Origin of the sequence: Vibrio sp. JPW-9-11-11 (genome assembly GCF_013369335.1) — a bacterium.
Lineage (GTDB): Bacteria > Pseudomonadota > Gammaproteobacteria > Enterobacterales > Vibrionaceae > Vibrio.
Map to the genome: position 1 here is coordinate 230687 of NZ_SZQJ01000004.1, position 115343 is coordinate 346029.

Consider the following 115343-nt stretch of genomic DNA (forward strand, 5'->3'; position numbering starts at 1 on the left):
GCCAAACAGTATTGGAGCCGGGCCGGAAGAGTAGTGGGTTGTTGACATGTACAGGTTGCTAAATATACCTAACACGATAGCAGCTAACATTGGCGGCGCGCCTGCGGCAATCGCTATCGCAAGAAACGCAGAATACATAGCACTGATATGGGCCATTGCGCTCGCCATTAAATAGTGACTGTAGTAGTAGACGAGCAGCAGAATCGCTAAGGTACTCAACCAGCCATAACCTGATAGTGAATTGGCGATCATGTCACCAAACCAAGCGATAAAACCCAACTTGTTAAGTTGTGCGGCCATCATGACCAATACCGCGAACCAAGTGATGGTGTGCCAAGCTTCTTTTTCTTGTAACACGGCATCCCAAGTAATCGTGCGGGTAATCAGCAAAAAGACTAATCCCAGCAAGGCCGTAACGGTTGAGTGAATTCCTAACGTTGGGCCCAGTACCCAGAGACTGACCATCCCAACAAAGGTGATCCCTACCATCCACTCATTGCGAGTCATAGTCCCCATTTCGGCCAGCTTCTGCCTGGCGATAAGTCGCATCTCTGGCGTTTTTTTCAACTCAGGTGGAAAGACTAAATACATCACTAGAGGAATAAGAAATAAGCAGATAATACCTGGAACAATTGCGGCTAACGCCCAAGCGCCCCAAGTGATCTCAACCCCTTGCTCTTTGGCAAAGTTTGCCGCGAGTGGGTTACCGGCCATTGAGGTAAGAAACATGGCACAGGTAATCGCGTTGCACTGGAAGATACATTGAACTAGAAAGGCACCGATTTTGTTCTCGGTCCCTTTTTCAGGGTCGGAGTCATAGGCGTTGGCGACCGAACGAAATAGCGGCGAGATAATCCCCCCACAGCGAGCGGTGGTGCTGGGTGTGGCCGGAGCAAACAGTAAGTCTGTCAGTACGAGGCCATAAGCCAAACCAAGTGAGTTATGGCCGAGCTTGGAGATAAACCAATAACCTACTCGACGGCCAAAACCAGTACTGATAAAGCCACGGGAAATGAAAAACGCCGCTGCGATCATCCAAATTGTCGGATGTGCAAACCCGGTCAGAGCGGTTCTAATCGGCAGCACATCCAATAGAGTGGCGGCGGTGAGTCCGATCAGCGCCATCGCTCCTAAGGGGAGAGGCGCAATGATCAAACTAAGAACCGTGACGACAAAGACAGTCATCATTTGCCAAGCTTGTTCTGTCAGCCCTTGTGGAATGGGGCTAAACCATAGTATGACCCCTATGATTGCCAGCATGAGTAGCCGCATATTACTTGAAGTTAGCATAAAACCCTCCTTAGATTTTTCTCTAACTTAGCGAGCTCTTGCTATCAAAAAACTGTTATAAATCAAAAAGTCATGTCAGAGGACTTGGCGAGTGTTCACTCTTCAAACTAGAGCAAATCTTGACTGAAATAACGTTGAGATTAACGGCATTAAAATAATAAAGCTGATAAACGTCACTAATGAGATCTTGTTCAACTTAGCGGTGATTAGCGCTGAAGTTAGGTGAACAACCACGTATTCTTGCACTGAATTAACCGAAAGAATCACATCATGGCCACGCGAATTTTTCCCCGCTCCTTTACCATGCATCTCACGATACTCCTTTGTGGTGCACTCACGTTAGGTTCCATTGGATGGTGGTTGGTCGCTACTGAGCGGTTAAACCAGGTACTGGATGAACAAGTTGCGTTGAGGGCCCAAGTTCAGACTCAGCAACTCGCTCAGTTGCCTTCTTTGATTGCGGCTGTAAAGCGCGGTGACAAGGACCAAGTGGGAGTGATGATTCGTAGGTTGCAACAAGCAACCGATGCTGACTTTATTACGGTCAGCGATGAGCGAGGCATCCGTCTTGCCCATCCACTGGCCAATCGTGTTGGCTTGCCGGTCGTGGGGGGAGATATCGAGCGTGCATTAACTACGGGGGACTCTTATCTGTCCTACAGTGTCGGATCGTTAGGGCCTTCTGTTCGCTATATATCGCCACTCATTGATGACACTGGCACCATTGTTGGCATGATAAAAGTCGGTTATTTGCTGCAAACCATCGCAATCTTAAACGAACAAACGTTATCGCCGCTTATTCTGTTTACTATCGTCAGTGTTTTGTTATCTGGCTTGGCAGCTTGGCGGTTTTCTGAATATATACGTGACAAGATGCAACATATGGAGCCGTGGCAACTGCAGCAGACTTTGCAAACCAGCGCCGGGGTGTTGCAAGCAGCGCACGAAGGAATATTGGCGCTTAATGCTCAAGGGGAGGTGTATTTGTGTAATGACTCTGCGCAAGAGTTGCTCGGTATCGATAAAGAACTCAACTTGCCACAACCACTCTCAAACCTATTAGCCGATCCTCAACACTTTCGCTTACACGGCAGCGATTTTATTGACCGACTGGTGCGCATTAATGGCCGTAACTTGGTATTGACTCGCGTGACATTGGCGCTTGACCCTGAATCGGAACGAGGGGCTGTATTTAGCCTCCGAGCGCAGAAAGAGCTGCAACTGCTCTCGAACAAAATTAGCCAGGTAAGCAGCTATTTAGAGTCTATCCGTGTGACTCGCCATGAACATCAAAACAAACTCTCGACGGTCACTGGGCTGTTACAACTCGGTCATGTTGACCAAGCGCTCGAAATGCTACTGAGCCAGTCCCAAACGAATCAGGCCAATATGGACAGTGTTGCTCAGTTGCAATCGCTCCCTTTGATTTCTGGGTTGTTATTGTCGCATTTAGGTAAAGCCGCAGAGAAAAACATCCACGTTGATTTAAGTGAGCTGCACGGTTGGCAGGCGCTGCCTAACAAGCTCGACGAACAGGCCTTAAGCTCGCTACTGGCCAACTTAATCAATAATAGTATCGAAGCTTTAGAAGGCAGCGAGCAAGGTCAAATTCGGGTTGTCATGTACCAAACTCCCAGCGAGCGCGTGCTCGCAGTGGCAAACAATGGTCCTATGATCCAGGTCAGTTTGGATAGCTTATGCCAATTGGGCTTCACAACCAAAAGTGACTTCCATGAACACGGAATTGGAATGCACTTAGTCCAATCGGTGGTCGAAGCAGCAGAAGGCTATATCGAACTAGACAGCGATCAAGATGAAACCCAGTTTACTATCTATTTTCCAGAGGTAAGAAATGCATAACGTACTCATTATCGAAGATGATAGTGACATTGCGACTCTCCATCGTCAGTTCATCGCACGCGACAAGCGTTTTCAAAGACTTGATACTTGTGTTTCGCTTGCAGAGGCTAAGCAACATCTGACGGAGTGCGCCTATGACTTGGTGCTCATCGACAATTATTTACCTGACGGGCTTGGTATCGATTTTTTACCGCAATTACACGGTTTGCCACATAGGCCCGAGAGTATCTTAGTGACAGCAGCGAACGATGTTGAAACGGTGCAAAAGGCGCTGCGTCATGGTGTGTTTGACTATCTGGTCAAGCCCGTCGACTATCAACGCTTAGCTAACAGCTTGGATAAGTACTGCATGATGCAGCATACCTTGACTCATGGTCAAAGTTTACAGCAAACAGAGCTTGATAGCTTGTTCCAGCGTGGCGAAGTTCAGCGTAAAAACGGCGCTGCCGATGCTTACACATTACGTCAGATTGTCGACCAGTTTAGTCATGCCAACATTGAGTTGAGTGTCAGTGACATCGCGGAACGTTTTTCTATCAGTAAAAGTACCGCGAGACGCTACCTCGATACAGGCGTCGACCAGGGCGACCTTGAAGCTTTTCTCGCTCATGGGCGTGTGGGCAGGCCTACACGAATTTATCGAAGACCTCAGGTTAACGGCGGTTAAAGCGTATTTACGAAGCTGAGTTGGTTGAAAAACACAGGTGTGTAATTGCGTTAAGTTGAAAAGCGATCTTTTTATTAAAAACTTATAAATGGCAATTTTCATTAGGTAATTAGTGTTTTGTTCTTATATAAATCCAAATGCAGCATATGTAACTTATGCTTTCGGTGTGTGGTTATATAAATGTTCTTTATTCGCCAGATCGCTGATCAAAATGGATTTAGCCGAAGATCAGAGTTTGATCTTAAACATTGATCTTCTCAGGGACCCATCAGGTTAACCCTATCAATAGTGGTCGTTATGAGGTGGCGATCGACGTATGAAACAGGGTTTTATGCTACTTTATCCTGTAAATTAGAAATATAAATTGAGTCAGCCACAATGAGTTACTTTAAACTTCTCACCGCTCACAGAGAAGTAAATACGTTGCTCACTAAACTCGCACTAGGAATGGGCAAAGAAGAGCTTAATCGCCGCGTTGTCGAACTTTCTGAAAGCTGGTTTGGTAAGCGAAGAGCGTCGATCCTGAGGCTCGATAGTCAAACCAATAAACTTCAGCCCCCAGCTTACCCGAGTTTTATAATAGCGCGGTCGAAGGCGTGACGATCGGGCCTCAAGTGGGGTCTTGCGGTGCTGCTGCATACTCAAAACAGAGTGTCGTGGTCGAAAATATCGACCAGCACCCCAATTGGGCTGTATTTAGCGCGCTTACCCGCCAAGCCAATCTGCATGCTTGTTGGTCAGTGCCTATTCTTTCTCGTACCCAAACTGCGATGGGCACCTTTGCAATTTACAGTCATGAGCCGGCAAAGCCCGAGCCTCATGAACTCGAAGTATTGCAAATGCTCGCCTCACTCTATGCGGTCGCATGGGAGAAGTACGATCTTGAACACCAATTGTACTATCACGCTCGCTATGACTCCTTAACAGGGTGTTTGAATCGGCGCGCGCTATTGCAGCAAGCAAGTGATTGTTTAAACACCGAACTTAACTACATCGCGTGTTTTTTTGCCGACATTGATCATTTTAAGCAGATTAATGATATCCATGGTCATGAAGTGGGCGATAGAGTGCTGGCTCGGGTAGGGGAGATCTTCAATCAGGTCTTTAACCGCTGCAGTCTTAATGGCCGCTATGGTGGCGATGAGTTTGTTGCTTTTGCTTTTTCTGATGACAAGCAAGCGTTCAATCAGTTGGAGAAGCAGTTTACCGAACAACTGGCGCATTTGATGGCCGTCGAGGATCTCCAGGTGCGAGTCAGCGTCGGTAAGGCGGTTTGTGAAATACGCCGATTGGTCTCTTTGCAGCAGCTCATTAAACAAGCAGACCAAAAGATGTATCAAGTAAAGCACAATAGCCGACGTGATCAGGATCATGGCAAGGGATCAGTGGTGCGCTAAATTAAGTGTAAACCAAGTGCTAGTTGAGAAGAGTATGAACGAAAATTCTTGTCCCCGTTGCCACCAAGCTCTTGAATGGACGGGGCAATATCACTGTAAGCAGTGTCAGTGTAGTTTTGATAAGGTCGGATATTGTCCGGATTGCGCCGCTCAACTGGAGAAGCTTCAAGCGTGCGGCGCGGCGAACTATTTCTGTAATCAATGCAACGAGTTGAAATCTAAGTCTCGAGTGCTATTTGAGTTCCACGTAAAAGACTAATTGACGGTCGAACGGATTTCGCCATCAGATAAACGGGTGACCAAAGTGTCGCCCGTTTTGACATCAGTCGCTTGGGTAATAACTTTTCCTTGCTCATTCTGAGTTATCGAGTAACCACGTTTTAGCGTCGCGAGCGGGCTTACGGTATCGAGTTTTTCTGCCGCGAGAGAGAGCTGGTGGCGGGTGTTAAGCAGTTTACGATCCATCGTATCGAACAGCTTTTGTTCCAAATACTGTAAAGACGACTTTTGCTGATTGAGTCGTTTTACTGGCGAGTGCAACTGGAGTTTGTATTGATGACGTTCGACTTTTTGTAAATGCGCAGCAATAAAGCGATCCATAGAACGTTGTAAACGCAGTTGTAACTCGTCGAGTTGTTGGCTTTGGCGTTGCAGTTGATAGCTCGGATGCTGCCTTTCCAAACGGTGAGTTAGCGAGGTCGATAGCTTGCTCTGTTGACTGAGGTAATAGCGCATGGCACTCATCAGCTTTTGCTGACGCGCGACAAACGCCTGCTCTTTATGGCTATTATCTCGACTCACCAGCTCAGCTGCGGCTGATGGCGTCGGGGCGCGCATGTCAGCGACAAAGTCGGCAATCGTGACATCCACTTCATGACCGACGGCGCTGATAATCGGGATCTGGCTCGCTGCAATAGTGCGAGCAAGGATTTCGTTGTTAAAGCACCATAGGTCTTCTAGTGAACCACCACCACGGCCGACGATTAACACGTCACATTCGTTGCGGCTATTGGCACGGCCAACCGCTTGAGCGATTTCAATTGCCGCCGCATCCCCTTGAACCATGGTTGGATAGATAACGACAGGCAGTGAAGGATCACGACGTTTAAGTACATCAAGAATATCAAACAGCGCTGCGCCGGTTTTTGAAGTGATGATTCCCACACGTTGCGGGTGCTCAGGGAGCGGCCGTTTGTTGGTTTGAGCAAACAATCCTTCCGCCGCTAGTTTCATCTTAAGTTCTTCGAACTGCTGCTGTAATCGACCATCCCCTTCAGGCTGCATCGATTCGATGATCAATTGGTAATCACCACGTGGTTCATACAAAGACAAGCGTGCTTTAACCAGTACCTGATTTCCGTTTTGAGGCTTGAACGTAACGCGACGATTGTTACCACGGAACATGGCGCATTTTACTTGCGCGCGCGAATCCTTAAGTGTCAGATACCAGTGGCCAGAGACGGGGGCGGAAAAGTTAGAAATTTCACCGACTAACCAAACAATGCCCATTTCATTTTCGAGTAACAAACGGACTTCAGCATTAAGACGAGAAACAGTGAAAATGTTTTGATTGGTCAGAGAAGACACAGCTAATCTCGTAGGCGTGGGTATGGAAATTAGCGGCAATATAATACATATCAAGGGGGTAATTGCAAATAAAAAATAGAAAAATGTGTAGCCAAGCGATTTCCTAGGCCGTATAATCCGTCCGCAATATCTAATCCAAATGCAGTAGATTTTCTTAAACTTGCTGCCCTCATTATGCGAAACGATGAGACTTTGGGTTGTCTTTTTACTCCTCTAATTGTGAGATATTGCAAATGCTAAGAATTGCCAAAGAAGCGCTGACATTCGACGACGTACTCCTTGTGCCAGCACACTCCACCGTTCTCCCAAACACAGCTGATCTTCGCACTCAGCTAACTAAGAACATTAGCTTAAACATCCCTATGATTTCGGCGTCAATGGACACCGTAACGGAAGCTCGCCTAGCGATTGCGCTAGCGCAAGAGGGTGGCATTGGCTTTATCCACAAGAACATGTCTATTGAGCAACAAGCTGGTGAAGTTCGAAAAGTAAAGAGCTTCGAAGCTGGCGTTGTGTCAGACCCTGTGACAGTGAACCCAGACGCAACCATCGCTGACGTAGTCGCTTTGACTGATAAACACGGTTTTGCGGGCTTCCCTGTAGTAACAGAGCACAACGAACTGGTCGGTATCATCACTGGCCGTGACGTACGCTTTGTCACTGACCTATCTAAGAAAGTATCTGCAGTAATGACGCCTAAAGAGCGTCTCGCTTCTGTAAACGAAGGTGCAACTCGCGAAGAAGTTCAAGAGAAAATGCACGAAGCGCGCGTTGAAAAAGTACTGGTAGTGAACGATGAGTTCAAACTAACCGGTATGATCACGGCAAAAGACTTCCATAAAGCAGAACGTAAACCAAACGCATGTAAAGATGAACGTGGTCGTCTACGCGTTGGCGCAGCAGTTGGCGCTGGTGCGGGTAACGAAGAGCGTGTTGCGGCACTGGTTGAAGCAGGCGTCGACGTACTACTTATCGATTCTTCTCACGGTCACTCTGAAGGCGTTCTACAGCGTATTCGTGAAACTCGTGCGGCTCACCCAGATCTAGACATCATCGGCGGTAACGTAGCAACAGGTGCTGGTGCAAGAGCACTTATCGAAGCTGGCGTAAGCGCAGTGAAAGTGGGTATCGGCCCTGGTTCTATCTGTACTACTCGTATCGTAACGGGTGTGGGTGTTCCTCAAATTACAGCCATCGCAGATGCGGCTGAAGTCGCGAACGAATACGGTATTCCAGTCATTGCCGACGGTGGTATCCGTTTCTCTGGTGATATCTGTAAAGCCATCGTAGCGGGTGCATCATGTGTGATGGTTGGTTCTATGTTTGCTGGTACAGAAGAAGCACCGGGCGAAGTGATTCTTTACAACGGCCGTTCTTACAAAGCTTACCGTGGTATGGGCTCTTTAGGCGCGATGTCTCAAGGTTCTTCTGACCGTTACTTCCAGTCTGATAACGCAGCAGACAAGCTTGTTCCTGAAGGCATCGAAGGTCGTATCGCATACAAAGGCCGCCTAAAAGAGATCGTACACCAACAAATGGGTGGTCTACGCTCAAGCATGGGCCTAACAGGCAGCGCAACAATCGAAGACATGCGTACTAAAGCTGAATTTGTACGTATCTCTGGCGCGGGTATGCAAGAATCTCACGTACACGACGTTCAGATCACTAAGGAAGCACCAAACTACCGTTTAGGTAACTAATAGCCTAGCGTAAACGTTTGCTTTTTCCTTGAAGCATTAAGATGAGGCGAGTACACTCGCCTCGGTTTTAATCACTTAGCCTAAAAAGACTGCTCAAAATGACTAAAAATATCCATGACCAACGTATTCTGATCTTGGACTTCGGTTCTCAGTACACCCAACTTGTCGCACGTCGCGTACGTGAAATCGGCGTTTACTGTGAACTATGGAGCTGGGATGTTGAAGAAGCGGATATTCGCGAATTCAACCCAGATGGCATCATCCTATCTGGTGGTCCTGAAAGCGTAACGGAAGAAAACTCTCCTCGCGCACCTCAATATGTATTTGACTCAGGTGTTCCTGTTTTTGGCGTATGTTACGGCATGCAGACCATGGCAGAGCAGCTAGGTGGTAAAGTCGCGGGCTCAAACGAGCGTGAGTTTGGCTACGCACAAGTTAAAATTTCTGGCGAATCTTCTCTGTTTAAAGATCTTGAAGCGATTCAAGATGTATGGATGAGCCACGGTGACAAAGTTGTAGAAATCCCAACAGATTTCGTAAAAGTTGGTGAGACAGACACCTGTCCTTACGCTGCAATGGCGAACGAAGAGAAGAAATACTACGGCGTTCAGTTCCACCCAGAAGTGACGCACACCAAACAAGGCCTACAAATGCTCGAGAACTTTGTTCTTGGCGTGTGTGGTTGTGAGCGTCTATGGACTTCAGAATCTATCATCGAAGATGCCGTTGCTCGCATTAAAGAGCAAGTGGGCGACGATGAAGTGATCCTAGGTCTATCGGGTGGTGTGGATTCATCCGTTGTTGCTATGCTGGTTCACCGCGCGATTGGCGACAAACTCACCTGTGTATTCGTTGATAACGGCCTACTTCGTCTCAACGAAGGTCAGCAAGTGATGGAAATGTTTGGCGACAAGTTCGGCCTAAACATCATCAAAGTTGACGCAGAAGAGCGTTTCCTTGTTGCTCTTGAAGGTAAGTCTGATCCAGAAGAAAAACGTAAGACTATCGGTCACGTATTCGTAGACGTATTCGATGAAGAATCGAAGAAGCTGAAAAACGCGAAATGGCTAGCTCAGGGTACTATCTACCCAGACGTTATCGAGTCTGCCGCATCTAAAACTGGTAAAGCGCACGTGATCAAATCACACCACAACGTGGGCGGCCTGCCAGAAGATATGGAAATGGGTCTAGTTGAGCCACTACGTGAGCTGTTTAAAGATGAAGTTCGTAAGATAGGTCTAGAGCTCGGTCTTCCTTACAACATGCTTTACCGCCACCCATTCCCTGGTCCAGGTCTAGGTGTTCGCGTTCTTGGTGAGATCAAGAAAGAGTACTGTGATTTGCTACGTCGTGCTGACGCTATCTTCATTGAAGAGCTGCACGCAGCAGACCTGTACAACAAAGTCTCTCAAGCGTTCACGGTGTTCCTACCCGTTCGCTCTGTTGGCGTAATGGGCGATGGCCGTAAGTACGATTGGGTGGTATCGCTACGTGCCGTTGAAACTATCGACTTTATGACAGCGCATTGGGCGCACCTACCATATGACTTCTTAGGTAAAGTATCTAACCGTATTATCAACGAAGTTGACGGTATTTCCCGTGTCGTTTACGACATTTCTGGTAAGCCACCAGCGACAATTGAGTGGGAATAATCCGCTTCGAGTGTTTTGACAAAACCAGCCTTCGGGCTGGTTTTTTATTGCGTATTGTTCGCGAGTTGGAAGTTGATTATTGATAATTAACAAAATAATTTTTGAAGCAACCCAACAATTTTTTCTAACACTCAGTAAAGTCATCTGTTGTATTTGAACACTGTCTCGCAACTTAACGTTTGGGCAATACTCTTTACGTGCAGCTCTAGGCGCTTTTTTCTAGTCTTGTGGCAGCAATTGACACAAGGACTAGTTCGATGAACAAAACACGCTACCTTACCGTACTCGCGGTTCTTGCCGCGTCTCCTACCTGGGCGACAATGAATATTCAGCCTGACCCAGAAAATCCAACTGGCTATGTGATTTCACGTGCTGACATTGAAGCGGTGGAACAACAAAAAACCGCCAATCCTATGTACCAAATTTGGTCTCAAGCACTGCGCACGGCACCGAATAGTATTGTTGAAGCGATTGATTCGGGCTTGGCAACAAACCCAGATAACGTTAAGCGAGCAGAGCGCGTTTTCCCACGTCAAGAGTGGGATTTTCTGACTCATATGGCCGCACCAGAGTACACATATACGCGGTTTTTGCGTGCAATTGGTAAGTTCCCCGCCTTTTGTGCTGAATACACGGATGGACGCGATTCTGATGCGATTTGTAAGCGTTCGATTGTGACCGCCTTTGCCCATTTTGCACAAGAAACCGGGGGGCATATTGCGAAAGACAATGTGTCTGATAACCCTCTGGCGCTGGAAGAGTGGCAGCAAGCGCTGGTTCATGTTCGAGAGATGGGTTGGTCGGAAGGGCAAGAAGGCTATACGACAGGTTGTGGTCAGAACGATTGGCAAAACAAGAAATGGCCTTGCGCCGCAGGACAGGGCTATTTTGGACGTGGCGCTAAGCAGCTGTCATACCATTTTAACTATGGCGCTTTCTCTGAGGCGATGTATGACGGTGATGCTTCTGTGTTACTCAATAACCCCGGTTTAGTCGCGGATTCTTGGTTGAATTTAGCCTCGGCGATTTGGTTCTTCCTCACTCCCCAAGCGCCTAAGCCTGCCATGTTGCATGTTATCGATAAAACTTGGACGCCATCACAGCGTGAAATCGATGCTGGGATCGGTTATGGCTTTGGTACCACCATCAATATCATCAATGGCGGTATAGAGTGTGGTGAGCAAAACAAAGACAAAGGTCAGCCTGTCAACCGTATTCGTTACTGGCAAGGCTTATCGGATCACTATCAAATTCCGTTAGAAGCGGACGAAAAAGACACCTGTTGGCAACAAACGCCCTATGGCAGTTTGAATCTCAATGGCGCAACGGATGTGCTTTACACCAACTGGGATGGCAACTGGAAATATTACGCTGATCGCCCCGGTGGTTACTCATTTGAGTGTGAGTTGGTCGGATTTCAAACCGCTTACTCGGCTTTAGTGGCCGGCGATTACGAAAAATGTGTCAGTAACTTCTATGGCTCTCATGCGAGTTGGCCTGAAGTGCGCGTTGTCGATGAACTCGACCCTGTTGACCCTGGTACGGGACCAGGAAATGACACCGATTGGGATGCAAACAAAGTGTACACAGGTGGGGAAGAAGTCACTCATCAAGGGGCAACGTATAAAGCGAAGTGGTGGACACAAGGCGACGATCCTGCTCTTGGTGGGCCGTGGGAATTAGTATCAGGTACGCCGACTGAACCAGCCCCTGAGCCGACTCCTGATCCAACACCGGATCCTGAGCCGACACCAGACCCAACACCGGTTCCAGATACCTTTATTCAATGGCAGCCGGGGCAAAGCCAAGTTGCAGATGGTGACAAAGTGACTTATAACGGTAAGTGCTTTATTGCCAAAAATGGCCCAGGAGTGTGGGAGTCACCCACTCAATCAAATTGGTTCTGGGATGAAATTTCCTGCCAGTAGCTTAGGGCGCATGAATCGTTAAATGGCTCAACGACGAGTCGTTGAGCCATAGTCAGTCGAATGAAAAAAGCAAAGCTCTTTACTCGGGCTTTGCTTTTTATTTTAACCTTTAGTTTGCACTTGAACTCGCAGCGAGAGAGAGCTCGATGGCTTGTTCGAATGGGATTGGACGAGAGAAATAGTATCCTTGCCCTAACTCTACTCCCGATTTGAGACACAACTCATAATCACTGAGATCTTCGATACCTTCAGCCAGCACCCTCAAACCTAAGCTAGAGCATAAATGGCAAAGATGGGTTAACGATTTCTTAGAGTAGGCGTGATGCGTCACAAAACACTTATCGAGCTTTGAAATGTACAAAGGGATACTTTTTAAGCAAGACAAAGAAGAGTAACCGCTACCAAAGTCATCCAAGGCCAAACGAATATCTCTCGCTTTAAACTCGTTGAGGGTGTCGATAAATGTCGACTCTTCGAGGAATTTGTCTTCGGTAATTTCAATGATGAGACGATGAACATCTTGACCACTTGTTCTAAATTGAAGCTCTAGTTCATCCAATACGTCGGTAACCATAAGCTGTGCGTGACTCAGATTGATCGTCAAAAAGGTGTTTGGGTCCGACATCGCAAGGAAACGGCATGCTGCTTTGAACGTTTCAACGGTGAGTGTATGGATGGCACCAGTCAGTTCACATGCTCGCACAACAAGTGGTGGTGGTATGCCTGAGCCATCGTCATAGCGGAGACGGAGTAACATTTCGTACCCCACAATGTGTCGCGTTTTCATCTCAACGATCGGCTGAACGTGGAAATCAAAGTCACGTTGCTCTCGGATAAGCTTTTGTACTTGTGCACTGGCATTGTTGAGTTGCGCAACATCGGAGTCGTACTCTTGGACATAGGGTAAGATCTTGTTTCCGCCTGCGCTTTTAGCCTGATACAGTGCAATATCCGTGTATTTGAGCGAATCGGAGGGATCACTGAGCTGAGCCGTGTGAATCATACCGCCACTAACAGTCACTTTTACGCTCGCTTCATCTTCCACGTAATAGGGTTGATAAAAGCAGTGGATGATCGACGCGGCAACCTCATTCGACTCTTTTCCATCGGCTGAAAATACAAGGCAAAACTCGTCGCCGCCAATCCGATAAACACTTTGGGCTTGGGGGACTTCTTTCTCGAGTCGTTTGGCTACCTGGTTGACGATACTATCGCCTGTTTTATGACCGTAATAATCATTAATGAGCTTGAACTGGTCGATATCAATATAGACGACGATATAGTCACTCGAATCGTATTTAATCGTCTTCAACCAACTTTGGAAGTTAAACCGATTTTTTAACCCGGTGAGCGTGTCAATATTGGCCTCTCTATCCAACAGTAAGTTACTCTCCTCAAGTTGACGCTGAATACTTTCCCTTTTCTTGACGTTCTTAAATAACGCGATATTCGTAATCAGTAGCACCGTTAATAGTAAGCTAGTCACCAATATTTGTAGCCAGTACTCTCTCCATGGGTTAAAAGGTTGGTCAATAATATAAGAAGAAGAGGGCAGTACTGAAGGAGAGATATTGTATTTGACCAGTCGGTCATGGCGAAAAATATAGCTGCCAATATCTTGTTGGATCATGTCGATCTTGGCGGTGGAGGTGCCTTTGAGGATCTGAATGGCTTGGCTTGCCGCTAGCTGCCCCGACTTTTTAGCGTTAATCACTTTGCCTCCCGTCACGCCGTAGTCAATCAGCTGTTCATGCATGGCGTAGACTGGTTGGCTTGATGCGGTGCTGATACGGTTGGCCCCTTCCGCAAGCGAGACATAGCGGTTGGAAGCATCACTGTAGTAAGAGCCGAAAATAATCCCGGTGTCGTCAGACAGTGTGTTGACGTAATTTTCTAATTCACTTAGCGTTTCTTTGCCATAAATACGTTCAAAGGTGACCGCTGGAAACTGAGTAAAGGTTTTGGATACAGTATTCCAACGAGCTTCCCCTGTCGGTGTCTTGTCAAAAATGAGTAATATTTTTTCTACTTTAGGATTGATGTCCAATATCAATTCGACATTTTCTACAAAGGGCTCCACTTCAAAAACGCCGGTAAATAGATGTCGATCTAATACTTCAGCTAATGAGACATTATTTACGCCGACAAAAACAACGGGGCTGTTATTGAAAATTTCATTGTGAAACCGACGGACAAAGTTAAGTGCATTATCATCGGTTGTAATGACTAAACTGAGATCTTTGTCTTTAAACTTATAGAGATAGTCACTTCTTAAGCGCTGAACATACTCTTCGCCAAAGCCGTACTCTTTGGTGTCCATAAACTCGATATCAAGCGAATGGTAACCTGATTTCGCCAGTTCATTTTTAATGGTGTTAACCAGATTATCTGTCCAAGGGAAACTGCTGTGGTAGGAGTTGAGGATTAGCACATTACGCTCATCGGCTTGAGCGAAAGTGGGAGCATAACAAACCAGGCTTACCATCAAGACACATAGCAGCTTGCTTATCGAGTGAACTGGCACACGGTGACGCAAAATGGCCTTGCAGACGTGAATTTTCATTTGTTCAACACTGAATAGTCTCAATCGACGATACCCCACTTTTTCATCGCTATAGATAGTAAAGCATAGCGGTGAGTCAGCCGCTGACTATTTAGTGAACTGCGAGCGAAGTCGTGACGAGCAAAAGCGCAAACTTAGTTTGTGAAAAAACACATTTGTGTTTCGGGGGAGCTTTATTAAACTTCGCGCGTAAATTTTATTAACTTTTTTTAAAGGTGTGCAAAATGTCAACAAAACTGGCAAACCCAGCTCCACTTGGCCTGATGGGTTTCGGTATGACAACCATCCTGCTCAATATCCACAACGCAGGCTTTTTTCCCATTGATTCCATGATTTTGGCAATGGGGATCTTCTACGGTGGTCTTAGCCAAGTACTGGTTGGTATGATGTGCTTTAAGCGTGGCGACACCTTTGGTACTACGGCGTTCACTTCATACGGCCTATTTTGGCTGACCTTAGTCGGCTTGATCGTTATGCCTTACATGGGCCTACCTGCGAGCCCTGCGAGTTTTATGGGCTGGTACCTACTGCTTTGGGGTGTGTTCACTGGCTTTATGTTCATCGGTTCACTTTGCTACCCAGTGGCGAAGCAGGTTGTGTTCGGCTCACTCACGATTTTGTTCTTCCTACTCGCGGCGCGTGATTTCACAGGTAGTGAGTTTATTGGCACGATTGCAGGCTTTGAAGGTATCTTCTGTGGTGCGAGTGCGATCTACTTTGCGATGGCACAAGTGCTTAATAATGAGTATGGCCGCACTATTTTGCCTATCGGTGATAAGAAGGCGGCACAACACGTTGAACTCGAGCAAGTGTCGGCGTAACGAACAGAGTTTAACAGCCTGATACTTGCCTGAAGTACCAGGATGGAACGGGAATAACAAAGGGGTTAGCGTCAAGCTAACCCCTTTTTTTGCCACTGCTTTGTCATTTTTAGCGATTAAGTCGATGGCTGTTCGACAGGTTTTGTCTCAGGCGCTTCGGCTTGTGGCTGTTTTCCGGTTTTACGACGGTACTTATCTTCCCAATAGTCGGCGCCTTTAATGCCAAGTTTCACTGGGTTGAATGTGTACTCAGTAACACCCTGCTTCTGTTGCTCTTCATAGTCTTTTAGCGCTTTCAATGCGGGCTTAGACATAAAGAAGATGATCAGAATACCGACAATGTTTAGCCATGCCATCAGGCCAACACCCACATCACCCAATGCCCAGGCGAGGTTTGCCGTTTTTACGGTGCCGTAGAAAACGACCGCAATGAGTGCAACTTTGAGCAAGAACATCACGCCATTGACTTTAATGGTACGACGAATGTACGCCACATTAGTTTCTGCGATGTAGTAGTAAGCCAAAATGGTTGTAAAGGCAAAGAAGAACAGCGCAATCGCGATGAAAGGTTTACCAATGCCCGGAAGCGCACTTTCAATCGCCATTTGGGTAAACACAGGGCCGTTTGCGGCAATATCTGCACCTAGGTTTTGAACGAGGAAGCCTTCAGCGCCGTGAACGTTGTATGCACCAGTGATGATGATCATAAACGCGGTTGCAGAACAGACCAGTAATGTATCGATGTAGATAGAGAAGGATTGAACCAAACCTTGCTGCGCTGGGTGATCAACACTTGCTGCTGCCGCTGCGTGTGGGCCCGTACCTTGACCAGCCTCGTTAGAGTAAACACCACGTTTTACACCCCAACCGATAGCCGCACCGACCCCTGCCATTGGTGTGAATGCATCGCCGACAATCATTGAGAACACACGCGGCACTTCACCGATGTTGAGCAGGATGATCACAAAGGCGGTGATAATGTAGGCCAATGCCATAAAAGGCACCACAATTTGAGTGAAGTTAGCAATACGTTTCACACCACCAAAGATGATGAAAGCTAAGATCACCGAGATGATGGTACCGGTCAGGATTTTAGCAAAACTGAAGGTACCCATGGCGGTTTCAATCATAGCGCCAGAACCAAACGCCGCTTCGACAGCGTTACCGATACTGTTGGATTGAACGCCAGGGAGTAGGAAACCACAGGCGAATATGGTCGCAATAGCGAAGATCCACGCATACCATTTTTGTCCCATTGCTTTCTCAATATAGTAAGCAGGGCCACCACGGAACTCGCCGTTGTCTTCTTCTTTGTAGATTTGCGCCAAGGTCGATTCGGCGTAGGCTGTGGCAGCACCAAAGAAGGCAACCACCCACATCCAGAAGACCGCCCCTGGGCCACCAAACCCGATTGCCGCTGCCACACCGGCAATGTTACCTGTACCGACACGGCCCGAAAGCGAAACGGCTAACGCTTGGAAGGATGAGATGCCTTTCGACGAACTCTTTCCTGAAAGTAATAGACGCCACATTTCAGTGAAGTGACGAATTTGCACGAAACGAGTCATGATTGAGTAGAACAAACCAGCACCCAAGCACAAATAAATCAGTACCGGACTCCAGATGATTCCATTCAGAAAATCAACAAATGACTGCATAAGTATTTTCCCTGTTCTGTTTTGTAATGGTTGTTTTCTGAACAGGATATTACCCTTTCTGTAACGTAATTGTTAATTTATTTATCTATTAGTGTTGATTAGCGTGACAGCAAACACAAAGTGCTAAAAAAATGTTAATCGTTAGTGATAGGTGGGGCTATTCAACTGATTTGTTTGAGCTATATACGCACAGTGAATAAAAGGCGCGTTAATAATAAACACAAAAATAGGCTACACTGAACGATCAAATATTTGGCTAATTGAGTTCGGTGTAGCGTTTTATATGGTGCGAGATTGTGCTAAGCAGACTTCGCATAACGCGCCACACTAAGCGCCTCAGTGGTGACCTTGCCTGAACGGGTGATGATCTCCGTTAGGATTTCAGCCGAACCACATGCCATGGTCCAGCCCAAGGTTCCGTGGCCGGTGTTGGTATAGAGATTGGTCAGTGGAGTTTGGCCAATAATGGGTGTGCCGTCTGGTGTCATCGGACGAAAGCCTGTCCAATATTCAGCTTGAGAGAAGTCGACGCCTTGGGGAAACAAATTACTCACGACATGGTTGAGTGTCGCCAGGCGCTCATCGGGTAGAGTAGCGTCAAAACCAGCGAGCTCTGCGGTACCAGCAACACGAATTCGCTGGTCAAACCGAGTGAGTGCCACTTTATAGGTTTCATCCATAATAGTGGAGGTGGGGGCCTGTAGTTCATCAATAACAGGTAACGTCAATGAGTAACCTTTAACAGGGTAAATAGGCACATCGATCCCTAGCGGTTGTAGCAACTGTTTCGAATAGCTTCCTAGCGCCACAACAACACGGTCACCTTCGATAGTCCCTTGATCTGTGTTCACCGCCACGACCTGTTTTCCTTCTGTCATTAGCCCTTTGATGTTGGTATCAAACATAAAACGTACCCCAGCTTGCTTGGCCATCTTTTGCAGCTGTTGGCAAAACAGGTAACAGTCGCCTGTTTGGTCATCTGGGAGATAGAGGCCGCCAACCAGTTGCCCTTGCATGTTCGCAAGTCCCGGCTCTTGAGCTAGACACTGAGCGCTATCCAGTAGTTGATAGCGCGTCCCGCTCTCTTCAAGCAATTTCATGTCTTTCTCTACCGCGCTGAGCTGTGCGTGAGTACGAAAGAGCTGCAAGGTACCTTGGCTTCGTCCTTGATAGTCCAGTTGATATTGTTGATTTAGTTTCGCTAAACACGCTCGGCTGCGATTGGCGACAGTGAGCATCCGGGCTTTATTGATGCGGTATTTATCGAGTTGACAGTTGAGCAACATCTTACCCGCCCATTGAATCAGCTCAGGGCTGAGCGAGGGCTTTACTTTAAGCGGCGCGTGCTGCTCAAACAGCCATTTAATCGCTTTGCTCGGAATACCGGGCGCGGCCCAAGGGGACGAGTAACCATATGAAATCTGACCAGCATTGGCAAAGCTGGTTTCTTCTGCGGCTCTTGATTGCCTATCAATAACCGTCACCTCGCAACCTGCTTGCGACAAGTACCATGCGCTCGTCAATCCGACGACGCCACTTCCCAAAACTACGACTTTCACACGTATCTCTCACACTATTAAATTTTGCCAAGCATGCGCAATTTACATTCGATTAACAATCGATAAGAATTGATAGTAGGTTTTAGTAAAACTAAAGGCTTGTATGAAATCAACGATACTTCATGGTGTGCACTTAATCTGCACCGTGGCGAAACATCAAAGCTTAACCAGTGCGGCGAAAGACTTGAGCCTCACGGTGGGGGCGGTAAGTCAGCAGTTACAACAAATTGAACAGCGATTGGGTTTTAGTGTGTTTGAACGCCACGCTCGCGGGGTTCGTTTAACCGAACTGGGAGCAAAGTTGGTCGACGCCACCAATCATCATCTCGCAGCGATTGAGGAAAATGTGTTTCAGTTGACTCAAGTCTCTGAGCGAAAACAGATTAGACTTAAGCTGACACCGTCTTTTGCGTTTAAATGGTTGGTGCCAAGATTAGAAAAATTCCACCGCCAATACCCAGATGTACAAATTCACACTGTCGCTGAAGGTGCCCTGGTTGATAGTGACAAGCGCAACTTTGATATCGCCATCGACTACGGTCCATTGCCCTACAAGAACCCGGATGCGGAGCTTATTCTCGCTGAGTCGCTGCTTCCTGTTATGAGTCGAGAATACTTCAACCGTCATAAAAGTATTACTGAAGACAGTCAGACATGGCATCAGGTGACTTTACTGCACGACATGATGCCTTGGCTTGGGGCGAGTAAAGACCACGAATGGCGCTTTTGGGCGGCAACGCAGCAGCTTGAGTTTCCGACTCATCAAGGCCATTTTTTTAATCGTACCGATATGGCGATGTCGGCAGCTGAAGCGGGCGTTGGGATTGCTTTAGCCCGGGTTGCGCTACTCGGCAATGAAATTGAACAGCAGCGTTTGGTTGCGCCCTTTAAGCCGATCAGTGCCAATGCCGGGTATTTTGTGATTACGCACACCGAAGATCCATATACGCGCCTGTTTAAACAGTGGTTGCGTCAACAGGTAGAGAGCGAACACGGTGAAGCCTAGGCCGCAACGGCGTTGTCGAGCTACATTAGCGTGTTTATTTGATAATGGTGTTATTTTATCTATTTGGAAAATATAAAAAATTCCCTTCTGTGTGACAGGTGAATTGCTAAATGATATGGCGAGAGATCGATCTGCCACTACACTTATTATTAGCTCTGTCGGATGAGGAGGTTTGACAGACAGATAAGAGGCAGCGTACATGAAATCTCAATCTGGCCGATGCAGCTATCAAAATCCTGATGGCTGGTGCTGCGATCAACCGAGTGGGGAGTCCGGTCTCTGTTACTGGCATGATCCTAACGTCGATAAAAGCAATGACAATATTAAAGACGAGGTTGAGCAATGGGTCGCAGCAGGTAAACCTTTAGACGGATTTCAGTTGGCAAGAACCGACCTAGAAGATATCGACTTAGTGAACCGTGGCTGTAAAGACGGTTACCAGTGCAGAGGGGCCGATTTTTATCGGGCCAATCTCACCGATGCGCATTTTTTTGGCTTAGATTTACGCGGTTCATCTTTGATGAAAGCAAAGTTGATCGGCGCTAATCTCCACTGTGCCAAACTCGGTGGGTGTAATTTACTCGGTGCCGATTTAGCGCGCGCGAAACTCGAAAACATTGAGTGGGGCCGCTTTCTTAAGCAAGAGTTAGAAGCCAAGCAAGCGATGCGACAACGACGTTCTCCCCAAGCTGCGCAGCTTTATCAAGAAGCGGAAGAGGTATGTCGCAACATTCGTAAGCAGTGTGAAAAGCAGGGGCTGTTCGAGATGGCGGGCGACTTTTTTAAGCGTGAAATGCGTTTTCGTCGTTACCAAATGTCTCGTTTCAGTACCAAGCGGATTATTTCTAAGTTGGTCGACCTGTTTTGTGGTTACGGAGAAGATCCACTGCGTGTTGTGGGGTTCTCCATTTTCTTGATAATGGTGTGTGCGTTAGCCTACTTTTTTCTCGATACCACAGGAGCGCATCCCATTTACGAAGGGGTCACCGGGTGGCAGTTCTACGTATTGGAGTTTTTTAACTCGCTGTACTTCAGTGTCGTGACGTTCACAACGCTCGGTTATGGGGATATCTCTCCAGTGGGCATTGCTCGCTTTATTGCCGCTTGCGAAGCGTTTTTAGGTAGCTTTACCATGGCGCTATTTGTGGTGGTGTTTGTCAAGAAGATGACCCGTTAACGTGGCCGTCTAGGCCTCAGTTTCAATGCTCGCTAACCAGTCAGTGAGGATGATTTGATCATCTTTGTACTGATTAGCGAAGTGTTCGAGTAACAGCGCTAGATGCTCTCCAGTATCGCACATGGTATTGGCGATAAGCTGCTCTGAAACAAAAATGTCGCCCGCTTTAGGGAGAGCATTGGGGACGATGTGGACCGGAACAATCAACTTAGTCTGGCTGCCGCTATGGTGCTGCTTTAAGTATTGAGCTTGATACAAAAGGCTATCGACAAGCTCGGAGCGATAGACTTGCTGCTTAAAATCCATCGCGATCACGAAGATCAAGCCTCGGTAGAGCACAATGGTATCCAAAGCTTGCTGTTGATGTTGTAGGCCGAGAATGACATCACCTGCCAAGTGTGGCAGTTGCTGGAATTGCTGTTTGAGTAGAGAAATCGTCTGCAGCCAAATTGAACGTTCTCCCGGTAATGAGGAGGCAATGTCTGTGGTATCGGTGTTGACGAAGTCGAGTAGCGAGGCGCTGTAGTTGCTGTGTGTTGTCATAGCCAAGTGCATTGAGGATAGAGTATCGAGAGGCTAGCGAAAATAGCGCGCGCTCGCTAGCGCAATATTACGTTTCTTGACGAACTCTGCACGCTGACACCGACTGGCAATAAAAAAGGCTACCTGAGGTAGCCTTTTCTGTCATTTATGCGGCGCTGGCGAACTCGGACAGGAACAGATCTTTACGAGCGTTAAAGCGTTCAACTAAGTCATCCACCGCGTCTTGGTCATACGGTTTTAAGCCACTGGCCACCATACGCTTAATGCCTTTGCCTACGACCTGGCCATCTTCTTTAAAGGCAAAGTTTAATGTGACCACACCACGTTTACCTTCAACATCAAACGTTGCGCCAGTGAAGTCGACTTCTGGGTGAGTGAGATCAAAGCGGTCAAATTCTACTTCCATACTCTCATAAATCACCAATGGGCGCTGGCAGTTGATCATCATCTGCTGCTGTTCCATTAACGGCACCATAATATGAGGGAAGTTCATGCCAGAAAATTGTACGTAACTGGTCACAACGTGCTGAATAAACTCTGGGTTATGATTCACCGCGCCTTCACGTGACATATGAAGGTACTCTTTACCGTTGGCGTCGACAACCGAACTCTCTTTTTCACACTTGTTCTCAATCGACAGTGCAATACCGTCGTTTACCATGCCTGAAAAATCAAAGCGCATCTTTTGACTGATGCCTTCTTTGCTTAGTAGTACGGCAAACAGCAGGTCACCCGGAACACAGAAGCGCTTATTGTCTTCGTCATGAATAGGGTTAAAGTCGCCTGCAACCTTTTTAGCAAAATGGCTGGCCTGTTGGCGAGTGAACTGAAATTGTTGGTTATCTTGTGAAAAATACGGTGTCAGAAACATACTTTTAATCATCTGGCTATAACTGCGGCGCAGTATACCTCAAGGATGGAGATCAAATGGTCTAATCAGCTAACTTGTTGCACATGTCTTGATTATGAGCAAGTTTACCTTAGGTTATACCTCTATAGTGACTAAACTCGATAGGCCAAATCGGTGTGAATTCATCCACACATTTGTACTTTTTATTAACTAAAAGTGACTAAATACTGATATCACAGTAGCTAACTTTGAACAGTGACTACCCAAGGAAGGACGATGAAAGACGAAACACTATCAATTCATTATGGTTATGAGACCGACCCAACAACTAAGTCGGTGGCGACACCCATCTACCAGACGGTGGCTTATGAATTCGACAACGCGCAGCATGGTGCGGATCTGTTTAACCTTGAGGTGCCGGGTAACATCTATACCCGCATCATGAACCCCACCAATGACGTGCTGGAAAAGCGCATGGCGGCACTAGAAGGAGGTATTGCTGGCTTGGTAGTGAGTGCAGGCAGCGCGGCGATTAACTATGCCATCCTGACGCTAGCTCAGGCGGGCGACAATATTGTCTCTACTCCTCAGCTTTACGGCGGTACTTATACTCTGTTCGCCCATATGTTGCCGAGCCAAGGGATTGAGGTTAAGTTTGCCAAAGACGATAAGCCAGAGAGCTTAGCCGAACTTATCGATGACAACACCAAAGCGGTCTATTGTGAAAGCATAGGCAATCCGGCTGGTAATATTATCGACCTCGAACGTGTCACGCAGTTGGCCCATCAGCAAGGGGTGCCAGTCATTGTTGATAATACGGTGGCCACCCCCGCTCTGTGCAAGCCGATTGAATTTGGCGCAGATATTGTGGTTCACTCGCTAACCAAGTATGTGGGAGGCCATGGCACCACGTTGGGGGGGATAATTATCGACTCGGGCAAGTTCCCTTGGGCGCAGCACAAAGACCGCTTCCCGGTATTTAACCAACCGGAGCCGTCATATCATGGTGTGGTTTACAGTGAAGCGTTTGGTGACGCGGCCTTTATTGGTCGAGCGCGCACTGTGCCTTTGCGTAATACGGGTGCGGCATTGTCGCCAATGAATGCGTTTATGTTGATGCAAGGGTTAGAAACCCTGTCTCTTCGCATGGAGCGCCACACCGAAAACGCGATGAAAGTGGCCGAGTTCCTCGAGCAACACGAGAAAGTGAGCTGGGTCAGTTACGCAGGACTGCCGAGCTCTGAGTTTTACCCGTTGGCAGAGAAGTACATGAAGGGCAAACCTTCTGCGATTTTGTCATTCGGCTTGAAAGACGGATACGAAGCGGGCGTGCGTTTTTACGATGCGCTGCAGATCTTTAAGCGGTTGGTGAACATCGGTGATGCTAAGTCACTGGCGTGCCACCCAGCGTCGACTACTCATCGACAGCTCAGTGAGCAAGAGCAAAAACAAGCGGGCGTTGCACCTGAAATGATCCGTTTGTCGGTCGGTATTGAACATATCGACGATATTATGGCGGATCTCGAACAGGCGCTGAACGCCTAGTCGATAGTGATAAGAGAAACGGCGCGGGGTGACCCGCGCCGTTTGGTTATCAGTCGCTCGGGGTAATAAACGAGCCGTAGATATCGTGACGACGATGTTTTAGGTTAGTCACTGACCCTTCAGTGTTCAGTTGCTTCAACTTGGTAAGGTCAACGTCGGCAAAGATGATCATTTCGGTATTGGCACTGGCCTCGGTTAAAGTGGCATCATGCGGAAAGTAGATATCCGAAGGTGAGAAAACCGCCGACTGCGCGTACTGAATATCAACGTTGTCGACCCTAGGCAGATTACCGACACTACCGCCAATGGCAACATAACATTCGTTCTCAATCGCTCGTGCTTGCGAGCAGATGCGCACTCGCTGGTAACCATTTTTGGTGTCAGTCCAAAATGGCACAAATACAATTTGCACCCCCTGTTCTGCCATCATGCGACCCAATTCAGGAAACTCACTGTCGTAACAGATCAAGATACCAATTCGCCCTGCGTCGGTCTCAAAGACTTTGACATTGTCACCGCCATCAATGACCCAGTCTTTTTCCTCGTGCGGGGTGATATGAATTTTGTATTGCGCATCAATATTGCCATCGCGCTGTAGTAAGTAGGAGACATTATACAGCTTGTCGTCCTCCAACACGGGCACACTCCCGGCGATGATATTGATGTTGTAAGTGACCGCCATTTGCGAAAAGCGGTTTTTGATTTCTTCGCTGAAGCTGGCTAAAAAACGAATCGCTTCGACTGAGTTTTGCCCCTCTTGCAAGCCCATCAAGGGGGCGTTGAAAAACTCCGGAAATAACGCGAAATCAGCTTTGTAGTTGGATAGCGAGCTGACAAAGAACTCCGCCTGATCCATCAAGTCGTCGAGATCACGCATCGCGCGCATTTGCCATTGTACGACGCCAATCCGGACTAACGTTTTTTCGATATCGTGTACCGATTGAATATCTTCTTCATAAAAGAAGTTATCCCATTCGAGCAGTGTCGCGTAACCCTGAGAGGCATCGTCTTCGGGCAGGTAGTTGCGCATCAAGCGTTTAACGTCAAAATCATTGGCTAACTGAAACGATAAAATGGGGTCGTGCAGTTCGCGGCGCTTTATCTTATCGATGTATTCCGTCACCGTCAGATCGTCGGCGTGTTCCTGGTAATTAGGGATACGGCCGCCGGTGAGAATGGCTTTAAAATTTTTGCTTCGACACAGTTCTTTGCGAGCATCATAGAGACGGCGCCCTAGTCTTAATCCTCGATAGTCTGGATGAACAAACACATCCAGTCCATACATGGCATCGCCTTTGGGGTTATTTTGAATCACATCATTTTTGTCGATGATATCGGTATAAACGTGTGGCAGTGAGAAGCGATTGTAATCGACTTTGATGGTCAGCGCTGCGCCAACGATCGTGCCGTTATCTTCGATACAGATCTGGCCGTCGGGAAACTGGCGAATCAGGTCCATAATTGTACTGCGCGGCCATGCGCCGCCCACATCGGGAAAGACCAGATCCATCAATTCGGCAATGGCAGGGTAGTCGGATTTTTCAATCGTTCGCAGCGACAGTCTTGGCGTCGTGTTGTCCATAACAGTGTTCCATTTTTTACAGCATTAACATAAGCCTAACACAATCAAGTTCTGATCTTAATCGTGGTCAAAATATTGTAGTAGAAACTCGATCAGTGCTCTGACTGGGTGCGAGACATGCTTACGTGAAGGGTAAAGCAAGTACATTTTGAGTGTCGTTAATTGCCAGTCAGGCAAGACCCAGCGAAGCTCGCCAGAGGCAATTCTTTCATCGGCGAGATAGTTGGGTTGCATCGAAATCCCTAAACCAGACAGGGAGCCATAGAGTAAAACGGTGGCCTCATTGGCCGTAATATCACAATTGACCTCGACAGTTTGACGCTGATTGCCTTGATTGAGCTGCCAGATATGGCGGCCAAAGTTTTTGTAGCCCAAGCAACGATGGAGAGAGAGGTCTTGCGGCTGGTCGATAGCCGGCGAGTTGGCAAGGTAATCAGGAGAGGCGACCAGCTTGGAATGACAAACCGCAAATTCGCGACCGACAAGGTTCGGAGTAGGGGTATTCGTGGTCCGAATGGCCAAGTCTATGCGTTCGCTGATCATATCAACGGCTCGGTCTTGAGCGTCGATATCTACTTGGATGCCAGGGTAAAGTTCCCGGAACGCTTGCAGAGCAGGCATGAGCATTGAAAAGCCGAACGACATGCTAACGGAAATCCTGACTAACCCTTGCAAGGTCTCTTTCGGCAGTAAGCTTTCCTCTAATAGTTGTGCGTGCTCTACCCAACGCTGCAGCTCTGGCAGCATTTGCTCGCCAACACTGGTGAGCGACACTTTACGCGTCGTTCGCTGTAACAGCCGCGCGCCAAGCCAGTTTTCAACCGCTTCGACGTTGCGTGTCACCATAGGACGTGACATCGCCAGTCGTTCAGCAGTTGAGGTGAAACTTTCGGTCTGGGCGACATCCAGCAGAACTTTGACCGCAGTGAGTCTATCCATAGATATGTTCGAATTATGAAATAATGATGAAAACAATAGGCTCTTTTTCGAAACAAAGCCACCCTCTACTATGCGTTGACACTAAACAACACGATTAGGATTAAACATATGAAAGCGTTAACGACACTGGCTTTATTGATGGCGACCTCTAGCGCGGTAATGGCGAAAACGGACTTGACGTTTGACGTCTATAACGCGGATGAGCACAGCTTTAATGTCACTTCGACGTTAGTGATCGGTGAGACCGAGAGTCTATTGATCGACACCGGTTTTACTCGGGCTGACGCACTGCGTATCGCGGCTAAAGTGCTTGATGCAGGTAAACCTCTCACAACAATTTTTATTAGCCAAGCTGACCCAGATTACTACTTTGGCGCCTCCCAACTGCTGGAGATTTTCCCTGACGCACACCTAGTGACAACGCAAGTGGTGCGTGAAGCGATCGCTAAAAAACTTGAAAAGAAAATCAGCTTTTGGGGGCCGAAAATGGGACTAAACGCCCCGCAGAATCCTAAACTGCCTGAGGTGCTCAAATCAGATAGCTTGATGCTAGATGGGATGAGAGTCGAAGTTCGTGGTACGCAAGGCGTATTGGCCCATAGGCCCTATCTGTGGGTACCGAGCGAAAAAGCAATTTTAGGCAATGTGGGTATTGTTGGAGGAATGCATGTTTGGATGGCAGACACCCAGAGCGATGGCGAAGTTAACGCTTGGCTGGCGCAGTTGGAAGAGATGCAATCGCTAAAACCAAGTTTTGTTGTTCCCGGCCACATGACAGCATCAGGCAAATTAGATGCGAGTAGCATTCGTTACACACACACGTGGATTGAACGTTTTGTCTCGGCCAAGCAGCGTAGCGACAATAGCCAACAAGTTATTGAGGCTATGAGCCAATACTACCCAAACTTGGTTTCCGATTTTAGTTTAGAGCTTGGTGCGAAAGTGCATATGAAAGAAGCCAGCTGGTAGAGCGAGGGAGGAGTCTCGAGTACAGACTCCCTATCTCTTAACAGAGAAAACGGCGAGATGGAGTCGTTTCTGACCGAACGATGAAACGCTCCATCTATCGTTAGAGCGATTGCTGTGGAGAGGAGGGCTTGGTCTGTTTTTGTTGTTCGAGTTCCGCAACTTCAGCGTCGAGCTCGGCAATTTTGGCCTGCATTAGCGCATGGCAGTGGTCAGCCAGCACTCTAGCATCACTGAGTTTATAACCGCTGACCTCTATCGGCTCAAGCATTTCGCTAATCACAATCCCGTTGTTGCTACGGTTGAGATCGAATTTTTTGTGCGTGGTGCTGACCACCATAGGGGTTATTGGTACGCCCGCCTCAATCGCCATTCGAAATGCGCCGGTTTTGAACGGTAACAAACCTCGCCCCTTACTACGAGTGCCCTCTGGGTAGGCCCACACCGATAAGTTGCGTTGATGAATAGCTTCGGCCACTTGTTTAATCGTGTCGCGCGCTTTTGATTTGTCTTGCCGGTCGATAAGAATATTGCCCGTGATCCAGTATAAGAAACCGAAAAAGGGTACCCAAATGAGCTCTTTTTTGCCCAAAGAGACGGTGCGAGGTCTGAGCATGCCCGGCGAGGTGACAAAGTCATACACGCTTTGATGATTGGAAATATAGACACTGTTTCGAGGCACAGGTGCCTTGTCTAGTCCACGTTGAATCAACTCGACACCGAGTAGTTTGTGCAACTGATGAAACCAGCGACAAAAGAAGTACACATGTTTGGGGTTACGCGGGCTAAATAAGCAGTACACAGCGGCAAACAGTGTCATGGTAACAATGTAGATTCCAGCCAATAGTAGACGTAATACAGCTAGCAAAACGGGCTCCTTAGGTTTAACTCTCTTATCACTCAGTTACGATCTAAAGTTAGAGTTTTAATTCTATTAAATTAATTTTATTTAACCAAAATGCAACATTTATTCCTCACCCTTGGTGATGCGTCACTGTTTGCGAATAATAACCTGAAGAATTCGGGGGGATGGGTTGGACTTTTAGATGGTTAATCACTAAATAAGTGATTGCTTTTTAAGGTAAAAGTGCCAGTTCTTATTGACTGTTCACTTTTTTGGTGGAATGGGTGATGCTGAGCATAAAAATAGTGTTTTTACTCTATTAGCCTTTGGTTGTTTTCTGTTCATGCTTTATAGCTAGAGCGCTCATGTTTCGTCATACGAAATGATGAAACTGAGTTTTATTCATACTAAAAATAGCTCAAAAAGGAATAGAGCAGATGCACAACATCATTAATAAAACCAAAGGGTTATTTACCCTATCGGCAGTCGCAGTGGCTATGGCAGGAGTTTCAACGGCGCACGCAGCGCCTGGCTTAGGCTTCAATGAAGCCGACCTTCCAACCAAATATATCGTTAAGTTTAAAGAGAGCGCACCCGCCCCGTTTGCTCGCGCCGGAGAACCAGTGATGGCAGCGAGCGAAGTTCGCCAATCGGTGCTAGAGCAAGTTGAAGCGCGTCAAGTGGAAAAACTCGGTGCAACAAGCATTTATAGCGTTGAGATGGACGAGCAACAGGTATCATCGCTGCGCAATAATGCCCAAGTCGAGTATGTCGAAGTCGACCCTCCTCGTTACTTACTCAGTGAAACGACGCCTTGGGGATTCGAGGCGGTTAACGCTCAATTGCTTGATGATGCCAATGCAGGCAATCGCACCGTTTGTATCATCGACTCAGGCTATGACTTAGCGCACAACGACTTGAGTGGCAACCGAGTCGACGGAACTAACGACAGCGGCACTGGCTCTTGGAGTGCCCCAGGTAACAACAACGCCCACGGTACTCATGTCGCGGGTACGATTGCAGCGATCGCCAATAACGAGGGTGTGAAGGGAGTGATGCCCAACCAGAACGTTAACTTGCATATCGTTAAAGTTTTTAATGAATCTGGTTGGGGATACTCTTCAAGCTTGGTAAAAGCGATTCAAACCTGTGCTGACAATGGCGCTGATGTCGTTAATATGAGCTTAGGTGGTAGTCAGTCAAGCCGCACGGAACAAAATGCGCTGCAATCACTCTATGATCAGGGCGTGTTACTCATTGCTGCAGCAGGTAACTCAGGCAACACTGCGCACAGTTACCCTGCTTCGTATGACGCGGTGATGTCTGTCGCTGCTGTCGATACCAATAGCGATCATGCGGCGTTTTCGCAAGCGACCGACCAAGTTGATATTGCTGCGCCAGGTGTTGCAGTATTGTCTACCGTCACGGTTGGCGAAGGTGTGCTCTCTGATATCACTGTCAACGGTACCAGTTACTTTGACCGAGGTGTCGTGCCTCATAACCGTAAAGTTCTCCAATCAGGTTCTTACACATCAGCGCCAGTGGCGGGCAGCATCAGTGCTCCGCTTGCAGAATGTGACATCTCTTCTGGTAGTTATGACTGTGGTGATATGACGGATAAAGTCTGTTTGACTGAACGCATTGAAAATCAACGCACTGGCGTGCGTCCTGAAATCGACCCAGTCAAAGCGTGTTACAACTCAGGCGCAAAAGCGGCGATTGTCTACAGTAACCAGGACTTACCTGGTCTACAAAACCCATTTGTGCTTGATGATAATAATGCGTATGGCCTTGTCTCCGTTACCGTCGACCGCGCCTTGGGTCAAGAGTTAGCGGCGCTAGCTGGACAAAGCGTGACAGTTTCGACGACAACAGGTGAAGACTACGAGTACTACAATGGTACCTCAATGGCGACACCACATGTGACTGGGGTCGCGGGCTTGGTTTGGAGTTATCATCCAACTTGTAGTGCTCAGCAAATTCGTCGAGCGCTGACGGCAACCGCAACAGATATTGATGTAGCGGGACGTGACAATCGTACCGGATACGGCTTAGTCAATGCAGATGCCGCAAAAGCTTACCTTGATAAAGGATGTGATGGCGGTCAAGAGCCAGAAACAGCATTGGAAAACGGTGTCGCCACGGCGCCACTGTCTGGCGACGCTAAGTCGAGCCGTTTATTTACGTTTGATGTCCCTGCTGATGCCACTTCAGCGACGTTTAGCCTCAGCGGCGGTAGCGGTGATGCGGATATGTACGTGAGCTTTAACGGAGAGCCAAGCACTAGCAGCTACGACTGCCGTTCATGGAAAAGTGGTAACCAGGAATCATGTACTTTGGATGTGACTGCTCAGGGCACTTTCCAAGTCTTGATTGACGGCTATAAAGCTTATTCTGGTGCAACGCTGGTTGCGACACATAATGGGTCTGACAACACTTCAACACAGCCAGTGAGTTATAGTAACACTGAATCAGTATCAATCCCTGATAATAGTGTCGTGGGCGCGAGCAGTGCTATTGCAGTGCAGCGCGCGGGAGATGCCGGAGCGGTAACCGTTGAACTTGATATCAGTCATAGTTATGTTGGTGACTTAAAAGTGACCTTGACTTCACCAACGGGTGCTAAAGCAGTGTTGCACGATAACGAAGGGGGCTCTGCGAGCGACATTCGAACCAGTTATCAAGTTGACTTTAGTGGCTTTGAATCACAAGGCGACTGGACACTAAAAGCGGTAGATAGTGCAAGCCAGGATACTGGGCGTATCAATAGTTGGTCACTGACTTTTCAATAAGGAGTGAATATGAACAAGTCGTTTTACTCACGTTGTACTTTGGTGGGGTTACTGCTCGCGGCTGTGGCTAGTTGGAGCTATGCTGACAATCCAGCGTTTCCTCCTGTCGATGAGCGCGCAGCCGAAGCAGAGCAGCAGCCCAGTCGGTTCTTTGTTAAGTACCATCAAGGAACAGAGCAGCAAGTTAAAGCGCTGGTTCATGATTATCAACTCGAATTGGTGGATACCCTGGAAAAACAGCAAGTGCTGGTGGTTTCAGGTGACAAGGCGCAAATCAAACAGCTCAGTCGACATGAGTTGATTGATTATGTTGAGCCTGAACCGGTGCGCAGTTTGTATTCCCAATAACCCGGTCTACCAAAGCTAACGCCCCACATGTTGGGGCGTTTTTTTTACGAGTAAAAACGCTAGACTGTCAAGATGAGTAGCAAATAACAGCGTGATATGAACAAAGCAGTAAATGGTGTTGATGGTTGCAAGGCGGGGTGGGTTGTTTGGCATTTAGCCGATCAACAGCCAGTTTGTCATATCGTTGAAAAGCTTATTGACGCACTCTCGCTGATGCGCTCAGCGCACAGTTTGATTGATATTCCGATTGGTTTTAGCGATGCGAGTACCCCCGATCGATTGTGTGATAAAGCGGCGCGTCAGTTGTTGGGGAGGCGTGCTTCGAGCGTATTTCCAGTGCCTTGCCGTGAGGCGGCCTATGCGTCGAGTTATCTTGACGCTTGTGAGGTGAATCAGGCAGCGCTGGGTAAAAAGCTCTCGAAACAAAGCTGGTACATTCTCCCCAAGGTCATACAGGCCGATGTGCTGCTGACACACTATCCCAATTTAATCCTGCGTGAATCTCATCCTGAAGTGGTGTTTACTGCCCTAAATGGTGCGCCGCTCGAGTACAATAAAAAGAGCCCCGAAGGGGAGCAACAACGTTTAGCGATTATTGAAAAGCGAGCTCCACAATGGATGGCAGTACTGGATCACCAACTAAAAACCATCGCGCGGAAAACCGCTAACCGAGATGACATTATCGATGCATTTGCGCTGATGTTGATCGCACGTGAATGGCCATATCTAAGCACGCTACCTGTCAATCCAGATAAAGACGCCAATGGCAGAGTGAGAGAGATTGTCTACTTCGCAAACGACACGAGAGCCAGCGGGCTCTCGTGATAGTTGGTTCTTTACAGCTTAGATTGAGCGCGATTGAGGCGGTCGTGTACGGCTAACCATTCGTCACTCACTGGTGGACGTTCGACCCAAATTTCGTCGCAGCCCCACTGGTCTACTTCATCGAGGGCACGGTAGAGGTCGTGTGAATATTGGCCTACATCCGCCGGCATCAGCTTGCTCTTAAAGTCCGAGCCTGAACTCAGCGGAGAGATATGCACGCAAGCGATATTGCCAGCAGGCGCGCTTTCAATTTCTTCAAGGCTGACTAAACGCACTTTGGTGTTCGGCTGGTAGTGACTAGTGACATTTCCTGGAACGGCAACTGAATGAGCTTGTGGCGCTTCAACTGGCATCCCCAGAGTTTGCGAAAGCTGGGCGGCACTTACTGGGCCGCTGCGCAAAATGCGAAAAGGTCGCTGGGTTAAGTCAATAATGGTCGATTCTAAACCGTGGGCGCAGTCGCCTCCGTCGAGCACTGCGGCAACCTTACCACCGAGCGATTTCAGCACGTGCTTAGCCGAAGTTGGGCTGAGCTTTTTATACGGATTTGCAGAAGGCGCGGCAACCGCCATGCCTGATGTGAGCAGTTGGCTGAATACATCATGGGCTGGCATGCGAATGCCAATGGTGTTAAGGCCACCAGTGACCACTGGCGTCGCTTGAGGCGCTTTGTTGAGCAGCAGTGTCACCGGACCTGGCCAATAGGCTTGAGCAATCGCATACGCCTCTGCTGGGATATCCATTGCCCAGTCACTTAACTGCGCCACATCTCCTATGTGCACAATCAAAGGGTGATTCGCCGGGCGGCCTTTAGCCGCAAAGATCTTCTTCACCGCTTCAGGATTAGAAGCATCAGCGGCTAAACCGTAAACCGTTTCAGTCGGGATCGCCACCAATTCACCATCGGCTAATATCTGTTTAGCGTGTTCAATATCTTGGCTGTTGTGGGCAAAAAGGTGTTGCGTGTTCAATGTAGGATCCTCGACCGAACCGGTGGGTTTAAAAATCTAGGTCGGCTATTTTAACGATGTTTTTTAAACTTTCGACGATTAATTGCATTTCTGCACCACCAAATGAATAACTTTTTCCCTATCGGTATGACTTTCAATCGCTTATACGCAGGACTATCATAGAGCTTGAAGCAAGGTAGGGGATGAGAGTTGCAATAAGGAGCGCTAAGTTGAGCAAGATCTACGATTATATCGTCGTGGGTGGGGGGATAGTGGGTGTTTCCACCGCATGGCAGCTGAAAGGGCGTCAACCTCAGGCGTCGGTATTAGTGATCGAAAAAGAACCTCACCTGGCAGCCCATCAAACCGGACACAATAGCGGGGTGATTCATGCAGGCGTCTACTACGCCCCTGGTAGCTTAAAAGCCGAATTTTGCCGGCAGGGTGCACAGGCGACAGTGGCGTTCTGTCATCAGCACAACATAGCGGTTGATAACTGTGGCAAGCTTTTGGTCGCTACGACTCGGCTGGAGCTCGAACGTATGGAGGCGCTTTACCAACGCTGCATAGCGAATGGACTAGAGGTTGAGCGTTTAGACCAAAACCAGCTCAAGCAGCGCGAACCCAATGTGGTGGGCCTTGGCGCGTTGTTTGTGTCGACCACCAGTATTGTTGACTATCGCCAAGTCACTCAAACAATGGCGCAAGAGTACCAAAAAGCTGGGGGTGATCTGGCGCTATCTTGTCAAGTGACGGCGCTCACCGAGAGACGTGATTGGGTTGAGGTCACCGTCAATGAGGGGCAGAGCGTTCAACACTATCGGTCGCGATTTTTGATTGTTTGCTCTGGATTGATGGCCGATCGCATGGTTAAGATGATGGGGTTAGAGTGCGATTTTCAAATCATTCCTTACCGTGGCGAATACTACCGTTTACCCAGTCAATACAATCAGATTGTCAATCATCTTATTTATCCGATCCCTGATCCTGATTTGCCCTTTTTGGGTGTGCATTTAACCAAGATGATAGATGGCTCAGTGACCGTTGGTCCGAATGCAGTGCAGGGGTTTAAGCGTGAAGGATATGGGCGGCTAAATTTTAGTTGGCGTGATGTTAGGGAGATGCTCAGCTTTAGCGGATTTTGGAAAGTGACGGCGCAGCACTTTAAAACCGGATTGAGCGAGACCAAAGACTCTTGGTGGAAAGCTGGATATTTAAAGCGGGTCAACAAGTATTGCCCAATGATACAGCTTGAAGACCTACACTCCTATCCTGCCGGGATCCGCGCCCAAGCAGTGTTAAGTGATGGCACCTTAGTCCATGACTTTTTGTTTGCTCAGAGTCGGCGCAGTTTGCATGTGTGTAATGCGCCTTCGCCCGCGGCGACATCCGCTATCCCTATCGGCGGCTATATCTGCGATAAAGTCGCCGATAAGCAGAGCGACTTAACGGAGTCCGTTGATCTGTTCAATTAGGCTAAGAAACAGATCGCGGCCGATCGGAATTAACTCATCAGGAAAGTCATAATCAGGATTATGCAGTTGAGGAGACTCTATACCGGCGCCTAAAGCAAACATCGCCCCTTGCTTGGCCACGGCGGTAAACTGACCAAAATCTTCTGACCAACGCATCGGCTCTTTCATTAAATGGTACGGGGCTGCATTGTTTTCGCATGCCGCCACCACGTGCTGGCAACCCTCGTCACTGTTGACGCTGGCTTGAAACACATCTTGATAGCCAAATTGCACTTCGAGCTGGCCCAATTGGGCGCACTCACGAGCGATTTGCTCTGCTTGCTCAACCAGTTTCGCCATACCTTGGTTACTCTCACTGCGCAGTGTGGCCATTACCACAGCGTCGCAGGGCGAGGTGCCAAAAGCCACTTCACCTAACTTGGCGTGGATAACGGTTATCCAATCTCGGCCCGCTGTATTTTGTCGTTCAAGGATCGCTGGCAATTGATGGAACTGCTCGATAATCTGACACATCGCCAGTGCAGGGCTTATGCCATCTTCGGGATGGGCCGCGTGAGAGGTCTTGCCTTTTAGCCTAATGATCATGCCGCGAGAAGCGCAGTTGAATGTTCCTGAGCGTACGGCGACTTTGCCGAGTTCAAGGCCCGGATAGTTGTGTAAAGCAAAAGCATAGTCAGGCATGAGAGAAGCAAAGCGTGGGTCGCTGACCATGTCTATTGCTCCGGTGCCGGTCTCTTCGGCGGGTTGAAAGCAAAGAATCACTCGTCCGCGCTGTGGCCGGTTGGTTGCCAGCACGGCGCCAAGCGCGGAAACAATCGTCATATGACCATCATGCCCACATTTATGTGATACGCCGCAAATACACGAACGATGGTTGAATGTGTTGATCTCTTCAATAGGCAGCGCGTCTAGCTCGCAGCGTATCAGTGTGCTAGGACCTGCTTCATAGCCATTAAAAACAAACGCGAGTCCCTCTCCCCCTAACTGGGTATGGGTTTCGTCGGGCGCAAACTCGGTAAATACCGATTGAATACGCTGCGCGGTGGTGACTTCTTGGTGAGACAGTTCTGGGTGTTGGTGTAAGGTTTTACGTAGGTCAATCAGTTGAGCTTGAGTGAGCATCATTTTCTCCATCACAGGACTCGATCGCGAGGCAAAACCACTATACGCCGATGATTCAAGTTGTGTAAATGGTTGTAATTACAAACCACTAGCGCTCAAATCTAACATGAGGTTTAAGCTCGACCACGTTGCCTTCGGGATCGTCTAAATAGATAGAGCGGCCAAAGCCTTGTGCGCCATAGCGCTTAGCAAATTCGGAGGTGGTGACATTATGTTGCTTGAGGTAGTCGAGCAGTTCCTGTTCGTCAAAGTCTTCAATTTGCAAGCAAAAGTGGTCGACATTGCGTCCATCTTGCTGGGGCGCTTTTCCGCCGAGTTTTCCTAACTCACTGTCTACTGGAACAATATCAATCAAGGCGCTGCCTGCGCGGCACTGAACCAGACCAATGTCTTCTTTCTCACGCTCTATCGGGCAGCCAAGAATGTCGCGATAGAAATGCAACATGGCGTCGAGTTGAGTGGTGCGAACTACTACATGGTCGAGCGCCACCACTTGAATGGGGTTTTGGTGAGTCATTTTTCCTCCTTAACTCAAACTCTAAACATAGTATACGTATCCGGTTTTGTGAGGATCGTGAGCGAACATGAGCAGACAAAAAAATGAGCGCACAAGGCGCACAAGGCGCTCATTGTCTGAGAAATTGAGGATTAGCGAACGGTTAGCGAGCGGCGACACTGTGGCTGGCGTCGTTTTGATAGGCGGGCAATTCAGAGCGCAGCCCTTTGATCAAACTCACACACATCACCAGCAATACTAAGGTAAACGGTAGGCCTGTGGCCACCACGCCAGATTGCAGCGCTTGTAGGGCTTCTTTGCCGCCTATCCACAACATGACGGCGGCGATAGAGCCTTCGATGCACGCCCAGAAAATACGCTGTGGTACGGGCGCATCAATCTTACCGCCGGCGGTAATGCTATCGATGACCAACGATCCTGAGTCCGACGAGGTGATGAAGAACACCAAAATCAAACCGATAGACAGCACCGAAATAATTGAGCTGTAGGGCAATGCGTCGTAGACATGGAATAGAGTGAGCGAGATGTCGGTCAAGCCATTGGCGCCGAGCTCGCCAACTTTGTTCACTACTTGGTCGAGGGCAATACCACCAAACACCGACATCCAAATCAAGGTCACGACTGTTGGAATGACAATCACGGCAAAAATGAACTCTCGCACTGTACGACCTTTTGAAACCCGTGCGATGAACATGCCGACAAATGGAGACCAAGAGACCCACCAAGCCCAGTAAAATACTGTCCAGCCATGCATCCAAGCACTATCTTCACGGCCATGAGGGTTACTCAAAGGCAAGATGTTTTGCACGTAGGCAAGCGTACTATCCCAGATTGAGGCAAATGCGATGTCGTAACTGATCAGCATCACAAAGGCCAAAAGAGCAAACGCAATGACCATATTGACGTTACTCAGTAGCTTAACGCCACCGTCAATACCACGGATCACCGATAGCACTGCAATAAAGGTAACAAAAGCAATCACCACCATTTGCATGCCGATGCCGCCGTCTAACCCAAAGACATGGTTGATACCGCTGGTGGCTTGTTGAGCCCCTAGGCCAAGTGAGGTTGCTAAACCAAATAAGGTCGATAGAACGGCTAGAATGTCAATCACGTGGCCAAGCCAGCCCCATGCTCGGTCACCAAATAGAGGGTAAAACGCCGAGCGTAATGAAAGCGGTAGGCCTTTGTTAAACGCAAAAAAAGCGAGCGATAGGGCAACAATGGCATAAATCGCCCAGCCGTGGATTCCCCAATGGAACATGGTTGCGCCCATGGCTAAAGATTTCGCCTCCGCACTATAAGGTTCGGCGTTAAGAGGCATGCCCCACCAGTCGGTAAAGTAGGCGGTTGGTTCGGCAACACTCCAAAACAGCAAGCCAATACCCATACCGGCGGCAAACAACATAGACAACCATGAAACGGTGGAGTGCTCCGCTTTGGCTTCTTTACCACCGATACGAATTTTCCCTAGTGGGGAGAGCAATAACCCAATCGCAAAAAGAATGAAAAAGTTAGTCGACCACATAAAGAAGAGGTCAAAGTCAGCGATGATGCTATTTCTGAGCCCGTTTAACGCGTCACGAGCGGTAGCGGGATCGACAATAAGAAGAGAGAGAAGACAAAGAATCACAAGACCAGCACTAATCCCAAACACTGGATTGTGGATATCGAAACCCCACTTTTGCACGTTGTCTTGGCCAACCTGATAATCAGTCGTTTCGATACTATATTTTTTTAATGCATTTTCCATAAATACAAAGTAAACGTTTTTATTCTGTGTCGTTCTCTAACAAGAAAAACACTAAAAGCGCCCTCCAATAATTTGAGTTCAAATGAAATTTTGTGACGGAAGTATAACTATAATGCTATTTTTGTGCAAATATTACTTATTTTGTCAATTTTGATACGAAAAATCACTTCGGCGTCTAAAGGTTTGAGGTGTAATTTATGGGTGGGCGTTATTGGCGTGCAGCTCTGGGATATGAGGCCTAAAAGCCGTTGGCAAATTGGACAGCGAAAAATTCACCGCAACAAAAAAGGCGCTAACTCCGAAGAGTTAGCGCCTTTCCAAACGTTTGGTGGAGCTGGCGGGAGTTGAACCCGCGTCCAAGAACCATTCATCATTGGTACTACATGCTTAGTCGATCTTTAATTTCACCAGTGACCTGCGAATCGACACGCCAGCCAAAGGCTATCCTGAATTAAAATTCGCCGTTCATCTCTCAGGCGGGAGAATCCGGGCTAGCGCGTTTGGGTTTGATCCCTCGTTGGTCCCCGTCTTACGTGCGGAAGCTAGGGCGAGAGAGCTCTGAGCAGGTTATTAAGCTGCTAGTGCGTAGTTTTCGTCGTTTGCGACTATTTTTTTGCGGCTTTTTACGTGGCCAACCGCCCCACGGCATGCACCTCAGACTGCAAAATTCCTGTCGAATCCTAAATCAGCCCCAAAGTGTTCCTCGCATAGTACCAGAAAAGTGTACCCTGTCTAGCCTTGCGCGTTTAAGTGCTCAATATTAACGCAGCGAGCTTTTCATCACGCGCGCTTTCTCTCTAGCCCAATCTTTTTCTTTAAGATCAGTACGTTTGTCGTGAAGCTTTTTACCTTTCGCGACACCGATCTTCATCTTAACCCACGAACGCGACCAGTAGAGAGACAGCGCGGCTAACGTCATACCCTCTCGGTTAATACGTCCGAGTAAGTTGTCGAGTTCTCGACGGCTTAGTAGTAGTTTACGAACACGTGTAGGGTTGGCTACCACGTGCGTCGATGCTTGATTTAATGGAGTAATCGTCATGCCACTGACAAAGGCTTCTCCGTCACGCATAAAGACATAGCTTTCTGCGATATTGGCCTTGCCTTGACGAAGTGACTTAACTTCCCAGCCTTGAAGCTCCATGCCTGCTTCGATTTCATCATCGATGAAATACTCATGGCGAGCTTTCTTATTGACAGCGATGGTATTGCTACCCGCTTTTTGTTTCGATTTTTTCTTTGCCATAATCGCTGCATTATACGGATAGGATGTAAGTTAGGAAATCCCTTTATTTGCGCTGAGTGCAAATAAAAGTAAAATTGCCTCATGCTTGAGGTTCAAGCGGTATCACGAGGAGTTCATATGAAGCAAGTTAGCCGTTCTGCATTGGTGTCATTCAGTGCCGAGCAGATGTTCAATCTAGTGAACGATGTTGCCAGTTACCCGGAGTTTTTACCGGGTTGCTCGGGTTCACGTGTGATTGAATCGAGCTCTAACGCGATGGTGGCTTCTGTAGATGTGGCAAAAGCAGGGATAAGCAAAACGTTCACCACGGCCAACGAGTTAATCAACGGTGAAGCCATTATGATGAACTTGGTCGATGGCCCTTTTAAAACCCTGAAAGGGGGGTGGTTTTTTACTCCGCTGGATGAGCAAGCGTGTAAGGTTGAGCTGAAACTTGAGTTTGAGTTTTCCAGCAAAATGATCGAAATGGCATTTGGCAAGGTGTTTAACGAGCTCACCAATAATATGGTCAATGCGTTTACCAAGAGAGCTAAACAGGTGTATTCAGTTTATGAGTATTGAGTCGGATATGATCCATGTTGAGGTGGTCTATGCTCTGCCTCATGAGCAGCGTGTATTTACCTTGGTCGTGAATAAAGCGATGACGGTTGAGGAGATTATCGCCCAATCTGGCGTACTTGAACTCTATCCAGAGATCGATCTCAGTAAGAACAAGGTAGGGGTATTTAGTCGCAACGTTAAGCTAGATGCAACGATAAACGATAGGGACCGTATTGAAATTTATCGCCCCTTGTTGGCTGACCCGAAAGAGATTCGCCGCAAACGTGCCGAGCAGGCTAAAGCGGCTGGTAACGCAGACCCGGTCACCGGCGGGAAAAAGAACCCGTTAAGGAAAGAAAGTTAGGCCAGCTACGCCTCCCTCAAGCTCACCTTGCGTAACAATCTTAAAGATTACAGAGCTAAAAACGACAAGGGTTGACACTGTGTGCCAACCCTTAAAATCTGACCATTGCTCGCTAGTTAATACTCTCGAAAAAATCACTACTAGGTGGGAAGTCACCAGTGATATTGACCAATTGCCCTTCGTCGTTGAAATCAGCAATTAAGTTTTTTTGCACAGAGTCGTAATGACCTTCTGTTTGGTGATAAATGTAGTACCAAGTGTCAGGATAGCCATTCTCGACCAGCATTGGTGAACCCATTACGTAGCGAACCTGTTCTTTAGTCATACCAAATTTGAGTTTTTCAACGGCACTTTGTTCGACATAGTTGCCTTGGTTTATATCAATGCGATAAACCAGTTTCTCTAGGAGAGAGCAGCCTGTCAGCATTGTCATTGCGAGTGGTACTGCGATAAGCCACTTTTTAAATTGCATACTTAAATTCTTTGTAACGGATAATGATCAAACTCAGCCGATAATAAACAAGCTAGAAGCTAAAGTAAAAAGCTGAGAGCGTTTTGAATTGTTTCAGACCGTGATTTTTGAATTTGGTTGCAAAGTAGAGCCAAAATTCTACCGTAAAGGGAACTTTGGCTCTGTTACATGGTTAAGCTGCGATAAGCAACTCTTTGGCATTAGCTAAGGTTGAGTCGGTAATTTCACTGCCGCCAAGTAAACGGGCTAACTCTGTTACGCGTTGCTCGTCGTCGAGGCGGTGCATTTGAGTTTCTGTTTTTCCTGCTTTGGTTTTCTTGGCGACAAACAGTTGCTGATGGCCACAGCCAGCCACTTGCGGTAAGTGGGTAACACACAATACTTGAGTAGACTCGCCAAGTTTACGTAGCATTTTTCCGACCACGGCAGCGGTTGGCCCACTAATACCCACATCTACTTCATCGAAAATGAGGCTAGGGGTATCGACTTTTTGTGCGGTAATCACTTGGATAGCGAGTGAGATGCGTGAGAGTTCACCGCCAGAGGCCACTTTGGCGATAGGTTGCATAGGTTGACCGGGGTTAGTCGAGACAACAAAGCAGACGTTATCCATACCGAGTGGTGATGGATGCGTACCTTCATTGTTCACTTCAATACTAAACTGAGCCTTTTCCATACTCAGTTCATGCATGCTGGCCGTGATCAGTTTGTTGAGCTCTTTGGCATAGCGCAGGCGAGATTTATGCAGCTTTTCTGCACAAGCTAAAAAGTCTTGATACTTGGCTTCTACTTCTAATTGCAGTTCCTCGATACGTTCATCAGAACAGTCGAGTTTCTCGATTTGTGCTAGCAGGTCTTGATGATGTTGATAGAGTTCATCGGGCAGAGCGTGGTGTTTTCTCGCGATAGACATAACTTTAGAGAAGCGCTCTTCAACATAGGCCATACGCGCAGGGTCAACATCGATATTATCGAGATAATTGCGCAACTCACTGTTGGCTTCTTCGAGCTGAATCATGGCTTCAGCTACCATATTGGGTAAGTCGATGAGCTTCTCATCCAGTTCTGCGAGCTGAATTAAGGAGTGATTGGCCGATTGCAAAATACCAAGCGCATTAACCTCTTCACCCTCGTAGATAAGTTCGATGGCTTGTTGGCAGGTAGCGGCAAGCTCGCCGCTATTGGAGAGGCGCTTGTGTTCTTGTTCGAGCTGCTCATATTCATCCTCGCCAAGAGAGAGCTCATTAAGCTCTTTGATCTGATATTCGAGCAACTGCTTTTGTGCCATGTTTGCTGCACTGTTCTCTTTTAGTTGCTTGAGGTGATTGTCGGCCTGACGCCAGGCTTGGTAAGCTTTACGCGTGTTATTGAGTAAGTTGGCGTGGCCTGCGTATTGATCGAGCATCGCCATTTGATACTCGCTTTTCATCAATTGATGGTGAGCGTGTTGGCCGTGAATATTAATCAATAATTGACCTAACGCTTTTAGTTGTGAAAGAGGCACTGGGCTACCATTAATGAAAGCTCGTGAGCGCCCTTCTTTGCTGATAATACGGCGTAGAATACAGTCACTGCCGTCGAGGAGATCGTTGTCTTCGAGCCAACGTGTGGCGTTAATATTGTTCTCGAGCGAAAAAGCGGCGCTCACTTCGGTTTTTTCTTCGCCTTGCCTTACCATGCCGGCTTCGGCGCGCCCACCCAAACAGAGCCCCAGCGCATCGATAGCGATTGATTTACCAGCACCAGTTTCACCCGTGATCGTGGTCATTCCTTTGGAGAGCTCTAGTTGTAGAGACTTAACAATTGCAAAATTATTAACACTTAGATGAGCCAGCATTTCCTGCACCTGTTTAAATGAACAATACTGTATAAGAAGATAGTATATACTGTTTCTTTATACAGTAAAGTTGCAGGTGAGAAAAAATGTGAGCGAGCGCGGACTTCGTCCTTCGAGATGCTAGAGCGCTTCGCTCCGAGATTGGGCTTTACCTTTCGAGAGGTGCACGATGCTGCTGAGTAGGCATCTGATACTAAGTTTTTTGTTAGGGACTTACATCTTAAATGCAGAAAAAAAGGTTGACGCCTAAACATCAACCTTCCAAGAATTTCTCGCTAAAACAGCTTACTCGACCAACCAAGTTTGTTTCGAAGCACGTGGTAGTAACTGTAATCTTTTGGGTGAATAAGCTTCAGTACGTTCGGGCTCTGGTAAATATGCACTTCATCGCCCGGCGAGACGGGGAGTGATACCTGTCCATCGCAACTCACTTCTTGGGTGCCGCGATTATCCGGCGAAACGATCAGTTTGATGTGACGTTTGCTATCGACGACTAATGGTCGACTTGAGAGAGTGTGTGGGAACATAGGCACCAATGATATGGCATTGAGGCTGGGCGATAAGATAGGACCTCCTCCTGACAAAGAGTAGGCGGTAGACCCTGTCGGTGTGGCAACAATCAGCCCGTCGGCGCGCAGCGAAAAAGCGAAGCTTTCATCAATATAGACTTCAAACTCAATCATATGCGCCACTTGACCTGGGTGCAAAACCGCCTCATTGAGTGCCGCATTGTGGCTTTTTACCTGGCCGTGTCGGTGCACTTCTGCTTCTAAAAGAAACCGTTCTTCTTCTATAAAGTCCCCTGCCAATACGCTCGACAGGGCTTGTTGAAAATCTTCTGGGTTGAGGTCGGTGAGAAAACCCAGGTTGCCACGGTTGACACCGATCACCGAAATATCAAAGCGAGATAACACACGTGCTGCACCGAGCATGTTGCCGTCGCCGCCAACCACGATAGCTAGGTCTGCGATACGTCCAAGTTGAATTAGGCTGGCAAAGTCGTCGCTAGGGATATCGTCTAAAATTTCACACAGACGATCATCGATGTAGACCTTATAGCCTTGATCTTTCAGCCAAGTGTAGAGTTCTTTGTGAGTGGCAATGGCTTGCTGATCTCTAGGCTTTCCAATGATGGCGATCACTTCAAAAGGTTTTTTCATAGGTTTTCCGCACCAAATAGGCTTGAATCGACAATCTTCATCCCCATAATAATGGCAAGTTAGCTATTTATGCGAGTTTTTGTGTATCTCAATACGATAAACGTGACGTATTGGGGACCAATAGATATGAGTTCTGGAGATATCATGAGCAACGAAGAAAACAAAGTGACAGAAGAAGAGCTAGATCAAATCATCGAAGAGGCTGAAAAAGTTGAAGCGGCTGCGCAAGAGGCAGAAGCGGAGCTAGAAGAAGTTGGTGATGAGAAAGACGCTAAGATTGCTCAGTTGGAAGCCGCGCTGCTGACGAGCGAAGCAAAAGTTCAAGAGCAACAAGACAGTGTGCTTCGCGCCAAAGCGGAAGTTGAAAACATGCGTCGTCGTACGGAAACAGAGATTGATAAAGCACGTAAATACGCACTGAACAAGTTTGCTGAAGAGTTGCTACCTGTTATTGATAACTTAGAGCGTGCTATTCAAGCGGCTGACACCGAGAATGAAGTGATTAAACCATTACTCGAAGGGGTTGAGCTGACGCATAAAACCTTTGTTGATGCGGTCTCTAAGTTTGGCCTAAAAGAAATTAATCCTGAGGGTGAAACGTTCAATCCAGAGATGCATCAGGCGATGTCTATTCAAGAAAGCCCAGATCATGAATCGAACACGGTGATGTTTGTGATGCAGAAAGGTTATGAACTCAATGGCCGTGTTATCCGTCCTGCGATGGTTATGGTTGCAAAATAACCCATAGTTCCAATCAAAACGTTTAGAAAAGAGAGGCTTAGCCTCTCTTTTTTTTTGCCTGTCAGACCAGATTGCGTACGGTCCGACAACTTCTTGATTTGGTGAATTATTCTTTAATCTAACGTTATGTGAAAATTAATTTCGGATTTGAAACTTGTAACATTATCGTAAACAAAGTCTTTATTTTGTAACTTTAATGTGTACCATGTGCGAACTCCGTCGGTAAAACTGGCGGAATAAACTATAAAACCATAAATTATAAACACAACATTCTGGAGATGAATGATGGATAAATCGCTTTCAAGCAAGATTTTTGTAGGCTTGTTTGCTGGTCTTCTGATCGGTACAGCTATCCAGTACTTATTTAGCGGCGTTGCCATTTTTGATACCTACCTTTTAGGCGCTGCTGAAGGTGCAGGTGGCATGTTCGTATCGCTGATCAAACTACTAGTTGTCCCGCTGGTGTACGTATCTATTGTATGTGGCATTGTCGATTTAAAAGACATCTCAGCGTTTGGCCGCCTAGGAGGCAAAACGTTCGCGTTGTACATTATCAATACCATTATTGCTATCACCGCAGCACTCACCATCGGTATGATCTTCCAACCTGGTGCCGATGCGAACCTAGCTGGTACCATTTCGGAGAGTGTGAAACTAACGACAACGGAAACACCAGATATCTTCTCTTTGGTGGTCAATATTGTGCCAAGCAACCCTGTGCAGGCGTTTGCCAACGGCGACATGTTACAAATCATCTTTATGGCAATCTTAACCGGCCTTGCGATTCAAGCGCTTGATTCACGTGGTGGTCCGGCAATCCGTACCTTTAAAATGGCCAACGAAATCATGATGAAGCTTGTTGGCTTGGTGATGAGCCTGGCGCCTTACGGTGTCTTCGCACTGATGATTCAGCTCGGCGCCACGCTTGACGCGAACACGCTCATGTCAGTTGCGGGTTACGTCGCGCTGGTTGTGTCTATGCTAGTGTTCTGGATCTTCTTCTTCTACCCAATGGCAGTAGGGATCGCGACAGGTACGTCACCAAAGACTTTCCTGCGTGCCACTCGTGAGCAGATCCTATTCTCGCTATCGACAGCAAGTTCAAACGCGACCATTCCGGTCACGATGCGCACCCTAACAGAAAAACTGAATGTGTCTAAATCTGTGGCAGGTTTCGGTGTGCCGCTTGGTGCGACTATGAACATGTCTGGTGTGTCTATTTACATCGCATTGGCGACTATCTTCGTTGCCAACGCATTTGGTCAGCCAATTAACACCGCTGACGTGTTTACTCTCGGCCTCACTATTTTGCTGCTTTCAATTGGTGCCGGTGGTGTACCAGGCGGCGGTGTGGTGATGGTTGGCGTGTTGCTTCACCAACTCGGTCTTCCACCAGAAGGTCTAGCTATCATCGCGGCCGTTGACCGTATCAATGATATGTTTTGTACTTCTTCTAACGTCGTTGGTGATACTGCAGTTAACACTATCGTTGCCAAAACTGAAGGCGAGATTGGTAAGGAAGAAGCCGTTGACGCGAAACCTGCGCAAGCGAATGCTTAGATTTTGAAATACCTGTAGTCAGAAGCGAACCTTAAGGTTCGCTTTTGTTTTTATGTCAGGAATCTTTTTTTATTTTTTTTTAATCTCTCCCTTGAAAAGCCATTTGCCGCCCTTATCTATTGGGCATAGACAAACAAACATCATATTTTTGTTTGTGAGCAAGGGTTGAAACCCGATTCTCCATCCCCACATAGGGGATATAGCAAAACGAAAATAGAAACTTATTCGGAGATAGCCTGATGGGTAAAATCATTGGTATTGACTTAGGTACTACTAACTCATGTGTTGCGGTACTAGACGGCGATAAGCCACGCGTAATTGAAAACGCAGAGGGTGAGCGTACCACTGCATCGGTAATTGCTTACACAGACGGTGAGACACTAGTAGGTCAGCCAGCAAAACGTCAAGCAGTTACAAACCCTGAAAACACGCTATTTGCAATCAAGCGTTTGATCGGCCGTCGTTTTGAAGACGAAGAGGTGCAGCGCGACATTCAAATCATGCCTTACAAAATCGTTAAGGCCGATAACGGCGATGCTTGGGTAGAAGCAAAAGGCCAAAAAATGGCAGCTCCTCAGGTTTCTGCTGAAGTACTGAAGAAAATGAAGAAAACCGCTGAGGATTTCCTTGGCGAGGAAGTGACTGGCGCAGTTATCACTGTACCTGCTTACTTTAACGATGCTCAGCGTCAAGCAACAAAAGATGCTGGCCGTATCGCGGGTCTAGAAGTTAAGCGTATTATCAACGAGCCGACAGCGGCAGCGCTTGCTTACGGCCTTGATAAGAAAGGCGGCGATCGCACTATCGCGGTATACGACCTAGGTGGTGGTACCTTCGATATCTCAATCATCGAGATCGACGAAGTTGAAGGCGAGAAAACGTTTGAAGTACTTGCAACCAACGGTGACACGCACCTTGGTGGTGAAGACTTCGACAACCGCATGATCAACTACTTGGTTGAAGAATTCAAGAAAGAGCAAGGTATCGATCTTAAGAACGATCCACTAGCGATGCAGCGTGTGAAAGAAGCTGCTGAGAAAGCGAAAATCGAGCTTTCTTCTACTTCTCAAACTGACGTGAACCTACCATACGTGACTGCGGACGCAACGGGTCCTAAGCACATGAACGTTAAAGTAACACGTGCGAAACTAGAGTCTCTAGTCGAAGATCTAGTACAACGCTCTCTAGAGCCGCTAAAAGTTGCTCTAGCTGACGCAGACCTATCGGTTAACGACATCACTGACGTTATCCTAGTAGGTGGTCAGACTCGTATGCCTATGGTTCAAGCGAAAGTCGCAGAGTTCTTCGGTAAAGAAGCACGCCGCGACGTGAACCCAGACGAAGCAGTAGCAATGGGTGCTGCAGTCCAAGGTGGTGTACTTGCTGGTGACGTGAAAGACGTTCTACTACTAGACGTTACTCCTCTATCTCTAGGTATCGAGACGATGGGCGGCGTAATGACTAAATTGGTTGAGAAGAACACCACTATCCCAACCAAAGCGAACCAAGTGTTCTCGACAGCAGAAGATAACCAGAGCGCGGTAACTATCCACGTGCTACAAGGTGAGCGTAAGCAGGCGATGTACAACAAGTCTCTAGGTCAATTCAACCTAGAAGGCATTCAACCTGCACCACGTGGTATGCCACAAATTGAAGTGACTTTCGACCTTGATGCGGACGGTATCCTACACGTATCAGCGAAAGACAAGCAGACTGGCAAAGAGCAGAAGATCACTATCCAAGCTTCTGGCGGTCTGAGCGATGACGAAATCGAAAAAATGGTACAAGAAGCAGAAGCGAACAAAGAAGCGGACAAGAAGTTCGAAGAGCTAGCGACTGCACGTAACCAAGCTGACCAAATGATTCACGGTACTCGTAAGCAAGTTGAAGAAGCGGGTGATGCGCTTCCTGCTGATGAGAAAGAGAAGATTGAAGCAGCGATCAGTGAGCTAGAAGAAGCTCGTAAAGGTGAAGACAAAGAAGCGATTGACGCGAAAGTTCAAGCCCTTATGACTGCAGCTCAAAAACTGATGGAAATCGCTCAGCAGCAAGCTCAAGCTCAACAAGGCGCGGAAGCAGGCGAACAGCCTAAGCAAGACGACGATGTTGTTGATGCTGAGTTTGAAGAAGTAAAGGAAGACAAGAAGTAATTCTTGATTCTGACTTAACTTAATTGATGATGCGGGCGTTTGAGGAAACTCACACGCCCGTATGTTTGTAAACCGTTGTTGTATAGATACTAGTTCCTAGTTCTTAGAGTGAAATTTGAAGAGTTGGGAGCGTCTAGGCACTAGGAACTAGCATCTAGTCTCTTAAGTAGTTTTTAATTGGTGACGAAGAACATGTCGAAACGTGATTTTTACGAAGTATTAGGCGTAAGCCGTGATGCGTCAGAACGCGATATTAAAAAAGCGTATAAGCGCTTGGCGATGAAATTCCATCCTGACCGTAACCAGGGTGACGACTCCGCGTCAGATAAGTTTAAAGAAGTAAAAGAAGCGTACGAAGTGCTATTGGATCCGCAGAAGAAAGCGGCTTATGACCAGTATGGTCACGCTGCCTTTGAACAAGGTGGTATGGGCGGTGGCGGCTTCGGTGGCGGCAGTGCAGACTTCGGCGACATCTTTGGCGACGTGTTTGGCGATATCTTTGGTGGCGGTCGTCGTGGTGGCGGTGGTGGTCATCGTGCACAGCGTGGTGCTGATTTACGTTACAACATGGAGCTGACATTAGAAGAGGCGGTCCGTGGTGTTTCTAAAGAGATCGAAGTTCCGACCCTAGTTCACTGTGATAGCTGTGAGGGGAGTGGAGCGAAGAAAGGTACCTCTGCCGAAACTTGTGGTACCTGTCATGGTCACGGCCAGGTTCAGATGCGTCAAGGCTTCTTTGCCGTACAACAAACCTGTCCGACTTGTCACGGTAAAGGTAAAATCATTAAAGACCCATGTAATGTGTGTCATGGGCAAGGTCGCAAACAGCAAACCAAAACCCTTAACGTTAAGATCCCTGCAGGGGTGGATACTGGCGATCGTATTCGCCTCTCTGGCGAAGGTGAAGCCGGAGAAATGGGGGCACCGGCAGGGGATCTTTACGTACAAGTTCACGTCAAAGAGCACCATATCTTTGAACGCGATGGCAACAACCTATACTGCGAAGTGCCAGTGAGCTTTGCGATGGCAGCACTCGGTGGCGAAGTGGAAGTCCCGACTTTAGATGGCCGTGTCAACCTGAAAGTTCCGACAGAAACTCAAACGGGGCGCATGTTCCGTATGCGTGGTAAAGGTGTGAAAGGCGTTCGTGGCGGCGGTGTTGGCGATCTGATCGTTAAACTGGTTGTTGAAACGCCAGTTAATTTAAGCTCACGTCAAAAAGAACTACTCAAAGAGTTTGAAGAGTCTTGTGGCGGTGAAGCGGCAACAAAACATAAGCCAAAATCTGAGGGCTTCTTTAACGGTGTTAAGAAATTCTTTGATGATTTAACCAGCTAAGCTGACATTCTGTGTATTTTTAAGGCCTGCCGATGCAGGCCTTTTTGTTGCTTGCCGTTTAATGCCAGCATTCTTGAGGTGAGGTCTTACCTCGATGATCGACCGATAAGCGAACGTAGCGAGTTTGACCACAGCGATCGTATTGCTGAATTGCCAGGGGAGTTGCAATAATCAGGTAGCTGTTTTCCGTCGTCTCAATATCGAGCCTAAAACGCGTGGTATCGCTTTGGCATCCGTAGCAATAATGCTCAGAGAGAATGCCTTCAGCAGCCTGTTGATAGTCGGTTTGGTAGCGCCGTTCTAATTCGAGCTGCAGGAGTGCCAAGTCGGCCATGGCGGTAATACGCTGCGCGCGCAATAAGTAATTTTGATAATTGGGATAAGCGATGCTCGCCAAAAGTGCAATGATGGCCACTACCACGATCAGTTCGATCAACGTCATTCCGGTTACTCTTTTTTCACTCAGTTTGCAGCCATAAGTATTCATTGCTTCCCAGCCTTAGTTAACCTGTACTCGCTCATTGTTCAGAGCTGTTAGCATTTCAACAAGATGAAACTCACTCTACTTATTGGCTTACATACAAATGTGCGAAATGACTCGCGGCTTCACCCTCTTAGAACTCTTGATAACTCTAGTCATCCTCAGTCTGTTATTGAGTGTCGCTGCGCCGTCGGTCACCGCCGTGAGTAGTCGCAACCAGATGAAAAGTTTTGCCCATGAGATGAGTGGCTTCATGGCTCAGGCGCGTTCAGAAGCAATATGGCGTCATCAAGATTTGTGGGCGCATATCGACCACGAAACCACTGACTCTTGGTGGCTGCGCCTGACTGATTCAAATCAACCTGACGCCGGAGAGGTCGTGCTGCATTTTCCGGCTGAACGTTATCGTCAACTGATCCTAACCTGGACCTACTCGGCAAATAAAATTAAATTCAGTGGCCAACGAGGCCGAATCAAGTCGGGTAGCCTGACGTTTTATAGTGCGATGCAGCCAAACACAAAACTCAAGATTGCGACCTCATTTGGGGGAAATCGGGTGATTGTATGCGGTGTTGATGCGTCTCACTACGGGTTTCCAGCGTGCGAATAGGGCTTAGTCAGCGAGGCGGCAGTTTATTGGAGCTATTGTCGGCTGTGCTTTTGGGCAGCTTAGTGCTGGGGATGGTGGCTAGTGTAGGGTTAAGTGGACAAAAGCTCGTGACCCAACAGGCCAAACAGTTATTGTTGGTGCAAAACTTAGCCAGTACTGGATTGCAGATTAAGCGAGATTTGCTCCAAGCTGGGTATAACGACGACGACGCATCTGCGACTTATTTGAGCGGTGAAACCCGCGTAGTGGCACTAGCACAGAGTCCGAGTCGCTTGGGTTATGTCTACCGTATTGCGCCTTCTGGTAACCGCGCATTTCGCAGTGTTGTGTTTCAGCACCAGTTGGCCTCTGAGCCTGATTTGGGGCATGGCTTGCTGCTGTGTGAAAAGGAGCGTCCTGAACCGCCCACTTTTGCTCAAGCCGCGCAATCTGGTTGGCATGGTAACTGTTTTAATCTCTTCAACCCTAAGCAGATATCGGTGACAGAATTTACTCTTCATCGTCAGTCGAGTTTGGTGGGGGGCGTCGAAAGGCATGTTGTTACAATAACACTCTCCGCTGAGCTAGTCGCTGACCTGAGAGTGATACATCAATTACACCTTACTGTGGCGATGAGGAACGGTTGATGAAAAGAATCTCCTCTTCCCGCGGCGCCATCACGCTATTGATGACCACGGCACTGCTCGCGGTAACCTTAATGCTCAGCTTAGGCATGATGAAAACGGTATTTTATCAGTTAAAACGCGCGCAAAATGAGCTCAAACAGCGCCAGTTACACTGGCGTGCAGAAGGAGGAATAGAGTGCGCAGTAGCGTTGGTCGCTCAGTATGAGGCGGATATTGAAGCTCAGTACGCCGCGACTCACACTCTTGAATTCGAACTCTGTTCCAACGAGCTTCAACTTGAAGAGGTTGGAATAGAGCAAAGCTCCGCAAACACCTATCTTGTTTACGCCGAAGAGAATCACTTCCGCATCAATCGCTTTTTTACCTACCAGGTAGATTTAACCGCACCCGCAAACGATCCTCAGTTCGTTTGGCGTAGAGGGGGATGGGGGAGTGAATAAACACCGAGGTGTGACTTTGATGGAAGTATTGGTGGCGCTTACATTAGTCAGCGTAGCGATACTCGGACTGGCCAAGCTGCAGGTGAGGGTGAAACATGAAGCTGCACACGCGACGTCGAGCATGGCTGCGTTGAATCTCGCCGAGCAGTCCTTAGAGTTACTTCGAGCTCGTAGTGCTAATGGTGCCATTTCGTGGTCTGACTTTGCGGGTTTTGAGTCAGGAAGCGAATCTGTCCGCTATGCCCCCTATTCGCTTGAGTGGCAGGTCATGTCTGTTGCGACACACTCTGAGGTTGAGCTCAAGCGTGTGCTTATTACCGTGAGTTGGGTCAGTCAAAGTGGCCAAGCGCAATCTCTGTCGTTACTGACGATGTTGTCAAACCGCGCAGAGGGCTCGAGTGGTCCATAACCACCAGTGATGATTAGTCTTTATCTGCTTGCGTACGATATGTTTTGCAATTTAGTTTCAAACTTGTTTGATTGTGTTAGGTAGGAGTGTATTGACTTTGTTGCACGTTGATGGCGTTTTTGCAAAATATGTCTCCAAATATGGAAAAACCTTTAGAACCTTGTGCTTTATTGATAGGGATTTAATAGAATGTTCCGCGAAAATAGGCCGCCATAATAATAGCCAAAGGCCTTAGGCAACAACATCACATATGGAGTTACCATGAGTAACCAAGCAATCAATCAGTCACCATCGCCACAGCCGAGTGGAATGGACCGCTTTTTAAACTTTATTGAACGCGCAGGCAACAAAATTCCTGATCCTGCGATCCTGTTCTTTTGGGCCCTCGTCATCACTTGGGCTGCTTCGGCACTGCTATCAAACGTAAGTTTTGATCTTATCAACCCGCGTTCGGGTGAAGCACTTGCAATCAATAACCTTTTAACTGGCGAATCTTTAGCAAGCTTCCTCGCGAACATGGTCAAAACCTTCACTGGTTTTGCTCCTTTGGGTATTGTCCTTGTCGCGATGCTCGGTGTCGGTGTAGCGGACTCTTCTGGCTTTATTACTACGGGCCTTAAGAAGATGCTTAACTTTACACCAGCCAAGCTACTCACGCCGATGCTGATTTTAGTGGCGATTGTGTCACATACAGCTGCGGACGCAGGTTACGTATTGGTTATTCCGTTAGGCGGTATCATTTTCCATGCTGCGGGACGTCACCCTCTGGCAGGTATCGCAGCAGCGTTTGCAGGCGTATCGGGTGGTTTTTCTGCTAACTTCATTCCTTCTGGTATCGATCCTCTGTTAGCTGGCTTTACCCAAACAGCCGCCAATGTTCTTGACCCAGAATATGTGGTGAATCCGCTAGCGAACATCTTCTTTACCGGTATCTCGTCTGTCATTATTGTTGCGATCGGTTGGTATGTCACAGAGAAGATTATTGAACCACGCTTGGCGAACACTCCTATCGACGAAGATGCGGAAACTGCTCCTGATCTGGGTACGTTCACTGAGATTGAATCGAAAGCATTCCGTTATGCTGGTTGGGCGATGCTGGCGGGGATTACGCTGCTGGTCGCAGCTCTGATTCCTGAAAATTCAGCGCTTCGTTCGCCAGACGGTGAAATTACCGCTTTCTCTGCACCGATTATGCAGTCGATTGTCCCGCTGATTTTTATCCTGTTTATCATTCCAGGCTACGTGTACGGTAAAGTCTCAGGTACGTTCAAAACCAGCAACGACATTATTAAAGCCATGTCAGACACTATGTCGACCATGGGTGCCTACATTGTGATGTCGTTCTTTTGTGCTCAGTTCCTATCGGCGTTTGCGCAGTCAAATATCGGTACTATGCTGGCGCTGTATGGTGCAGAAGGGCTAAAAGCGATGAACTTGCCTGGCGAAGCGACCATCATCGGCATGATTTTATTGACGGCGGCGGTTAACTTGTTGATCGGTTCTGCGTCGGCTAAGTGGGCGTTGATCGGCCCAATTCTAGTCCCTATGCTGATGGCGGTGGGGATCTCTCCGGAGCTTTCTCAGGCGGCTTACCGCGTTGGTGATTCGGTATCGAACATCATTTCACCTCTGATGGTCTTCTTCCCACTCGTTGTGGTTTACTGTCAGCGTTACGTGAAGTCGACGGGTATCGGTACGCTCGCTTCTTTGATGATGCCATTCTCGATTGCGATGTTGATTGGTTGGTCAATCTTCTTAGTCGCATACTGGATGCTTGGTATTCCATTAGGTATTCAAGCGCCATACACTTACACCATGTAAGCGGCCCAATAAAAGCAAAGCCCGTCACTTGTGACGGGCTTTGTTGTTTTAGTCGTTCAAGTAAGAGGCATGGAATTTAAGGTGATCGTCGATAAAACTCTGAATGAAGAAGTAACTGTGGTCGTAACCAGGCTGCATGCGAAGTTTTACCGTACTGCCAGACTCTTCTGCCGCAGCAAGCAGGCGCTCAGGGTTGAGTTGTTGTTGCAAAAAGCCGTCCTCTTCACCTTGATCCACCAAAATAGGCACGCTTGCTTGGTGGGCTTTTAACAGCTCGACACTGTCGTACGTTTTCCATGCTTGCGGGTCGTTACCCAAGTAGTGGCTAAAAGCTTTTTGTCCCCAAGGGCAATTGATGGGGGTGGCGATGGGGCTAAAAGCTGAGATGGAGCGATAACGGTCGCTGTTTTTTAAGCCAATCATCAGCGCGCCGTGACCGCCCATACTGTGACCCGCAATCGAGCGTGCTTGAGTGACAGGAAAATACTGCTCAACAAGCTTTGGTAGTTCTTCGACGACATAGCTGTACATTTGGTAATGCGTTTGCCACGGCGATTGAGTCGCGTTGACATAAAATCCAGCGCCTAAACCAAGGTCGTAGGCGCCGTCGGGGGCATCGGCAACCCCTTCACCACGTGGGCTGGTATCGGGAGCAACGATGGCGATACCTAACTTAGCCGCCATACGAAAAGCCCCCGCTTTTTGCATAAAGTTCTCATCGCTGCAAGTGAGCCCCGATAGCCAATAAAGGACCGGAACTGGGTTAGTTTTGCTCGCTTGCGGTGGCAGAAAAATAGCAAACCGCATAGCGCAGTTCAGTACCTGTGAGTGATGCTGGTACTGTTTGTGAAAGCCAGAAAAAACTTTGGCTTGGCTGATATTTTCTATCGTCATAAGTGATCCTAGAAGGGGGTGTAGGCAGCGCTACTGCACTGCCTTTGACGTGAATTAATAATGAATGACGCTGCGAATGCTTTCCCCTTTGTGCATAAGGTCAAAGGCTTGATTTATCTCTTCCAGTGGCATGGTGTGGGTAATAAACTCTTGTAAGCCAAACTCACCAGCCATGTAGCGCTCAACGATCTCTGGTAGTTCGCTGCGACCTTTAACACCGCCAAACGCGCTACCACGCCATACGCGACCAGTGACCAGTTGGAATGGGCGGGTGGCGATCTCTTGACCTGCCCCTGCTACCCCGATGATCACAGACTCGCCCCAGCCTTTATGGCAGCACTCGAGCGCTTGGCGCATAACATTGACGTTACCGATACACTCAAATGAGTAATCAACGCCGCCGTCGGTCATCTCAATAATCACCTCTTGAATCGGTTTGTCGACTTTTTGTGGGTTAATGACGTCTGTTGCCCCAAGTTGTTGTGCGAGCTCGAATTTACTCTCGTTAATGTCGATACCGATAATGCGACTTGCGCCCGCCATACGAGCGCCAATGATCGCGGATAGGCCAATGCCTCCTAGACCGAAGATAGCGACAGTATCACCTTTCTCAACTTTGGCGGTGTTGAGCACCGCACCCATTCCGGTCGTGACACCACAGCCTAGCAGGCACACTTCTTCGAGTGGCGCTTCTTTATTGACTTTGGCGAGTGAAATTTCAGGGAGTACGGTATACTCAGAGAAGGTTGAGCAGCCCATGTAGTGGTAGATGGGTTGGCCATCTTTGTAAAAACGAGTTGTGCCGTCTGGCATTAGGCCCTTACCTTGCGTTTCACGGACCGCTTGGCAAAGGTTGGTTTTACCAGACTTGCAGAATTTACACTCGCCACATTCGGCGGTGTAAAGAGGGATCACGTGGTCACCGACGGCAACACTGGTAACACCTTCGCCAACCATTTCCACAATTCCCCCGCCTTCATGGCCTAGAATGCTGGGGAAAATACCTTCAGGATCTTCACCCGATAGAGTAAAGGCATCGGTGTGACAGACACCCGTTGCGACAATTCGTACCAGTACTTCTCCCGCTTTTGGCAGCATTACGTCCACTTGTTCCATTTTAAGAGGTTGATTAGGGCCCCAAGCCACCGCTGCGCGCGATTTGATAAATTGTTCAGTCATGGTCATTCCTATCTATTAAGGTCAGAGTTTGAGCCAACGGCCAACTCACTAAGACTAGTTCACTTAGAGCCGTTTGCCTTCGATGGTCACAGTATATTTGTTTCTAAATTAATGATAATTACATGTATATGAAATAGACTATTACGATTGTGTAATAAAAGAGGCAGGCATGGCGAGTTGGGAAGGCATTAATGAGTTTGTGGCTGTGGTTGAAACACAGAGTTTTACTCGCGCGGCAATCAAGTTATCGACATCAGTGGCCAACATCAGTCGACGCATTAGCGCACTGGAAGCGAAGCTTGCGGTCAAGTTGTTTGTGCGTACCACACGTAAAGTATCGGTGACGGAAGCGGGGGCGACGTATTATCAGCATTGCAAACCGCTGGTCGATGGATTGATGCTGGCTGAACTGGCGGTCACACAACTGCAAGCCACGCCAACAGGGCGAATTAAAATGACGGCGCCAGTCACGTTTGGTGAGCGGATTCTTGCGCCAATAATGCACGAGTTTTTATTACGTTACCCGCAGATCGAACTCGACTTAGTGTTGTCGAATCAACGGATGGATCTGGTGCAAGAGGGCTACGACTTGGCGATTCGTCTAGGTAAGCTTGAAGACTCGAGTATGATGGCGCGTAAGTTGTTAGACCGACACGTTTTTGTGTGTGCAAGTGGCGAGTATCTTGAACGCCATGGTGAGCCACATACGCTCTCAGAACTCAAGCAACACCAATGTTTGAGAGGTTCAAACCACTACTGGCGCTTCGAGCAAGAGGGGGCGGAACGATTAGTTCATGTTGAAGGACGAGTTCAGTGCAACAGTGGCTATGCGTTAGTCGATGCAGCGTTAAAAGGGTTAGGTATAGTACAACTTCCCGATTATTATGTTCAGCCTTACTTAGAAACTGGTGAACTGGTAGAAGTCTTAACTTCCTATCGTGGCAATCAAGAAGGGATATGGGCATTGTATCCACAAAACCGTATGTTAACTTCAAAAGTTCGCACCTTAATTGACTATTTATCATCAGCGCTAAACCGAGACGAGTTATGAGTGACCCCCAACAAGTAGACCCTTTTAGCCCCGAAGACCATCAGTTTATGCGGCGAGCGATAGAGCTTGCGCAAGTGGCCGAGCAAAATGGCGAAGTGCCAGTAGGCGCGGTATTAGTAAAAGGTGGTGAGATCATTGCTGAAGGGTGGAACCAGTCAATCGGTGAACACGATGCAACGGCTCACGCTGAGATTCAAACTCTGCGTAAAGCCGGGCAGGTTTTGCAAAACTACCGTCTACTCGATACGACGCTTTATGTGACACTCGAGCCTTGTCCCATGTGCGCGGGCGCGCTATTGCATAGTAGGGTGAAGCGTGTTGTATTTGGGGCGCCAGATTTAAAAGCGGGCGCTGCGGGGACGGTACTCAACTTGTTCGAACACCAAGCGGCGTATCACTATGCGGATGTTGAGCAGGGGTTACTAGAAGACGAATGTCGATCGCAACTGCAATCATTCTTTAAGCGTCGACGTAAAGAGCAGAAGAAGCAGCGTAAAGCGACCCGTTTTACACGTTTGCATGAAGCGAAAAAGGGGCAGAGTAAGAAGGATTTGAATAAGTAGCTGCGAAAGGTTTTAAGCAAACATCTTAACTTTAAGATGTTTGCTGTTAGTGGTTATGCCGCACAGATTAGCTGCATGAACGCGCGGTGACGAGCAATCACCTTTTTCTTGTTGTTGCTGATCATACGTTTACGGCGATTCGCAGCAACGGTTTTATTAAGGCGTTTTGACTGCAATTTACGTCTCAGCATAAAACAACCTCCTCTGGTAATGAAAAGAAGATTTGGTGAGCAAGACCCGTTAGGTCATTGATAAACAGGCCGTAAAAACGATCTGTTCTATAAATGACCATATTGGTAAGCTCGGTCACCCCATCTGGAATACGCTATTTTGTATGGTTTTCGAGTAGATAAGTCAAGTACGTCGTGATGGGAAGGCACGACGCTTGTGATCGTTATTACTCTTCGACCATCTCTGGGTCGTTTTCCTGCTCACTTTCTTGAGCTCGTTCCTCGGCAAGCTCGTCGCTGTTGTCCTCATCTTCGGCAAACTCTATGACAACAAGGTCATCCACGTTGACATCTTGGCTCTCTTCCGATTGCTGTTCGACATGACCAATGATGCTCTGATAATAGCGACGGATATTCTCGACGTAATTGCGAGCCTCGTCACCACGGGCAAAGCCATAGCGAGTTTGGCTGTAGTATTTTTTCTGTCTGAGTAACGGTAAGCGGTCTTTAACATCCGACCAGGCGTCAGGGTTGCCCCCTTGTTTTTTGGTTAAGCGACGGGCGTCCATCATATGCCCGTAGCCGACATTGTACGAGGCGAGCGCAAACCAGATCTTTTCGTGCTGCTCAATTGAATCTGGGATACGGCCAACAATGCGTCGCAGATACTCGACCCCACCGCGTACCGACTGTTCTGGATCTAGGCGGTTGGTGACCCCGACACTTTTGGCGGTCGGTAAGGTGAGCATCATCATTCCGCGCACACCGGTTGGGGATTTGGCGCGCGGGTTCCAGTGTGACTCTTGGTAGGCCAGTGCTGCAACTAGGCGCCAGTCAAACTCGTCGGAGTACTTTTTAAATAGCGGCGACCATTTAGGCAGCTTAGAGTCGAGCGCTCGTATAAATGCGCGAGTGTCGACGTAATCAAAGCTACTGATATGACCGATGTATTTTTCTTCCAGTGACGCAAGATGGCCTGACTGTTGAACGCTACCAAAGTACTCGATCAATAAGCCGTACAGGCTTTCGTCTTGTGAACGGCGTAAAAACCAAGAAATCGGCTGGTCTTCCGTCAGCTCAAACGCTAACGCGATATCGGGATAAATACGTTGTGACAGTGAGACTTCGACTGAATCTGCAACGGTAAAACGCAGCTCGCCTTGTGAGACGGCTTTGAGTAGATCGTTGACATCGGCGTTAGGGTCAATATCGTATGAAAAGTCACTGTGTTGAGCCTGAATCTCGGCCAAACTTTGATTGAAATGAGAGTCGCTGACAATGCGCAGTACATTCTCGCCGTCGTTTTCTTCGATTAGTTGAGCTTGTCTGACAAGAAGCTGCTCAATGTTTCGTGGCCGCCAGTTGCCTTTTTTGTACACCAGTTGCTGGCTGACATAATAATAAGCGGGGCCAGGGCGAAAAGCGCGCAACCGCTCGGGCGACTGGGTTAAGCCTGCCGCGATGATATCAATCTCGCCGTGTCTTAATGCCGGATAGAGGCTAGAAATTCGATAAGCCGGTTTCATTTCTAGTTGTACGCCGAGCTCATTGGCAAACTCTCGCGCCAACTCATAGTCGAGCCCCGCCGGACCGTCAGGGCCGATATAGTAGGAGAGCTGGTTGTTGAGAGTGCCCACTCGCAATACGCCACGCTCTTTGATCTGCTCTAGCTCGCTCTTCGGCTCAGACTCGATTTGACAGCCCGACACTAGTAGCACGGTAAATACCAGTGCACTGAATGATTTAAGCTGTTTAAGGTAATGCTTTTTCATTAACGACAATCTCACGCATTCAATAGGGCATTTATATCAAAGTGGTATAACAAGGCAAGCCAAACCATTGCTCTGCGACGTAAGCGATCTCACTTTTGGATTTTGGTTGTATTTCAAAATTGACAAAAAAAATGACGCAAACGGTTGCTTTTGGTGTTACATCACAAAAACATTTGCTTTATAATGCGCTCGCAAACGCAGAGGTGGAATCGGCATAGGTTTGGCAAACCTTCGGGAATAGCTTCGAAGAAAATACAGTAACCCACTGAATTTATTCCAATATCACCTCAGGTCATTAGACCTTAACCAATTGCATAAGAGACCTAAGCACATGAGAATTTTTCGTGGCTCCCCAGCTCTATCTGAATTTCGTGTTAACAAGCTTCTAGAGCTTTGTCGTGAACTAGGCTTGCCAGTGACTGGCATTTACGCAGAGTTCGCTCACTTTGCTGAATTATCCGCTGATCTTGACGCTCAAGAAGTTGAGAAGTTAGAAAAACTACTGACTTACGGTCCTACAATTGAAGAGCATTCGCCAGAAGGCCTACTTCTGCTAGTGACGCCTCGTCCGGGTACTATCTCTCCTTGGTCTTCTAAGTCGACAGACATCGCCAACAACTGTGGTCTCGATAAAGTGGTTCGTCTAGAGCGCGGTACGGCTTACTACGTCGAAACATCGGCTGAGCTCACCGAACTTCAATTGGTTGAACTAAAAGCGATTCTGCATGATCGCATGATGGAAGTGGTATTCGCTGAATTTGAATCAGCTCAAGCGCTGTTCCAAGTGGCTGAACCAGCTCCTGTAGCAGACGTTGACCTATTAAACGGTGGTCGTGCTGCGCTTGAAAAGGCAAACGTTACCCTAGGCTTGGCACTCGCCGATGATGAAATTGAATACCTTTACGATGCGTTCGTAAATAAGCTAGATCGTAACCCAACCGACATCGAGCTAATGATGTTTGCCCAGGCGAACTCAGAGCACTGTCGTCACAAGATCTTCAATGCAGACTGGACTATCGACGGCGTTAAGCAAGAGAAGTCTTTGTTCAAGATGATCAAGAACACTTTCGAAACCACACCAGAAAACGTGCTGTCTGCGTACAAAGATAACGCAGCAGTTATGGTCGGTTCAGATGTAGGTCGTTTCTTCCCCAACCCTGAGACTCGCCAGTACGGTTACAGCCACGAGAAAGCGCACATCCTGATGAAGGTGGAAACGCACAACCACCCAACGGCTATCTCTCCTTGGCCGGGCGCTTCGACAGGCTCTGGTGGTGAAATCCGCGACGAAGGCGCAACAGGTATCGGTGGTAAGCCAAAAGCGGGTCTGGTTGGTTTCACAACGTCTAACCTACGTATTCCTGGTTTCGAACAGCCATGGGAAACAGATTTCGGTAAGCCAGGTCGCATCGTTAACGCTCTAGACATCATGCTAGAAGGCCCACTTGGTGGCGCGGCGTTCAACAACGAATTTGGTCGTCCAAACCTACTGGGTTACTTCCGTACTTACGAAGAAAAAGTGAACTCTCACGCCGGTGTTGAGGTTCGCGGTTACCACAAGCCGATCATGATTGCTGGTGGTATGGGTAACATCCGTGACGAGCACGTGCAGAAGAAAGAGATCCCGGTAGGTGCAAGCCTAATCGTATTGGGTGGTCCTGCGATGAACATCGGCCTTGGTGGTGGTGCGGCATCTTCAATGGCGTCTGGTCAATCAGCGGAAGATCTAGATTTCGCTTCTGTACAGCGTGAAAACCCAGAGATGGAACGCCGCTGTCAGGAAGTGATCGACCGTTGTTGGCAGCTTGGTGAAGAGAACCCAATTGCATTTATCCACGATGTGGGCGCGGGCGGTATCTCTAACGCACTTCCAGAGCTAGTAGATGACGGCGAGCGTGGTGGTATCTTCCAGCTACGTGATGTACCAAACGACGAACCAGGCATGAGCCCACTTGAAATCTGGTGTAATGAATCGCAAGAGCGTTACGTAATGGCGGTTGCGCCAGAGAACATGGCAGTCTTCGATGCGATCTGTAAGCGTGAACGCGCCCCATACGCAGTAGTAGGCATTGCAACTGAAGAACGTGAACTAAAACTTGAAGATTCACACTTCGACAACACGCCAATCGACATGCCAATGGACGTGCTTTTAGGTAAAACACCTAAGATGCACCGCGATGCGAAAACGCTAAAGGCTAACAACCCAGCGGTTAACCGTGATGGCATTGAGCTAAACGAAGCAGCAGATCGTGTTCTACGTCTGCCAACGGTCGCAGAGAAAACATTCCTTATCACTATCGGTGACCGCACAGTGACTGGCCTAGTGGCGCGTGACCAAATGGTTGGCCCATGGCAGGTGCCAGTCGCTAACTGTGCAGTGACTGCAGCAAGCTACGATACTTACCACGGTGAAGCGATGTCTATGGGTGAGCGCACGCCTGTTGCTCTTCTAGACTTTGGCGCATCTGCTCGTCTAGCAGTGGGTGAGGCAATCACTAACATCGCTGCGACAAACATCGGTGATATCAAACACATTAAACTGTCTGCTAACTGGATGTCTCCAGCAGGTCACCCGGGTGAAGATGCAGGTCTTTACGAAGCGGTGAAAGCGGTAGGTGAAGAGTTATGTCCAGCACTTGGACTGACTATCCCTGTGGGTAAAGACTCAATGTCGATGAAGACCAAGTGGGAAGAGAACGGTGAGCAGAAAGAAGTCACGTCTCCGTTATCTCTCATCATCACTGCGTTTGCTCGTGTTGAAGATGTGCGTAAGACAATCACTCCGCAATTACGCACAGACAAAGGCGATACTTCATTAGTACTTATCGACCTAGGTAATGGTCAAAATCGTCTAGGTGCAACAGCTCTAGCACAGGTTTACAAGCAGCTTGGTGATAAGCCAGCAGACGTAGATAACGCAGCGCAGTTAAAAGGTTTCTACCAAGGCGTTCAGACTCTAGTTGCGAACGACCAAGTCGTGGCTTACCACGATAAAGGCGATGGCGGTCTATTCGTTACTCTAGCTGAGATGGCATTTGCGGGTCACTGTGGTGTTAAAGCGAACATTGAAGCATTAGGTGCTGATGCTCTAGCTGCACTATTCAATGAAGAGCTAGGTGCAGTACTTCAGGTTAAGAACGAAGATTTAGACGCTGTACTTTCAACGTTAGCAGCAAATGGCCTTGAGGCATGTTCTCATGTAATTGGCTCTGTCGAAGCATCTGATGAGCTAGTGATCACTTCTGGTGATACTGTCGTTCTTGAACGTAACCGTACTGAACTACGTACTATCTGGGCTGAGACTACGCATAAGATGCAAGCTCTGCGTGATAACCCAGCATGTGCTGACCAAGAGTTTGAGGCGAAGAAAGACAACTCTGACCCAGGTCTAAACGTTGAGCTAAGCTTCGACGTGAACGAAGACATCGCAGCGCCTTACATTGCGAAAGGTGCTAAGCCTAAGATGGCAATCCTACGTGAGCAGGGCGTTAACTCTCATGTAGAGATGGCTGCAGCCTTTGACCGCGCAGGCTTTGAAGCAACGGATATTCACATGAGCGACATTCTAACGGGTCAAGCTGCTCTAGAAGAATATCAAGGCCTAGTAGCTTGTGGTGGCTTCTCTTACGGTGACGTTCTAGGTGCTGGTGAAGGTTGGGCGAAATCTATCCTGTTCAACGAACAAGCGCGTAACCAGTTTGAAGGCTTCTTCCAACGTGAAGATACGTTCTCTCTAGGTGTGTGTAACGGTTGTCAGATGCTATCGAACCTTAAAGAGCTAATCCCAGGTGCAGACCTATGGCCACGTTTTGTTCGCAACGAATCTGAGCGTTTTGAAGCTCGCTTCAGCCTAGTAGAAGTTCAAAAGTCTGACTCTGTATTCTTCGACGGCATGGCTGGTTCTCGTATGCCAATCGCAGTGTCTCACGGTGAAGGTCGCGTAGAAGTACGGGATGCTGACCACCTAGCAGCGATTGAAGCATCAGGTACAGTTGCCGTGCGTTATGTCGACAACCACGGTAACCCAACGCAGCAATACCCGAACAACCCGAACGGCTCGCCAAACGCTATCACGGGTCTAACGACTCAAGATGGCCGCGTGACTATCATGATGCCGCACCCAGAGCGTGTCTTCCGTACGGTAGCTAACTCTTGGTCTCCAGAAGGTTGGGGTGAGAATGGTGCTTGGATGCGTATGTTCCAAAACGCACGTAAGAACATCGGTTAATTGAGAAGACGTTATTTTTTGTCTAGCAGCATAATTAAAGCGCAGATCGATAGGTCTGCGCTTTTTGTTTTCTAGGGACTAATTTCTAGGAACTTTGTACTTTCTATGCTCTAATACCGCCCTTGCCAAGGGATGGCTAAATCCCTCAACAATCCCTTAGGAAATGAATATGTCGAACAACAAAAAATTCGCTATACGCGTGACTGAAAAACGTAACGGTTGGTGCGCCGAGATCACTCGCCAAGTGACTTCACGTAAAACGTCAGTATCTAAGCGTGAAACCGGCTTTGACACGGAAGCCCAAGCTCAAGAGTGGGCTGAAAAAGAGCTCGCAGGTTTCATCAAGAACCAAGCTGAACGTAACGAGCGTAAAGGTGAAGCGCGTAAAGTGCGTATTGAACGCGAAGAGCGTCTAGCGCAAGAAGCAGCGGAAAAGAAAGCACGTTACGAAGAAGCCAAGCGTGAAGCAGCAGCGCAAGCTGAACTGGATGATGAAGACGACTTTTTCGACGAAGACTAATAGCAGCGCAATTACAAATAAAACCGCCAACTAGGCGGTTTTTTGCATCTGAGGCGGTTACGCAGTTAGCGGAATTGACCCGCATCAGGTAAAAAGTCGAATCCAGCTTTAGCGAGTTTGGCTTCTAAAGCGCTTCTCTCAATATCAAAGTAAGCGGTGAGTTTATCTAAGTCACCATCGAAGTCATCGCGAAGCTTCATGTTGACGATACTCATCAACATAATAGAGTCCATGTTTTCAAAGTTCGCCAGATTCATTATTTGTCCTCGAAGTCAGAAATCAGTAAGTTAGCCGCCGCAAACGCGGCTTTTTCTCGTACTTCTTTTGGCAGTGATTCATCAGCTGCGATGTCATTTAAAGCTCTCACAGCGCATGATATCGCTTGTGGTACGTAGGCTTGATCGCCACTTCCTATTTGCGCATACAATTCGCGCACCAAATCACAACAGCCGTAGACTTGCATGGCTTTCACTCCAATAAATGATAACTGCTCTCAAATATACACATACCGTTCAGGAAACTCAAAGCGTTGATTTGTCTTAGCGCAAGGCTAGGTTCGCGCTGCTGGTTTTCTAATCAAACTGGTTGAGTTGTAAGTGAAGTTGTTCAATAACCTCTGGCTGCAATTTGAGCTGCTTTGCCAGTTCATTCAAATAGACTTTTTCCATAGTGTTTTGCTCATCAATCACGATGAGTGAAGCGAGATAGATCTCGGCGGCTTGTTGTGGTGTGGTCGCCAGTTGAGCTATTTCGATAGGATCTAGAGGTTTATTCAATTCTTGGTGGACAAGAGAACGCACTTGTTGATCGGCGCCACTTTGCTCTATTGCGGATTCAATTCGAGCCATTTCAACTTGATCAACGTGTCCATCTGCTTTTGCTGCAGCAATCATGGCTTTTAAAGTGATGTGGTAATGCACTGGGTCATTAGCATTGAACGCCGCATCTGTGTGTTGAGCCGGCTTCTTCTGAGTGTCGTTATAGATCTTGTATGCCAGCGCGCCGAGCGCCGCAACGCCACCAATCTTTAACGCGTTTTTACCCGTTTTTTTAGCGAATTTTTTACTCTTTTTTGACCCCATCAATAAACTGACCAAACCTCCACCCACAGCGCCGGCACCGAGCGATTTAAGGGTGTTTGATTGAGATGATTGCTTGATTTGCTGCTGTCCTTGACGCACAAGGTCAGAATTGAGTGCTTGATTGAGTAAACTTTTAAGATCCATGACTTACCTCCTCGCTTTTCTCAAGCATAGTCAGAGAAACATGAACCAAGGATTAATGAAACAATAAAGGCGAGCTAAGCTCGCCTTTAAGTCAAAGTTTGAATCCACTGGTTACTCTTGCGCATAACCGTGAATGCCGAGGCGCTGACCATCAAGGTAGGCCTCTTTGCCGTCTTTCATCTCCAAGCGGTCTTCCACTAGCCATTTGACGACCATAGGGTAGATACGGTGCTCTTGGTTTTGCACACGCTCAGTCAGCGTTTCCACCGTATCTTCATCAAAAATAGGCACTTTGGCCTGAAGGATCACTGGACCTCCGTCAAGTTGCTCAGTGACGAAGTGCACGCTGGTACCGTGTTCTTCATCACCAGCATGGATCGCACGCTGATAAGTGTTAAGACCAGGGTACTTAGGTAGCAAAGAGGGATGGATATTGATCATGCGGCCCATATAGTGGCGCACAAACTCGCCACTTAGGATACGCATATAACCGGCAAGTACGATGACATCAGGCCGGTATTCATCGATCTGCTTCATTAACTCATGGTCAAAAGCATCACGGGTATCGAAGCTTTTAGGATCAAGGAAGTGCGCCCCAGCTCCAGCTTTTTTAGCGCGCTCTAATGCGTATGCTTCAGCTTTGTTTGAAAAAACGGCTGTCACACGGCCGCCAGTAATGCTGGTCTCACAAGCGTCTATGATTGCCTGCAAGTTAGAGCCATTGCCTGATACTAGAACAACGATACTTTTCATACTTACTTGATCTCTACCTGTTCTTCGTCAGTTTGAGCATCAGCGATTTCACCAATAACCCAAGCGTTTTCGCCTTCTGATTTTAAGAGCTCAACAGCAGCTTCAGCTTGTTCTTTTGGTAGCGCAACAACAAGTCCGACACCACAGTTAAAGGTGCGATACATTTCGTGGGTCGTCACATTACCTTTTTCTTGTAGCCATTTGAAAATGACTGGCCATTCCCAACTATTGCCATCGACAACGGCTTTTGTGCCTTGAGGAAGAACGCGTGGGATGTTTTCCCAGAAACCACCGCCAGTGATGTGAGAAATCGCATGGATATCGTGCTTCTCAATCATTTTTAGCGCTGATTTGATGTAAATCTTGGTCGGCTCTAGAAGGTGCTCACCAATAGTACGGCCTGCTAGCTCTTCGTTTTTGTCTGCACCAGAAACCTCTAAGATCTTACGGATTAGAGAGTAACCGTTTGAGTGTGGACCGCTTGAGCCGACAGCGATAAGTGCGTCACCTGCGGCAACTTTTGTACCGTCAATCACGTCTTCTTTTTCAACTACGCCGACACAGAAACCAGCCACGTCATAATCTTCGCCTTCGTACATGCCCGGCATTTCAGCCGTTTCGCCACCAATCAGGGCACAACCAGCTTGAACACAGCCGTCTGCAATACCAGACACGACATCTGCCGCTGTATCTACATCTAGCTTGCCTGTCGCGTAGTAGTCGAGGAAGAATAGTGGCTCTGCGCCTTGAACGATAAGGTCGTTGACGCACATGGCAACCAGGTCAACACCAATGGTGTCGTGCTTTTTCATATCCAAAGCGAGGCGCAGTTTTGTTCCCACACCGTCGGTGCCTGATACCAAAACGGGTTGCTTATATTTAGTTGGTAGCTCACATAATGCGCCGAAACCACCAATACCACCCATTACTTCTGGGCGACGTGTACGTTTTACAGCACCTTTGATACGGTCAACAAGCGCGTTGCCTGCATCGATATCAACGCCAGCGTCTTTATAGCTAAGAGAAGTGTTATCAGCACTCACAGGGAAGTCCTCTGTTTTGAAGTTGGATATGAAAACGGCGCTATTCTACCAGTGGTTAAAGATAAAGAGCAAACGTTTGCGCAACTTTTTTTGTTGCTGATAGAAGCAGAATTTACCGAAGGAATCGTTTATAATCTGGAAGTTTATTTAAATTTTACCTGATATCCGGAGATGGAAATGAAAGTTGTTGAAGTAAAACATCCTCTTGTTAAACACAAACTGGGTCTAATGAGAGAAGGTGACATCAGCACTAAGCGCTTTCGCGAGCTAGCTACTGAGGTGGGTAGCCTGTTAACTTATGAAGCAACAGCGGACTTTGAAACGGAAAAAGTAACCATTGAAGGTTGGAATGGTCCTGTTGAAGTGGATCAAATCAAAGGTAAGAAGGTCACAGTCGTGCCTATCCTACGTGCGGGTCTGGGTATGATGGATGGCGTGCTTGAGCATATGCCAAGTGCACGTATCAGTGTTGTTGGTATCTATCGTGATGAAGAAACACTAGAACCCGTTCCTTACTTCAACAAACTAGCATCGAACATTGATGAGCGTATCGCGCTTGTGGTCGACCCTATGTTGGCGACAGGTGGCTCAATGATTGCGACGATCGACCTGCTAAAAGAGAAAGGTTGTCAATCAATCAAGGTGCTTGTGCTGGTTTCAGCGCCAGAAGGCATTGAAGCGCTAGAAAAAGCTCACCCAGACGTTGAACTATATACAGCGGCCATCGATGAGAAGCTAAACGACAAGGGGTACATTGTTCCTGGTCTTGGTGATGCGGGCGATAAAATCTTCGGTACGCTATAATTTCAAGCGAAAATACGGAAAAGGGAACCTATGGGTTCCCTTTTTTATTGTTGATAATTCCTACCTGAGGCTTGCCTCTATTTCTTCAAGCTTAGCGTGCCACCAGACTTGGGCTTGCTTGGCTGTACCGCTGCTTTTGATTTAGGCTTAAAGAAGCTTTTTCCTTGGTTAGGTTTGCCGTTTGAGTCCGATGCTTTGCCACTATTGCGAGCTTTTTTTGAATTTGGCGCATGACGAAATTCTTCAGCGTTGCGACCTTTAAAAGTGCGTGTTTTTTGGTTTCGGCGTGCTTTGGACTCTTGGTTTTCTTCGCGACTGTCAAACAATTTAGCGTCGGTCGCTTTGCGAATGCGTTTACCTTTTGCGTCGACTTTTGACGCTTCTTCGGTACTGCTTGAGTCTTCACACATGGCGAGGATCTCGGCCACTTCTGCGTCGGTTAAATAGCGCCACTGGCCATTGGGAATGCCGTCTAGGGATATATTCATGATACGCACGCGACGCAGCTTGAAAACTTCGTAGCCAAGCGCCTCACACATGCGGCGGATCTGACGGTTAAGGCCCTGAGTTAATACGATGCGGAATGAGTACTTGGTCTCTTTCTCTACTTTACAAGGTAGAGTGACGGTATCGAGAATGTTGACGCCTGAAGACATCTTGTTAATGAAGTCGTCGCTGATTGGTTTGTCTACTCGAACCACATACTCTTTCTCGTGATTATTACCGGCGCGAAGAATTTTATTGACGATGTCACCATCGTTAGTCAGGAAGATAAGGCCATCTGAGGGTTTATCTAGACGACCGATAGGGAAAATTCGCTTTTTGTGACCGATGAAGTCAACAATGTTACCTGGGATATCGCGCTCCGTGGTGCAAGTGATGCCTGTCGGTTTGTTTAAGGCGATATAGATGGGCTTGTCGCTCGCGGCTGTAATTGGCTTGCCATCGACACGAACCTCGTCTTTTGGTTGAACTTTGGTGCCCATTTCTGGGATGTTACCATTGATGGTGACTCGGCCTTGTTCGATAAGACGGTCTGCTTCGCGGCGGGAGCAGAAGCCAGTCTCGCTGATGAATTTGTTCAGGCGTTTACCCGTATCTTGTGACATGTTGTTCTCCTAACGTTTCACAACGGCGGTTTATACAATGTGCTGATGAAACAATCAGCAGATGAAGGGAGCGCATTCTAGCATTGTGAGGGTGGTTAACCCAATCGTTTTTGATGCCGTTCGCGTGTTTCGAGTTTTTTCTCCGCGCTTTTACGCAACATCACGTAAACGGCACCAGTACCACCGTGGAAACGCTGAGCACTATGAACACATTGGACATCTCGAATTTGCTGTAACCACTGAGCAAGATAGCTTTTCATCAGTGCGGGTGGATTTGAGCGCTCGCCACGTCCATGAACAATCACCACAGTGCGAATGTCCATTTGGATACACTGCTTGAGAAATTTGACCACTTCATCGCGGGCCTCTTTGAGGGTTTTTCTATGCAGATCTAAACGCGCTTGAATCGGGTATTTGCCAAGACGCAGTTTGCGATAGACTCCTTCTTGGACTCCATCGCGCTTAAACTCAATCATATCATCAGGTTTTAGCATCGGAGCATGGTCAATAGAGAGATACTCAGGGTCATCTTCAGTTAACCAAATTGCGGCTTCACGTTTGGCAAGCTGGGCATCGGTTACTCGATGTTGCTTTTTGTGTTCAGCGGTATCGTGAGACAGGGGTTTTACATCGCCCATCATCTGTTGGAATAGAGCAAAGTCATCGTCGTGAGACATAACGACATCTCAAACTGGGGAAACAATACCGATATTATACCCAATAGGGCTAGAGAGTGATCAAGCGAGCAATAAAAAACCGAAGCAGACAAGGAATCTGCTTCGGTGCATAGCGAATAGGGCTAAGCGATTCTAGTGAGGAGATTTGTCGTTCATCACTTTGTAGACAATGAAACCGCCGTAGAACAGCATAAGACCTAAGGCGCCAAAGATCACAATCATCGAAGACAGACCTACCGCATTACCAAATAGGAGATCAAGCCAAAAGTCCATAGTTCCTCCATCAAGACAAAATGAGATGACAGGGCTTAAGGTAAACTGTGGTTAAATATGCAACACTGATCTGGATCAATTGTTGTGAATAGGTTGCGCACTTGTATCGGTTGGTGTGTTTTTGCTCACACTTTGTCGCCCGTCGATGATGTTTTAGTCAATCAAACCGAAAGTGAGAAAAAGTTGTCTAAATGGCTTGCGTTCACATTCATAATCCGTAATATACCACCTCGTTGACGGGCAGAACGCCCAGAACACAAGTTCTACAGTCGACAGTCTCGGTGAATAGCGCAGCTTGGTAGCGCATCTGGTTTGGGACCAGAGGGTCGGGGGTTCGAATCCCTCTTCACCGACCACTTTTAGAAAGCCAGCTTTAATAGCTGGCTTTCGTCGTTTTTGAGATTGAGTATTTGCTAGCATGGGAGCCGAGCCCGAATGGGGTTCGCCTGATGTTCTAAGTATGTCTCTCCACCGACCACCTTTAGAAAGCCTGCTTTAATCGCGGGATTTCATCTTTTTAGGCGAAGTGAGTTGCTGCATTTAGTACTTAAACTCACAGCCAGTAGGTTTGCTCTGAGACAATTGCTTGACGCTAAATCCTTCGGTTTCAAGCATCTTTAGTAAACTTTGTTCACCGATAAGATGTAAGGTGCCGACCACGACGACATAGGTACCTTGACGATTGGGCAGCCAATCCGGCGTTGATAGTTTTTGCGCCCAATCTAGATTGCGTGACGTCAGGAAAGCGTATTCGAACTCTTCCGACATCGCGGTTAAGTTAGCAAACTCGTCCAACTTTGCCATGTCTCCATTTTTCCAACTGGTAATCAAGCAGCGCAGTGAACCTTCCGAGTGATCAAACTCTTCAATAACACTGACCAACATCTCCTTGCCGTCCATTGGCTGCTTTGTGAGCAGATCAATCTGGAACTGCATCGACTCTAAGCTTAATGTTGGGACGTCCCATAACGCTGCTTTCACCATTAGCCTCGCGTCAACACCATCAGAGGCAGAATAGCCTAAGTACTCGATTTGCTTCATCTGAATCGCTAGAGCGGCCGCCCAAGGAGGAGTATTCAGTAAGTCTTGTGCATTGAGTTCGAGCAAGTTAGCTAGTCCTAATAGTTCTTTCTGCTGTTTTGAAGTGAGCACGTCTCGGCTTGAGAAGCGAGTTTGTGGATACACAACACCACTAGTTTGACGAATGTCTGTTTCGACGATCAGCCCTTGGCTGTTCTGTAACTTGGTAAATAAGCGGCTTGGCAATGGATACATAGACTCATCGCCGACATGAACTGATCCGACAATGATGTATTTCAGATTGCCTTTCTTGACCTGCCAATGAAGCGGTTCTGCAACGGCTTGAGCCGCGATCAGTAGTAATACGCTGAGCAAGAGCTGTCGCATATAGACTCCTCAATGATGCGTAAAAAACGTCGATTTGTTTGAGTTCAACGAGTTTTGACGGAGAAATAGTTGCGGTTTAAATCACGTTTTTACACCGCTTTGATCCTTTGATTTTATGCCAACTCATTAGAGTGTGTGATCTTTAATCGGAATTTTGGTCTTTTAACAATGAAAGGTGTGATGTTGTTCTCAGTAATCTCGTCAAAATAAGTCTGTCGCTTTTAACGTTCACACTAAGTGTCTGTTTTGTTTGATTTAATATCGGCATTAAAATGTGAAATTTGAAGGTGATCACTGTTACTAATTATTAATTTTACGAGAAAAAATAATTCAAGCTATGTTGAAAGCATCTTGATTTTGAGGCCTCACGTTTCAGGCTTCGCTCCACTTTTAAGGGTAAGTAAGATGTTTAAACAAACGCTCATCGCGACTTCAGTATTAGCAACGTTAGCGGGTTGCACATCATTCCAGTCGAGTGAACAAAACCTTGTTAATACCTTGGCTGACAACCTTGATATTCAATATGAAGTACTCACAAATCACGGTGCTAGCCAAGGCATTGCGTGTCAGGAGTTGGGCGCAGAGTGGGCGTCTTGCAACAAAGTTAACATGACGCTGGTTAACCAAGGTGAAGCGGTTGACTCTAAAGGTTGGGCTATTTATTTCCACAGCATTCGTCTGATTCTGGATGTTGAACACGAACAGTTCAAAATCTCTCGCATAACGGGGGACTTACACAAACTAGAGCCAACCGATCAATTTGATGGCTTTGCGGCGGGCGAAGAAGTCGAGATTCCTCTTGTTGCAGAATACTGGCAGCTATTTGAGACGGATTTCATGCCAGGTGCATTTGTTACCGCGCCGAACGCTGAGCCTAAGTTGATTGCGTCGCTTAATACAGAAGAGGTAGCTTCTTTTGTGGTTGGCCTTGAAGGTGACAATCTAAAGCGCACACCGGATGACAATAACGTATTTGCCAATGCAGTGTCTCGTTTTGAGAATAATCAAGACCTAGCAACACAAGACGTATCAACCACGTTACTACCAACGCCACTGTTTGTTGAAGCGGGCCAAGGTACGGTAGATATCGCGGCGGGTATTGCGCTGCCTAAAGACGCATTCGATGCGGCACAATTTACGGCAATTCAAGAACGCAGCGAAGTGGTGGGTGTGGATGCTCAAGGCTCCTTTCCGGTAAGCATCACGGTGGTTCCTGCAGACTTCACCGGTGAATTAGCAAAATCGGGTGCTTACGAAATGAGTATCAAAGGCGACGGGATTACGATTAAAGCATTTGACCAAGCAGGAGCTTTCTACGCAGTTCAATCACTCTTTGGTCTGGTAGATAGCCAACATGCGGATTCTCTACCACAACTGTCTATTAAAGATGCGCCGCGTTTTGATTACCGTGGTGTGATGGTGGATGTGGCGCGCAACTTTCACTCTAAAGATGCCATCCTTGCAACGCTTGACCAAATGGCCGCGTACAAGATGAACAAACTACACCTTCATCTCACCGATGACGAAGGCTGGCGTTTAGAAATTCCGGGTCTGCCTGAGCTGACTGAAGTGGGTGCTAACCGTTGTTTCGATGTTGAAGAGAAAAGCTGTTTATTGCCTCAGCTTGGCTCTGGTCCAACGACAGACAACTTTGGCTCTGGCTACTTTAGCAAAGCAGATTACGTGGGCATCTTGAAATACGCCAAAGCACGTAACATTGAAGTGATTCCTGAAATCGATATGCCAGCGCACGCTCGTGCAGCAGTAGTCTCAATGGAAGCGCGTTACGAGCGCTTAATGGCAGAAGGTAAAGAAGCGCAAGCTAATGAATACCGTTTGATGGACCCACAGGACCAATCGAATGTAACGACGGTTCAGTTCTACAACAAGCAAAGCTTTATTAACCCATGTATGGAGTCGTCGACTCGCTTTGTTGATAAAGTGATTTCAGAAGTCGCAGCAATGCACGCGGAAGCAGGGGCACCGCTAACAACATGGCACTTTGGTGGTGATGAAGCGAAGAACATCAAACTCGGTGCGGGTTTCCAAGATGTGAACGCACAAGACAAAGTCAGCTGGAAAGGGACGATTGACCTGTCTAAACAAGACAAGCCATTCGCACAGTCGCCACAATGTCAGACGTTAATTGCAGATGGTACGGTAAGCGATTTTGCTCATCTCCCGAGCCACTTTGCACAAGAAGTGTCGAAGGTTGTCGCAGAGAAGGGCATTGCCAACTTCCAAGCTTGGCAAGATGGTCTTAAGTACAGTGAAGGTGAGGAAGCGTTCGCAACAGAAAAAACTCGAGTAAACTTCTGGGACGTTCTTTATTGGGGCGGCACATCATCAGTGTACGAGTGGGCAGAGAAGGGGTATGACGTGATTGTTTCAAACCCGGACTACGTCTACATGGACATGCCATACGAAGTTGACCCGAAAGAGCGTGGTTACTACTGGGCAACGCGTGCAACAGACACGCGTAAGATGTTCGGTTTTGCACCACAGAACATGCCTCAGAACGCAGAAACCTCTGTGGATCGCGACGGCAACGGCTTTACTGGTAAAGGTGAAATCGAAGCGAAACCTTTCTACGGTCTATCAGCACAGCTTTGGTCTGAGACAGTACGCAACGATGAGCAATACGAGTACATGGTATTCCCTCGCGTACTAGCAGCCGCTGAGCGTGCATGGCACCGTGCTGATTGGGAAAACGACTACAAAGTGGGGGTTGAATATTCGCAACACTCTAACTTAGTAGACAAAGCGGCGCTAAACCAAGACTACAACCGCTTTGCAAACGTACTGGGTCAACGTGAACTGGCCAAGCTAGAAAGATCGGGTATCGACTACCGCCTGCCTGTACCAGGTGCGAAAGTAGAAGGTGGAACGCTGTCAATGAACGTTCAGTTCCCAGGTGTAACACTTCAATATTCTCTGGATGGTGAGAACTGGCTGACTTACGCAGATAACACGCGTCCAAATGTAGAAGGTGAAGTCTATATTCGTTCGGTATCTGCGACGGGTGAGAGAACGAGTCGCGTGACTAGCGTGAAGTAGTGCCCTCCTTTATCTAAAGGCAGAAAAGAAAACGCCCAGCCAATAACGGCTGGGCGTTTTTTATAACAGAGTAGGGGTTAAGCCACTTGTGCTTGCTGTTGCTCTACTTGTTGTGCGTTAGTGATTGGAGTTTCTGCGCCATGCATCCAACCAACAAGTGTGTTGGAGAACATAAGTAGAATGACTCCAGAAATGGTTGCGGCAATGGCAATACCACCAAAGATAGACATTGCACCTAGCTCACCAACATGTGAACCAATTAAGCCTGCTACGTAGTTAGCAATGGCGTTGAAGCCGAACCAAGCGCCCATCATCAGTGAGGCTAGACGAAGTGGAGCCAGCTTAGTCACCAGCGACAAACCAATAGGTGATAGGTAAAGCTCACCCAATGTGTGGAAAAAGAACGCACCGACAAGCCAAAGCATTGATGTTTTCACTGTCGTATCGCCGCCTTGATCCATCACTGCGCCCACCATACATAGGAAGCCTAGGGCTAAGAAGAATAGGGCAAGCGCAAATTTTACTGGAGAGTTCGGTTCTTTAGGACCAAGCTTTACCCAAAGCGCAGCAAGAACAGGCGCAAGGGTAATAATGAAGAACGGGTTCAGCGATTGGAACCAAGCTGCAGGGACTTCAAAACCACCAATCATGCGGTCAGTGTATTGCTGGGTGTAAATATTCATTAAGCCGCCAGCTTGTTCAAATCCTGCCCAGAAGACGATCACAAACAGGCCCATAACTAAGATCACTTTTAGGCGGTCAACTTCTTGTTTGGTTAACGGCTGTTTTTGTGCCGATTTCTTCTTTTCAAGCTCACGAGCCGCCGCTGGTACAACACCGATGTCGCCAAGCCACGACTTAGCCAGAGTCATCTGCATTACTAGGCTGATCAACATGCCAAGGCCTGCTACTAAGAAGCCTGCTTTCCAGCCGAACTCGTTAGTGACTGAGCCAGATGCAACACCTGCGATCAAGGCACCCAAGTTGATACCCATGTAGAAGATAGTAAATGCGCCATCACGACGGTTGTCACCTTCTTCATAGAGATCACCGACCATTGTTGAGATATTCGGCTTAAAGAGACCGTTACCGACAATCAGTAGTGCAAGACCAAGATAAAAGCTGTGTGTCACGCTAAGGCCAATCATGTCAGCAGGTAAGGCGAGTGTGAACTGGCCGATAGCCATTAAAGCACCACCAATCAAAACTGAGCGGCGCTGTCCTAGGTAGTTGTCTGCGAGGTAACCACCAATCATTGGGGTAATGTAAACAAGTCCTGTATAGATGCCGTAAAGATCAAGTGCATCTTTAGTCGACCATCCCAAGCCGCCGTTGATCGTTGTGTCTGTGAGATAAAGCACCAAGATTGCACGCATTGCGTAGTACGAGAAGCGCTCCCAAAGTTCCGTACCGAAAAGTAGGAACAGACCTCGAGGATGGCCAAAAAATTGTTGATGTTGGTTTGTCATAAGTTTTGATAATTTGAGTTATTACAGTTTTTTATCTTCAACTACATATACTCCTTGGACTTATCGTCTGCAAACGTGTCTAATGCTAACTTATGTGCCTGTATGGATTTAAGCTGTTGATTTTAAAAAGTAAAAGCCAATTACCTTGAGGGAGCGGGTCGTGCTACAAACTTAGTTTGCAAAACTGAAGGGGCTTTTCAAAGTTGTTACAGCCATCACTGACTTGGATACGCTATGGTATGAAATATAAAAAAGGCACCCGAACGGGTGCCTATGTAAATTAAAACGTGGGTTAGTAGGCGTCGTTATGCACACTCTGCACGGCCCGACCTGAAGGGTCTGCCATGTTCTTGAATGACTCATCCCATTCAATTGCTTTCGCTGAAGAACAGGCTACTGACGGGCCACCAGGTACACACTCAGCCGCCGATGGTAGTGGGAACAGCTCTTCAAAGATTTCGCGGTAAACGTAGCCTTCTTTGGTCGTAGGCGTGTTGTATGGGAAGCGATAAGCGGCAGTTTCCATTTGTTGGTCAGTCACCTTCGCTTCTGCCACTTCTTTGAGTGTATCAATCCAGCTGTAGCCGACGCCGTCAGAGAACTGCTCTTTTTGGCGCCATGCAATAGATTCTGGCAGGTAGTGTTCGAAACATTCACGCAGGATGTGTTTTTCCATCTTGCCGTTACCACACATCTTATCTTCAGGGTTGAGACGCATAGCGACATCGATAAACTCTTTGTCTAAGAAAGGTACGCGGCCTTCAACGCCCCAAGCGGCAAGAGATTTGTTGGCACGAGCACAGTCAAACATGTTGAGTGCTAGCAGTTTGCGTACTGTCTCTTCGTGGAACTCTTTCGCGTTTGGCGCTTTGTGGAAGTATAGGTAGCCACCAAAGATCTCATCTGCCCCTTCGCCTGAAAGCACCATCTTGATGCCCATCGCTTTGATTTTACGCCCCATCAGGAACATTGGCGTTGAGGCACGGATAGTCGTGACGTCGTAAGTTTCAATGTGGTAGATAACATCCCGGATGGCATCTAGACCTTCCTGAATGGTGTAAGTCATCTCATGGTGCACAGTACCGATTTGATCGGCGACTTCGCGTGCTGCTTTCAGATCTGGAGCTCCTTCCAGACCAACCGCAAATGAGTGCAGCTGAGGCCACCATGCTGCCGATTTCTCATCATCTTCAATACGCATCGCCGCAAAACGTTTCGCAACCGCTGAAGTGATAGATGAATCCAGGCCACCTGAAAGAAGTACACCGTATGGCACATCGGTCATTAGCTGGCGCTTAACTGCGGCTTCTAGGGCTTCCGTTAGTTCTTCTTTGCTGGTTGAGTTGCCTTGAACCGCTGCGTACTCGTTCCAGTCACGGATGTAGTAACGTTGTGGCTCTGAATCGGTTGAGCTGTAGTAACTGCCTGGTGGAAATTCACTGACGGTTTTACACACCGGAACGAGTGCTTTCATTTCTGAAGCAACGTAATAGTTACCGTGCTCGTCATGGCCTTGGTAAAGTGGAATGATCCCGATGTGGTCACGGCCGATAAGGTACTGGTCCTTCTCTTCATCGTAAAGCACGAAAGCGAAGATACCGTTTAACTCTTCAAGTAGGTCTGCGCCCATGTCTTGGTATAACGCTAAGATCACTTCACAGTCGGAATCGGTTTGGAAGTCGTACTTGCCTTCGTAACGAGCGCGGATCTCTTTGTGGTTGTAGATTTCGCCGTTCACTGCAAGGATGTGTTTTTTATCTGGGCTGTAAAGCGGTTGTGCACCACTGTTTAGACCAACGATCGCCAGACGCTCGTGAGCAAGAATCGCTTTGTCTGATGAATAAATACCAGACCAGTCTGGGCCACGGTGGCGAAGCTTTTTAGACATCTCTAGCGCAACTGGACGTAGCGCATCAGCGTCACTCTTTATGTCTAAAATTCCGAAAATAGAACACATACAACTTCCCTTTAAAATTAATTTAATCTGTTGAGTTCAATTTGCCATCTTGATTAAAAAAATCAACCATCACTGATGATAAAAATGAACAAGCCGTCCTTGCGTTAAAAAATATCCATATAAAATACATATTAAATGAATACTTTTTACCTAAGGTTGTTTTTTATACAGTGAGCGTAAAAAAGGCAGCGTATTCGCTGCCTAATTTTCTAGTTATGGTTTGGTGAAAGTGGGCTGGAGCTGCTCGCATACATGACGGGCGAAACCGCTACCCGCTTCATTGTAGATATTAAATGCTGCATCGACACCGTCCTGAATCAGAGCGTCGAGCTGATCGGGGTACTCAGCGATCGCAGCAATCTGCCCTTGGAAGTTTCTTCGCTGCAACTGCTCAAGCGCGATTTGGTTCCCTTGATGGTGAGGCATAGCCAACAACACCAGTTTTACGTTAGCGGTATCTAAGATTCGTTCCCAAAAATCTGGGTCGGTAGCATCGCCTGCAATCACGTTACGCCCGTGGGCTTTATGCTCATGAGCAGCGTCATCACGAACCTCGATACCTAAACTGATTTTACCGTAGCGTTTGCGTAGTTCATCGTACGCCCCAGTACCGATGCGGCCCATCCCTAGGATCAGCACTTGTGCATGACCCGGATTAATCAATTGGTCGCGAGTGTTGAGGTTTTCAGCGGCGTGCTCTCTCAACCAACGACCTGAGCGCTGGTATAGGGCATGGCCATGGCGGTTGATAGGCGCCGCCAAGACAAAAGAGATCGAAACTGCGATGGCTAGTGCCACCATGACGTCACTACTCATCCAACCCATTTTGAATGCCAGACCGCCCACAATAAGGCCGAACTCACTAAAGTTAAATAGGCTCAATGAAGCGAGTAACGAGGTACGAACACGAAACTTAAAGGTGTTAAGCACCAGAAAGTACAAGATCCCTTTGAGCGGCAACAGTAATAAAAATAACAGCGCTAGGGCTAATCCCGATAAAGTAGGCTCGGCGGATAGACCAATATTGAGGAAGAAACAGACTAGAAAGAGTTCTTTAAGATTGAACAGTGACTTTGATAGCTCTGATGCTTTTTTATGCCCAGCCAATAACATCCCTAAGATCAGAGCGCCAAGATCTGGTTTCATTCCGACAAGTTGGAATAAGCCGGCACCGGCGACAAGGGCGAAAAAAATACCGAGTAGAACGAGCATTTCACCGTGACCAACCCAATCGAGCATTTTATAAAACAGTGGTCTAAGCCACGGTAAGGCAAACAGAGCAACGGCGTACCATTCTGGCAGCTTACCAGTCGATGCGGTGAGGAACACTACCGCAAAGATGTCTTGCATCACCAGAATACCAATGGCGATTGTGCCGTAGGTGGCGTTCATTTCGCCTTTTTCTTGCAATGATTTTACGGCAAAGACAGTACTTGAGAAAGAGAGGGCAAAGCCAAGTAAAAGGATCTGGTCAATCGACATCGCCGCTAATGAGCTCACGCCAAGGAACTTAAAGCAGAATAAAGCAAGGGCAAATAGGGCCGTCGACAGTAGGTTATGAATCGTTGCACCTGCCCAGATCTCTTTCGACAGCAGTGTTTTAATATCGAGTTTTAATCCGATAGTGAACAGCAGCAACGTGACACCTAAGTCCGCTAGTGTGACGATGGTGTCGTTTGACTGGAAGCCAAATGCGTGTAATCCAAATCCGGCAAGCAAGAAGCCGACAAGCGGGGGGAGGTTACATTTGAGTGCGATAAAGCCGGCGAAAAATGCCGCCGAAATTAAGATAAGTTCCATATTGGTGATGTTTCTTCCTAAAAAAACGGGCCACATAATAGTAGCCCGTTATTCTAACTCAATCAGTTACATATTGGCGAAGAAGATTAATCTTCTAACAATTTTTGTAACAAAACCCCATTTAACATGGCGCGTTTGATCATGGCGAAGGCGCCGAGTGTCGGCTGTTTATCAATCTCAGAAGCGACAATCGGCAATCCACTGTGGAAAGTGGTCAACGATTGGTTTTCGACATTGCGCCGAATCGCCGGGAATAGAATCTCTTCACATTGGGTGATATCACCCGCGATGACGATTTTTTGCGGGTTGAACAAGTTAATCGTTATCGCGATGGCTTTGCCCAATTGGTTACCGACACGAACGAGACTCTGCTTGGCTAGTTCATCTCCTAAGTTAGCGTGTTCGCAGACATCGCCAATATTAATGGTTTCCAGTTCGGCTAGGCTTGATGCATAACCTTGCTGAACCAATTTATTTACTCGCTCTACGATAGCGGGATTTGCGGCAACGGTTTCAAGACAACCAAAGTTGCCACATTGACACTGCTCGCCCAGAGGATCAATCTGGATATGACCAATTTCACCGACGTTACGGTTATAACCGAGAAATACCTGGCCATTGACAATAATACCGGCACCTGTACCGCGGTGGACACTCACTAAGATGGAATCCTGGCAATCTTGGCTAGCGCCAAAATAATGCTCAGCCAGAGCCATACCACGAACGTCGTTGCCGACAAAGCATTGCACATGGAAAGTGTTGTGGATTAAGTCCGCTAGTTCGAGGTTATCAATGGATATGTTGGGCATATACTCGACAACCCCAGTTTCTGGGTTGACAAGGCCGGGAAGTGAAATACCAATTGCGATCAATTGATTGATGATCGCTTGATGAGTTTGGATAAAGGCTTTGAGGTTTGATAGCAGGCCATCTGTCAATTCATTTTGAGTGGTGTAAAAAAACTCGGTGTAACTCTCTGCGAGTTCTTTGCCTCCCAGATCATACAGACTGAATTGAATGTAATCGCGACCGATACGGATCGCGACAGAGTGGAAAGGTTCGACCTCTGTTGTCAGAGAAATCGCACGGCGTCCCCCTGTTGAGGCTTGTTGCGCGACCTCTTTGATTAGGCCGCGCTCAAGGAGTTGGCGGGTGATTTTTGTAACACTGGCAGGAGCCAGTTGACTGACATCAGCCACTTGGATCCGAGAAATCGGACCTTGCTGATCAATCAGTCTGTAAACTGCTGCGCTATTTAGTTGTTTTACTAAATCTACGTTACCTATTTGTCCGCCATTCATTCTTAATTTTGCTCGTATTGTCCGTTAACAACTGTCGCTTGGACGTTGAAGTCACGATCAAACACGGTGAGATTTGCAACAAAGCCAGGTTTAATACGGCCTAGTTGTTGGTCGACACCAATTGCTTTCGCAGGGTAGAGTGTAGCCATGCGTAGTGCTTCGTCCAGAGCGATACCGACGTGCTCAACTGTGTTTTGAACAGCCTCAATCATAGTGAGGGCTGAGCCGCCTAGTGTGCCATTTTCATCAACACACTTACCATCTCGGTAATATACTTTCTTACCAACAAAAATAAAGTAATCCATGTCAGCACCTGCAGGAGCTGTGGCATCGGTCACTAATACTAATTTTTCACCCTTAATTTTGTGGGCAATTCGTATGTTTGCGTAATCGACGTGGAACCCGTCGGCAATGATGCCTGCATACACCTCTGGGGTGTCGTAGATGGCGCCGACAACGCCAGGCTCTCGGCCAACCATAGGTGTCATTGCGTTGAAGAGATGCGTGGCGAATGTGATACCGGCTTCAAAGCCCTTACGTGCTTCGTTGTAGGTGGCGTTAGTGTGGCCGATAGAAACGACGATACCTGCCTCCTTCAAACGAGTGATGTGAGCAGGGTCGTTGTGCTCAGGCGCTAGGGTGACTTTAGCAATCACATCTGAGTTGTCACAAATGAAATTGATCATGCTGTCATCTGAAGGACGAATGTAATCGACGCTATGAATGCCTTTTTTCATCACATTAAGATATGGGCCTTCAAGGTGCAGTCCCAGAGATTGGTTTTTGTACTGTGCTTGGTATTCACGTGCCGCAGCCACAGATTGACGCATATCTTCATCTGAAGAAGTGATTAGCGTCGGTAGGAAGCTGGTACAGCCAGACTTTAGATTAGCTTGATGCATGGTCTGCATGGTTTCTGCGCTAATTTCGTCGTTGAGCATCACGCCACCACAACCATTTAACTGCAGATCGATGAAACCGGGGCTCACATTTGCGCCGTTAAGGTCTCGAGTTTCAATCGCCTCTGCGACTTCTTCTGCCGGGCAGATAGAATGGATAAGGCCGTTCTCGATGATAATTGCGTGTTCGGTGAGAACATCGCTACCGGTAAATATCTTACAGTTAGTTAGCGCATACATAGTTAGCTAATCCTTATAGGTCAGATTCTTAATACTTTTTGTCATCAAATTGAAGCGTTTTTAGTCGCAACAATCTACTTTATTTGTGAGCTTCAATTAGATCGTAAAATATCTTTAGCAAACGAAAAAATAAGTCATTATAAATTATCACAAATCTATACTGCTGCTGGTTTGATCAATGGGTTTTTGTTTGCCCAAAACTCTAGGTTATGCCTTGCTACACAACCATAACAGCTATTATATACCAGATAAGAGTACCTCGATTTTGACTGTCGTATTGCTATTTTTTTGTATTGTAAAATAAGTTTTATGATCTCGCTAGCAAAAACCTTGGATATTGACAGTTTCTGGTGATTATGATCACAAATGGTGAGGTTTTAATTTGCGGAGCAAAATTAATGTCATAAACTGAATGTGACTAAATTGAGCGACTTAAAAAAGTAGCTCGGCCAAAATACTAAAATCCTATAGGGGGAACTTAAGGTGAATATTCTTGGATATGCGCAAAAGTTAGGTAAAGCGCTTATGCTTCCTATCGCAACGCTTCCAGTTGCGGCGCTCTTACTACGTTTGGGTCAAGGTGACCTGCTAGATATCCCATTCATGGCGCAAGCTGGTGGTGCTATCTTTGGTCAACTTCCACTACTATTCGGTCTAGGTATCGCGATTGGTCTTTCTAAAGACGGTCAAGGTGCTGCAGGTCTTGCTGGTGCGGTGGCGTACTTCGTGCTAACAGCAACAGCGACAACAATTAACGCTGACATTAATATGTCATTCTTCGGTGGTATCATTGCTGGTATCATTGCAGGCCACTCTTACAACGCTTTCCATGCAACTCGTCTTCCTGAGTGGTTGGCCTTCTTCTCTGGTAAACGTTTAGTCCCTATTATGGCGGGTCTATTTGCCTTAGTTGCAGGTGCGATCGGTGGTGTTGTTTGGCCAAGTATTCAAGGCGGCCTTGACGCTCTTGCGCACGCGGTATCAACTTCAGGTGCTGTTGGCCAGTTTGTTTACGGTACGCTTAACCGTGCTCTTATTCCTGTAGGTCTTCACCACGTTCTTAACTCATACTTCTGGTTCGGTATGGGTACTTGTCAAGAAGTCCTTATCACTGGTGCTCAAGCAGCAGGTAATGCACTTCCTGCACTACAACAGCTTTGTGTAGACCCTGCGCTTGCTAAGACGCTTGTTGCTGGTCAAACTCACACATTCGAATTTGCTAACGCTGTGAACCCAGAAATCACTGCGACAGTGAAAGAAGTGACTGAAACAGTGAAATCTGGTGACCTACACCGTTACTTCGGTGGCGACAAAGGCGCTGGCGTATTCATGAACGGTTTCTTCCCTGTGATGATGTTCGGTCTTCCTGGTGCTGCTCTTGCGATGTACTTCGCTGCTCCAGTTGAAAAACGTCACCAAGTCGGTGGTGCACTATTCTCAGTTGCATTCTGTTCATTCCTAACAGGTATCACAGAGCCTCTAGAGTTCATGTTCGTATTCCTTGCACCAGCATTGTACGCGATGCACGCAGTATTTACTGGTCTAGCGCTTGTGGTTGCAAACATGTTTGGTACGCTACACGGCTTCGGTTTCTCAGCAGGTCTTATCGACTTCGTGCTGAACTGGGGTCTAGCAACTAAACCAGTGACTCTACTGCTTATCGGTCTTGGCTTTGGTGCTCTTTACTTCTTCACCTTTACATTCGCTATCCGTGCGTTCAACCTGAAATCACCAGGTCGCGAAGATGACGACGAAGAAACAGGTGCTGCACCTGCAGGTGAAGCGAAAAGCGGTGACCTAGCACGTCAATACCTAAAAGCGCTAGGTGGTCACGATAACCTAACGTCAATTGATGCTTGTATCACCCGCCTACGTCTAACACTGAAAGATCGCTCTGTCGCTGACGAAGCCGTTCTTAAGAAATTAGGTGCGAAAGGTGTGGTTAAGCTGGGTGAGAACAACCTACAAGTTATCTTGGGCCCTCTAGCTGAAATCGTTGCTGGCGAAATGAAAGCTATCGGTGCTAACGAAGACTTATCAGGTGTTAAACTTCCTTAACCTTGACGATTAATCGTTAATTCAAAAAGCCTCCATTTGGAGGCTTTTTTCGTTTCGGTCGCTGCTAATTTGAGCGATGCCAATGGTGTGAAAGAAAACCTAGTTGCCTTTTGCGCTGTATCAAAGGATTTCCCCAATTATTTACCAATTAACGCGCGGTTGTAGTTGTGTATTGGTCAGGAATTGTGGATCATTAGTCGCCATGTGCTCGGAGGTTTGATAATGGCTTCGAGCGAAATTTCTCTGACAATACTAAAATAATTGAGGTGCTATAGATGAGTGAAGCTGAAGCTCGTCCATCGAATTTCATTCGCCAAATCATCGATAAAGATCTAGCGGATGGCAAACACACAAGCGTGCATACTCGTTTCCCGCCAGAACCCAATGGTTATCTGCATATCGGCCACGCTAAGTCAATTTGTTTGAACTTTGGTATTGCTCAGGACTATCAGGGTAAGTGTAACCTTCGTTTTGATGACACCAACCCAGAAAAAGAAGACGTTGAATACGTTGAGTCAATTAAGAATGATGTGAGCTGGCTTGGTTTCGAGTGGGATGGTGAGGTGTGTTACTCGTCAAACTACTTCGATAAGCTGTATGGCTACGCAGTGGAATTAATTAATAAAGGCTTAGCGTACGTTGAAGAGCTAAGTCCAGAGCAGATCCGCGAATACCGTGGCACGCTTACCGAGCCAGGGAAGCCAAGTCCTTACCGTGACCGTACACCGGAAGAAAACTTAGCATTGTTTGAAAAAATGCGTGATGGCGGGTTCGAAGAAGGTAAAGCCTGTTTACGCGCTAAAATCGATCTTTCGTCATCTTTCATTGTGCTGCGTGACCCAGTTCTTTACCGAGTTCGCTTTGCCGATCACCACCAGACAGGTGACAAGTGGTGCATTTACCCAATGTACGACTTTACGCACTGTATTTCTGATGCGCTGGAAGGCATTACGCACTCTCTATGTACCCTAGAGTTCCAAGACAACCGCCGTCTTTACGACTGGGTGCTCGACAATATCACCATCGACTGTCAGCCTCGTCAATATGAGTTTAGCCGCTTAAATCTTGAATATACTGTGATGTCAAAACGTAAGCTTAACCAACTCGTGACCGAGAAGTTGGTGAGTGGTTGGGATGATCCACGTATGCCGACAATTTCAGGTCTACGCCGTCGTGGCTTTACGCCAGCATCGATCCGTGAGTTCTGTAAGCGTATTGGCGTGACGAAGCAAGAAAACATGATTGAGTTTGGTTCACTTGAGTCTTGTATTCGTGATGACCTTAATGAAAATGCGCCGCGTGCTATGGCCGTCCTTGACCCGGTAAAGGTCGTCATTGAAAACTACGACGCAGATAAAGTAGAGACCTTGACGCTAGCAAACCACCCAAATAAACCTGAAATGGGTGAGCGCGAGGTACCGTTTACTCGTGAAGTCTGGATTGAACGTGAAGATTTCCGCGAAGAAGCGAACAAGAAATACAAACGTTTGGTGCTTGGCAAAGAGGTTCGCTTGCGTGGTGCTTATGTCATTAAGGCAGAACGTATCGAGAAAGATGATGCTGGTAATATCACCACGATTTTCTGTAGCTACGATGCAGAAACGCTAGGCAAAAATCCAGCCGATGGTCGTAAAGTCAAGGGTGTGATTCATTGGGTATCGGCTGACAAAGGCTTACCTGCGGAAGTTCGCTTGTATGACCGTTTGTTCACTGTTCCAAACCCGGCAGCAGCCGATAACTTTGCAGAAACGATTAACCCTGAATCACTCGTGACGGTTAAGGGGTATGTGGAACCAAGTTTAGCCGCTGCACCTGTCGAGAAAGGCTATCAGTTCGAGCGTACGGGGTACTTCTGCGCTGATGTTAAAGACTCGAAGCCGGAGGCATTGGTCTTCAACCGCACGGTAGGCTTGCGTGATACTTGGGCTAAGATAGAGTCTAAATAACCTGAACGACAAAATGCCAGCATCAAGCTGGCATTTTTGTTTCGCTAAACAGCATAAAAACAAATTAAAAAAGGCGCTCAGTGAGCGCCTTAAATTATTTCGGTTTGTGTGCGTTGGGATCGTTTTTGCAACTGCCATCGCTGCATTTGCCATACAGATATAAACTGTGGTTTGTCAGTGTTACGTTGTATTTGGCTGCGATCTCTTTTTGACGTTCTTCAATCAAATCATCAGAGAACTCGATCACTTCACCGCAATCTAGGCAGACCAGATGATCGTGGTGATGTTGAGTTGAAAGTTCAAATACTGATTTACCACCTTCGAAGTGATGGCGTGTCACGATACCTGCATCATCAAATTGGTTTAATACGCGGTACACGGTAGCAAGACCGATCTCTTCTCCTAGATCAATCAGCTTCTTATATAAATCTTCAGCGCTAATATGTTGGCATTCTGGCTGCTGTAGTACTTCTAAAATCTTCAGTCTAGGTAGAGTGACCTTAAGACCAGCATCCTTGAGCGCTTGGTTGTTGTCTGACATATACTTTCCTGTTGATGATCTGCAGTAATTAACAGAATTCAATATTCCTATCATTATAGGGTAGTCGCCTCTAACAATAAACCACGAACTTCAAGGGGTTACTACTCTTTTTTTATAAACTAGTGTGGCATCACTGATAATCGATGTCCGACCAGTTACAATTATGCAACATTAACAAAGTATGGTTAGGACAGAAAGATGCATAAGTCATTGGCTAAAATCTATAAACCAGGTGTCGTGAAGTTTGCTCTCAATATATGGCCACCATTTTGGGGGGCGGGAATAAGAATTCTTTCCATCAGTGACGATTTCCGCCAAGTCAAAATGAAGCTGAAACTGAGGTGGTGGAATAAAAACGCCAATCGAACCCAGTATGGTGGCAGCATCTTTTCGCTGACAGATCCTACTTACTCCTTAATGTTAATGGGGATTCTTGGCGAGCGCTATTATGTGTGGGACAAAGAGGCGAGTATTAACTTTATTAAGCCAGGTCAAAGTGATTTGTTCGCTGAGTTTTGCGTCACCGACGATCAACTGCAAAGCATCCTTTCACAAACGGCCGAAGGCGATAAATGTTTCCCAGAGTTCATCATTTATGTTAAAGACAGTCAGGGAAATGTTGTTTCTGAAGTGCAACGTAAGTTGTATGTGCGCAAGAAACCTCAGTTTAGAGAAGAGGGCGAGCAGCAAACGGCATAAAAAAACCTCCCAATTGGGAGGTTTCAGCGTTGAGGAGATGAGATTAACCTTCCAGCTCGGCTAAGCACATTTCATCATAAATCTGTTTACACCAGTTAGTGACTCGCTCTTCAGTCAGCTCTGGTTGGCGGTCTTCGTCGATACATAGCCCAACAAATTGGCTTTCATCACCTTCGACAAGACCTTTTGAAGCTTCGAATTCGTAACCTTCGGTTGACGTGTAACCAAGAATAGTACCGCCTTTCGCTTCAACGATATCGCGTACGGTACCCATCGCGTCACAGAAGTACTCAGCGTAGTCTTCTTGGTCACCACAGCCAAAGATAGCCACAAGCTTGGTCGAGAAATCAATTTGCTCAAGTTCTGGGAAAAAGTCATCCCAGTCACATTGTGCTTCGCCGTAATACCAAGTCGGGATGCCAAGCAGTAAGAGATCAAAGTTGTCGATATCTTCTTTGCTGCTCTTGGCTATATCTTGAACGTGAACCAGTTGTTTACCCAGTTGCTTTTGAATCATCTTTGCTACAGCTTCAGTGTTACCTGTATCGCTACCAAAGAAGATGCCTACACTTGCCATAGATTCGTTACCTTTCTTCAATTATGTTGTGGTTTAACAGCTCAGCCAATACCACCACCTTCCCAGCTCAACTGGATAATGCCTTTGGCAATAAAACCAGCACAGCCAAGGAACAGGACTAACCATACAATGCGGCGACCGAAAGGGGGGACGTTTCCCGCTTTTAATACATCTTTTATCGCCATACCTATTAGAAAAAAGATAGACGCAAAAAGCAGATCGAGGCCAATTGACTCGAGCATATTCATGTAGTCGTAAAGCATGGAATCCCTTTGTGCCAAATTACTTGCGCCGAACTATACCACTGTTGCTTGATAAAGTTAACGGCTTGAGAGCATCAGAGCTCTCATTCTGTTTTACGCAATAAATTTTCGAATTGCGCGTAGAACTTCTGCAGGCTTTTCAGCATGTAACCAGTGCCCAGTATTGGCGATAACGTGGGCTTTGGCACAAAGAAACTGCTTTTGTACCTCTGGCTGATGCTCTGTGGTGAGGTAATCTGAATCCCCGCCTTTAATAAAAAGAGTTTCAACCTTGGAGGGATTGATCGGCTGCCAGCCGAGAATATTCCAGTAGTTATCGGCGAGGCTGGCGACATTGAAGCGCCAGGTTAAATGTTCTTCCACCTTGTACAAGGACTTACTCAGGAACTGGCGTACACCGTCGAGTTCGATGTGTTCTGCTAGTAACGTGAGCGCTTGCTTGCGCGTCGTCGGTTTATGTTCGAGTACTGCTTGTAGGCCTTTAAACACGTTGTCATGTCGGCTTTGGGTGTACTCAACGGGAGCCATGTCGAGCACCAAGAGTTTAACGATTGTGTCACTGGCAATGTCGGCGAGTTTCATCGCCACTTTGCCACCCATAGAGTGGCCGATGACGATGGCATCACTGATCGCCAAGTGCGAAAGTAGCGCTTTAACATCTTGTGCCATGAGTGCGTAATTGTGTTCAGTGCTGTGAAAGGACTCACCGTGGTTGCGTAAATCAACGCTGATCACGCGATGATCTGTTTTCAGGTCTCGAGCCAGCAAACCAAGGTTATCTAAATTTCCAAACAATCCATGAAGCAAAATAACAGAGCGGCCTTGCCCCTCATCTTTGTAGTTGAGCAGTTGTGACATTTTTATTTATTCGTAACAGGTTAACCGTAGAGTCTCTTTAAAGATCTCGCTATAATCCTCCAGAGTTTAAACATAGAGATTGTGAAAAGCGAATGAAAACAATTGAGGTTGATGAGGATCTATACCGTTACATCGCAAGTCAAACCCAGCATATTGGCGAAAGTGCATCAGACATTTTACGTCGATTATTGATGACAGATGCGTCTGCTCCTGTCGCTCAACAGCCGGTGATGACGCAACCTAAAGGTGTGGTGGTGAGTAAAGATGCAATTATGGAAGAGACGGTGGATGGCATTAAGGAAATGCGTTCGCTGTTGATCTCTGACGAGTTTGCAGGGCTGAAGAAAGCAATCGATCGCTTCATGCTCGTGTTATCGACTTTGCATCGAATCGACCCAGCTAGCTTTTCTGAAGCCACTCAAGTGAAAGGACGCAAGCGCGTTTACTTTGCTGATAATGAGCAAACTTTGCTTGCCAGTGGAAATACGACTAAACCAAAAGCAATTCCAGGGTCACCGTTTTGGGTTATTACCAACAATAACACCAGCCGCAAAAGGCAAATGGTTGACCAGTTGATGGCAAGAATGAACTTCCCAGCGGATTTGATTGAGAAAGTAACTAACTCAATTTAAAGAATTCTGATTGAAACCTCATAATGCGTGACTAAGTTAACGTATTATGAGGTTTTTTGTTTTTGTCGTTTTTAGAAAGGATGTCAACATGGCCATGCACCCACGAGCGGGACAAAAAGCTCAGCAGCAAGACCTTCATAATATTCCAGCGCTAGTCTCTAATTATTTTCTTCTTCAACCTGACCCAAGTAACCCCGCACACAAAGTCGAATTTGGTACGTCTGGTCACCGTGGTAGCGCGGACAAATCGACTTTCAATGAAAATCACATCCTAGCGATAGCTCAAGCAGTGGCGGAAGTGCGTGCACAAAAGGGCACAACAGGCCCGCTATTTGTTGGTAAAGATACTCACGCACTATCAGAGCCAGCATTCTCCACTGTGATCGAAGTATTAATCGCTAATGGAGTACATGTTATTGTGCAGCAAGAGAATGGCTATACACCGACGCCAGGGATCTCTCACGCTATTTTGACTTACAATCTTGTTCATCCGGATAAAGCTGACGGTATCGTTATCACGCCATCGCACAATCCACCACAAGATGGCGGAATTAAGTACAATCCAACTCACGGTGGCCCTGCTGAAGGTGAACTTACGCAAGCGATTCAGGACCGTGCCAATGTTTTGATTGCTGAAGGCCTTCAAGGTGTGAAACGCATGTCACTAGCGGATGCGAAAGTATCTGAGTTGTTCAGCGAAAAAGATTTGGTTAAGCCTTATATCGACGACCTAGTCAATGTTATCGATATGGAAGCGATTCAAAAAGCGAACCTGAAAATTGGTGTCGATCCCTTGGGAGGAAGTGGCATTGATTACTGGCGTCAGATTGCGACCGCGTACAACTTAGATCTAACTTTAGTCAGCGAAGCCATCGATCCCTCTTTCCAGTTTATGTCACTCGATAAAGATGGCGTAGTACGGATGGATTGTTCATCACCTTACGCAATGGCCGGTTTACTGGCTCTGAAGGATGAGTATGATCTAGCGTTTGGTAATGACCCAGATTATGACCGTCACGGGATCGTAACGCCAAAAGGTTTGATGAACCCAAACCATTTCTTAGCGGTATGTATTGATTACTTGTACCGTCATCGTGAAGGTTGGGGTAAAGACGTCGCTGTGGGCAAAACACTCGTGTCTAGCGCCCTGATTGACCGTGTTGTTGCAGACCTTGGTCGTGAACTGTGCGAAGTGCCAGTAGGTTTTAAATGGTTTGTTGATGGCCTTTATGACGGTAAGTTTGGTTTTGGCGGTGAAGAGTCTGCGGGTGCTTCCTTCCTGCGCAAAGACGGGACGCCTTGGTCGACGGATAAAGATGGCATCATCTTATGTCTGCTAGCTGCTGAAATTACTGCTGTAACAGGCAAGAACCCACAAGAATACTATGAAGAGCTAGCGGCGAAACACGGTGCGTCTGAGTACAACCGTATTCAAGCTGTGGCAAACGGTCCGCAAAAAGCTGTGCTGTCTAAGCTGTCTGCTGAAATGGTAACGGCAGAGACCCTGGCAGGCGAAGCGATTACTGCTCGTCTTACCCACGCCCCTGGAAATGGCGCGCCAATTGGCGGACTAAAAGTGACTACTGAAAATGGTTGGTTCGCCGCGCGCCCATCAGGCACAGAAGATATCTATAAGATTTATTGTGAAAGCTTTAAAGGCGCACAGCACCTCAAACAAATCGAAGCGGAAGCGCAAGAGATCGTGAACCAAGTATTTGCAAACGCTGGACTATAATTCAGACGTTTACTTGCTGCATCAAGGGCTGACATGGTGTCAGCCCTTTTTGTATCCAAATTGGTACGGATTGCGTGCGATACAGTGCTCTGAACTGGGCATAATGTCGACCTGACGGGAGGGAACTATTGATTCGGCCAGCTATCTGGTACAACAAACCAAAACTGACCCGTTTTAGTTTGAGCATGAACAAACCGCCCATTGGGTTTGTCTATTGGTTTTTTTAACTCCTCCAGTCCCACAGCCCAAAGTGCTTTTTCTAACTCATAAAGTGGTTCGTCGATCTGTTCCCACTGGCTTTGGTAACACCAATATCCATTGATCTGACTTTGATTCAAACGGTAGCCCAGACACTCGCTGGGAACTGGCTCGTCAATAAAAGGGTTGGTATAGAGACGACCTTGTAACAGTAGGTGCTCGGACATGTTGTGATATTGCGGATACTGGTCTTGAAACTCACGCGAAGTACTGATCTTGAGTTGATGGGTGAGCATTCGGTTAAGTTTCATATCGAGCTGGTCGTGTGCATTGGGGCCGTACCACGTGCCTTGATGGAGAAGATAGAACTTAATCGCGACTTCCCAGTGCTCTAATTGATTGCTTAACTGATTACGCAAAATCAGATCGATGGCGCCAAGTGTCTGACCGGACTTACGGTTAATTTGGATTTCGTGCGCTTCCAATTGGTATTGACTCGTGTGGGTCAATAGCTTTGTACACAAGTGTTGATATAGAAACCCGAGCCTAGGATTGCCTTGGTAATGATGCTCCTCAACAGATTGAACATCGAGACGCTCCAAGCTGGTAAAAGGCGCGGTTAATTCAAATAATGATGGTGCGCTTGCTATCCATTGATAAAAACGTTGTAGCGAGTTCATCCTTTTGCCTGTGTGATCGGGTTTGTCACTATTGTAACGGGCGACTGGTAACACTGCTATGGTTGGAATACACTTTGACGTCGCAAGCTATACGCCATCGTCAGAGATCTAGCGCGAATAAAAATGGAAGTGACCATGAACAATCTACAACTTGAAAGTATTCTCAATCAAAAGCTATCACCGCAACTCGTTAAAGATTATGCACCGAACGGTTTGCAGGTCGAAGGATCATCAACGATTAAACATATCGTCACCGGTGTGACTGCTTCACAGGCCTTAATTGATAAAGCCATTGAACTCAACGCCGATGCGCTAGTCGTTCATCATGGTTACTTCTGGAAAGGGGAACCAGAGCCCATTCGTGGTATGAAAGGTAAGCGTATTCGTACTTTGATTAAGAATGACATCAACTTATACGGCTATCACTTACCTCTCGATATACACCCAGAGCTCGGTAATAACGCGCAACTTGCCGGATTACTTGATATAGAGGTGGAAGGCGGAATGGAAGGACACGAACAGTCAGTCGCCATGTTTGGGCGCCTAAAACAGCCTCTGTCAGGTAGTGAGTTGGCTGACAAAATCGATAGGGTACTTAACCGTTCCCCCTTGCATATCGCGCCTGAACAGGCAAACAAGCCCATCGAAACGCTCGGTTGGTGTACGGGTGGTGGGCAAGACTATATAGAGCTGGCGGTAAAATTGGGTTTAGATGCGTTTATTTCGGGTGAGATCTCTGAACGCACGACTTATACGGCGCGAGAAATGGGGGTTCACTATTTCGCGGCAGGTCACCATGCGACCGAACGCTATGGTGTTAAGGCGCTGGGAGAGTGGTTAGCTGAAGAGCATGGCGTGGAAGTCACGTTTATCGATATAGATAATCCGGTTTAAAAGAGAGGACGACAGTCTTTTCTGAACTCGTTCTTATAGTGAAACGTTCAAAACTAAAAAGGGTTGATGCTGTTGCATCAACCCTTTGTTTTTAGTGTTAGGTCACTTGAAACTATTCACGTTCATGCATTGGTGAGAATTCGCGTTGGACTTCACCTGTGTATAGCTGACGAGGACGACCGATACGATTGAGCGGATCGCTGTGCATTTCGTTCCAGTGGGCAATCCAACCAATCGTACGCGATAGGGCAAAGATAACCGTGAACATAGAGACAGGGATACCAATGGCTTTCAAGATAATGCCAGAGTAGAAATCCACGTTAGGGTAGAGTTTCTTCGACACGAAGTATTCATCTGATAGTGCAATACGTTCAAGCTCCATGGCTACATCGAGTAGCGGATCTTGAATGTTGAGCTCTTTCAGTACGTCGTGACAAGTTTCGCGCATCACTGTCGCTCGTGGGTCATAGTTCTTGTAAACGCGGTGACCAAAGCCCATTAAACGGAATGGGTCATCTTTGTCTTTCGCACGCTCAATGTATTCTGGGATGTTTTCTACGCTGCCGATTTCTTCAAGCATCTTCAAGCAGGCTTCGTTAGCACCACCATGCGCAGGTCCCCAAAGCGATGCGATACCCGCGGCAATACATGCAAATGGGTTAGCACCGGATGAGCCTGCTAGACGTACAGTCGAAGTAGATGCGTTTTGTTCATGATCCGCATGAAGTGTGAAGATCTTGTCCATTGCGCGAGCGACAACAGGATTCACCGCATACTCTTCACACGGATTAGCGAACATCATGTGCAGGAAGTTCTCTGCGTAGCTTAGGTCGTTGCGTGGATAAATGAAAGGTTGACCAATCGAGTACTTGTAACACATCGCCGCAAGAGTGGGCATTTTCGACAGTAGGCGGTATGCCGTGATTTCGCGGTGGGTGTCGTTATTAATGTCGAGTGAATCGTGATAGAACGCGGCTAATGCGCCGACCACACCACACATAACGGCCATAGGGTGAGCATCACGACGGAAGCCGTGGAAGAAGCTTGCAATTTGCTCATGGACCATGGTGTGACGAGTAACTGTGGTCTTAAATTTCTCGTATTGTTCACGTGTTGGGGCTTCACCGTAAAGAAGAATGTAACAAACTTCTAAATAATCAGCGTTATTCGCTAGCTGATCAATGGGGTAACCGCGGTGCAAAAGAATACCCTTGCCACCGTCGATATAGGTGATTTGAGATTCACAGGATGCAGTGGCAAGAAAACCTGGGTCAAAAGTGAAATATCCGTTTGCTCCCAGTTTACGAACGTCAATTACAGGGGTACCTAATGCACCGTCCATAATTGGCAGTTCGATAGGCGCTTGACCTTCAACATGAAGGGTCGCTTTCTTATCCGCCATAACAATCTCCTTTGTTTATTATTTAATCCGTCCAGGATGTTTGTGTGACATTTTTGTACGTGTGTTCGTTATCAAAGTCAATTTTTCTCCTCTGATGTGTGCACTTGTTATGGTTTTTTGAACGTATAAGGTTAAAAATCTGGTCTGTGTAGCAAAAATTGTTACACCAATTGTATTAGAATGTTGCCAGCCGTATAGTGGCGCAGTAAATTTTGGTGAAAACCTTATAAATTCAAGGCTTGAAACAAATGTGAGGTGAAGTTTTAATCCTTGTTGTTAACAATTATTTTACAAAATACCTAGCCAATTGTTGCAAGTAATTGTTAAATAAATGTTAACTTTTGTAGGTTTGCAATCAAAATTCGTTCATAACTATAAATGCTCAATGGAGCTGAGTGAGCAAGCCCGTGAAAGAAAGAAAGTCAAGACCTGTTAATTTAGATTTACAGACCATTAGCTTTCCGATCACTGCAATCGCATCAATCTTACACCGAGTGTCAGGTGTAATTACGTTTGTTGCTGTCGGAATTCTGCTTTGGTTACTATCCATTTCGTTATCCTCCCCAGTCGGTTACGCACAAGCGGTCGACATCGTAGGTGGCTTCTTTGTGAAGTTTATTCTTTGGGGCATCTTAACGGCATTGGCCTACCACATTGCTGGTGGTATCCGTCACCTTTTGATGGATATGGGTCATTTTGAAGAGCTGGAATCTGGCGCACTGAGCGCTAAGGTTGCATTCGCAGCGACAGCCGTTCTGTCTTTATTGGCGGGGGTAATGGTATGGTAAAACACATCTCATCTTTTGGTCGTAATGGGGTTCACGATTTCCTACTGATTCGTGCAACAGCCATCATTATGACGCTCTACACTATCTATCTGGTGAGCTTCTGTGCTTTCACCGATATTTCTTACGTATCTTGGACCCAGTTCTTTGGTGGTACCTTCACTAAAGTGTTTACTATGCTGGCGCTTGTTTCCGTGCTTATTCACGCATGGATTGGCCTGTGGCAAGTCCTGACTGACTATATCAAGTGCGCCAAGCTTCGTGGTGGCCTACAACTAGGTGTTGTTGCTGTGCTATTGGGTTACTTCTTCTCTGGTCTATTTATTTTGTGGGGTGCGTAAGTGTCTATTCCAGTTCGTGAATTTGATGCCGTAGTAATCGGCGCTGGTGGTGCAGGCATGCGCGCTGCACTGCAAATCTCTGAGCAAGGCTTAAGCTGTGCGTTGCTTTCAAAAGTATTTCCAACACGTTCACACACTGTTTCTGCACAAGGTGGTATTACGGTTGCGCTAGGTAACGCGCATGAAGACCATTGGGAACAGCACATGTACGATACTGTCAAAGGTTCGGATTATATCGGTGACCAAGACGCTATCGAATATATGTGTAAGAACGGACCTGAATCGGTGATTGAACTTGAAAAAATGGGTCTACCTTTCTCTCGTTTTGACAATGGCCGAATTTATCAGCGCCCGTTTGGTGGCCAGTCTAAGAACTTTGGTGGCGAACAAGCGGCGCGTACAGCTGCGGCAGCCGACCGTACAGGTCATGCTCTGCTTCACACGCTGTATCAACAAAACATCAAACACAAAACAACTATCTTCTCAGAGTGGTACGCGCTCGACTTAGTTAAGAATGAAGATGGTGCTGTCCTTGGTTGTACTGCGCTGTGCATGGAAACAGGCGAAGTGTGCTACTTCAAATCAAAAGCGACTATTTTAGCAACTGGTGGCGCAGGTCGTATCTACGCTTCAACCACTAACGCTCACATCAATACCGGTGACGGTGTTGGTATGGCACTTCGTGCTGGCGTACCAATGCAAGATATGGAAATGTGGCAGTTCCACCCAACGGGTATTGCTGGCGCTGGTGTATTGGTAACAGAAGGGTGTCGTGGTGAGGGTGGTTACCTTCTCAATAAAGACGGTGAACGTTTCATGGAGCGCTATGCGCCAAATGCGAAAGATCTTGCTGGTCGTGACGTCGTTGCACGCTCGATGATGATTGAAATCCGTGAAGGTCGCGGCTGTGATGGTCCGTGGGGCCCACACATCAAGCTGAAATTGGATCACTTAGGTAAAGACACACTAGAATCTCGACTACCAGGAGTATGTGAGCTATCTCGTACCTTTGCTCACGTTGACCCAGTCAAAGAGCCAATCCCAGTTATCCCTACCTGTCACTACATGATGGGGGGGATTCCGACTCAGGTTTCTGGTCAAGCTATCAAGCAAGATGAAACAGGTTCTGATGTTGAAGTTCAAGGTCTATTCGCTTGTGGTGAAATTGCCTCTGTATCGGTACACGGAGCGAACCGATTAGGTGGTAACTCACTGCTTGACTTAGTTGTATTTGGTCGTGCAACTGGCCTACACCTTGGTGAAACTCTTGCTAAGCAAGCTGAAGCCAAGCCTGCGACTGAAGCGGATATTGAACGTTCATTAGAGCGTTATAACCGTTGGGAAAACAGCACTGATGGTGAAGATCCAGCGCAAATCCGCAAAGACTTGCAACAATGTATGCAGAACAACTTCTCGGTATTCCGTGAAGGTGACGCGATGGCAAAAGGTTTAGAAGAGCTGAAGGTTATCCGTGAGCGTCTTAAGAATGCCCATCTGTCTGATAAGTCGACCGAGTTCAACACGCAACGTATTGAGTGTTTGGAACTAGAGAACTTGATGGAAACGGCTTATGCGACGGCAGTTGCGGCTAACTATCGAACGGAGAGTCGTGGTGCACATGCTCGCTTTGATTTCCCTGACCGTGATGATGAGCAGTGGCTATGTCACTCTATCTACAATCCGGAAAAAGAAGCGATGACTAAGCGAGATGTCAACATGGAGCCAATCCATCGTGAAGCATTCCCGCCGAAAGCACGTACGTACTAAGGGAAGGAGGACATTACTATGAAACTGAATTTCTCTTTGTACCGTTACAATCCGGATGTTGACCAAAAGCCATACATGAAAGATTACACGCTGGAAGTTGAAGAAGGGTCAGATATGATGCTTCTAGATGCGTTGATTCTGCTTAAAGAGCAAGATCCAAGCATCTCTTTCCGCCGTTCTTGTCGTGAAGGTGTATGTGGCTCTGACGGCCTAAACATGAACGGTAAAAACGGATTGGCATGTATTACTCCGCTTTCTGCATTAAGCGGCGATAAAATTGTCATCCGCCCACTACCAGGTTTGCCTGTGGTACGTGATCTTATCGTTGACATGACGCAGTTCTACGATAACTATTCGAAAGTTAAGCCATTTTTAATCGACGACGGCGCACTACCGCCATCTCGAGAGAATTTGCAAACTCCGGATGAGCGTGCGCATCTTGATGGTCTGTATGAATGCATCATGTGTGCATGTTGTACAACGTCTTGTCCGTCATTCTGGTGGAACCCTGATAAATTTATCGGTCCTGCAGGCCTACTTGCCGCTTACCGTTGGTTAATCGATAGCCGCGATACTGCGACAGACGAACGCTTGTCAAATCTTGATGACGCATTTAGCGTTTTCCGTTGCCACGGCATCATGAATTGTGTAAGTGTTTGTCCTAAGGGACTAAACCCGACGAAAGCCATTGGTCACATTAAGACCATGTTAGTGAATCGCTCGGTGTAATAGCTCAACCTGATTAAGCAGCGACGGTGAAACAAACTTAGCTCAGCTGCTTATTACAAACAGGTGGAGTTATCGAATATAAAATTGCCGGCCCACTCTGGGTCGGCTCTTAATAGCTCGGCGAAAGACCGCAGCAAACGTGAAAACTACTGGTTAAGGGAAAATATGCACAACGGCGTGATGAAGGCGTGGCTCGAGTCTTCACACTTGGCTGGCGCCAATGCAACGTATGTAGAGGACCTCTACGAACTGTATCTAAGTGACCCCGATCTGGTAAGTGAGGAGTGGAAACGTGTATTTGAGGGCTTGCCTAAGCCATCAGATGAGGTGGTTGAACAACCTCATTCACGTGTCCGTGACTACTTCCGACGACTCGCTCAAGAAACGAAGCATTACAATGTCCAAGTTAGTGATCCTGATGTCGACGCTAAACAGGTAAAAGTACTTCAATTAATCAATGCTTACCGCTTCCGAGGTCATGAAGCGGCTCAGCTTGACCCTCTAGGTCTATGGCAACGTCCAACTGTGGCGGAGCTTGACCCCACATTCCACACTCTCACTCAAGATGACCTTGAAGAAACTTTCAACGTTGGTTCATTTGCGATTGGCAAAGAAACCATGAAATTGAAAGATATTCACTCTTCCCTGCAAAAAATCTACTGTGGCTCTATTGGTGCTGAATATATGCACATGACAGATACTGAACAGAAGCGTTGGATTCAACAACGTCTCGAATCAGTGGTCGGTCAACCATCGTTCAGTCAAGAAGAAAAACGAGAATTCCTAGAAGAGTTAACCGCAGCAGAAGGTCTTGAGCGTTACCTGGGAGCTAAGTTTCCAGGTGCTAAGCGTTTTTCATTGGAAGGTGGCGATGCGCTAATTCCAATGACAAAAGAGCTGATCCGTCACGCAGGTAAAAGTGGTATGCGTGAGGTTGTTATTGGGATGGCACACCGTGGTCGCCTCAATATGCTTGTCAATGTATTGGGCAAAAAGCCTCAAGATTTGTTTGACGAGTTTGCTGGTAAACACGACGAAACATGGGGCACTGGGGATGTTAAATATCACCAAGGCTTCTCTGCTGACTTTGCTACCCCTGGTGGTGATGTTCACCTAGCATTGGCATTTAACCCATCGCACTTAGAAATCGTTAACCCTGTAGTTATTGGCTCGGTACGCGCGCGTCAAGACAGATTAGGCGATAATGAGGGCGCGACGGTTCTTCCGATTACGATTCACGGTGACTCCGCGGTTGCGGGTCAAGGGGTCGTACAAGAGACCTTCAATATGTCGCAAGCTCGTGGTTTCCGCGTCGGAGGTACGGTACGTATCGTCGTCAATAACCAAGTGGGCTTTACCACATCGAACCCTCATGATACGCGTTCTACCATGTACTGTACTGACATCGCGAAAATGGTACAGGCGCCAATATTCCACGTGAATGCTGATGACCCAGAGGCCGTCGCTTTTGTCACTCGAATCGCACTGGATTACCGCAACGAGTTCAAACGCGATGTGGTGATTGATCTGGTTTGTTACCGCCGTCATGGTCACAACGAAGCGGATGAGCCAAACGCAACTCAACCTCTGATGTATCAAAAAATCAAGAAGCACCCGACGCCTCGTAAGCTATATGCAGACGTACTTATGGAACGTGGTGATTTTGGTATTGATACGGCCACACAAATGGTCAACGAATACCGTGATGCGCTGGATCGCGGTGAGGTTGTAGTGAAAGAGTGGCGCCCAATGGCATTGCATTCTGTCGACTGGTCACCTTATTTAGGGCATGACTGGGACGTAGAATGGAAGAGTCAGTTCGATAAAAATCGTTTAATCGAGTTGGGTCATAGAATTTGTCAGTATCCGGAAAGCCATAAACTACAAAGCCGTGTTAACAAGCTATACAACGACCGTATGGCAATGTTAAGCGGTGAGAAAGCGATTGATTGGGGTATGGCCGAGACCTTGGCTTACGCAACCCTAGTCGATGACGGTAAACGTATCCGTATTTCGGGCCAAGATTCAGGCCGTGGTACTTTCTTCCACCGTCACTCAGTACTGCACAACCAAAATGATGCCAGTACCTATGTACCTTTAGCCAATGTTCATGATAAGCAAGGGCCGTTCGAAGTTTTCGATTCAGTTTTGTCCGAAGAGGCGGTGTTAGCGTTTGAATACGGCTACGCTACAGCTGAGCCAAGCGGTTTAACAATTTGGGAAGCGCAGTTTGGTGATTTTGCCAATGGTGCTCAGGTGGTGATTGACCAATTTATCTCATCAGGTGAGCAGAAGTGGGCCCGCTTGTGTGGCCTAACCATGCTGCTGCCTCATGGCTACGAAGGTCAGGGACCAGAGCACTCATCGGCTCGTCTAGAGCGCTATCTTCAGCTTTGTGCTGAACAAAACATGCAGGTTGTTGTGCCATCAACACCCGCTCAGGTTTACCACATGATTCGTCGTCAGGTTGTAAGGCCTATGCGCCGTCCTCTAGTGGTTATGTCTCCGAAATCTCTGCTACGTCATCCGCTATGTACTTCAACCATTGAAGAATTGGCTGAGGGCACGTTCCAAGCAGCGATCGGTGAGATTGATGACCTAGAAGCTGCTAAGGTGAAACGCGTTGTATTCTGTTCAGGTAAAGTGTATTTCGATCTGCTAGAGCAGCGTCGTAACAATGAACAGGACGATGTCGCGATTGTTCGTATTGAACAGCTATACCCGTTCCCAATGGAAGAAGTGAAAGCTGCAATTGAGCAATACACCAATGTTGAAGACTTTGTTTGGTGTCAGGAAGAGCCTCAAAACCAAGGCGCTTGGTACTGTAGCCAGCATAACTTCCGCGCTGCGATTCCAGCAGGTGCTGATCTTAAGTACGCGGGTCGCCCTGCGTCGGCATCCCCTGCCGTTGGTTATATGTCAGTGCACTTGAAACAACAAAAAGCGTTGGTTGAAGACGCTCTTACCCTGAACAAAGAAACTTCGAACTAAGAACTAGAAGTTAAAGGAAGAAACAGATATGACAATTGAAATTCTGGTTCCAGATTTACCTGAATCGGTTGCTGACGCAACAGTGGCAACATGGCATAAACAACCTGGTGACGCAGTAGAGCGTGACGAGGTGCTTGTAGATATCGAAACAGATAAAGTGGTGCTTGAAGTACCCGCGCCTGAAGCCGGTGTTCTAGAAGCGATCATCGAAGAAGAAGGTGCAACCGTACTTTCTAAGCAGCTTATTGCAAAGCTGAAACCAGGTGCCGTTGCGGGAGAGCCAACCGCAGATAAAACTGAAGCGACAGAAGCTTCACCTGATAAGCGTCATAAAGCGGCATTGACTGAAGAGAGCAATGATGCACTAAGCCCAGCAGTTCGTCGCCTACTGGCAGAACACAACCTTGAAGCGAGTCAAGTTAAAGGGTCTGGTGTTGGTGGTCGAATCACCCGTGAAGATATTGAAGCGCATCTAGCGAGTGCGAAAGCAGACGCAAAAGCAGAAGCACCAGCTGCTGTTGAAGCGCCTGCGGCTGCACGTAGTCAGAAACGTGTTCCTATGACTCGCCTGCGCAAGACGGTGGCTAACCGCCTGCTAGAAGCGAAGAACAATACGGCAATGCTGACAACGTTCAACGAAGTCAACATGAAGCCAATCATGGATCTTCGTAAGCAGTATAAAGACCAGTTCGAAGAGCGCCATGGTATCCGTTTAGGCTTCATGTCTTTCTACGTCAAAGCCGTAACAGAAGCGCTAAAACGTTATCCTGAAGTGAACGCATCTATCGATGGTGATGATATCGTTTACCACAACTACTTCGACATTAGCATGGCCGTCTCCACGCCACGTGGTCTAGTCACACCAGTTCTTAAAGACTGTGACACGCTAGGTTTTGCAGACGTAGAAAAAGGCATCAAAGAGCTCGCAATCAAGGGGCGCGATGGCAAGTTAACAGTAGACGAGCTAATGGGTGGTAACTTCACTATCACGAATGGTGGTGTATTTGGCTCTCTAATGTCAACGCCTATCATCAACCCACCACAATCGGCAATTCTTGGTATGCACAAGATCCAAGAGCGTCCGATGGCGGTTGATGGCAAAGTAGAAATTCTACCAATGATGTACCTAGCGCTCTCTTACGACCACCGTCTAATCGATGGCCGTGAGTCAGTAGGTTTCCTAGTGACGATTAAAGAGCTGCTAGAAGATCCAGCGCGTCTGCTATTAGACGTTTAGTATCGCTAAAACGTCTAGTTGGCTCGGCTAGCTAGACGTTCGATAGTTTCAATGGCTAGACTAGCTCAACTGTCTGGCCTTCACATAAATTGTTGTTTTGACGAACATCGATTTATTTGAGAAGACCCTACAGACGTTTTGCACTATGTTGCGACGTTATGGAAATAATAATCCCTTAAGGGAAAATAAACGGAATATCAAAATGAATTTGCATGAATACCAAGCCAAACAGCTGTTTGCAGAATTCGGTTTGCCTGTACCGGAAGGTTACGCGTGTGATACACCACAAGAAGCTTTTGAAGCGGCTGGTCGTATCTCTACGGAGAAGAAAGTCGTTAAATGTCAGGTTCACGCAGGTGGACGTGGTAAAGCAGGTGGTGTTGAACTTCACGATACAAAAGATGGCGTGAAAGAGTTCGCTCAAAAGTGGTTAGGTAAGAACCTAGTCACTTACCAAACAGACGCAAATGGTCAGCCAGTTACTAAAATCCTAGTTGAAGAAGCATCAAACATTGCTAACGAACTGTATCTAGGCGCAGTGGTTGACCGTGCAACTCGTAAAGTTGTATTCATGGCATCGACTGAAGGTGGTGTTGAAATCGAGAAAGTTGCAGAAGAAACGCCAGAGTTGATTCACAAAGCCGCTATCGATCCACTAGTCGGTCCTCAAGCATACCAAGGCCGTGAACTTGCGTTCAAACTGGGTCTTGAAGGCGACCAAATCAAACAATTTGTTAAGATCTTCATGGGTCTTGGCAACATGTTCTCTCAGTACGACCTTGCTCTACTAGAGATCAACCCTCTTGTCATTACTGGCGAGGGCAACCTGCTGTGTCTAGACGGTAAGATCAACATCGACTCTAACGCGATGTACCGTCAGCCTAAACTACGTGAAATGCATGATCCATCACAAGAAGATGAGCGTGAAGCGCACGCAGCTCAGTGGGAACTGAACTACGTAGCACTAGACGGTAACGTTGGCTGTATGGTTAACGGTGCAGGCCTGGCAATGGGTACGATGGATATCGTAAACCTACACGGCGGCAAACCTGCTAACTTCCTCGACGTAGGTGGCGGCGCAACCAAAGAGCGTGTAGCAGAAGCATTCAAGATCATCCTGTCTGATGACAATGTGAAAGCAGTACTAGTAAACATCTTCGGTGGTATCGTACGTTGTGACATGATCGCTGAAGGTATTATCGGTGCGGTTAAAGAGGTAGGTGTAAGCGTACCAGTCGTTGTTCGTCTAGAAGGGACTAACGCAGACCTAGGTCGCGAAGTTCTTGCTAATTCTGATGTTGATATCATTGCAGCTGAGTCGCTAACTGACGCAGCTCAGAAAGTTGTTGCTGCTGCGGAGGGCAAATAATGTCTGTACTAATTAATAAAGACACCAAAGTAATCTGTCAGGGTTTCACTGGTGGTCAGGGTACTTTCCACTCAGAGCAAGCTATTGCATACGGCACACAGATGGTTGGTGGTGTGTCTCCTGGTAAAGGTGGTCAAACTCACCTTGGTCTTCCTGTATTCAACACAGTCCGCGAAGCCGTAGAAGCGACTGGTGCAACAGCAACCGTTATCTACGTTCCAGCACCTTTCTGTAAAGATGCAATTCTAGAAGCGATTGATGCGGGCATCGAACTAATCGTAACCATCACTGAAGGTATCCCTACAACGGATATGATCGACGTAAAAGTGAAGCTAGAAGAAACTGGCGTTCGCATGATCGGTCCTAACTGTCCGGGTCTAATTACGCCAGACGAGTGTAAGATCGGTATCATGCCAGGTCACATCCACAAGAAAGGTAAAGTGGGTATTGTTTCACGTTCAGGTACACTAACCTACGAAGCGGTTAAGCAAACCACAGATGAAGGTTTTGGTCAGTCGACTTGTGTTGGTATCGGTGGTGACCCAATCCCAGGTTCAAACTTCATTGATATCCTAAAACTGTTCCAAGAAGACCCTGAAACAGAAGCGATCGTCATGATTGGTGAAATCGGCGGTACTGCAGAAGAAGAAGCAGCAGCGTTCATCAAAGAGAACGTCACTAAGCCAGTGGTTTCTTACATTGCAGGTGTGACAGCTCCTCCAGGTAAGCGTATGGGCCACGCTGGCGCTATCATCTCTGGTGGTAAAGGTACTGCGGAAGACAAGTTTGCAGCTCTAGAAGCGGCAGGCGTTAAGACAGTTAAGTCTCTTGCAGACATCGGTCAAGGTCTACGCGAAATCACAGGCTGGTAATCTCACCTGCTTGAATGACAAAGGCTTGGCGATGTGCCAAGCCTTTTTATTATCTTGCTCGATAAATATTTGTCATTCCTTAGAACGACAAAGGAGAGAGTAAGAAATCTCTACTTGTTTTGAGGGACTCCCAATTCGTTGCTGTTCCCTTAGGAGAGTGACGGTTGAGATTAAGCTCTAACTCTCAAACTTCTTCTCAATCGCAACCAGTCTTGCGGTGAGATCAGCGACCTGCTTTTCTAAATTTTTAATTCGTTCAGCGTCGGTGACTTCTTTTTTCGCCGCTACTTCAACTTTTGGTACACGATTGGAACTCTTCCAACTTTTCAGCGTTGTTATCAAAGCTGGCATTGGAACGGAAGTACTTAAACGCGCTTTAACCAGTGCAACGGTCGGCTCTTTCCCTTCTGAATGCAATTGTTCAAGGATATCTTTCAACTCTTGGCTAACGTCTTGGGTCAGCATATAAACCTCCTGTGTACTTAATGTCACAATCATACTCAGCTTAGTCTTAATTGACTAATGGAAAATTAAGAAATGGCGTGTGCGAGATTTCTCACATCTGTTGTGAGAAAAAGTGTGTTTGCACCATGGTAATAGTGATGTAATTGTTTCTATATCATTGAAAATATTAAGCATTTATAGTTGTTGCGATTTTGTTTCTAGTTAGGGATGTTGTGGGGCTCATTGTCTAATCGGCTCATTGGAGTAAATTGAAGATGTCGGTAGGATGCTGATACGGAACAGGAAATACCAAGGATTGGGACACTTCAGGATGAAGATTGGTTGACGAGGAATGTCGATCAAGCATGGAGCGAAAGGACATTGTAAGGATACTTTCACTGACAGGATGTGAGTGGCAAGGAAGACAATGGACACCTCTAGGATGAGGTCAGGACAGTATCAGGATGATACCAAGGACACCGCTCAAGGAACAAGTGATGGACGCTGACTAGGACAGTGAGCGATCAGGATGATTAGGACACCGCTAGGAAGGCGACGTAAGGATTTGGACTGAAGGACTCAGTTGCTATTAAGGAAGATGCATGGAGCATTTTTAGTAGCCGGACTGCTGCGAGTAAGACTATAGCCCCGATACGCATGTGTCGGGGCTTTCTTAGATCTCACCTTAACTAAAAATAAGAATAACAATGAACTTAAACAACCCAGATCAATAATGGTTGCCCTCAGTTGGTTTATTTTTCGGCTTTGTTTTCGAGACATTATTTGCTGTTAACAAGGATGTGTCATGACTATTGTGACTCGCCGTTCGTTATTAGTGCCATATAACGAATCACTACAATCAGAATTTCTTTTGTTGAACTGCTGTGCCATTAATCGAGCACAAATGAACGGTGCGCATACTGTTTCTTCAGCAAAACAGTTATTCAATAAGGTACTCAATGACCGTAATATCTATTCTATGGCAGTGTTAGATAGTCATAGTCGTGAATACATGGGACATGTGTTTATCTGCGATTTAGATAGCGAACCCGAGTTAGGATTTATCTTTGATAAAGATTACTGGGGAAGAGGTCTAGCAAGTGAAGTACTACTCGCCTTTTTCCCCAAGGCCTTACGCGATTTGAACTTAACACGCGTAACGGCAACGGCCAATACTGATCATCAGCCATCAATGAGGATTTTAACTAAGCTCGGTTTTCATTGGCGAGCGAGTAAGCAGGATACATTTGGTCCTTATAACCAGTATCTATTTACATCCGATGCGGTGGTAGATCCACTCTCATTAGTTGATAACCTTGCATGATAATGGTGCCTTGATAACAGTCATCTCCGAGCGCAGAAAATTCAAACTGATATACAGAATGCCAACGCCAGATTCCATCTGGCGTTTTGAGTTTATGACCTTTGAGCGCGACACTAATAAGCTGTAGGTCCAACTGATTACATTTTCTAAGCGCGATACTTTTCACGGTTTCAGCTTGGCGGCGTTGCTGCCAAAAAATCATGCAAACAACGCTAAGTGCTAGAATCGCAATCAGGTCATCAATCATAGTTAGGCCTTGGTCGCTTGTTGCAAGCTGACAAGTGCTTGAGCGAGTTCTGGTGATGGACTAGAGTGCAACAGAGGCAACAGGACCATTCTCAGCTCCGGTAGCATAACGAGGTCGGCGAATAGTTGGTTAAAGAGCGCTTGGTTGCCAGTTTGAGCTAAACGAAGTAAAAACTGTTCGGCGGTGCTTGCATCACTTAGCCAATGCCAGCAACGCCCAGCGATCCCAATCAATACTTCTTGATGACTAAGGCGTGGGCTGGCGAGGATACGATCGACAATTGGCTTGGTGATAGCTTCTTCTGCACCAGATAAAGCACGGGTCAACGCTGAGAGTAGAAATAGATCGGGTTGATTGCTTTCGATTTGCTGTAAGGTCAAGTCGGCTAGGTTACCCGCAAGTTTTTCTGGCAAGTTGGTATGCTCTAGTGCGCCAAGTAGGGCATACAGAGGTTCGTTAGGGAGGTGCTTTAGCGCTTTACGCACATTAACCCCATTTTGTTCTTGCCCAAGGCGAGCGCAAATATCAGTGACCCCTTGAAGGCCAACCGTATGCCACTTATCCCATTCAAGGCCGCCTGAAAAGTAATGTTGGGCATGCTCGTAGTACTGACTGCAGGGTAAGTTAAGGCTTGCACGCACTTGGCTATGAAACACCGCCATTTTGTCTTCTGCGGGCTTGAAGGTGTAAGGGTTGTTGGCCAGCTTCTCTTGTTGTTCTTCTGTCATCTCTTGATTGATACGTGTCCCCATCGCTTCAATTACGTACTTAAGAAAATGACCAATACTGGCTTGCTTTAACAGACCTCGTTCGTCGAGATCAAACTTGAGAAACCAAATCCACGGCTGCTGTGCCTGATTCCAATAAGCAATGGCAAGGTGCGCTTTACGTTGCAAAGGGTAGGGATAAGGCAGTAATCCTTGCTCAGCGTCGGCGAAGGTTTTGGCATCTATTGTTTTTATGCGGCGCCCGAGATCATAGACTTGGTACTGGCATTGACTGTCGGTCAGCAACTGGGTGAGAGTATGAATGGTTTCCATCGACGAATTGTCCTAACTTTCTTTCCTCTATAAATGGTACCCTTAGAGCCATTTTCAAGGCCTCAATAAAAGATTAATGACGAATCAGCAACAATTAGTCGAGTTAATCGACGTTTTAGAACAACAGCTGCGTGCGCATGCATGTTGGCAAGTTTCCCCTCCAAGTGAACAAGCGCTCGCTAGCCAGCAGCCTTTTGCTGTCGATACACTCGCCCCACAAGAGTGGCTGCAGTGGATTTTTGTGCCTCGTATGCGTTTATTGCTAGAGCGCCAACAACCGTTACCATCGGGCTTCTCAATGGTTGCCTATTTTGAAGAGAGCTGGAAGCTGCGGCCTGAGCTATCACTAATCGTTGAGACGATTCGTAAAATTGACGAGGTATGTTGCCATGCTTGAGATCATCTACCAAGACGATGCCTTTGTCGCCGTTAATAAGCCGGCAGGCATGTTAGTCCATCGTAGTTGGCTGGATAAACACGAAACTCAGTTCGTGATGCAAACTTTACGTGATCAAATTGGTCAACATGTCTTTCCATTGCACCGTTTGGATAGGCCAACCTCTGGCGTGTTAATTTTTGCCTTGTCGAGTGAGGTTGCTTCGCAGGTGATGCCGATGTTTGCCAATCATGAGATGGAAAAAACTTACCATGCCATCGTGCGAGGTTGGATTGAGCTGCCGGGCACGCTCGACTATCCGCTCAAAGTTGAACTGGATAAATTTGCAGATAAACACGCCAGCCAAGAAAAAGAAGCCCAAGAGGCGGTAACGGACTATGCACCGCTTGCCAAAGTGGAGGTGCCGTATTCTACGGGCAAGTTTGCTACAACTCGCTACTGTTTGATGGAACTCAAACCACTGACTGGACGTAAACATCAATTACGACGTCATATGGCACACTTAAGGCATCCCATCGTCGGCGATACCTCTCATGGTGATGGCAAACACAATAAACTTTACCGAGAAGTGTATGATTCGCATCGATTGTTACTTCACGCCTCTCGCCTTGAATTTGTGCATCCGTTCAGTGGAGAAAAGGTCGTGATTAAAGCTGGAGTGGATCAAACTTGGCGACATTTGTGTAGTGAATTTGGTTGGTCAACACCTGGTTAACTACGTAAAAAGCCCTCATTTGAGGGCTTCCTATTATCGCTCGTGGGTTACTTATCAAGATAACGACGGATTGCGTTTTCAATGCCTTCTGCGTCGAGCTGGAGTTCTTGATGCAACTCCTGTTGAGTCCCTTGATGAATAAACTGGTCAGGTAAGCCCAAGTTTAGCACCGGCTTGAGCAGTTTCTCTTGCATTAAATACTCGGTCACGCCCGTTCCCGCGCCACCAGCAATTGCGTTTTCCTCGATAGTGACCAGCACGTCATGCTGCTCTGCGAGTTGCTGGATTAACGTTTCATCAAGAGGTTTAACAAAACGCATATCAGCTACAGTGGCATCCAGTTGCTCTGCCGCCTCGAGCGCGTTGGCGAGAAAAGTGCCAAAGTTTAGGATCGCGACTGATTGTCCTTGGCGAACTAAACGACCCTTACCGATGTCGAGCGCGGTGAACTCTTTGTTGACTTCAACGCCAGTGCCACTGCCGCGTGGGTAGCGAACCGCACTCGGCCCATTATGTTTGTGGCCTGTGTAAAGCATTTGGCGACATTCATTTTCGTCGCTTGGTGCCATGATTACCATGTTCGGAATACAGCGCATAAAGCTTAGATCGAACGCACCTTGGTGAGTTTGACCATCAGCCCCGACCAAACCAGCGCGGTCAATCGCAACCATAACAGGTAAGTTCATGATAGCCACGTCGTGAATCAGTTGATCGTAGCCGCGCTGCAGGAAGGTCGAGTAAATGGCCACGATTGGGTTGTTACCAGCGATCGCCATTCCGGCTGCTAGAGTAACCGCATGTTGTTCGGCGATTGCAACATCAAAATATTGGTCAGGATACTGTTTGGAAAACCGCACCATACCTGAGCCTTCGCGCATCGCTGGCGTAATTGCCATCAGCTTAGGATCTTGCGCCGCCATGTCACATAAGAAGTCGCCGAAGATATTGGAAAAACTTGGTTTACCGCCACTGCTCTTAGGGAGGGAGTCATGGCTAGGATCAAATTTCGGTACGCCATGATAGCCAATTGGATCTTTCTCGGCTGGTTCGTAGCCTTTGCCCTTCTTGGTCATGATATGTAAAAACTGAGGTCCCTTGAGCTCACGCATATTCTTCAGCGTTTTAACCAGCTCGTTGACATCGTGACCATCAATCGGACCGATGTAGTTAAAGCCGAGTTCTTCAAATAGGGTGCCAGGGACCACCATACCTTTAAGATGTTCTTCCGTGCGACGGACCAACTCTTTTATCGGGGGCACACCTGAGAGAACACGTTTGCCACCTTCGCGAATCGAGGTATAAAAATTACCAGATAACAGTTGGGCCAGATGATTGTTCAGCGCGCCGACGTTCTCAGAAATCGACATTTCATTGTCGTTGAGGATCACCAGCATATCGGGGTGAACATCACCAGCGTGATTCATCGCTTCAAAGGCCATTCCGGCGGTAATCGCACCATCGCCAATCACGCTAACAACTTTGCGGTTGTTGGCTTCTTGAGCCGCGCTGATAGCCATACCTAAAGCGGCACTGATCGACGTTGAAGAATGTCCGACAGAAAGGGTGTCATATTCACTTTCTTCACGCCAAGGGAATGGATGCAGACCATCTTTTTGACGAATGGTCGGCATTTTGTCACGGCGACCCGTCAAAATCTTATGTGGGTAGGCTTGGTGGCCTACATCCCACACCAGTTGGTCAAACGGCGTATTGTAAACATAATGCAGAGCAACGGTGAGCTCAACGGTGCCTAACCCGGATGCTAGATGACCACTAGACTGACTAACAGAGTTGAGCAGGTAGGTGCGTAATTCATCACACAGCTTCGGCAGCACTTCTTTGGGAAGGCTACGTAGCTCTTGCGGAGTATCTGCTAGAGCCAGTGTTGGATACTTTGAAATATCAAGAGTCATAGTTTTGCGCGCTTATAATGTTAGTTCTTGCGCTCGATGACATATCGGGCGAACTCTTCGAGTAACTCTGTATTGTATGGGATTGCTTGCAATGCTTGAAGTGCTTCATTTAACAAAGTGTGAGCTTTGTTAATAGCACCGTCTAGGCCCAATAGGGCAGGATAGGTGCTTTTGTTTAATTCTTGGTCAGAACCTTGCGGCTTACCTAAGGTTTCTGTGTCACCGACGATATCTAAGATGTCGTCCTGGACCTGGAATGCGAGGCCTATGGCATCGGCATATTTGTCCAACTGGGGCAGAACCTCAACGCCTTTCTTTCCAGACGCTAAAGCGCCAAGACGTACGGCGGCTTTTATCAATGCCCCTGTTTTGTTGCGATGAATCTGTTTAAGTTCCTCAAGCGTTACCTGGCGGTTTTCTGCTGCGAGATCTAACGCTTGCCCCATGCACATGCCGTTAGCGCCAGACGCGTCTGCCAGGACCTGGACCATTTTTATACGTTGATTTTCGGCTGAAGGGTTCAAGTGACCTTCTGCCAGTACAGTAAACGCGAGAGTTTGAAGGGCATCACCGGTAAGAATCGCAGTCGCTTCGTCAAACTTGATATGGCAAGTGGGCTGGCCGCGGCGCAGTTCGTCATCGTCCATCGCCGGTAAGTCGTCATGGATCAGGGAATAGGCGTGAATGCATTCGACGGCAGAGGCTGGGGTATCGAGCTCATCGAGCGTGCAACCGAGCATTTGCCCGGTAATGTAGACTAAAAAAGGGCGAGCACGTTTTCCGCCGAGTAATAAGCCATAACGCATGGCATCGACCAGTGGCAGATTTTGATGTGGTAATGATTTTAACCACTGCTCTAATTGAGCGTTGTTTCGTTGTTGAAGAGAGGTCAGCGCCTCATGCATAACAGACATAGGTTTAATCCATTAATCCGTCGTAGTATCAAAGTCGCTGAGAGGGGCGTTATCATCGTTTTGCAACAGAATGCTCACGCGTTGCTCAGCGTCATTTAATTTGGCTTGACCAGCACGTGCGAGTGAAATGCCTCGCTCAAATTTTTTCAGCGCGTCATCCAGCGCTAAATCACCATTTTCGAGGTTTTCGACTATGTGATCGAGTTCTTCAATTGTCGCCTCGAAAGTCATGTTTTCTGGTTTTTTGCTCGCCATAGCTGTTCTACCTAGGTAAAGATGGACGAAAGTTACCTTAGCCGATAATGATGGTCAAATTTAACCGAGTAAATTTGTCAGAAAAATCGAGATAAAGCGGTCTAAACTAGTGCATGACGAGCCAATAACGAGAAAGTCTCGTTATGTGTCTTGTGCCAAACATCTATAGTTATGTGAATGTAGTATCAATAAAATACTAAAGATCTGAAGATGTTGCCGATATAATTTGATAGAAGCTTATAGATAGCATGAGGAGTGCTTTGTGGATTTAGCGACGCTGCTAGGACTGATTGGCGGATTGGCTTTCGTTATCATGGCGATGATACTGGGCGGAAGCATCATGATGTTTGTCGACGTAACGTCGATTCTTATCGTGGTTGGCGGCTCAACCTTCGTGGTGCTGATGAAGTTCACAATTGGGCAGTTTTTTGGCGCCGCCAAGATCGCGGGTAAAGCCTTTATGTTCAAGTCTGATGAGCCTGAGGATCTGATTGCTAAAGTGGTCGAAATGGCCGATGCCGCCCGCAAAGGGGGCTTTCTCGCGCTAGAAGAGATGGAAATTTCTAACAGCTTTATGCAAAAAGGCATCGATTTGCTGGTGGACGGTCATGATGCTGACGTTGTGCGCGCTGCGCTACAAAAAGATATCGCCCTGACCGACGAACGTCACGAGTTTGGTGGCGCGGTTTTTCGCGCCTTTGGTGACGTTGCTCCTGCGATGGGGATGATAGGTACGCTCGTGGGTCTTGTTGCCATGCTGTCAAACATGGATGACCCTAAGGCTATCGGTCCTGCGATGGCGGTAGCGCTTTTGACCACTTTGTATGGCGCCATCTTATCTAACATGGTGTTTTTCCCTATTGCAGACAAACTGTCGCTGCGCCGTGAGCAAGAAAAGCTCAATCGCCGTCTGATTATGGACGGTGTTTTAGCGATTCAAGACGGCCAAAACCCCCGCGTTATAGATAGCTATCTGAAGAACTACCTCAATGAAGGTAAACGCGCACTCGATGTCGACAACGAGTAAGGAAGCGAAATGGAAGAAGAGAACGATTGTAAATGTCCACCACCAGGGTTGCCCTTGTGGATGGGGACGTTTGCTGACTTGATGTCTCTACTGATGTGTTTCTTTGTTCTGCTGCTCTCGTTTTCAGAGATGGATGTGCTTAAATTCAAGCAGATCGCAGGTTCGATGAAGTTCGCCTTTGGTGTGCAAAACCGGCTAGAAGTCAAAGATATCCCCAAAGGGACCAGCATTATCGCTCAGGAGTTTAGGCCAGGACGTCCTGAGCCGACACCTATCGATGTTATCATGCAGCAAACCATTGATATTACTCAGCAAACGCTTGAATTTCATGAGGGTGAATCGGATCGCGCTGGTGGCACACAACGTGACCAAGGTAAGTTGACAGGCGGTCAATCGCCCGAGACCTCAACGCAAAACAACCAAAATTCCGAATCTGACAATCAGCAGCAACAGGCCGCTCAAATGTCGGAAGAGCTTGAAACCGTTATGGAAAGCATTAAGAAAGCTCTGGAGCGAGAGATTGAACAAGGGGCTGTAGAAGTTGAAAACCTCGGTCAACAAATCGATATTCGTATCCGCGAGAAAGGCGCCTTTCCTGAAGGCTCGGCTTTCCTGCAGCCTAAGTTCCGTCCTTTGGTGCGACAAATCGCCGATTTGGTCAAAGACATTCCTGGGATCGTGCGTGTTTCGGGGCACACCGACAACCAAAGGTTAGACTCGCAGCTTTATCGCTCAAACTGGGACTTGTCAGCGCAACGCGCGGTGTCGGTCGCGCAAGAGATGGAAAAGGTGCGTGGCTTTAACCATGAGCGCTTACGCGTGCGTGGCATGGCCGATACAGAACCACTGGGTCCGAATGACACCGAAGCGCAGCGCTCGCGCAATCGACGGGTTGAGATCAGCATTATGCAAGGTGAACCATTGCTGAGCGACGAAGTGCCAGTCTTGCCATCGCCTTAACCTCAGTAACAATAATCCATAAAAAGACGAGCTTAAACGCTCGTCTTTTTTATGGGCATGGCTTCATGTATAATCTTGCGCCCTTAGAGGCAGCTTAACTTCAGCGCAAGCTGCTAAGCTCACTATACCCATCAGAATAAATATCGGATCACCTATTTATCCTGGTTGGTATTAGAGTTGCGACATCTGCCAAACTGTAAACTTGTGAAGTGAATTATGAAATTTATCGTTAAGCCCCATCCAGAAATTTTTGTAAAAAGTGAGTCTGTGCGTAAGCGCTTCACAAAGATTCTTGAATGTAATATCCGCAACATTATCAAGAGTCGCACAGAGTCTGTGGCTGTATTTAACCGTCGCGATCATATCGAAGTGACTTCAGAGTCTGATCACTATCGCCAAGAGGTGCTTGAAGTACTGACCCACACGCCAGGTATTCATCATGTTCTGGAAGTGCAGCAATCTGAGTTCACTGACTTGCACGATATTTTTGAACAAGTGCTGGAGCTTAACCGGGCTCGCCTTGAAGGCAAGACGTTCGTTGTACGTGCTAAGCGTCGCGGAAAACATGATTTTACTTCTATCGAGCTTGAGCGTTACGTTGGGGGGGGCATTAATCAGGCGATTGAGAGTGCCAGTGTAAAACTACGCAAACCCGACGAAACCGTGGCACTTGAAGTTGTGAATGAAAAACTCAATCTTGTGATCGCTCGTCACAAAGGGCTAGGTGGTTTCCCTCTGGGCACCCAAGAAGACGTACTTAGCCTAATTTCTGGTGGTTTTGATTCAGGCGTCTCAAGCTACCTGCATATTAAGCGTGGCTCAAAGGTGCACTACTGTTTCTTTAACCTTGGTGGCCCTGCGCATGAAATTGGTGTTAAACAGGTCTCTTACTATTTGTGGAACAAGTACGGCTCATCGGCGAAAGTTCGCTTTATCTCGGTCGATTTTGAACCTGTGGTGGCCGAGATCTTAGAGAAAGTTGACGATGGCCAGATGGGTGTGATCCTGAAGCGAATGTTTATGCGCGCAGCAGGGATGATTGCCGAAAAGTTCAAGATTGAAGCGCTTGTGACAGGAGAAGCGCTAGGTCAGGTATCAAGCCAGACATTAACTAACCTACGTCATATCGATAACGTGACAGATACCTTGATTCTTCGCCCACTCATCAACTGGGACAAAGAAGATATCATCAACTTAGCCCGTGATATCGGTACCGAAGACTTTGCCAAGACGATGCCGGAGTATTGTGGTGTTATCTCGAAAAAACCAACTGTGAAAGCAGTCAAGGCTAAACTCGAAGCGGAAGAAGAGAAGTTCGACTTCTCTATCCTTGAGCAAGTGGTTTACGATGCCCGCCTGATGGATATTCGTGATATTGCTAAAGAGACCGAACAAGCCGCACCTGAAGTCGAACAGGTTGAAGCGGTTGA

The 115343-nt window shown here is 47.3% G+C and carries 101 protein-coding genes, 1 tRNA gene, 1 other RNA gene and 1 pseudogene (2 of these 104 running past the window's edge); 54 read left to right on the forward strand and 50 right to left on the reverse strand.

Annotation, left to right across the window (positions count from 1 at the left end):
- Positions 1-1290: the 5' portion of a DASS family sodium-coupled anion symporter gene (locus tag FCU94_RS03640; protein WP_176287186.1), read on the reverse strand. 117 nt of this gene lie to the left of the window's left edge; 1290 of the gene's 1407 nt are visible here — the first part of the coding sequence; it begins with the start codon at positions 1288-1290; the stop codon falls past the left edge of the window.
- A gap of 270 nt (positions 1291-1560) precedes the next feature.
- Here FCU94_RS03640 and FCU94_RS03645 point away from each other — a divergent pair, with 270 nt between their 5' ends.
- From FCU94_RS03645 to FCU94_RS03660, 4 genes and pseudogenes are all read left to right on the forward strand, one after another.
- Positions 1561-3150, forward strand: coding sequence for an ATP-binding protein (locus FCU94_RS03645; RefSeq protein WP_176287187.1), 1590 nt, complete (start codon positions 1561-1563; stop codon positions 3148-3150).
- Positions 3143-3817, forward strand: a complete 675-nt coding sequence (locus FCU94_RS03650; protein WP_176287188.1) for a response regulator — start codon at positions 3143-3145, stop codon at positions 3815-3817. The genes FCU94_RS03645 and FCU94_RS03650 overlap by 8 nt, the downstream gene beginning before the upstream one ends.
- Positions 3818-4195: 378 nt before the next feature.
- Positions 4196-5214, forward strand: a pseudogene (locus FCU94_RS03655) (sensor domain-containing diguanylate cyclase).
- 34 nt (positions 5215-5248) lie between these two features.
- A complete protein-coding gene (locus FCU94_RS03660) occupies positions 5249-5473 on the forward strand; it encodes a zinc ribbon domain-containing protein (protein ID WP_176287189.1) in 225 nt (74 codons plus the stop codon).
- Here the strand turns inward: FCU94_RS03660 and xseA are convergent.
- Entirely contained in the window at positions 5470-6801 is a 1332-nt protein-coding gene (gene xseA, locus FCU94_RS03665) for an exodeoxyribonuclease VII large subunit (RefSeq protein ID WP_176287190.1), read from the reverse strand. The genes FCU94_RS03660 and xseA overlap by 4 nt on opposite strands.
- 233 nt (positions 6802-7034) lie before the next feature.
- Here xseA and guaB point away from each other — a divergent pair, with 233 nt between their 5' ends.
- The 3 genes from guaB (at position 7035) to FCU94_RS03680 (ending at position 12081) form a co-directional block, all read left to right on the forward strand.
- Positions 7035-8501, forward strand: coding sequence for an IMP dehydrogenase (guaB, locus tag FCU94_RS03670; RefSeq protein WP_176287191.1), 1467 nt, complete (start codon positions 7035-7037; stop codon positions 8499-8501).
- Positions 8502-8599: 98 nt separating this feature from the next.
- The gene (guaA, locus tag FCU94_RS03675) at positions 8600-10153 is read left to right on the forward strand and encodes a glutamine-hydrolyzing GMP synthase (protein ID WP_176287192.1); all 1554 of its coding nucleotides are present in this window, start codon (positions 8600-8602) and stop codon (positions 10151-10153) included.
- 257 nt (positions 10154-10410) lie between these two features.
- Complete coding sequence (locus FCU94_RS03680) at positions 10411-12081, forward strand: glycoside hydrolase family 19 protein (protein ID WP_176287193.1); 1671 nt, start codon at positions 10411-10413, stop codon at positions 12079-12081.
- Between the two features lie 109 nt (positions 12082-12190).
- On the opposite strand, the gene FCU94_RS03685 is transcribed toward FCU94_RS03680, so the two are convergent.
- Positions 12191-14644: an ABC transporter substrate binding protein gene (locus FCU94_RS03685; protein WP_176287194.1), complete on the reverse strand. Its 2454-nt coding sequence runs from the start codon at positions 14642-14644 to the stop codon at positions 12191-12193.
- Positions 14645-14868: 224 nt separating this feature from the next.
- Here FCU94_RS03685 and FCU94_RS03690 point away from each other — a divergent pair, with 224 nt between their 5' ends.
- A complete protein-coding gene (locus FCU94_RS03690; RefSeq protein ID WP_176287195.1) occupies positions 14869-15465 on the forward strand; it encodes an acetate uptake transporter in 597 nt (198 codons plus the stop codon).
- 116 nt (positions 15466-15581) lie between these two features.
- On the opposite strand, the gene FCU94_RS03695 is transcribed toward FCU94_RS03690, so the two are convergent.
- Together FCU94_RS03695 and FCU94_RS03700 are read right to left on the reverse strand one after the other, a co-directional pair.
- Positions 15582-17123, reverse strand: a complete 1542-nt coding sequence (locus FCU94_RS03695; RefSeq protein WP_176287196.1) for an alanine/glycine:cation symporter family protein — start codon at positions 17121-17123, stop codon at positions 15582-15584.
- A 299-nt stretch (positions 17124-17422) separates the two neighbouring features.
- On the reverse strand, positions 17423-18682 hold the full coding sequence (locus tag FCU94_RS03700) for a D-amino acid dehydrogenase (RefSeq protein ID WP_176287197.1): 1260 nt from the start codon (positions 18680-18682) through the stop codon (positions 17423-17425).
- 103 nt (positions 18683-18785) lie between these two features.
- On the opposite strand from FCU94_RS03700, the gene FCU94_RS03705 reads away from it, so the two are divergent.
- Positions 18786-19688, forward strand: coding sequence for a LysR substrate-binding domain-containing protein (locus FCU94_RS03705; RefSeq protein ID WP_176287198.1), 903 nt, complete (start codon positions 18786-18788; stop codon positions 19686-19688).
- Between the two features lie 199 nt (positions 19689-19887).
- On the forward strand, positions 19888-20865 hold the full coding sequence (locus tag FCU94_RS03710; protein WP_176287199.1) for an ion channel: 978 nt from the start codon (positions 19888-19890) through the stop codon (positions 20863-20865).
- Between the two features lie 9 nt (positions 20866-20874).
- On the opposite strand, the gene FCU94_RS03715 is transcribed toward FCU94_RS03710, so the two are convergent.
- Both FCU94_RS03715 and FCU94_RS03720 read right to left on the reverse strand, forming a co-directional pair.
- Positions 20875-21408, reverse strand: a complete 534-nt coding sequence (locus tag FCU94_RS03715; RefSeq protein ID WP_176287200.1) for a hypothetical protein — start codon at positions 21406-21408, stop codon at positions 20875-20877.
- A gap of 145 nt (positions 21409-21553) precedes the next feature.
- Entirely contained in the window at positions 21554-22279 is a 726-nt protein-coding gene (locus tag FCU94_RS03720) for a DUF3581 domain-containing protein (RefSeq protein ID WP_176287201.1), read from the reverse strand.
- A gap of 255 nt (positions 22280-22534) precedes the next feature.
- On the opposite strand from FCU94_RS03720, the gene FCU94_RS03725 reads away from it, so the two are divergent.
- Entirely contained in the window at positions 22535-23803 is a 1269-nt protein-coding gene (locus tag FCU94_RS03725) for an O-acetylhomoserine aminocarboxypropyltransferase/cysteine synthase family protein (RefSeq protein ID WP_176287202.1), read from the forward strand.
- Positions 23804-23852: 49 nt separating this feature from the next.
- Here FCU94_RS03725 and FCU94_RS03730 read toward each other — a convergent pair whose 3' ends face one another.
- Together FCU94_RS03730 and FCU94_RS03735 are read right to left on the reverse strand one after the other, a co-directional pair.
- A complete protein-coding gene (locus FCU94_RS03730) occupies positions 23853-25385 on the reverse strand; it encodes a bifunctional GNAT family N-acetyltransferase/carbon-nitrogen hydrolase family protein (protein ID WP_176287203.1) in 1533 nt (510 codons plus the stop codon).
- A gap of 57 nt (positions 25386-25442) precedes the next feature.
- The gene (locus tag FCU94_RS03735) at positions 25443-26324 is read right to left on the reverse strand and encodes a LysR family transcriptional regulator (RefSeq protein WP_176287204.1); all 882 of its coding nucleotides are present in this window, start codon (positions 26322-26324) and stop codon (positions 25443-25445) included.
- A gap of 108 nt (positions 26325-26432) precedes the next feature.
- Here FCU94_RS03735 and FCU94_RS03740 point away from each other — a divergent pair, with 108 nt between their 5' ends.
- On the forward strand, positions 26433-27293 hold the full coding sequence (locus FCU94_RS03740) for an MBL fold metallo-hydrolase (RefSeq protein WP_176287205.1): 861 nt from the start codon (positions 26433-26435) through the stop codon (positions 27291-27293).
- Between the two features lie 100 nt (positions 27294-27393).
- Here FCU94_RS03740 and FCU94_RS03745 read toward each other — a convergent pair whose 3' ends face one another.
- The gene (locus FCU94_RS03745) at positions 27394-28158 is read right to left on the reverse strand and encodes a 1-acylglycerol-3-phosphate O-acyltransferase (protein ID WP_176287206.1); all 765 of its coding nucleotides are present in this window, start codon (positions 28156-28158) and stop codon (positions 27394-27396) included.
- Positions 28159-28571: 413 nt separating this feature from the next.
- On the opposite strand from FCU94_RS03745, the gene FCU94_RS03750 reads away from it, so the two are divergent.
- The 3 genes from FCU94_RS03750 (at position 28572) to FCU94_RS03760 (ending at position 32099) form a co-directional block, all read left to right on the forward strand.
- Positions 28572-30926 (forward strand): S8 family serine peptidase, encoded by a 2355-nt coding sequence (locus FCU94_RS03750; RefSeq protein ID WP_176287207.1) that lies wholly within the window; start codon positions 28572-28574, stop codon positions 30924-30926.
- A 9-nt stretch (positions 30927-30935) separates the two neighbouring features.
- On the forward strand, positions 30936-31274 hold the full coding sequence (locus FCU94_RS03755; RefSeq protein WP_176287208.1) for an ATPase: 339 nt from the start codon (positions 30936-30938) through the stop codon (positions 31272-31274).
- 96 nt (positions 31275-31370) lie between these two features.
- A complete protein-coding gene (locus FCU94_RS03760; RefSeq protein WP_176287209.1) occupies positions 31371-32099 on the forward strand; it encodes a DUF429 domain-containing protein in 729 nt (242 codons plus the stop codon).
- 11 nt (positions 32100-32110) lie between these two features.
- Here FCU94_RS03760 and FCU94_RS03765 read toward each other — a convergent pair whose 3' ends face one another.
- Positions 32111-33070 (reverse strand): L-threonylcarbamoyladenylate synthase, encoded by a 960-nt coding sequence (locus FCU94_RS03765; protein WP_176287210.1) that lies wholly within the window; start codon positions 33068-33070, stop codon positions 32111-32113.
- Between the two features lie 209 nt (positions 33071-33279).
- On the opposite strand from FCU94_RS03765, the gene lhgO reads away from it, so the two are divergent.
- Entirely contained in the window at positions 33280-34524 is a 1245-nt protein-coding gene (gene lhgO / locus FCU94_RS03770) for an L-2-hydroxyglutarate oxidase (protein WP_176287211.1), read from the forward strand.
- On the opposite strand, the gene FCU94_RS03775 is transcribed toward lhgO, so the two are convergent.
- The 5 genes from FCU94_RS03775 to smpB all read right to left on the reverse strand — a co-directional run bounded on the left by FCU94_RS03775 (position 34495) and on the right by smpB (position 39162).
- Positions 34495-35646, reverse strand: coding sequence for an amidohydrolase (locus tag FCU94_RS03775; protein ID WP_176287602.1), 1152 nt, complete (start codon positions 35644-35646; stop codon positions 34495-34497). The genes lhgO and FCU94_RS03775 overlap by 30 nt on opposite strands.
- Before the next feature lie 88 nt (positions 35647-35734).
- Positions 35735-36163: a VOC family protein gene (locus FCU94_RS03780; protein ID WP_176287212.1), complete on the reverse strand. Its 429-nt coding sequence runs from the start codon at positions 36161-36163 to the stop codon at positions 35735-35737.
- Between the two features lie 142 nt (positions 36164-36305).
- The gene (locus tag FCU94_RS03785; RefSeq protein WP_176287213.1) at positions 36306-37916 is read right to left on the reverse strand and encodes a BCCT family transporter; all 1611 of its coding nucleotides are present in this window, start codon (positions 37914-37916) and stop codon (positions 36306-36308) included.
- A gap of 326 nt (positions 37917-38242) precedes the next feature.
- Positions 38243-38609, reverse strand: a transfer-messenger RNA (tmRNA) gene (gene ssrA, locus FCU94_RS03790).
- A gap of 67 nt (positions 38610-38676) precedes the next feature.
- Positions 38677-39162 carry an SsrA-binding protein SmpB gene (smpB, locus tag FCU94_RS03795; protein ID WP_038205832.1) on the reverse strand — a complete coding sequence of 162 codons (486 nt, stop codon included), beginning with the start codon at positions 39160-39162 and terminating at the stop codon, positions 38677-38679.
- 117 nt (positions 39163-39279) lie between these two features.
- On the opposite strand from smpB, the gene FCU94_RS03800 reads away from it, so the two are divergent.
- On the forward strand, positions 39280-39723 hold the full coding sequence (locus FCU94_RS03800) for an SRPBCC family protein (RefSeq protein WP_176287214.1): 444 nt from the start codon (positions 39280-39282) through the stop codon (positions 39721-39723).
- A complete protein-coding gene (locus FCU94_RS03805) occupies positions 39713-40066 on the forward strand; it encodes an RnfH family protein (RefSeq protein WP_176287215.1) in 354 nt (117 codons plus the stop codon). Before FCU94_RS03800 ends, FCU94_RS03805 begins: the two co-directional genes overlap by 11 nt.
- A gap of 112 nt (positions 40067-40178) precedes the next feature.
- On the opposite strand, the gene bamE is transcribed toward FCU94_RS03805, so the two are convergent.
- The 3 genes from bamE to nadK form a co-directional block, all read right to left on the reverse strand.
- Positions 40179-40538 carry an outer membrane protein assembly factor BamE gene (gene bamE, locus FCU94_RS03810; protein WP_176287216.1) on the reverse strand — a complete coding sequence of 120 codons (360 nt, stop codon included), beginning with the start codon at positions 40536-40538 and terminating at the stop codon, positions 40179-40181.
- A gap of 172 nt (positions 40539-40710) precedes the next feature.
- Entirely contained in the window at positions 40711-42375 is a 1665-nt protein-coding gene (gene recN, locus FCU94_RS03815) for a DNA repair protein RecN (protein WP_176287217.1), read from the reverse strand.
- A 275-nt stretch (positions 42376-42650) separates the two neighbouring features.
- Complete coding sequence (nadK, locus tag FCU94_RS03820; RefSeq protein ID WP_176287218.1) at positions 42651-43535, reverse strand: NAD(+) kinase; 885 nt, start codon at positions 43533-43535, stop codon at positions 42651-42653.
- A 144-nt stretch (positions 43536-43679) separates the two neighbouring features.
- Between nadK and grpE the strand changes: the two genes are divergently transcribed.
- The 4 genes from grpE to dnaJ all read left to right on the forward strand — a co-directional run bounded on the left by grpE (position 43680) and on the right by dnaJ (position 49324).
- Positions 43680-44276, forward strand: a complete 597-nt coding sequence (gene grpE / locus FCU94_RS03825; RefSeq protein ID WP_176287219.1) for a nucleotide exchange factor GrpE — start codon at positions 43680-43682, stop codon at positions 44274-44276.
- A gap of 285 nt (positions 44277-44561) precedes the next feature.
- Positions 44562-45836: a dicarboxylate/amino acid:cation symporter gene (locus FCU94_RS03830; RefSeq protein WP_176287603.1), complete on the forward strand. Its 1275-nt coding sequence runs from the start codon at positions 44562-44564 to the stop codon at positions 45834-45836.
- A 239-nt stretch (positions 45837-46075) separates the two neighbouring features.
- Positions 46076-47986, forward strand: a complete 1911-nt coding sequence (gene dnaK, locus FCU94_RS03835) for a molecular chaperone DnaK (protein WP_176287220.1) — start codon at positions 46076-46078, stop codon at positions 47984-47986.
- Between the two features lie 192 nt (positions 47987-48178).
- Positions 48179-49324, forward strand: coding sequence for a molecular chaperone DnaJ (gene dnaJ, locus FCU94_RS03840; protein WP_176287221.1), 1146 nt, complete (start codon positions 48179-48181; stop codon positions 49322-49324).
- Between the two features lie 58 nt (positions 49325-49382).
- Here the strand turns inward: dnaJ and FCU94_RS03845 are convergent, their stop codons facing one another.
- Entirely contained in the window at positions 49383-49811 is a 429-nt protein-coding gene (locus FCU94_RS03845) for a type IV pilin protein (protein WP_176287222.1), read from the reverse strand.
- A 106-nt stretch (positions 49812-49917) separates the two neighbouring features.
- Between FCU94_RS03845 and FCU94_RS03850 the strand changes: the two genes are divergently transcribed.
- The 5 genes from FCU94_RS03850 to FCU94_RS03870 all read left to right on the forward strand — a co-directional run bounded on the left by FCU94_RS03850 (position 49918) and on the right by FCU94_RS03870 (position 53711).
- The gene (locus FCU94_RS03850; protein WP_176287223.1) at positions 49918-50415 is read left to right on the forward strand and encodes a GspH/FimT family pseudopilin; all 498 of its coding nucleotides are present in this window, start codon (positions 49918-49920) and stop codon (positions 50413-50415) included.
- The gene (locus FCU94_RS03855) at positions 50406-51041 is read left to right on the forward strand and encodes a pilus assembly protein PilW (protein ID WP_176287224.1); all 636 of its coding nucleotides are present in this window, start codon (positions 50406-50408) and stop codon (positions 51039-51041) included. Before FCU94_RS03850 ends, FCU94_RS03855 begins: the two co-directional genes overlap by 10 nt.
- The gene (locus FCU94_RS03860; protein WP_176287225.1) at positions 51041-51481 is read left to right on the forward strand and encodes a hypothetical protein; all 441 of its coding nucleotides are present in this window, start codon (positions 51041-51043) and stop codon (positions 51479-51481) included. Before FCU94_RS03855 ends, FCU94_RS03860 begins: the two co-directional genes overlap by 1 nt.
- On the forward strand, positions 51474-51890 hold the full coding sequence (locus FCU94_RS03865) for a type IV pilus modification PilV family protein (RefSeq protein ID WP_176287226.1): 417 nt from the start codon (positions 51474-51476) through the stop codon (positions 51888-51890). Before FCU94_RS03860 ends, FCU94_RS03865 begins: the two co-directional genes overlap by 8 nt.
- 261 nt (positions 51891-52151) lie before the next feature.
- Positions 52152-53711, forward strand: a complete 1560-nt coding sequence (locus FCU94_RS03870) for an AbgT family transporter (protein WP_176287227.1) — start codon at positions 52152-52154, stop codon at positions 53709-53711.
- 48 nt (positions 53712-53759) lie between these two features.
- Here the strand turns inward: FCU94_RS03870 and fghA are convergent, their stop codons facing one another.
- Together fghA and FCU94_RS03880 are read right to left on the reverse strand one after the other, a co-directional pair.
- On the reverse strand, positions 53760-54605 hold the full coding sequence (gene fghA / locus FCU94_RS03875; protein WP_176287228.1) for an S-formylglutathione hydrolase: 846 nt from the start codon (positions 54603-54605) through the stop codon (positions 53760-53762).
- 54 nt (positions 54606-54659) lie between these two features.
- Positions 54660-55784 (reverse strand): S-(hydroxymethyl)glutathione dehydrogenase/class III alcohol dehydrogenase, encoded by a 1125-nt coding sequence (locus tag FCU94_RS03880; RefSeq protein ID WP_176287229.1) that lies wholly within the window; start codon positions 55782-55784, stop codon positions 54660-54662.
- A 169-nt stretch (positions 55785-55953) separates the two neighbouring features.
- Here FCU94_RS03880 and FCU94_RS03885 point away from each other — a divergent pair, with 169 nt between their 5' ends.
- Both FCU94_RS03885 and tadA read left to right on the forward strand, forming a co-directional pair.
- Complete coding sequence (locus tag FCU94_RS03885; protein WP_176287230.1) at positions 55954-56835, forward strand: LysR family transcriptional regulator; 882 nt, start codon at positions 55954-55956, stop codon at positions 56833-56835.
- Positions 56832-57398, forward strand: coding sequence for a tRNA adenosine(34) deaminase TadA (tadA, locus tag FCU94_RS03890; protein WP_176287231.1), 567 nt, complete (start codon positions 56832-56834; stop codon positions 57396-57398). Before FCU94_RS03885 ends, tadA begins: the two co-directional genes overlap by 4 nt.
- Before the next feature lie 53 nt (positions 57399-57451).
- Here tadA and FCU94_RS03895 read toward each other — a convergent pair whose 3' ends face one another.
- Positions 57452-57589: a hypothetical protein gene (locus FCU94_RS03895; protein WP_176287232.1), complete on the reverse strand. Its 138-nt coding sequence runs from the start codon at positions 57587-57589 to the stop codon at positions 57452-57454.
- Between the two features lie 206 nt (positions 57590-57795).
- Entirely contained in the window at positions 57796-59340 is a 1545-nt protein-coding gene (gene mltF / locus FCU94_RS03900; RefSeq protein ID WP_176287233.1) for a membrane-bound lytic murein transglycosylase MltF, read from the reverse strand.
- 331 nt (positions 59341-59671) lie between these two features.
- Here mltF and purL point away from each other — a divergent pair, with 331 nt between their 5' ends.
- A complete protein-coding gene (purL, locus tag FCU94_RS03905) occupies positions 59672-63568 on the forward strand; it encodes a phosphoribosylformylglycinamidine synthase (RefSeq protein WP_176287234.1) in 3897 nt (1298 codons plus the stop codon).
- A gap of 169 nt (positions 63569-63737) precedes the next feature.
- Positions 63738-64088 (forward strand): DUF3622 domain-containing protein, encoded by a 351-nt coding sequence (locus FCU94_RS03910; RefSeq protein ID WP_176287235.1) that lies wholly within the window; start codon positions 63738-63740, stop codon positions 64086-64088.
- A gap of 65 nt (positions 64089-64153) precedes the next feature.
- Here FCU94_RS03910 and FCU94_RS03915 read toward each other — a convergent pair whose 3' ends face one another.
- The 5 genes from FCU94_RS03915 to purM form a co-directional block, all read right to left on the reverse strand.
- Complete coding sequence (locus FCU94_RS03915; protein ID WP_176287236.1) at positions 64154-64345, reverse strand: DUF4250 domain-containing protein; 192 nt, start codon at positions 64343-64345, stop codon at positions 64154-64156.
- Entirely contained in the window at positions 64345-64551 is a 207-nt protein-coding gene (locus FCU94_RS03920; RefSeq protein WP_176287237.1) for a YaeP family protein, read from the reverse strand. Before FCU94_RS03920 ends, FCU94_RS03915 begins: the two co-directional genes overlap by 1 nt.
- Before the next feature lie 109 nt (positions 64552-64660).
- Positions 64661-65314, reverse strand: a complete 654-nt coding sequence (locus FCU94_RS03925) for a tellurite resistance TerB family protein (protein ID WP_176287238.1) — start codon at positions 65312-65314, stop codon at positions 64661-64663.
- 111 nt (positions 65315-65425) lie between these two features.
- The gene (gene purN / locus FCU94_RS03930) at positions 65426-66067 is read right to left on the reverse strand and encodes a phosphoribosylglycinamide formyltransferase (RefSeq protein ID WP_176287239.1); all 642 of its coding nucleotides are present in this window, start codon (positions 66065-66067) and stop codon (positions 65426-65428) included.
- Positions 66068-66069: 2 nt separating this feature from the next.
- The gene (purM, locus tag FCU94_RS03935; protein WP_176287240.1) at positions 66070-67110 is read right to left on the reverse strand and encodes a phosphoribosylformylglycinamidine cyclo-ligase; all 1041 of its coding nucleotides are present in this window, start codon (positions 67108-67110) and stop codon (positions 66070-66072) included.
- A gap of 177 nt (positions 67111-67287) precedes the next feature.
- On the opposite strand from purM, the gene upp reads away from it, so the two are divergent.
- Positions 67288-67914 (forward strand): uracil phosphoribosyltransferase, encoded by a 627-nt coding sequence (upp, locus tag FCU94_RS03940; protein ID WP_176287241.1) that lies wholly within the window; start codon positions 67288-67290, stop codon positions 67912-67914.
- Between the two features lie 77 nt (positions 67915-67991).
- Here the strand turns inward: upp and rluF are convergent, their stop codons facing one another.
- The 3 genes from rluF to FCU94_RS03955 form a co-directional block, all read right to left on the reverse strand.
- Positions 67992-69023: a 23S rRNA pseudouridine(2604) synthase RluF gene (rluF, locus tag FCU94_RS03945; RefSeq protein ID WP_176287242.1), complete on the reverse strand. Its 1032-nt coding sequence runs from the start codon at positions 69021-69023 to the stop codon at positions 67992-67994.
- A 95-nt stretch (positions 69024-69118) separates the two neighbouring features.
- A complete protein-coding gene (gene smrA / locus FCU94_RS03950; RefSeq protein ID WP_176287243.1) occupies positions 69119-69700 on the reverse strand; it encodes a DNA endonuclease SmrA in 582 nt (193 codons plus the stop codon).
- Positions 69701-69832: 132 nt separating this feature from the next.
- Complete coding sequence (locus tag FCU94_RS03955) at positions 69833-69973, reverse strand: DUF3149 domain-containing protein (RefSeq protein WP_011078358.1); 141 nt, start codon at positions 69971-69973, stop codon at positions 69833-69835.
- A 279-nt stretch (positions 69974-70252) separates the two neighbouring features.
- Between FCU94_RS03955 and FCU94_RS03960 the strand changes: the two genes are divergently transcribed.
- Positions 70253-70329, forward strand: a tRNA-Pro gene (locus FCU94_RS03960).
- 184 nt (positions 70330-70513) lie between these two features.
- Here the strand turns inward: FCU94_RS03960 and FCU94_RS03965 are convergent.
- Positions 70514-71380, reverse strand: coding sequence for a TraB/GumN family protein (locus FCU94_RS03965; protein ID WP_176287244.1), 867 nt, complete (start codon positions 71378-71380; stop codon positions 70514-70516).
- A gap of 405 nt (positions 71381-71785) precedes the next feature.
- On the opposite strand from FCU94_RS03965, the gene FCU94_RS03970 reads away from it, so the two are divergent.
- Positions 71786-74437 carry a beta-N-acetylhexosaminidase gene (locus FCU94_RS03970; protein ID WP_176287245.1) on the forward strand — a complete coding sequence of 884 codons (2652 nt, stop codon included), beginning with the start codon at positions 71786-71788 and terminating at the stop codon, positions 74435-74437.
- 77 nt (positions 74438-74514) lie between these two features.
- Here the strand turns inward: FCU94_RS03970 and FCU94_RS03975 are convergent, their stop codons facing one another.
- The 5 genes from FCU94_RS03975 to nagA form a co-directional block, all read right to left on the reverse strand.
- Entirely contained in the window at positions 74515-75906 is a 1392-nt protein-coding gene (locus FCU94_RS03975) for a peptide MFS transporter (RefSeq protein WP_176287246.1), read from the reverse strand.
- A 292-nt stretch (positions 75907-76198) separates the two neighbouring features.
- The gene (asnB, locus tag FCU94_RS03980; RefSeq protein ID WP_176287247.1) at positions 76199-77863 is read right to left on the reverse strand and encodes an asparagine synthase B; all 1665 of its coding nucleotides are present in this window, start codon (positions 77861-77863) and stop codon (positions 76199-76201) included.
- A gap of 213 nt (positions 77864-78076) precedes the next feature.
- A complete protein-coding gene (locus FCU94_RS03985) occupies positions 78077-79663 on the reverse strand; it encodes a cation:proton antiporter family protein (protein ID WP_176287248.1) in 1587 nt (528 codons plus the stop codon).
- An 86-nt stretch (positions 79664-79749) separates the two neighbouring features.
- Positions 79750-80964, reverse strand: coding sequence for a DNA-binding transcriptional regulator NagC (nagC, locus tag FCU94_RS03990; RefSeq protein WP_176287249.1), 1215 nt, complete (start codon positions 80962-80964; stop codon positions 79750-79752).
- Between the two features lie 2 nt (positions 80965-80966).
- Complete coding sequence (gene nagA, locus FCU94_RS03995) at positions 80967-82103, reverse strand: N-acetylglucosamine-6-phosphate deacetylase (protein ID WP_176287250.1); 1137 nt, start codon at positions 82101-82103, stop codon at positions 80967-80969.
- A gap of 483 nt (positions 82104-82586) precedes the next feature.
- Here nagA and nagE point away from each other — a divergent pair, with 483 nt between their 5' ends.
- Both nagE and glnS read left to right on the forward strand, forming a co-directional pair.
- Positions 82587-84161 (forward strand): N-acetylglucosamine-specific PTS transporter subunit IIBC, encoded by a 1575-nt coding sequence (nagE, locus tag FCU94_RS04000; RefSeq protein ID WP_176287251.1) that lies wholly within the window; start codon positions 82587-82589, stop codon positions 84159-84161.
- A 275-nt stretch (positions 84162-84436) separates the two neighbouring features.
- Positions 84437-86107: a glutamine--tRNA ligase gene (glnS, locus tag FCU94_RS04005; RefSeq protein WP_176287252.1), complete on the forward strand. Its 1671-nt coding sequence runs from the start codon at positions 84437-84439 to the stop codon at positions 86105-86107.
- Between the two features lie 94 nt (positions 86108-86201).
- On the opposite strand, the gene fcrX is transcribed toward glnS, so the two are convergent.
- Positions 86202-86648 carry a ferric iron uptake transcriptional regulator FcrX gene (gene fcrX / locus FCU94_RS04010; RefSeq protein WP_176287253.1) on the reverse strand — a complete coding sequence of 149 codons (447 nt, stop codon included), beginning with the start codon at positions 86646-86648 and terminating at the stop codon, positions 86202-86204.
- A gap of 198 nt (positions 86649-86846) precedes the next feature.
- Here fcrX and FCU94_RS04015 point away from each other — a divergent pair, with 198 nt between their 5' ends.
- The gene (locus FCU94_RS04015) at positions 86847-87347 is read left to right on the forward strand and encodes a DUF4442 domain-containing protein (RefSeq protein ID WP_176287254.1); all 501 of its coding nucleotides are present in this window, start codon (positions 86847-86849) and stop codon (positions 87345-87347) included.
- Positions 87348-87390: 43 nt separating this feature from the next.
- Here the strand turns inward: FCU94_RS04015 and fldA are convergent, their stop codons facing one another.
- The 3 genes from fldA to FCU94_RS04030 form a co-directional block, all read right to left on the reverse strand.
- Complete coding sequence (gene fldA / locus FCU94_RS04020; RefSeq protein ID WP_176287255.1) at positions 87391-87924, reverse strand: flavodoxin FldA; 534 nt, start codon at positions 87922-87924, stop codon at positions 87391-87393.
- A gap of 41 nt (positions 87925-87965) precedes the next feature.
- Positions 87966-88187 (reverse strand): DUF2788 domain-containing protein, encoded by a 222-nt coding sequence (locus FCU94_RS04025; RefSeq protein ID WP_004413180.1) that lies wholly within the window; start codon positions 88185-88187, stop codon positions 87966-87968.
- A gap of 93 nt (positions 88188-88280) precedes the next feature.
- Entirely contained in the window at positions 88281-89045 is a 765-nt protein-coding gene (locus FCU94_RS04030; RefSeq protein ID WP_176287256.1) for an alpha/beta fold hydrolase, read from the reverse strand.
- A 92-nt stretch (positions 89046-89137) separates the two neighbouring features.
- Between FCU94_RS04030 and seqA the strand changes: the two genes are divergently transcribed.
- Positions 89138-89677 carry a replication initiation negative regulator SeqA gene (gene seqA / locus FCU94_RS04035; protein ID WP_176287257.1) on the forward strand — a complete coding sequence of 180 codons (540 nt, stop codon included), beginning with the start codon at positions 89138-89140 and terminating at the stop codon, positions 89675-89677.
- 88 nt (positions 89678-89765) lie between these two features.
- Positions 89766-91412: a phosphoglucomutase (alpha-D-glucose-1,6-bisphosphate-dependent) gene (gene pgm / locus FCU94_RS04040; protein ID WP_176287258.1), complete on the forward strand. Its 1647-nt coding sequence runs from the start codon at positions 89766-89768 to the stop codon at positions 91410-91412.
- A 125-nt stretch (positions 91413-91537) separates the two neighbouring features.
- Here pgm and FCU94_RS04045 read toward each other — a convergent pair whose 3' ends face one another.
- Complete coding sequence (locus tag FCU94_RS04045; RefSeq protein WP_176287259.1) at positions 91538-92290, reverse strand: DUF1853 family protein; 753 nt, start codon at positions 92288-92290, stop codon at positions 91538-91540.
- Between the two features lie 135 nt (positions 92291-92425).
- On the opposite strand from FCU94_RS04045, the gene FCU94_RS04050 reads away from it, so the two are divergent.
- Positions 92426-93184: a Nif3-like dinuclear metal center hexameric protein gene (locus tag FCU94_RS04050; protein ID WP_176287260.1), complete on the forward strand. Its 759-nt coding sequence runs from the start codon at positions 92426-92428 to the stop codon at positions 93182-93184.
- 112 nt (positions 93185-93296) lie between these two features.
- Here the strand turns inward: FCU94_RS04050 and FCU94_RS04055 are convergent, their stop codons facing one another.
- Positions 93297-94586, reverse strand: a complete 1290-nt coding sequence (locus FCU94_RS04055; protein WP_176287261.1) for a citrate synthase — start codon at positions 94584-94586, stop codon at positions 93297-93299.
- A 395-nt stretch (positions 94587-94981) separates the two neighbouring features.
- On the opposite strand from FCU94_RS04055, the gene sdhC reads away from it, so the two are divergent.
- The 8 genes from sdhC (at position 94982) to sucD (ending at position 104677) form a co-directional block, all read left to right on the forward strand.
- Positions 94982-95374, forward strand: coding sequence for a succinate dehydrogenase cytochrome b556 subunit (gene sdhC, locus FCU94_RS04060; RefSeq protein ID WP_176287262.1), 393 nt, complete (start codon positions 94982-94984; stop codon positions 95372-95374).
- Positions 95368-95712, forward strand: a complete 345-nt coding sequence (sdhD, locus tag FCU94_RS04065) for a succinate dehydrogenase, hydrophobic membrane anchor protein (RefSeq protein ID WP_176287263.1) — start codon at positions 95368-95370, stop codon at positions 95710-95712. The genes sdhC and sdhD overlap by 7 nt, the downstream gene beginning before the upstream one ends.
- Positions 95713-97479: a succinate dehydrogenase flavoprotein subunit gene (gene sdhA, locus FCU94_RS04070; RefSeq protein ID WP_176287264.1), complete on the forward strand. Its 1767-nt coding sequence runs from the start codon at positions 95713-95715 to the stop codon at positions 97477-97479.
- A gap of 18 nt (positions 97480-97497) precedes the next feature.
- Positions 97498-98208: a succinate dehydrogenase iron-sulfur subunit gene (locus FCU94_RS04075; RefSeq protein WP_176287265.1), complete on the forward strand. Its 711-nt coding sequence runs from the start codon at positions 97498-97500 to the stop codon at positions 98206-98208.
- A gap of 165 nt (positions 98209-98373) precedes the next feature.
- The gene (gene sucA / locus FCU94_RS04080) at positions 98374-101199 is read left to right on the forward strand and encodes a 2-oxoglutarate dehydrogenase E1 component (RefSeq protein ID WP_176287266.1); all 2826 of its coding nucleotides are present in this window, start codon (positions 98374-98376) and stop codon (positions 101197-101199) included.
- Between the two features lie 28 nt (positions 101200-101227).
- Complete coding sequence (gene odhB, locus FCU94_RS04085) at positions 101228-102436, forward strand: 2-oxoglutarate dehydrogenase complex dihydrolipoyllysine-residue succinyltransferase (protein WP_176287267.1); 1209 nt, start codon at positions 101228-101230, stop codon at positions 102434-102436.
- Between the two features lie 202 nt (positions 102437-102638).
- The gene (gene sucC / locus FCU94_RS04090) at positions 102639-103805 is read left to right on the forward strand and encodes an ADP-forming succinate--CoA ligase subunit beta (protein WP_004744517.1); all 1167 of its coding nucleotides are present in this window, start codon (positions 102639-102641) and stop codon (positions 103803-103805) included.
- Positions 103805-104677 carry a succinate--CoA ligase subunit alpha gene (sucD, locus tag FCU94_RS04095; protein ID WP_176287268.1) on the forward strand — a complete coding sequence of 291 codons (873 nt, stop codon included), beginning with the start codon at positions 103805-103807 and terminating at the stop codon, positions 104675-104677. Before sucC ends, sucD begins: the two co-directional genes overlap by 1 nt.
- A gap of 177 nt (positions 104678-104854) precedes the next feature.
- Here sucD and FCU94_RS04100 read toward each other — a convergent pair whose 3' ends face one another.
- Positions 104855-105142 carry a hypothetical protein gene (locus FCU94_RS04100; RefSeq protein WP_176287269.1) on the reverse strand — a complete coding sequence of 96 codons (288 nt, stop codon included), beginning with the start codon at positions 105140-105142 and terminating at the stop codon, positions 104855-104857.
- Between the two features lie 784 nt (positions 105143-105926).
- On the opposite strand from FCU94_RS04100, the gene FCU94_RS04105 reads away from it, so the two are divergent.
- The gene (locus tag FCU94_RS04105; protein ID WP_176287270.1) at positions 105927-106445 is read left to right on the forward strand and encodes a GNAT family N-acetyltransferase; all 519 of its coding nucleotides are present in this window, start codon (positions 105927-105929) and stop codon (positions 106443-106445) included.
- Here FCU94_RS04105 and FCU94_RS04110 read toward each other — a convergent pair.
- Both FCU94_RS04110 and FCU94_RS04115 read right to left on the reverse strand, forming a co-directional pair.
- Positions 106393-106692: a DUF3301 domain-containing protein gene (locus FCU94_RS04110; protein ID WP_176287271.1), complete on the reverse strand. Its 300-nt coding sequence runs from the start codon at positions 106690-106692 to the stop codon at positions 106393-106395. The genes FCU94_RS04105 and FCU94_RS04110 overlap by 53 nt on opposite strands.
- A 2-nt stretch (positions 106693-106694) precedes the next feature.
- Positions 106695-107732, reverse strand: coding sequence for a DUF3549 family protein (locus FCU94_RS04115; RefSeq protein WP_176287272.1), 1038 nt, complete (start codon positions 107730-107732; stop codon positions 106695-106697).
- A gap of 76 nt (positions 107733-107808) precedes the next feature.
- Here FCU94_RS04115 and FCU94_RS04120 point away from each other — a divergent pair, with 76 nt between their 5' ends.
- Entirely contained in the window at positions 107809-108129 is a 321-nt protein-coding gene (locus FCU94_RS04120; protein WP_176287273.1) for a YqcC family protein, read from the forward strand.
- Positions 108122-108844: a tRNA pseudouridine(65) synthase TruC gene (gene truC, locus FCU94_RS04125; RefSeq protein WP_176287274.1), complete on the forward strand. Its 723-nt coding sequence runs from the start codon at positions 108122-108124 to the stop codon at positions 108842-108844. Before FCU94_RS04120 ends, truC begins: the two co-directional genes overlap by 8 nt.
- A gap of 47 nt (positions 108845-108891) precedes the next feature.
- Here truC and dxs read toward each other — a convergent pair whose 3' ends face one another.
- From dxs to xseB, 3 genes are read right to left on the reverse strand one after another with little or no spacing between them, the layout of a single operon-like run.
- Entirely contained in the window at positions 108892-110757 is a 1866-nt protein-coding gene (gene dxs / locus FCU94_RS04130) for a 1-deoxy-D-xylulose-5-phosphate synthase (protein ID WP_176287275.1), read from the reverse strand.
- Between the two features lie 20 nt (positions 110758-110777).
- Entirely contained in the window at positions 110778-111662 is an 885-nt protein-coding gene (ispA, locus tag FCU94_RS04135) for a (2E,6E)-farnesyl diphosphate synthase (protein ID WP_176287604.1), read from the reverse strand.
- Between the two features lie 21 nt (positions 111663-111683).
- The gene (gene xseB, locus FCU94_RS04140) at positions 111684-111926 is read right to left on the reverse strand and encodes an exodeoxyribonuclease VII small subunit (protein WP_176287276.1); all 243 of its coding nucleotides are present in this window, start codon (positions 111924-111926) and stop codon (positions 111684-111686) included.
- A 262-nt stretch (positions 111927-112188) separates the two neighbouring features.
- Here xseB and pomA point away from each other — a divergent pair, with 262 nt between their 5' ends.
- The 3 genes from pomA to thiI all read left to right on the forward strand — a co-directional run.
- Positions 112189-112953 (forward strand): flagellar motor protein PomA, encoded by a 765-nt coding sequence (gene pomA, locus FCU94_RS04145; RefSeq protein WP_176287277.1) that lies wholly within the window; start codon positions 112189-112191, stop codon positions 112951-112953.
- 9 nt (positions 112954-112962) lie between these two features.
- Complete coding sequence (locus FCU94_RS04150) at positions 112963-113913, forward strand: flagellar motor protein MotB (protein WP_176287278.1); 951 nt, start codon at positions 112963-112965, stop codon at positions 113911-113913.
- 216 nt (positions 113914-114129) lie between these two features.
- Positions 114130-115343 carry the 5' portion of a tRNA uracil 4-sulfurtransferase ThiI gene (gene thiI, locus FCU94_RS04155; protein ID WP_176287279.1) on the forward strand. The gene runs 235 nt beyond the window's last position, so the window shows 1214 of its 1449 coding nt (coding positions 1-1214); its start codon is at positions 114130-114132; the stop codon falls past the right edge of the window.

Excerpts from the sequence above, each read along its gene's own strand:
- FCU94_RS03845 (WP_176287222.1), bottom strand. The coding sequence starts at position 49,811 with ATGAATACTTATGGCTGCAAACTGAGTGAAAAAAGAGTAACCGGAATG.
- fcrX (WP_176287253.1), bottom strand. The coding sequence starts at position 86,648 with ATGTCAGACAACAACCAAGCGCTCAAGGATGCTGGTCTTAAGGTCACT.
- FCU94_RS03915 (WP_176287236.1), bottom strand. The coding sequence starts at position 64,345 with ATGAATCTGGCGAACTTTGAAAACATGGACTCTATTATGTTGATGAGT.
- FCU94_RS04110 (WP_176287271.1), bottom strand. The coding sequence starts at position 106,692 with ATGATTGATGACCTGATTGCGATTCTAGCACTTAGCGTTGTTTGCATG.
- nagA (WP_176287250.1), bottom strand. The coding sequence starts at position 82,103 with ATGTATGCGCTAACTAACTGTAAGATATTTACCGGTAGCGATGTTCTC.
- FCU94_RS03800 (WP_176287214.1), top strand. The coding sequence starts at position 39,280 with ATGAAGCAAGTTAGCCGTTCTGCATTGGTGTCATTCAGTGCCGAGCAG.
- FCU94_RS03730 (WP_176287203.1), bottom strand. The coding sequence starts at position 25,385 with ATGGACAACACGACGCCAAGACTGTCGCTGCGAACGATTGAAAAATCC.
- glnS (WP_176287252.1), top strand. The coding sequence starts at position 84,437 with ATGAGTGAAGCTGAAGCTCGTCCATCGAATTTCATTCGCCAAATCATC.
- FCU94_RS03735 (WP_176287204.1), bottom strand. The coding sequence starts at position 26,324 with ATGGATAGACTCACTGCGGTCAAAGTTCTGCTGGATGTCGCCCAGACC.
- fghA (WP_176287228.1), bottom strand. The coding sequence starts at position 54,605 with ATGACGATAGAAAATATCAGCCAAGCCAAAGTTTTTTCTGGCTTTCAC.
- dnaJ (WP_176287221.1), top strand. The coding sequence starts at position 48,179 with ATGTCGAAACGTGATTTTTACGAAGTATTAGGCGTAAGCCGTGATGCG.
- sucD (WP_176287268.1), top strand. The coding sequence starts at position 103,805 with ATGTCTGTACTAATTAATAAAGACACCAAAGTAATCTGTCAGGGTTTC.
- sucA (WP_176287266.1), top strand. The coding sequence starts at position 98,374 with ATGCACAACGGCGTGATGAAGGCGTGGCTCGAGTCTTCACACTTGGCT.
- FCU94_RS04075 (WP_176287265.1), top strand. The coding sequence starts at position 97,498 with ATGAAACTGAATTTCTCTTTGTACCGTTACAATCCGGATGTTGACCAA.
- FCU94_RS04050 (WP_176287260.1), top strand. The coding sequence starts at position 92,426 with ATGAACAATCTACAACTTGAAAGTATTCTCAATCAAAAGCTATCACCG.
- sdhD (WP_176287263.1), top strand. The coding sequence starts at position 95,368 with ATGGTAAAACACATCTCATCTTTTGGTCGTAATGGGGTTCACGATTTC.
- FCU94_RS03785 (WP_176287213.1), bottom strand. The coding sequence starts at position 37,916 with ATGGAAAATGCATTAAAAAAATATAGTATCGAAACGACTGATTATCAG.
- nagC (WP_176287249.1), bottom strand. The coding sequence starts at position 80,964 with ATGAATGGCGGACAAATAGGTAACGTAGATTTAGTAAAACAACTAAAT.
- FCU94_RS03705 (WP_176287198.1), top strand. The coding sequence starts at position 18,786 with ATGAAATCAACGATACTTCATGGTGTGCACTTAATCTGCACCGTGGCG.
- bamE (WP_176287216.1), bottom strand. The coding sequence starts at position 40,538 with ATGCAATTTAAAAAGTGGCTTATCGCAGTACCACTCGCAATGACAATG.
- FCU94_RS03775 (WP_176287602.1), bottom strand. The coding sequence starts at position 35,646 with ATGCTCACTCAAGCTCAACTGATTGACCTACGTAAAACCTTACACCAA.
- mltF (WP_176287233.1), bottom strand. The coding sequence starts at position 59,340 with ATGAAAAAGCATTACCTTAAACAGCTTAAATCATTCAGTGCACTGGTA.
- FCU94_RS03925 (WP_176287238.1), bottom strand. The coding sequence starts at position 65,314 with ATGGATCTTAAAAGTTTACTCAATCAAGCACTCAATTCTGACCTTGTG.
- FCU94_RS04045 (WP_176287259.1), bottom strand. The coding sequence starts at position 92,290 with ATGAACTCGCTACAACGTTTTTATCAATGGATAGCAAGCGCACCATCA.
- FCU94_RS03970 (WP_176287245.1), top strand. The coding sequence starts at position 71,786 with ATGTTTAAACAAACGCTCATCGCGACTTCAGTATTAGCAACGTTAGCG.
- rluF (WP_176287242.1), bottom strand. The coding sequence starts at position 69,023 with ATGTCACAAGATACGGGTAAACGCCTGAACAAATTCATCAGCGAGACT.
- FCU94_RS03975 (WP_176287246.1), bottom strand. The coding sequence starts at position 75,906 with ATGACAAACCAACATCAACAATTTTTTGGCCATCCTCGAGGTCTGTTC.
- FCU94_RS03805 (WP_176287215.1), top strand. The coding sequence starts at position 39,713 with ATGAGTATTGAGTCGGATATGATCCATGTTGAGGTGGTCTATGCTCTG.
- FCU94_RS03965 (WP_176287244.1), bottom strand. The coding sequence starts at position 71,380 with ATGCGACAGCTCTTGCTCAGCGTATTACTACTGATCGCGGCTCAAGCC.
- FCU94_RS03685 (WP_176287194.1), bottom strand. The coding sequence starts at position 14,644 with ATGAAAATTCACGTCTGCAAGGCCATTTTGCGTCACCGTGTGCCAGTT.
- smrA (WP_176287243.1), bottom strand. The coding sequence starts at position 69,700 with ATGTCTCACGACGATGACTTTGCTCTATTCCAACAGATGATGGGCGAT.
- dxs (WP_176287275.1), bottom strand. The coding sequence starts at position 110,757 with ATGACTCTTGATATTTCAAAGTATCCAACACTGGCTCTAGCAGATACT.
- FCU94_RS03920 (WP_176287237.1), bottom strand. The coding sequence starts at position 64,551 with ATGCAAGTCTACGGCTGTTGTGATTTGGTGCGCGAATTGTATGCGCAA.
- FCU94_RS03860 (WP_176287225.1), top strand. The coding sequence starts at position 51,041 with ATGAAAAGAATCTCCTCTTCCCGCGGCGCCATCACGCTATTGATGACC.
- FCU94_RS04100 (WP_176287269.1), bottom strand. The coding sequence starts at position 105,142 with ATGCTGACCCAAGACGTTAGCCAAGAGTTGAAAGATATCCTTGAACAA.
- seqA (WP_176287257.1), top strand. The coding sequence starts at position 89,138 with ATGAAAACAATTGAGGTTGATGAGGATCTATACCGTTACATCGCAAGT.
- FCU94_RS03985 (WP_176287248.1), bottom strand. The coding sequence starts at position 79,663 with ATGGAACTTATCTTAATTTCGGCGGCATTTTTCGCCGGCTTTATCGCA.
- FCU94_RS03720 (WP_176287201.1), bottom strand. The coding sequence starts at position 22,279 with ATGTTTCTGACACCGTATTTTTCACAAGATAACCAACAATTTCAGTTC.
- FCU94_RS03850 (WP_176287223.1), top strand. The coding sequence starts at position 49,918 with ATGACTCGCGGCTTCACCCTCTTAGAACTCTTGATAACTCTAGTCATC.
- FCU94_RS03725 (WP_176287202.1), top strand. The coding sequence starts at position 22,535 with ATGAAAGACGAAACACTATCAATTCATTATGGTTATGAGACCGACCCA.
- FCU94_RS04150 (WP_176287278.1), top strand. The coding sequence starts at position 112,963 with ATGGAAGAAGAGAACGATTGTAAATGTCCACCACCAGGGTTGCCCTTG.
- purN (WP_176287239.1), bottom strand. The coding sequence starts at position 66,067 with ATGAAAAGTATCGTTGTTCTAGTATCAGGCAATGGCTCTAACTTGCAG.
- xseB (WP_176287276.1), bottom strand. The coding sequence starts at position 111,926 with ATGGCGAGCAAAAAACCAGAAAACATGACTTTCGAGGCGACAATTGAA.
- FCU94_RS03880 (WP_176287229.1), bottom strand. The coding sequence starts at position 55,784 with ATGACTGAACAATTTATCAAATCGCGCGCAGCGGTGGCTTGGGGCCCT.
- dnaK (WP_176287220.1), top strand. The coding sequence starts at position 46,076 with ATGGGTAAAATCATTGGTATTGACTTAGGTACTACTAACTCATGTGTT.
- truC (WP_176287274.1), top strand. The coding sequence starts at position 108,122 with ATGCTTGAGATCATCTACCAAGACGATGCCTTTGTCGCCGTTAATAAG.
- FCU94_RS03680 (WP_176287193.1), top strand. The coding sequence starts at position 10,411 with ATGAACAAAACACGCTACCTTACCGTACTCGCGGTTCTTGCCGCGTCT.
- FCU94_RS03715 (WP_176287200.1), bottom strand. The coding sequence starts at position 21,408 with ATGACAACACACAGCAACTACAGCGCCTCGCTACTCGACTTCGTCAAC.
- FCU94_RS03895 (WP_176287232.1), bottom strand. The coding sequence starts at position 57,589 with ATGCTGAGACGTAAATTGCAGTCAAAACGCCTTAATAAAACCGTTGCT.
- FCU94_RS03910 (WP_176287235.1), top strand. The coding sequence starts at position 63,738 with ATGTCGAACAACAAAAAATTCGCTATACGCGTGACTGAAAAACGTAAC.
- pgm (WP_176287258.1), top strand. The coding sequence starts at position 89,766 with ATGGCCATGCACCCACGAGCGGGACAAAAAGCTCAGCAGCAAGACCTT.
- smpB (WP_038205832.1), bottom strand. The coding sequence starts at position 39,162 with ATGGCAAAGAAAAAATCGAAACAAAAAGCGGGTAGCAATACCATCGCT.
- FCU94_RS03645 (WP_176287187.1), top strand. The coding sequence starts at position 1,561 with ATGGCCACGCGAATTTTTCCCCGCTCCTTTACCATGCATCTCACGATA.
- ispA (WP_176287604.1), bottom strand. The coding sequence starts at position 111,662 with ATGCATGAGGCGCTGACCTCTCTTCAACAACGAAACAACGCTCAATTA.
- FCU94_RS03760 (WP_176287209.1), top strand. The coding sequence starts at position 31,371 with ATGAACAAAGCAGTAAATGGTGTTGATGGTTGCAAGGCGGGGTGGGTT.
- FCU94_RS04120 (WP_176287273.1), top strand. The coding sequence starts at position 107,809 with ATGACGAATCAGCAACAATTAGTCGAGTTAATCGACGTTTTAGAACAA.
- guaA (WP_176287192.1), top strand. The coding sequence starts at position 8,600 with ATGACTAAAAATATCCATGACCAACGTATTCTGATCTTGGACTTCGGT.
- purL (WP_176287234.1), top strand. The coding sequence starts at position 59,672 with ATGAGAATTTTTCGTGGCTCCCCAGCTCTATCTGAATTTCGTGTTAAC.
- FCU94_RS03755 (WP_176287208.1), top strand. The coding sequence starts at position 30,936 with ATGAACAAGTCGTTTTACTCACGTTGTACTTTGGTGGGGTTACTGCTC.
- FCU94_RS03780 (WP_176287212.1), bottom strand. The coding sequence starts at position 36,163 with ATGACTCACCAAAACCCCATTCAAGTGGTGGCGCTCGACCATGTAGTA.
- FCU94_RS03870 (WP_176287227.1), top strand. The coding sequence starts at position 52,152 with ATGAGTAACCAAGCAATCAATCAGTCACCATCGCCACAGCCGAGTGGA.
- FCU94_RS03690 (WP_176287195.1), top strand. The coding sequence starts at position 14,869 with ATGTCAACAAAACTGGCAAACCCAGCTCCACTTGGCCTGATGGGTTTC.
- recN (WP_176287217.1), bottom strand. The coding sequence starts at position 42,375 with ATGCTGGCTCATCTAAGTGTTAATAATTTTGCAATTGTTAAGTCTCTA.
- sucC (WP_004744517.1), top strand. The coding sequence starts at position 102,639 with ATGAATTTGCATGAATACCAAGCCAAACAGCTGTTTGCAGAATTCGGT.
- FCU94_RS03660 (WP_176287189.1), top strand. The coding sequence starts at position 5,249 with ATGAACGAAAATTCTTGTCCCCGTTGCCACCAAGCTCTTGAATGGACG.
- FCU94_RS03830 (WP_176287603.1), top strand. The coding sequence starts at position 44,562 with ATGGATAAATCGCTTTCAAGCAAGATTTTTGTAGGCTTGTTTGCTGGT.
- FCU94_RS03955 (WP_011078358.1), bottom strand. The coding sequence starts at position 69,973 with ATGGACTTTTGGCTTGATCTCCTATTTGGTAATGCGGTAGGTCTGTCT.
- fldA (WP_176287255.1), bottom strand. The coding sequence starts at position 87,924 with ATGGCAAGTGTAGGCATCTTCTTTGGTAGCGATACAGGTAACACTGAA.
- odhB (WP_176287267.1), top strand. The coding sequence starts at position 101,228 with ATGACAATTGAAATTCTGGTTCCAGATTTACCTGAATCGGTTGCTGAC.
- guaB (WP_176287191.1), top strand. The coding sequence starts at position 7,035 with ATGCTAAGAATTGCCAAAGAAGCGCTGACATTCGACGACGTACTCCTT.
- FCU94_RS04015 (WP_176287254.1), top strand. The coding sequence starts at position 86,847 with ATGCATAAGTCATTGGCTAAAATCTATAAACCAGGTGTCGTGAAGTTT.
- upp (WP_176287241.1), top strand. The coding sequence starts at position 67,288 with ATGAAAGTTGTTGAAGTAAAACATCCTCTTGTTAAACACAAACTGGGT.
- grpE (WP_176287219.1), top strand. The coding sequence starts at position 43,680 with ATGAGCAACGAAGAAAACAAAGTGACAGAAGAAGAGCTAGATCAAATC.
- FCU94_RS04030 (WP_176287256.1), bottom strand. The coding sequence starts at position 89,045 with ATGTCACAACTGCTCAACTACAAAGATGAGGGGCAAGGCCGCTCTGTT.
- asnB (WP_176287247.1), bottom strand. The coding sequence starts at position 77,863 with ATGTGTTCTATTTTCGGAATTTTAGACATAAAGAGTGACGCTGATGCG.
- tadA (WP_176287231.1), top strand. The coding sequence starts at position 56,832 with ATGAGTGACCCCCAACAAGTAGACCCTTTTAGCCCCGAAGACCATCAG.
- FCU94_RS03750 (WP_176287207.1), top strand. The coding sequence starts at position 28,572 with ATGCACAACATCATTAATAAAACCAAAGGGTTATTTACCCTATCGGCA.
- FCU94_RS03740 (WP_176287205.1), top strand. The coding sequence starts at position 26,433 with ATGAAAGCGTTAACGACACTGGCTTTATTGATGGCGACCTCTAGCGCG.
- FCU94_RS03650 (WP_176287188.1), top strand. The coding sequence starts at position 3,143 with ATGCATAACGTACTCATTATCGAAGATGATAGTGACATTGCGACTCTC.
- FCU94_RS03710 (WP_176287199.1), top strand. The coding sequence starts at position 19,888 with ATGAAATCTCAATCTGGCCGATGCAGCTATCAAAATCCTGATGGCTGG.
- FCU94_RS03885 (WP_176287230.1), top strand. The coding sequence starts at position 55,954 with ATGGCGAGTTGGGAAGGCATTAATGAGTTTGTGGCTGTGGTTGAAACA.
- FCU94_RS04105 (WP_176287270.1), top strand. The coding sequence starts at position 105,927 with ATGACTATTGTGACTCGCCGTTCGTTATTAGTGCCATATAACGAATCA.
- nadK (WP_176287218.1), bottom strand. The coding sequence starts at position 43,535 with ATGAAAAAACCTTTTGAAGTGATCGCCATCATTGGAAAGCCTAGAGAT.
- FCU94_RS03695 (WP_176287196.1), bottom strand. The coding sequence starts at position 17,123 with ATGCAGTCATTTGTTGATTTTCTGAATGGAATCATCTGGAGTCCGGTA.
- FCU94_RS04055 (WP_176287261.1), bottom strand. The coding sequence starts at position 94,586 with ATGGCGGATAAGAAAGCGACCCTTCATGTTGAAGGTCAAGCGCCTATC.
- FCU94_RS04115 (WP_176287272.1), bottom strand. The coding sequence starts at position 107,732 with ATGGAAACCATTCATACTCTCACCCAGTTGCTGACCGACAGTCAATGC.
- FCU94_RS04025 (WP_004413180.1), bottom strand. The coding sequence starts at position 88,187 with ATGCTTTACGACTACATGAATATGCTCGAGTCAATTGGCCTCGATCTG.